The organism is Ruania suaedae (assembly GCF_021049265.1).
GTDB lineage: Bacteria > Actinomycetota > Actinomycetes > Actinomycetales > Beutenbergiaceae > Ruania > Ruania suaedae.
On sequence record NZ_CP088018.1, the window covers coordinates 1478107 to 1593449 of the forward strand.

Annotated in this window: 106 protein-coding genes, 1 tRNA gene, 3 rRNA genes and 2 pseudogenes (2 of these 112 only partly in view); 74 read left to right on the plus strand and 38 right to left on the minus strand. The window is 70.1% G+C overall.

All coding sequences use genetic code 11. The features are described from left to right. The 22 genes from LQF12_RS06810 to LQF12_RS06915 form a co-directional block, all read left to right on the plus strand. Positions 1-325 carry the 3' portion of an arginine repressor gene (locus LQF12_RS06810; protein WP_231055213.1) on the plus strand. 203 nt of this gene lie to the left of the window's left edge, so the window shows 325 of its 528 coding nt (coding positions 204-528); the start codon falls outside the window, past its left edge; its stop codon occupies positions 323-325. Continuing rightward, a complete protein-coding gene (gene argG / locus LQF12_RS06815; protein ID WP_231055214.1) occupies positions 322-1752 on the plus strand; it encodes an argininosuccinate synthase in 1431 nt (476 codons plus the stop codon). Before LQF12_RS06810 ends, argG begins: the two co-directional genes overlap by 4 nt. Then, on the plus strand, positions 1752-3173 hold the full coding sequence (gene argH, locus LQF12_RS06820) for an argininosuccinate lyase (protein WP_231055215.1): 1422 nt from the start codon (positions 1752-1754) through the stop codon (positions 3171-3173). Before argG ends, argH begins: the two co-directional genes overlap by 1 nt. 70 nt (positions 3174-3243) lie before the next feature. After that, entirely contained in the window at positions 3244-3813 is a 570-nt protein-coding gene (locus LQF12_RS06825) for a uridine kinase family protein (protein WP_231055216.1), read from the plus strand. After that, positions 3810-4442, plus strand: a complete 633-nt coding sequence (locus LQF12_RS06830) for a DNA-3-methyladenine glycosylase (RefSeq protein WP_231055217.1) — start codon at positions 3810-3812, stop codon at positions 4440-4442. The genes LQF12_RS06825 and LQF12_RS06830 overlap by 4 nt, the downstream gene beginning before the upstream one ends. A gap of 85 nt (positions 4443-4527) precedes the next feature. Beyond that, the gene (gene tyrS / locus LQF12_RS06835; RefSeq protein ID WP_231055218.1) at positions 4528-5799 is read left to right on the plus strand and encodes a tyrosine--tRNA ligase; all 1272 of its coding nucleotides are present in this window, start codon (positions 4528-4530) and stop codon (positions 5797-5799) included. 593 nt (positions 5800-6392) lie between these two features. Then, positions 6393-7916 (plus strand): 16S ribosomal RNA (locus LQF12_RS06840). A gap of 334 nt (positions 7917-8250) precedes the next feature. After that, positions 8251-11370 (plus strand): 23S ribosomal RNA (locus LQF12_RS06845). Between the two features lie 113 nt (positions 11371-11483). After that, positions 11484-11601 (plus strand): 5S ribosomal RNA (gene rrf / locus LQF12_RS06850). Together the 16S, 23S and 5S rRNA genes form the textbook arrangement of a ribosomal RNA operon. Before the next feature lie 276 nt (positions 11602-11877). Then, complete coding sequence (locus LQF12_RS06855) at positions 11878-12627, plus strand: hypothetical protein (RefSeq protein WP_231055219.1); 750 nt, start codon at positions 11878-11880, stop codon at positions 12625-12627. After that, positions 12624-13670 carry an HAD-IIA family hydrolase gene (locus tag LQF12_RS06860; protein ID WP_231055220.1) on the plus strand — a complete coding sequence of 349 codons (1047 nt, stop codon included), beginning with the start codon at positions 12624-12626 and terminating at the stop codon, positions 13668-13670. The genes LQF12_RS06855 and LQF12_RS06860 overlap by 4 nt, the downstream gene beginning before the upstream one ends. Before the next feature lie 38 nt (positions 13671-13708). Continuing rightward, on the plus strand, positions 13709-13858 hold the full coding sequence (locus LQF12_RS06865; protein WP_231055221.1) for a hypothetical protein: 150 nt from the start codon (positions 13709-13711) through the stop codon (positions 13856-13858). Next, positions 13858-14697, plus strand: coding sequence for a TlyA family RNA methyltransferase (locus LQF12_RS06870; RefSeq protein ID WP_231055222.1), 840 nt, complete (start codon positions 13858-13860; stop codon positions 14695-14697). Before LQF12_RS06865 ends, LQF12_RS06870 begins: the two co-directional genes overlap by 1 nt. Beyond that, complete coding sequence (locus LQF12_RS06875) at positions 14694-15539, plus strand: NAD kinase (RefSeq protein ID WP_231055223.1); 846 nt, start codon at positions 14694-14696, stop codon at positions 15537-15539. The genes LQF12_RS06870 and LQF12_RS06875 overlap by 4 nt, the downstream gene beginning before the upstream one ends. After that, positions 15536-17260: a DNA repair protein RecN gene (gene recN, locus LQF12_RS06880; protein ID WP_231055224.1), complete on the plus strand. Its 1725-nt coding sequence runs from the start codon at positions 15536-15538 to the stop codon at positions 17258-17260. Before LQF12_RS06875 ends, recN begins: the two co-directional genes overlap by 4 nt. A 5-nt stretch (positions 17261-17265) precedes the next feature. Next, positions 17266-18459 (plus strand): putative cytokinetic ring protein SteA, encoded by a 1194-nt coding sequence (gene steA, locus LQF12_RS06885; RefSeq protein ID WP_231055225.1) that lies wholly within the window; start codon positions 17266-17268, stop codon positions 18457-18459. Between the two features lie 25 nt (positions 18460-18484). Continuing rightward, positions 18485-19525 carry a copper transporter gene (locus LQF12_RS06890; RefSeq protein WP_231055226.1) on the plus strand — a complete coding sequence of 347 codons (1041 nt, stop codon included), beginning with the start codon at positions 18485-18487 and terminating at the stop codon, positions 19523-19525. Further along, positions 19522-20376, plus strand: coding sequence for a hypothetical protein (locus LQF12_RS06895; RefSeq protein ID WP_231055227.1), 855 nt, complete (start codon positions 19522-19524; stop codon positions 20374-20376). Before LQF12_RS06890 ends, LQF12_RS06895 begins: the two co-directional genes overlap by 4 nt. Before the next feature lie 41 nt (positions 20377-20417). Beyond that, the gene (gene murJ / locus LQF12_RS06900; protein WP_231055228.1) at positions 20418-22001 is read left to right on the plus strand and encodes a murein biosynthesis integral membrane protein MurJ; all 1584 of its coding nucleotides are present in this window, start codon (positions 20418-20420) and stop codon (positions 21999-22001) included. Then, positions 21994-23094, plus strand: coding sequence for a glycosyltransferase family 4 protein (locus tag LQF12_RS06905; protein ID WP_231055229.1), 1101 nt, complete (start codon positions 21994-21996; stop codon positions 23092-23094). Before murJ ends, LQF12_RS06905 begins: the two co-directional genes overlap by 8 nt. A 6-nt stretch (positions 23095-23100) precedes the next feature. Continuing rightward, positions 23101-24786, plus strand: coding sequence for a CTP synthase (gene pyrG / locus LQF12_RS06910; RefSeq protein WP_231055230.1), 1686 nt, complete (start codon positions 23101-23103; stop codon positions 24784-24786). Then, entirely contained in the window at positions 24783-25415 is a 633-nt protein-coding gene (locus tag LQF12_RS06915; RefSeq protein ID WP_231055231.1) for an NUDIX domain-containing protein, read from the plus strand. Before pyrG ends, LQF12_RS06915 begins: the two co-directional genes overlap by 4 nt. Before the next feature lie 9 nt (positions 25416-25424). On the opposite strand, the gene LQF12_RS06920 is transcribed toward LQF12_RS06915, so the two are convergent. From LQF12_RS06920 to LQF12_RS06930, 3 genes are all read right to left on the minus strand, one after another. Further along, positions 25425-26351, minus strand: a complete 927-nt coding sequence (locus LQF12_RS06920) for a COX15/CtaA family protein (RefSeq protein WP_231055232.1) — start codon at positions 26349-26351, stop codon at positions 25425-25427. 72 nt (positions 26352-26423) lie between these two features. Beyond that, positions 26424-27167, minus strand: coding sequence for an ABC transporter permease (locus tag LQF12_RS06925; protein ID WP_231055233.1), 744 nt, complete (start codon positions 27165-27167; stop codon positions 26424-26426). Further along, complete coding sequence (locus LQF12_RS06930; RefSeq protein WP_231055547.1) at positions 27164-27934, minus strand: ABC transporter ATP-binding protein; 771 nt, start codon at positions 27932-27934, stop codon at positions 27164-27166. Before LQF12_RS06930 ends, LQF12_RS06925 begins: the two co-directional genes overlap by 4 nt. A 205-nt stretch (positions 27935-28139) precedes the next feature. On the opposite strand from LQF12_RS06930, the gene LQF12_RS06935 reads away from it, so the two are divergent. Genes LQF12_RS06935 through LQF12_RS06970 form a run of 8 tightly spaced genes read left to right on the plus strand, consistent with a single transcriptional unit; the run spans position 28140 to position 34904 of the window. Then, positions 28140-28829, plus strand: a complete 690-nt coding sequence (locus tag LQF12_RS06935; RefSeq protein ID WP_231055234.1) for a helix-turn-helix transcriptional regulator — start codon at positions 28140-28142, stop codon at positions 28827-28829. Positions 28830-28840: 11 nt separating this feature from the next. Continuing rightward, entirely contained in the window at positions 28841-30292 is a 1452-nt protein-coding gene (gene sufB / locus LQF12_RS06940) for a Fe-S cluster assembly protein SufB (protein WP_231055235.1), read from the plus strand. After that, positions 30292-31563 (plus strand): Fe-S cluster assembly protein SufD, encoded by a 1272-nt coding sequence (gene sufD / locus LQF12_RS06945; protein ID WP_231055236.1) that lies wholly within the window; start codon positions 30292-30294, stop codon positions 31561-31563. The genes sufB and sufD overlap by 1 nt, the downstream gene beginning before the upstream one ends. Next, the gene (locus LQF12_RS06950; RefSeq protein WP_231055237.1) at positions 31560-31913 is read left to right on the plus strand and encodes a non-heme iron oxygenase ferredoxin subunit; all 354 of its coding nucleotides are present in this window, start codon (positions 31560-31562) and stop codon (positions 31911-31913) included. Before sufD ends, LQF12_RS06950 begins: the two co-directional genes overlap by 4 nt. 24 nt (positions 31914-31937) lie before the next feature. Beyond that, positions 31938-32693 carry a Fe-S cluster assembly ATPase SufC gene (gene sufC, locus LQF12_RS06955; protein WP_231055238.1) on the plus strand — a complete coding sequence of 252 codons (756 nt, stop codon included), beginning with the start codon at positions 31938-31940 and terminating at the stop codon, positions 32691-32693. Between the two features lie 5 nt (positions 32694-32698). Continuing rightward, positions 32699-34000 (plus strand): cysteine desulfurase, encoded by a 1302-nt coding sequence (locus LQF12_RS06960; RefSeq protein ID WP_231055239.1) that lies wholly within the window; start codon positions 32699-32701, stop codon positions 33998-34000. 5 nt (positions 34001-34005) lie between these two features. Next, positions 34006-34497 carry a Fe-S cluster assembly sulfur transfer protein SufU gene (gene sufU / locus LQF12_RS06965; RefSeq protein WP_231055240.1) on the plus strand — a complete coding sequence of 164 codons (492 nt, stop codon included), beginning with the start codon at positions 34006-34008 and terminating at the stop codon, positions 34495-34497. After that, on the plus strand, positions 34494-34904 hold the full coding sequence (locus LQF12_RS06970) for a metal-sulfur cluster assembly factor (RefSeq protein ID WP_231055241.1): 411 nt from the start codon (positions 34494-34496) through the stop codon (positions 34902-34904). Before sufU ends, LQF12_RS06970 begins: the two co-directional genes overlap by 4 nt. A 123-nt stretch (positions 34905-35027) precedes the next feature. Here LQF12_RS06970 and LQF12_RS06975 read toward each other — a convergent pair whose 3' ends face one another. Both LQF12_RS06975 and LQF12_RS06980 read right to left on the minus strand, forming a co-directional pair. Next, a complete protein-coding gene (locus LQF12_RS06975) occupies positions 35028-36524 on the minus strand; it encodes an HNH endonuclease (RefSeq protein WP_231055242.1) in 1497 nt (498 codons plus the stop codon). A 98-nt stretch (positions 36525-36622) separates the two neighbouring features. Beyond that, positions 36623-37564, minus strand: coding sequence for a GNAT family N-acetyltransferase (locus LQF12_RS06980; RefSeq protein ID WP_231055243.1), 942 nt, complete (start codon positions 37562-37564; stop codon positions 36623-36625). Between the two features lie 63 nt (positions 37565-37627). Here LQF12_RS06980 and LQF12_RS06985 point away from each other — a divergent pair, with 63 nt between their 5' ends. Further along, a complete protein-coding gene (locus LQF12_RS06985; protein WP_231055244.1) occupies positions 37628-39226 on the plus strand; it encodes an ABC-F family ATP-binding cassette domain-containing protein in 1599 nt (532 codons plus the stop codon). Here LQF12_RS06985 and LQF12_RS06990 read toward each other — a convergent pair. Genes LQF12_RS06990 through LQF12_RS07000 form a run of 3 tightly spaced genes read right to left on the minus strand, consistent with a single transcriptional unit; the run spans position 39199 to position 40596 of the window. After that, a complete protein-coding gene (locus LQF12_RS06990) occupies positions 39199-40101 on the minus strand; it encodes an SURF1 family protein (protein WP_231055245.1) in 903 nt (300 codons plus the stop codon). The genes LQF12_RS06985 and LQF12_RS06990 overlap by 28 nt on opposite strands. Then, positions 40094-40300, minus strand: coding sequence for a hypothetical protein (locus tag LQF12_RS06995; protein ID WP_231055246.1), 207 nt, complete (start codon positions 40298-40300; stop codon positions 40094-40096). Before LQF12_RS06995 ends, LQF12_RS06990 begins: the two co-directional genes overlap by 8 nt. After that, positions 40297-40596, minus strand: coding sequence for a DUF3099 domain-containing protein (locus LQF12_RS07000; protein WP_231055247.1), 300 nt, complete (start codon positions 40594-40596; stop codon positions 40297-40299). Before LQF12_RS07000 ends, LQF12_RS06995 begins: the two co-directional genes overlap by 4 nt. A 98-nt stretch (positions 40597-40694) precedes the next feature. Between LQF12_RS07000 and fabG the strand changes: the two genes are divergently transcribed. Both fabG and fabI read left to right on the plus strand, forming a co-directional pair. After that, positions 40695-41411, plus strand: coding sequence for a 3-oxoacyl-ACP reductase FabG (fabG, locus tag LQF12_RS07005; RefSeq protein ID WP_231055248.1), 717 nt, complete (start codon positions 40695-40697; stop codon positions 41409-41411). 71 nt (positions 41412-41482) lie between these two features. Further along, positions 41483-42250 (plus strand): enoyl-ACP reductase FabI, encoded by a 768-nt coding sequence (gene fabI / locus LQF12_RS07010; protein WP_231055249.1) that lies wholly within the window; start codon positions 41483-41485, stop codon positions 42248-42250. Between the two features lie 6 nt (positions 42251-42256). Here fabI and LQF12_RS07015 read toward each other — a convergent pair whose 3' ends face one another. Further along, the gene (locus tag LQF12_RS07015) at positions 42257-42877 is read right to left on the minus strand and encodes a GyrI-like domain-containing protein (protein ID WP_231055250.1); all 621 of its coding nucleotides are present in this window, start codon (positions 42875-42877) and stop codon (positions 42257-42259) included. Positions 42878-42943: 66 nt separating this feature from the next. Here LQF12_RS07015 and LQF12_RS07020 point away from each other — a divergent pair, with 66 nt between their 5' ends. Beyond that, positions 42944-43474 carry a SixA phosphatase family protein gene (locus LQF12_RS07020; protein WP_231055251.1) on the plus strand — a complete coding sequence of 177 codons (531 nt, stop codon included), beginning with the start codon at positions 42944-42946 and terminating at the stop codon, positions 43472-43474. Positions 43475-43493: 19 nt separating this feature from the next. Here LQF12_RS07020 and serB read toward each other — a convergent pair whose 3' ends face one another. Together serB and glgC are read right to left on the minus strand one after the other, a co-directional pair. Continuing rightward, positions 43494-44141 (minus strand): phosphoserine phosphatase SerB, encoded by a 648-nt coding sequence (serB, locus tag LQF12_RS07025; protein ID WP_231055252.1) that lies wholly within the window; start codon positions 44139-44141, stop codon positions 43494-43496. A gap of 24 nt (positions 44142-44165) precedes the next feature. Beyond that, entirely contained in the window at positions 44166-45410 is a 1245-nt protein-coding gene (glgC, locus tag LQF12_RS07030; RefSeq protein WP_231055253.1) for a glucose-1-phosphate adenylyltransferase, read from the minus strand. Positions 45411-45466: 56 nt separating this feature from the next. Between glgC and glgA the strand changes: the two genes are divergently transcribed. Next, complete coding sequence (gene glgA / locus LQF12_RS07035) at positions 45467-46663, plus strand: glycogen synthase (protein ID WP_231055254.1); 1197 nt, start codon at positions 45467-45469, stop codon at positions 46661-46663. 8 nt (positions 46664-46671) lie between these two features. On the opposite strand, the gene LQF12_RS07040 is transcribed toward glgA, so the two are convergent. Continuing rightward, positions 46672-47490: an Rv1486c family protein gene (locus LQF12_RS07040; RefSeq protein WP_231055255.1), complete on the minus strand. Its 819-nt coding sequence runs from the start codon at positions 47488-47490 to the stop codon at positions 46672-46674. 62 nt (positions 47491-47552) lie between these two features. Here LQF12_RS07040 and LQF12_RS07045 point away from each other — a divergent pair, with 62 nt between their 5' ends. The 7 genes from LQF12_RS07045 (at position 47553) to LQF12_RS07075 (ending at position 56180) form a co-directional block, all read left to right on the plus strand. Continuing rightward, a complete protein-coding gene (locus tag LQF12_RS07045) occupies positions 47553-48374 on the plus strand; it encodes an ABC transporter ATP-binding protein (RefSeq protein WP_231055256.1) in 822 nt (273 codons plus the stop codon). A 65-nt stretch (positions 48375-48439) separates the two neighbouring features. Continuing rightward, a complete protein-coding gene (locus LQF12_RS07050; protein ID WP_231055257.1) occupies positions 48440-48925 on the plus strand; it encodes an NfeD family protein in 486 nt (161 codons plus the stop codon). A 68-nt stretch (positions 48926-48993) separates the two neighbouring features. Further along, entirely contained in the window at positions 48994-50205 is a 1212-nt protein-coding gene (locus tag LQF12_RS07055; protein WP_231055258.1) for an SPFH domain-containing protein, read from the plus strand. 84 nt (positions 50206-50289) lie between these two features. Continuing rightward, entirely contained in the window at positions 50290-52020 is a 1731-nt protein-coding gene (locus tag LQF12_RS07060; RefSeq protein ID WP_231055259.1) for an ABC transporter ATP-binding protein, read from the plus strand. Beyond that, a complete protein-coding gene (locus tag LQF12_RS07065) occupies positions 52017-54050 on the plus strand; it encodes an ABC transporter ATP-binding protein (RefSeq protein WP_231055260.1) in 2034 nt (677 codons plus the stop codon). Before LQF12_RS07060 ends, LQF12_RS07065 begins: the two co-directional genes overlap by 4 nt. Before the next feature lie 103 nt (positions 54051-54153). After that, positions 54154-55320, plus strand: coding sequence for a glycosyltransferase family 4 protein (locus LQF12_RS07070; RefSeq protein WP_231055261.1), 1167 nt, complete (start codon positions 54154-54156; stop codon positions 55318-55320). A gap of 29 nt (positions 55321-55349) precedes the next feature. Then, entirely contained in the window at positions 55350-56180 is an 831-nt protein-coding gene (locus tag LQF12_RS07075; protein WP_231055262.1) for a TrmH family RNA methyltransferase, read from the plus strand. Here LQF12_RS07075 and LQF12_RS07080 read toward each other — a convergent pair. Then, positions 56175-57443: a glycoside hydrolase family 32 protein gene (locus LQF12_RS07080; protein ID WP_231055263.1), complete on the minus strand. Its 1269-nt coding sequence runs from the start codon at positions 57441-57443 to the stop codon at positions 56175-56177. The genes LQF12_RS07075 and LQF12_RS07080 overlap by 6 nt on opposite strands. Positions 57444-57554: 111 nt before the next feature. Here LQF12_RS07080 and LQF12_RS07085 point away from each other — a divergent pair, with 111 nt between their 5' ends. Continuing rightward, positions 57555-58538 (plus strand): 5'-3' exonuclease, encoded by a 984-nt coding sequence (locus LQF12_RS07085; RefSeq protein ID WP_231055264.1) that lies wholly within the window; start codon positions 57555-57557, stop codon positions 58536-58538. On the opposite strand, the gene LQF12_RS07090 is transcribed toward LQF12_RS07085, so the two are convergent. Continuing rightward, positions 58525-59301, minus strand: coding sequence for a DeoR/GlpR family DNA-binding transcription regulator (locus LQF12_RS07090; protein WP_231055265.1), 777 nt, complete (start codon positions 59299-59301; stop codon positions 58525-58527). The two genes, LQF12_RS07085 and LQF12_RS07090, sit on opposite strands and share 14 nt — an antisense overlap. An 80-nt stretch (positions 59302-59381) precedes the next feature. Between LQF12_RS07090 and LQF12_RS07095 the strand changes: the two genes are divergently transcribed. The 5 genes from LQF12_RS07095 to metH are packed head-to-tail and all read left to right on the plus strand — an operon-like array spanning position 59382 to position 66456. Beyond that, the gene (locus tag LQF12_RS07095; protein ID WP_231055266.1) at positions 59382-60269 is read left to right on the plus strand and encodes an SIS domain-containing protein; all 888 of its coding nucleotides are present in this window, start codon (positions 59382-59384) and stop codon (positions 60267-60269) included. Positions 60270-60273: 4 nt separating this feature from the next. After that, complete coding sequence (locus tag LQF12_RS07100; RefSeq protein ID WP_231055267.1) at positions 60274-61167, plus strand: ROK family protein; 894 nt, start codon at positions 60274-60276, stop codon at positions 61165-61167. Then, entirely contained in the window at positions 61164-62093 is a 930-nt protein-coding gene (locus LQF12_RS07105; protein ID WP_231055268.1) for a 1-phosphofructokinase family hexose kinase, read from the plus strand. The genes LQF12_RS07100 and LQF12_RS07105 overlap by 4 nt, the downstream gene beginning before the upstream one ends. Then, positions 62080-62916 carry a class II fructose-bisphosphate aldolase gene (locus LQF12_RS07110; RefSeq protein WP_231055269.1) on the plus strand — a complete coding sequence of 279 codons (837 nt, stop codon included), beginning with the start codon at positions 62080-62082 and terminating at the stop codon, positions 62914-62916. Before LQF12_RS07105 ends, LQF12_RS07110 begins: the two co-directional genes overlap by 14 nt. A 9-nt stretch (positions 62917-62925) precedes the next feature. Further along, entirely contained in the window at positions 62926-66456 is a 3531-nt protein-coding gene (metH, locus tag LQF12_RS07115) for a methionine synthase (protein ID WP_231055270.1), read from the plus strand. Between the two features lie 3 nt (positions 66457-66459). Here the strand turns inward: metH and LQF12_RS07120 are convergent, their stop codons facing one another. Further along, the gene (locus LQF12_RS07120; protein WP_231055271.1) at positions 66460-67017 is read right to left on the minus strand and encodes a YbaK/EbsC family protein; all 558 of its coding nucleotides are present in this window, start codon (positions 67015-67017) and stop codon (positions 66460-66462) included. Beyond that, the gene (locus tag LQF12_RS07125) at positions 67017-67544 is read right to left on the minus strand and encodes a YbhB/YbcL family Raf kinase inhibitor-like protein (RefSeq protein WP_231055272.1); all 528 of its coding nucleotides are present in this window, start codon (positions 67542-67544) and stop codon (positions 67017-67019) included. The genes LQF12_RS07120 and LQF12_RS07125 overlap by 1 nt, the downstream gene beginning before the upstream one ends. A gap of 207 nt (positions 67545-67751) precedes the next feature. Between LQF12_RS07125 and imuA' the strand changes: the two genes are divergently transcribed. Then, positions 67752-68621 (plus strand): DnaE2-dependent mutagenesis accessory factor ImuA', encoded by an 870-nt coding sequence (gene imuA' / locus LQF12_RS07130; protein WP_231055273.1) that lies wholly within the window; start codon positions 67752-67754, stop codon positions 68619-68621. A 5-nt stretch (positions 68622-68626) separates the two neighbouring features. After that, positions 68627-70252, plus strand: coding sequence for a Y-family DNA polymerase (locus tag LQF12_RS07135; RefSeq protein WP_231055274.1), 1626 nt, complete (start codon positions 68627-68629; stop codon positions 70250-70252). A gap of 40 nt (positions 70253-70292) precedes the next feature. On the opposite strand, the gene LQF12_RS07140 is transcribed toward LQF12_RS07135, so the two are convergent. Continuing rightward, a complete protein-coding gene (locus tag LQF12_RS07140) occupies positions 70293-70964 on the minus strand; it encodes an HAD family hydrolase (protein ID WP_231055275.1) in 672 nt (223 codons plus the stop codon). A gap of 63 nt (positions 70965-71027) precedes the next feature. Here LQF12_RS07140 and LQF12_RS07145 point away from each other — a divergent pair, with 63 nt between their 5' ends. After that, positions 71028-74258: an error-prone DNA polymerase gene (locus LQF12_RS07145; protein ID WP_231055276.1), complete on the plus strand. Its 3231-nt coding sequence runs from the start codon at positions 71028-71030 to the stop codon at positions 74256-74258. Between the two features lie 12 nt (positions 74259-74270). Here the strand turns inward: LQF12_RS07145 and LQF12_RS07150 are convergent, their stop codons facing one another. The 3 genes from LQF12_RS07150 to LQF12_RS07160 are packed head-to-tail and all read right to left on the minus strand — an operon-like array spanning position 74271 to position 77191. Further along, the gene (locus LQF12_RS07150) at positions 74271-75488 is read right to left on the minus strand and encodes an AI-2E family transporter (RefSeq protein ID WP_231055277.1); all 1218 of its coding nucleotides are present in this window, start codon (positions 75486-75488) and stop codon (positions 74271-74273) included. A 54-nt stretch (positions 75489-75542) separates the two neighbouring features. Then, complete coding sequence (locus tag LQF12_RS07155) at positions 75543-76514, minus strand: aminoglycoside phosphotransferase family protein (protein WP_231055278.1); 972 nt, start codon at positions 76512-76514, stop codon at positions 75543-75545. Further along, a complete protein-coding gene (locus LQF12_RS07160) occupies positions 76511-77191 on the minus strand; it encodes an HAD hydrolase-like protein (protein ID WP_231055279.1) in 681 nt (226 codons plus the stop codon). The genes LQF12_RS07155 and LQF12_RS07160 overlap by 4 nt, the downstream gene beginning before the upstream one ends. A 33-nt stretch (positions 77192-77224) precedes the next feature. Here LQF12_RS07160 and LQF12_RS07165 point away from each other — a divergent pair, with 33 nt between their 5' ends. Next, entirely contained in the window at positions 77225-78100 is an 876-nt protein-coding gene (locus tag LQF12_RS07165; RefSeq protein WP_231055280.1) for a pentapeptide repeat-containing protein, read from the plus strand. Here LQF12_RS07165 and LQF12_RS07170 read toward each other — a convergent pair. Further along, positions 78082-78555 carry a tRNA (cytidine(34)-2'-O)-methyltransferase gene (locus LQF12_RS07170; RefSeq protein WP_231055281.1) on the minus strand — a complete coding sequence of 158 codons (474 nt, stop codon included), beginning with the start codon at positions 78553-78555 and terminating at the stop codon, positions 78082-78084. The genes LQF12_RS07165 and LQF12_RS07170 overlap by 19 nt on opposite strands. A gap of 417 nt (positions 78556-78972) precedes the next feature. Between LQF12_RS07170 and LQF12_RS07175 the strand changes: the two genes are divergently transcribed. The 4 genes from LQF12_RS07175 to LQF12_RS07185 all read left to right on the plus strand — a co-directional run bounded on the left by LQF12_RS07175 (position 78973) and on the right by LQF12_RS07185 (position 81960). After that, a complete protein-coding gene (locus tag LQF12_RS07175) occupies positions 78973-79455 on the plus strand; it encodes an AAA family ATPase (protein ID WP_231055282.1) in 483 nt (160 codons plus the stop codon). A 401-nt stretch (positions 79456-79856) separates the two neighbouring features. Further along, on the plus strand, positions 79857-80354 hold the full coding sequence (locus LQF12_RS07180) for a hypothetical protein (RefSeq protein WP_231055283.1): 498 nt from the start codon (positions 79857-79859) through the stop codon (positions 80352-80354). Positions 80355-80847: 493 nt separating this feature from the next. Beyond that, positions 80848-81363, plus strand: coding sequence for a matrixin family metalloprotease (locus LQF12_RS16485; protein WP_354004704.1), 516 nt, complete (start codon positions 80848-80850; stop codon positions 81361-81363). A 396-nt stretch (positions 81364-81759) separates the two neighbouring features. Then, positions 81760-81960, plus strand: a complete 201-nt coding sequence (locus LQF12_RS07185) for a hypothetical protein (protein WP_231055284.1) — start codon at positions 81760-81762, stop codon at positions 81958-81960. Between the two features lie 368 nt (positions 81961-82328). Here the strand turns inward: LQF12_RS07185 and LQF12_RS07190 are convergent. Both LQF12_RS07190 and LQF12_RS07195 read right to left on the minus strand, forming a co-directional pair. Next, a pseudogene (locus LQF12_RS07190) lies at positions 82329-82544 on the minus strand (DUF4913 domain-containing protein); the annotation flags it as partial. 121 nt (positions 82545-82665) lie between these two features. Beyond that, positions 82666-83556 (minus strand): annotated as a pseudogene (locus LQF12_RS07195) (KAP family P-loop NTPase fold protein); the annotation flags it as partial. 319 nt (positions 83557-83875) lie between these two features. Here LQF12_RS07195 and LQF12_RS07200 point away from each other — a divergent pair. The 9 genes from LQF12_RS07200 to LQF12_RS07240 all read left to right on the plus strand — a co-directional run bounded on the left by LQF12_RS07200 (position 83876) and on the right by LQF12_RS07240 (position 88578). Next, positions 83876-84958 carry a CHAT domain-containing protein gene (locus LQF12_RS07200; protein WP_231055285.1) on the plus strand — a complete coding sequence of 361 codons (1083 nt, stop codon included), beginning with the start codon at positions 83876-83878 and terminating at the stop codon, positions 84956-84958. Positions 84959-85164: 206 nt separating this feature from the next. Then, positions 85165-85398, plus strand: coding sequence for a ribbon-helix-helix protein, CopG family (locus LQF12_RS07205; protein WP_231055286.1), 234 nt, complete (start codon positions 85165-85167; stop codon positions 85396-85398). Then, positions 85395-85637, plus strand: a complete 243-nt coding sequence (locus tag LQF12_RS07210; RefSeq protein WP_231055287.1) for a toxin — start codon at positions 85395-85397, stop codon at positions 85635-85637. Before LQF12_RS07205 ends, LQF12_RS07210 begins: the two co-directional genes overlap by 4 nt. 149 nt (positions 85638-85786) lie before the next feature. Further along, positions 85787-86182, plus strand: coding sequence for a hypothetical protein (locus tag LQF12_RS07215; protein ID WP_231055288.1), 396 nt, complete (start codon positions 85787-85789; stop codon positions 86180-86182). Then, positions 86179-86412 carry a helix-turn-helix transcriptional regulator gene (locus tag LQF12_RS07220; RefSeq protein ID WP_435531225.1) on the plus strand — a complete coding sequence of 78 codons (234 nt, stop codon included), beginning with the start codon at positions 86179-86181 and terminating at the stop codon, positions 86410-86412. Before LQF12_RS07215 ends, LQF12_RS07220 begins: the two co-directional genes overlap by 4 nt. A gap of 101 nt (positions 86413-86513) precedes the next feature. Further along, positions 86514-87017 carry a hypothetical protein gene (locus LQF12_RS07225; RefSeq protein ID WP_231055289.1) on the plus strand — a complete coding sequence of 168 codons (504 nt, stop codon included), beginning with the start codon at positions 86514-86516 and terminating at the stop codon, positions 87015-87017. Positions 87018-87164: 147 nt separating this feature from the next. Then, positions 87165-87818: a hypothetical protein gene (locus tag LQF12_RS07230; RefSeq protein WP_231055290.1), complete on the plus strand. Its 654-nt coding sequence runs from the start codon at positions 87165-87167 to the stop codon at positions 87816-87818. A gap of 11 nt (positions 87819-87829) precedes the next feature. Beyond that, entirely contained in the window at positions 87830-88144 is a 315-nt protein-coding gene (locus tag LQF12_RS07235) for a hypothetical protein (protein WP_231055291.1), read from the plus strand. 152 nt (positions 88145-88296) lie between these two features. Then, entirely contained in the window at positions 88297-88578 is a 282-nt protein-coding gene (locus tag LQF12_RS07240; protein ID WP_231055292.1) for a hypothetical protein, read from the plus strand. Positions 88579-88703: 125 nt separating this feature from the next. Here the strand turns inward: LQF12_RS07240 and LQF12_RS07245 are convergent, their stop codons facing one another. The 9 genes from LQF12_RS07245 to LQF12_RS07285 form a co-directional block, all read right to left on the minus strand. Beyond that, entirely contained in the window at positions 88704-89198 is a 495-nt protein-coding gene (locus tag LQF12_RS07245; protein WP_231055293.1) for an SRPBCC family protein, read from the minus strand. A 110-nt stretch (positions 89199-89308) separates the two neighbouring features. Beyond that, on the minus strand, positions 89309-90472 hold the full coding sequence (locus tag LQF12_RS07250; protein ID WP_231055294.1) for an AAA family ATPase: 1164 nt from the start codon (positions 90470-90472) through the stop codon (positions 89309-89311). A gap of 9 nt (positions 90473-90481) precedes the next feature. Next, entirely contained in the window at positions 90482-92743 is a 2262-nt protein-coding gene (locus LQF12_RS07255) for a beta-galactosidase (RefSeq protein ID WP_231055295.1), read from the minus strand. Continuing rightward, the gene (locus LQF12_RS07260) at positions 92740-94260 is read right to left on the minus strand and encodes an ATP-dependent DNA ligase (RefSeq protein ID WP_231055296.1); all 1521 of its coding nucleotides are present in this window, start codon (positions 94258-94260) and stop codon (positions 92740-92742) included. The genes LQF12_RS07255 and LQF12_RS07260 overlap by 4 nt, the downstream gene beginning before the upstream one ends. A gap of 43 nt (positions 94261-94303) precedes the next feature. Continuing rightward, positions 94304-95644 (minus strand): ABC transporter substrate-binding protein, encoded by a 1341-nt coding sequence (locus LQF12_RS07265; RefSeq protein WP_231055297.1) that lies wholly within the window; start codon positions 95642-95644, stop codon positions 94304-94306. Between the two features lie 10 nt (positions 95645-95654). Continuing rightward, on the minus strand, positions 95655-96608 hold the full coding sequence (locus LQF12_RS07270; RefSeq protein ID WP_231055298.1) for a carbohydrate ABC transporter permease: 954 nt from the start codon (positions 96606-96608) through the stop codon (positions 95655-95657). 11 nt (positions 96609-96619) lie between these two features. Beyond that, positions 96620-97552 carry a carbohydrate ABC transporter permease gene (locus LQF12_RS07275; protein WP_231055299.1) on the minus strand — a complete coding sequence of 311 codons (933 nt, stop codon included), beginning with the start codon at positions 97550-97552 and terminating at the stop codon, positions 96620-96622. A gap of 49 nt (positions 97553-97601) precedes the next feature. Next, on the minus strand, positions 97602-98771 hold the full coding sequence (locus tag LQF12_RS07280) for an ROK family transcriptional regulator (RefSeq protein WP_231055300.1): 1170 nt from the start codon (positions 98769-98771) through the stop codon (positions 97602-97604). Between the two features lie 32 nt (positions 98772-98803). Beyond that, positions 98804-99766, minus strand: a complete 963-nt coding sequence (locus LQF12_RS07285; protein ID WP_231055301.1) for a DUF4862 family protein — start codon at positions 99764-99766, stop codon at positions 98804-98806. 62 nt (positions 99767-99828) lie between these two features. Between LQF12_RS07285 and LQF12_RS07290 the strand changes: the two genes are divergently transcribed. Further along, positions 99829-100824 carry a Gfo/Idh/MocA family protein gene (locus LQF12_RS07290; protein WP_231055302.1) on the plus strand — a complete coding sequence of 332 codons (996 nt, stop codon included), beginning with the start codon at positions 99829-99831 and terminating at the stop codon, positions 100822-100824. Positions 100825-100847: 23 nt separating this feature from the next. Here the strand turns inward: LQF12_RS07290 and LQF12_RS07295 are convergent, their stop codons facing one another. After that, a complete protein-coding gene (locus tag LQF12_RS07295) occupies positions 100848-101729 on the minus strand; it encodes a phosphotransferase family protein (protein ID WP_231055303.1) in 882 nt (293 codons plus the stop codon). A 70-nt stretch (positions 101730-101799) separates the two neighbouring features. Between LQF12_RS07295 and LQF12_RS07300 the strand changes: the two genes are divergently transcribed. Together LQF12_RS07300 and LQF12_RS07305 are read left to right on the plus strand one after the other, a co-directional pair. Beyond that, positions 101800-102315, plus strand: coding sequence for a DUF6328 family protein (locus tag LQF12_RS07300; RefSeq protein ID WP_231055304.1), 516 nt, complete (start codon positions 101800-101802; stop codon positions 102313-102315). 102 nt (positions 102316-102417) lie between these two features. Then, a complete protein-coding gene (locus tag LQF12_RS07305) occupies positions 102418-103179 on the plus strand; it encodes a potassium channel family protein (protein ID WP_231055305.1) in 762 nt (253 codons plus the stop codon). Between the two features lie 4 nt (positions 103180-103183). Here the strand turns inward: LQF12_RS07305 and LQF12_RS07310 are convergent. Next, positions 103184-103271, minus strand: a tRNA-Leu gene (locus LQF12_RS07310). 166 nt (positions 103272-103437) lie between these two features. Then, complete coding sequence (locus LQF12_RS16410; RefSeq protein ID WP_290370745.1) at positions 103438-106251, minus strand: S8 family serine peptidase; 2814 nt, start codon at positions 106249-106251, stop codon at positions 103438-103440. Between the two features lie 295 nt (positions 106252-106546). Here LQF12_RS16410 and LQF12_RS07325 point away from each other — a divergent pair, with 295 nt between their 5' ends. Then, entirely contained in the window at positions 106547-108670 is a 2124-nt protein-coding gene (locus tag LQF12_RS07325) for a M3 family metallopeptidase (RefSeq protein ID WP_231055306.1), read from the plus strand. Continuing rightward, positions 108667-109995, plus strand: coding sequence for a M20/M25/M40 family metallo-hydrolase (locus tag LQF12_RS07330; RefSeq protein WP_231055307.1), 1329 nt, complete (start codon positions 108667-108669; stop codon positions 109993-109995). The genes LQF12_RS07325 and LQF12_RS07330 overlap by 4 nt, the downstream gene beginning before the upstream one ends. A 19-nt stretch (positions 109996-110014) precedes the next feature. On the opposite strand, the gene LQF12_RS07335 is transcribed toward LQF12_RS07330, so the two are convergent. Further along, positions 110015-110236, minus strand: coding sequence for a DUF5703 family protein (locus LQF12_RS07335; RefSeq protein ID WP_231055308.1), 222 nt, complete (start codon positions 110234-110236; stop codon positions 110015-110017). Positions 110237-110363: 127 nt separating this feature from the next. On the opposite strand from LQF12_RS07335, the gene LQF12_RS07340 reads away from it, so the two are divergent. After that, positions 110364-110669 carry a DNA primase gene (locus LQF12_RS07340; protein ID WP_231055309.1) on the plus strand — a complete coding sequence of 102 codons (306 nt, stop codon included), beginning with the start codon at positions 110364-110366 and terminating at the stop codon, positions 110667-110669. A 6-nt stretch (positions 110670-110675) separates the two neighbouring features. On the opposite strand, the gene LQF12_RS07345 is transcribed toward LQF12_RS07340, so the two are convergent. Beyond that, on the minus strand, positions 110676-111629 hold the full coding sequence (locus LQF12_RS07345; RefSeq protein WP_231055310.1) for an aldo/keto reductase: 954 nt from the start codon (positions 111627-111629) through the stop codon (positions 110676-110678). A gap of 51 nt (positions 111630-111680) precedes the next feature. Between LQF12_RS07345 and LQF12_RS07350 the strand changes: the two genes are divergently transcribed. Next, positions 111681-112526, plus strand: coding sequence for an undecaprenyl-diphosphate phosphatase (locus tag LQF12_RS07350; RefSeq protein WP_231055311.1), 846 nt, complete (start codon positions 111681-111683; stop codon positions 112524-112526). 46 nt (positions 112527-112572) lie between these two features. After that, the gene (gene mshC, locus LQF12_RS07355) at positions 112573-113817 is read left to right on the plus strand and encodes a cysteine--1-D-myo-inosityl 2-amino-2-deoxy-alpha-D-glucopyranoside ligase (protein WP_231055312.1); all 1245 of its coding nucleotides are present in this window, start codon (positions 112573-112575) and stop codon (positions 113815-113817) included. A gap of 13 nt (positions 113818-113830) precedes the next feature. On the opposite strand, the gene LQF12_RS07360 is transcribed toward mshC, so the two are convergent. Further along, positions 113831-114646, minus strand: a complete 816-nt coding sequence (locus tag LQF12_RS07360; RefSeq protein ID WP_231055550.1) for a PAC2 family protein — start codon at positions 114644-114646, stop codon at positions 113831-113833. A gap of 166 nt (positions 114647-114812) precedes the next feature. Here LQF12_RS07360 and LQF12_RS07365 point away from each other — a divergent pair, with 166 nt between their 5' ends. Beyond that, on the plus strand, positions 114813-115343 hold the 5' portion of the coding sequence (locus LQF12_RS07365; RefSeq protein ID WP_231055313.1) for an HAD family hydrolase. The gene runs 171 nt beyond the window's last position; only the first 531 of its 702 coding nucleotides appear in the window; the start codon lies at positions 114813-114815; its stop codon lies off the right edge, out of view.

The following is a 115343-nucleotide window of genomic DNA, read 5'->3' on the forward strand; positions in this document are numbered from 1 at the left end:
CCCGCCGGAGGGACCGCTCGGCCACCCGAGCGGTTCCGACGGCGAGCAGCTGGCCACCCGCCTGGCACGGTTGTGCACCGAGCTGCTCGTCTCCGCCCAGGCCTCGGGCAACCTCGTGGTGCTGCGCACCCCGCCGGGCGCGGCACAATTCTTGGCATCGGCGATCGACCAGTCGATCCTGCCGCCGGTGATCGGATCGATCGCCGGTGACGACACGGTGCTGGTGATCGCAGCAGACCCCGACGGCGGCCTCGCCGTCGCACAGCTTTTCCTGGACCTGGCCGACGGCCGCGACCCAGAGCGTGACGACAAGGAGAACGAGTGAGCAAGGTACTGACGCAGCTGCCGGTGGGCGAACGGGTGGGGATCGCCTTCTCGGGCGGCCTGGACACCTCGGTCGCCGTGGCATGGATGCGCGAGCGTGGGGCCATCCCGTGCACCTACACCGCCGATCTGGGCCAGTACGACGAGCCCGAGATCGACAAGGTCCCCGGTCGCGCCCTGCAGTACGGCGCGGAGCTGTCGCGGGCGGTGGACTGCCGCGCCGCGCTGGTGGAGGAGGGGCTGGCCGCCGTCGCGTGCGGGGCCTTCCACCTGCGCAGCGGTGGGCGGGCCTACTTCAACACCACCCCGCTGGGACGGGCCGTGACCGGCACGTTGCTGGTGCGGGCGATGCAGGCCGACGGTGTGGACATCTGGGGCGACGGGTCGACCTTCAAGGGCAACGACATCGAGCGTTTCTACCGGTACGGACTCCTGGCCAACCCGAACCTGCGCATCTACAAGCCGTGGCTCGACCCGGAGTTCGTGACCGAGCTCGGTGGCCGGTCGGAGATGAGCCAGTGGCTGGTCGAGCGCCGGCTGCCCTACCGCGACAGCGCCGAGAAGGCCTACTCCACCGACGCCAACATCTGGGGTGCGACGCACGAGGCCAAGACCCTGGAGCACCTTGACGTCTCCCTCGAGACGGTCGACCCGCTCATGGGCGTGAAGTTCTGGGACCCGGCGGTCGCGATCGAGACCGAGGACGTCACCATCGCCTTCGAGCAGGGGCGCCCGGTCTCGATCAACGGCACCCGGTACGAGGACGCCGTGGCGCTCGTGACCGAGGCGAACACGATCGGTGGCCGGCATGGCCTGGGCATGTCCGACCAGATCGAGAACCGGATCATCGAGGCCAAGTCGCGCGGCATCTACGAGGCGCCGGGCATCGCGCTGCTGCACATCGCCTACGAGCGCCTGGTGGCGGCGATCCACAACGAGGACACGATCGCCAACTACCACTCGGAGGGCCGCCGGCTCGGTCGGCTGCTGTACGAGGGCCGCTGGCTCGACCCGCAGGCGCTGATGATCCGCGAGTCGATCCAGCGCTGGATCGCCTCGGTGGTGACCGGCGAGGTGACGCTGCGGCTGCGGCGCGGCGAGGACTACACGATCCTGCGCACCGACGGTCCGGCCTTCTCCTACGCGCCGGAGAAGCTCTCGATGGAGCGCACCGAGGACGCCGCCTTCGGTCCGACCGACCGGATCGGCCAGCTGACGATGCGTAACCTCGACATCGCCGACTCCCGCGCGAAGCTGGAGATGTACGCTCAGCAGCCCGTCGACCAGGGCCAGGTGCTGGTGGAGAACGGCACCCTCTTCGGTGAGCTGCCCACCGGTGGCGCCCACGTCATCTCGGCCAACCCGCAGGCAGGCACCGGTGACCAGAGCGCGCTGGACCACGTGGCCCTGGAAGAAGGCTCCGACTGATGGGCGATCCGCGCACCGCCGCCGGGTCGCTCTGGGGTGGCCGGTTCTCCGGCGGCCCCGCCGACGCGCTCGCGGCGCTGAGCAAGTCCACGCACTTCGACTGGCGACTGGCCCACCACGACATCGCCGGCTCGCGGGCGCACGCCCGGGTGCTGCACGGCGCCGGGCTGCTGGACGAGGTGGAGCTCGCCGGCATGCTCTCCGCGCTCGACGAGCTCGATGCGGACGTCACCTCCGGGGCGTTCGCCCCGGCCGAGGACGACGAGGATGTGCACTCCGCCCTCGAGCGTGGGCTGATCGAGCGTGCCGGACCGGCTCTGGGGGGCAAGCTGCGCGCCGGGCGCTCCCGCAACGACCAGATCGCCACCCAGGTGCGGATGTACCTGCGCGAGCAGACCAGGATGGTCGCTGCCGGTGTGCTGGACGTGGTCGATGCCCTCTGCGAGCAGGCGGCTGCGCACCCGGGGGCCGCGATGCCGGGCCGCACGCATCTGCAGCACGCCCAGCCCGTGCTCCTGGCCCACCATCTGCTCGCGCACGCGTGGCCGCTGCTGCGTGACGTCGAGCGGCTGCGGGACTTCGACGCCCGCGCGGCGTACTCGCCCTACGGTTCGGGTGCGCTGGCCGGCTCATCCCTCGGCCTGGATCCGGCCGCCGTGGCCGCCGAGCTCGGATTCGACGGCCCGGTCGAGAACTCGATCGACGGGACCGCCTCGCGGGACCTCGTGGCCGAGTTCGCCTTCGTGGCCGCCATGATCGGCGTGAACCTGTCCCGGATGTCGGAGGAGGTGATCGTGTGGGCCACCAAGGAGTTCGCCTTCGTGACCCTGCACGACTCGTTCTCGACCGGGTCCTCGATCATGCCGCAGAAGAAGAACCCGGACGTGGCCGAGCTCGCCCGGGGCAAGTCCGGGCGCCTCATCGGTGATCTGGCCGGTCTGCTCGCGACGCTCAAGGGATTGCCGCTGGCGTACAACCGCGATCTGCAGGAGGACAAGGAGCCGGTCTTCGACGCCGTCGACACCCTGGAGCTCCTGCTTCCCGCGGTGGCCGGCATGATGGCCACCCTGACCTTCCACACCGACCGGCTCGCCGAGCTCGCGCCGCAGGGCTTCGCGCTCGCCACCGACATCGCCGAGTGGCTCGTGCGTCAGGGCGTGCCCTTCCGGGAGGCGCACGAGCTCGCCGGCACCTGTGTGCGGGTGTGTGAGGAGCGCGGCATCGAGCTGTGGGATCTCACCGATGCCGACCTGTCCGCCATCAGCACCCATCTGCGCCCGCAGGTGCGTGAGGTCCTCTCGGTGACGGGGGCGCTCGCCTCCCGCGACGCCGTCGGAGGGACCGCCCCGGTGCGGGTGGCCGAACAGCTCGAGGCGGCGCGCGCGGCCTCGAGCCGGCTGCGGGAGGATCTCGCCGCGTGAGACCCGGGCAGGGCTGAGGACCGTGGGCGCCAGGACGATCCCCGCACCGCCGGCACGGACCGTGCAGACCGTGATCGACACGGCTCGCGCGGCGGGCCCGCGGTGCGGCGCGGCGACGGTGATCGCCGTCGACGGCCCTGCCGGCTCGGGCAAGACGACCCTCGCGGCCGCGATCGCGGACGCGTTGACGAGCGCGGGGGAGCAGGTCACCACGGTCCACATGGACGACCTGTACCTCGGGTGGTCCGGGCTGCGGGACTCGGCGGACCGGCTGCGCCGGGAGATCCTGGCACGGTTGTGGCTGGGCCGGGTGGGACGCTATCGCCGCTACGACTGGGAACGCGAGGAGCTCGCCGAGGAGCATGAGGTCCCCGTGGACGGTCATCTCGTCGTCGAGGGCGTGGGCTGCGTGCGCGCCACCACCCGGGCGTATCTCAGCGTGATCGTGTGGGTCGAGGCCGCCGACGACGTGCGCCTGGCCCGCGGCCTCGTGCGTGACGGCGCGGCGGCGGAGCCGTTCTGGCGTCGATGGATGGCCGACGAGGCGGAGCTGTTCGCCGAGTCCGGGGCGCGGGATCTGGCCGACCTGCACGTCGACGCGTTCGGCGGGCTCCGCTCGCTCCGGGGGCCCCGCACATGAGCGCCCTCGATCTGACCGCCCCGTCCACCGACGTGGCACCCGCGCTGCTCGGTGGGCTGATCCGCAGCAACGGGGTGACCGTGCGCCTGGTGGAGGTCGAGGCCTATCGCGGCGCCGAGGATCCTGGCTCCCACGCCTTCCGCGGCCCGAACGCCCGCAACGCCACGATGTTCGGCCCACCCGGGCATCTGTACGTCTACCGGCACCTCGGCCTGCACCACTGCGTCAACCTCGTGTGCTCCCCGGCCGGGGCCGCCACCGCCGTGCTGTTGCGCGCGGGGGAGGTGACCGACGGGCACGAGCTGGCCTGGCAGCGCCGCCGTGCAGCCGGCGTCTGCCGGACGCCCCGCGACCTGGCCCGTGGTCCCGCGCGGCTCGCGGTGGCGCTGGGACTGACGCTGGCCGACGACGGCGCCCCGGTCGCCGTCGGGGCGGAGAGGGAGGCGGTACAGACCCCGACGAGCGCAGGATGCGACATCGTGCCCGCGCCCGCCCCGCCCCCGGCGATCCGTACCGGACCCCGCGTGGGCGTCTCGGGAACGGGCGGAACCGGTGCCTACCCGTGGCGGTACTGGATCGATGGCGACCAGCACGTCTCTGCGTTCCGGGCCGGGCCGGGCGCGGCGTGAGGACGCGGCCGCGGGCTCTAGGCTGGAGCAGCGGGTATCGAACCCGGACCCGTCCGGCGGACGGGCGGAGACAAGGAAGGCACCTGTGAACGACATCCTCGACGAGCTGCGCTGGCGCGGTCTGATCGCTCAGTCCACCGACCTCTCGGCCCTGTCCGAGGCGCTCGCGGAGGGTCCGGTCACCTACTACGCCGGGTTCGACCCGACCGGACCGAGCCTGCACCACGGGCATCTGGTCCAGCTCATGCTGCTGCGTCACCTGCAGAACGCCGGGCACCGCGCCATCGCGCTGGTGGGCGGTGCCACCGGCATGATCGGCGATCCCCGGATGTCGGGGGAGCGCTCGCTGAACACCAAGGAGGTCGTGGCGGAGTGGACGGACCGTCTGCACGCCCAGATCTCCCGGTTCCTCGACTTCGGCGGGGACAACCCGGCACAGATGGTCAACAACCTCGACTGGACGGCACCGCTGTCGGCGATCGACTTCCTGCGCGAGATCGGCAAGCACTACCGGCTGGGCACCATGCTCGCCAAGGACACCGTGGCGCGGCGCCTGGCCAGCGACGAGGGAATCAGCTTCACCGAGTTCAGCTACCAGATCCTGCAGGGGATGGACTTCCTGGAGCTGTACCGCCGGTACGGCTGCACGCTGCAGACGGGGGGCAACGACCAGTGGGGCAACCTGCTCTCGGGTGTCGACCTCGTCCACAAGGCCGAGGGCGCCTCCGTGCACGCGCTCACCACCCCGCTGATCACGAAGGCGGACGGGACCAAGTTCGGCAAGACCGAAGGCGGGGCGGTGTGGCTCGCCCCCGACATGATGAGTCCCTACGCCTTCTTCCAGTTCTGGCTCAACACCGCCGACGACGATGTGGTGGCCTACCTCAAGGTGTTCACCTTCCTCGAGCGCGATCGGATCACCGAGCTCGCTGCCGAGGTGGAGTCCGCGCCCAAGGCCCGCGCGGCGCAGCGCGCACTCGCCCGTGAGGTCACCTCGATCGTGCACGGGCCCGAGGCGACCGAGCGGGTGGAGGCGGCATCGGCGGCGCTCTTCGGTGGCGGGGACGCGGCAGCGCTGCGCGCCCTGGACGGGCCGACCCTGGCCGATGCGGTGGCGCAGGTACCGCGCGGGACGATCATCGTGGGGGAGACGACCATCGTCGACGCCTTGGTCGCCGCCGGCCTCGAGAAGGGCCGCAACGCGGCACGGCGCGTGGTCGGCGACGGCGGTGCCTACCTGAACAACGAGAAGGTCACCGACCCGGAACGGGTCATCACCGCGGAGGATCTCCTACCCGGAGCCGTAGCACTCGTGCGCCGGGGCCGGCGCTCGCTCGCCGTCGTCACCGCTGCCTGAGCGGGAGCGGGCCCCTGCGCCACTGCACCGCGGTGAGGCGCGTCACGTTCGGCGCCGGACGCCGGTGCCGGGCTGCGTGCATGGCGCGATGCGATCCGTATCGCCGCAGGTCAGAGACCATCCCAGGCTCTTCGCGGGGGCAGGGCCGGCCTCGACTTCCCGATTTGACCGGGGGTTCACCGGGCCGTAATGTTTCATCCCGTCGCCCCGTGCAGGAGCAACGGACACCGATCAGGTGGCCGGTCCACACGGAGCAGATCAGCCCGGCAAGTCCGGGTCTGATCGCCCAGACCAACTCGCTGGCGCGAGTCAGGTGCGGTGGGGTAGGATCTGGATCCGGCCCGATCGGCACGTTGACGAGATGTCCAGCGAGCAGTAGGGTAGAGCGGTTGCCCCGAACAGGATCCTCGCGGAGGATCGTGGCGGTGCGCGTTCGTTGTTTGAGAACTCAACAGTGTGTTTGATAGTGATTGATGCCAGTTTTTTATTGGTTGATGTGTGCCCTGCCTCGTTGGGGTGTGCATCTGCCGGGATTTTTGTTCGTATGGTTTGTTGATGCTTTGGCCTTCGTGGTCGTGGTGTTGATGGAATCTTTTACGGAGAGTTTGATCCTGGCTCAGGACGAACGCTGGCGGCGTGCTTAACACATGCAAGTCGAACGATGAAGCGGTGCTTGCACCGTGGATTAGTGGCGAACGGGTGAGTAACACGTGAGTAACCTGCCCCTTTCTCCGGGATAAGCGCTGGAAACGGCGTCTAATACTGGATATTCAGTTGTCCTCGCATGAGGGTATCTGGAAAGAATTTTGGAGAGGGATGGGCTCGCGGCCTATCAGCTTGTTGGTGGGGTGATGGCCTACCAAGGCGGTGACGGGTAGCCGGCCTGAGAGGGTGACCGGCCACACTGGGACTGAGACACGGCCCAGACTCCTACGGGAGGCAGCAGTGGGGAATATTGCACAATGGGCGAAAGCCTGATGCAGCGACGCCGCGTGAGGGATGACGGCCTTCGGGTTGTAAACCTCTTTCAGTAGGGAAGAAGGCTTCGGCTGACGGTACCTGCAGAAGAAGCGCCGGCTAACTACGTGCCAGCAGCCGCGGTAATACGTAGGGCGCAAGCGTTGTCCGGAATTATTGGGCGTAAAGAGCTCGTAGGCGGTTTGTCGCGTCTGCTGTGAAAACGCGGGGCTCAACTCCGCGCCTGCAGTGGGTACGGGCAGACTAGAGTGTGGTAGGGGAGACTGGAATTCCTGGTGTAGCGGTGGAATGCGCAGATATCAGGAGGAACACCGATGGCGAAGGCAGGTCTCTGGGCCACTACTGACGCTGAGGAGCGAAAGCATGGGGAGCGAACAGGATTAGATACCCTGGTAGTCCATGCCGTAAACGTTGGGCACTAGGTGTGGGGTCCATTCCACGGATTCTGCGCCGCAGCTAACGCATTAAGTGCCCCGCCTGGGGAGTACGGCCGCAAGGCTAAAACTCAAAGGAATTGACGGGGGCCCGCACAAGCGGCGGAGCATGCGGATTAATTCGATGCAACGCGAAGAACCTTACCAAGGCTTGACATACACCAGAAGCCCGCAGAGATGTGGGTCTCTTTGGACACTGGTGTACAGGTGGTGCATGGTTGTCGTCAGCTCGTGTCGTGAGATGTTGGGTTAAGTCCCGCAACGAGCGCAACCCTCGTCCTATGTTGCCAGCACGTGATGGTGGGGACTCATAGGAGACTGCCGGGGTCAACTCGGAGGAAGGTGGGGATGACGTCAAATCATCATGCCCCTTATGTCTTGGGCTTCACGCATGCTACAATGGCCGGTACAAAGGGCTGCGATACCGCGAGGTGGAGCGAATCCCATAAAGCCGGTCTCAGTTCGGATTGGGGTCTGCAACTCGACCCCATGAAGTCGGAGTCGCTAGTAATCGCAGATCAGCAACGCTGCGGTGAATACGTTCTCGGGCCTTGTACACACCGCCCGTCACGTCATGAAAGTCGGTAACACCCGAAGCCGGTGGCCCAACCCTTGTGGGGGGAGCCGTCGAAGGTGGGATTGGCGATTGGGACGAAGTCGTAACAAGGTAGCCGTACCGGAAGGTGCGGCTGGATCACCTCCTTTCTAAGGAGTTTCACATAGTGAAGCTCGCTGCTGCGTGTGTCCTTTTGGGGGCGCGAGTGGTGGCGTGCCACGCCTCGGGCGAGTGTTCCGGGGGTGGTGCTTTGCATTTGGGTGGAACATCGATCACTGCTCTTCGCTTCACCGGTGCCTTGATGGGCGCTGGTGGGTGGGGCAAACACACTGTTGGGTGTCCCAGGCAATGAGCTCGCTTTTTGGGGTTTGTTGGTTGGTTGTGCACCGTCTTCTCGGGTGCTGGCGTAATGCTGGTGCTGCGGGTGGGTGAGTGTCGGTAGCTTGAGAACTGCACAGTGGACGCGAGCATCTTTGATTTTTGTGGCAAGTTTTTAAGAGCATTCGGTGGATGCCTTGGCACCAGGAGCCGAAGAAGGACGTAGTAGCCTGCGATAAGCCTCGGGGAGTTGGCAAACGAACTTCGATCCGAGGATTTCCGAATGGGGAAACCCAGCCGGGGTCATGCCCGGTTACCTGCACCTGAACACATAGGGTGTGTGGAGGGAACGTGGGGAAGTGAAACATCTCAGTACCCACAGGAAAAGATATTCCGAGAGTAGTGGCGAGCGAAATCGGATGAGGCCAAACCATGGGTGTGTGATAGCCGGCAGGCGTTGCACTCATGGGGTTGCGGGACTCATCGGTCGATCCTGCCGGGTCGGCAAAGAGTCAGAAAGTCGCGTGATAGTCGAATGGCATTGAAAGGCCAAGCATAGAGGGTGTTACTCCCGTAGACGAAATCGCGTGACCTCTTGATGAGTATCCCAAGTAGCACGGGGCCCGAGAAATCCCGTGTGAATCTGCCAAGACCACTTGGTAAGCCTAAATACTACCTGGTGACCGATAGCGGACAAGTACCGTGAGGGAAAGGTGAAAAGTACCCCGGGAGGGGAGTGAAATAGTACCTGAAACCGAATGCTTACAATCCGTTGGAGCCTCCCTAGCAGGGGTGACAGCGTGCCTTTTGAAGAATGAGCCTGCGAGTTAGTGGTACGTGGCAAGGTTAACCCGTGTGGGGAAGCCGTAGCGAAAGCGAGTCCGAATAGGGCGATTGAGTCGCGTGCTCTAGACCCGAAGCGAAGTGATCTATCCATGGCCAGGTTGAAGCGCGGGTAAGACCGCGTGGAGGACCGAACCCACCTAGGTTGAAAACTGGGGGGATGAGCTGTGGATAGGGGTGAAAGGCCAATCAAACTTCGTGATAGCTGGTTCTCCCCGAAATGCATTTAGGTGCAGCGTCACGTGTTTCTTACCGGAGGTAGAGCTACTGGATGGCTGATGGGCCTCACCAGGTTACTGACGTCAACCAAACTCCGAATGCCGGTAAGTGAGAGCGTGGCAGTGAGACTGCGGGGGATAAGCTTCGTAGTCGAGAGGGAAACAGCCCAGACCACCAGCTAAGGCCCCTAAGCGTATGCTAAGTGGGAAAGGATGTGGAGTTGCACAGACAACCAGGAGGTTGGCTTAGAAGCAGCCACCCTTGAAAGAGTGCGTAATAGCTCACTGGTCAAGTGATTCTGCGCCGACAATGTAGCGGGGCTCAAGCATACCGCCGAAGCTGTGGCATTCATGCATTGACTTGGCTTACCCCTTGCGGGTGGGTCCAGGTGCGTGGATGGGTAGGGGAGCGTCGTGTGGGGGGTGAAGCGGCGGAGTGATCCAGCCGTGGACGCCACACGAGTGAGAATGCAGGCATGAGTAGCGAATGACGGGTGAGAAACCCGTCCGCCGAATGACCAAGGGTTCCAGGGCCAGGTTAATCCGCCCTGGGTAAGTCGGGACCTAAGGCGAGGCCGACAGGCGTAGTCGATGGACAACGGGTTGATATTCCCGTACCGGCGAAGAACCGCCCATACCGAGCCCGGTGATGCTAAGCGCCCAACGCTCATCTGATCCCCTTCGGGGGACGGGTGAGCCGAGCGCGCGACCCGAACCGGTAGTAGGTAAGCGTAGTAACAGGGGTGACGCAGGAAGGTAGCCCAGCGTGTCTTATGGCTTGGCACGTCCAAGGCTGTAGGGCGAGGTATAGGTAAATCCGTACCTCATGTGCCTGAGAGCTGATGGTGACAGCGTATGCTGGATGATTGGGTGATCCTATGCTGCCTAGAAAAACCTCGGCGCGAGGTTCTAGCCGCCCGTACCCTAAACCGACTCAGGTGGTCAGGTAGAGAATACTAAGGCGATCGAGAGAATCGTGGTTAAGGAACTCGGCAAAATGCCCCCGTAACTTCGGGAGAAGGGGGGCCGGATGCGTGATCTACCCTAGCGGTGGTGAGCGTGGAAGGCCGCAGAGACCAGGGAGAAGCGACTGTTTATCAAAAACACAGGTCCGTGCGAAGTCGCAAGACGATGTATACGGACTGACGCCTGCCCAGTGCTGGAAGGTTAAGAGAACGGGTTAGTCACTTCGGTGGCGAAGCTCAGAATTTAAGCCCCAGTAAACGGCGGTGGTAACTATTAACCATCTAAGGTAGCAAATTCCTTGTCGGGTAAGTTCCGACCTGCACGAATGGCGTAACGACTTCTCCGCTGTCTCAACCGCGAACTCGGCGAAATTGCACTACGAGTAAAGATGCTCGTTACGCGCAGCAGGACGGAAAGACCCCGGGACCTTTACTATAGCTTGGTATTGGTGTTCGGTACGGCTTGTGTAGGATAGGTGGGAGACTATGAAGCGGACGCGCCAGCGTTCGTGGAGTCAACGTTGAAATACCACTCTGGTCGTTCTGGACATCTAACCTCGGTCCGTAAGCCGGATCAGGGACAGTGCCTGGTGGGTAGTTTAACTGGGGCGGTTGCCTCCTAAAAAGTAACGGAGGCGCTCAAAGGTTCCCTCAGCCTGGTTGGCAATCAGGTGACGAGTGTAAGTACACAAGGGAGCTTGACTGTGAGACGTACATGTCGAGCAGGGACGAAAGTCGGAACTAGTGACCCGACGGTGGCTCGTGGAAGCGCCGTCGCTCAACGGATAAAAGGTACCCCGGGGATAACAGGCTGATCCTGCCCAAGAGTCCATATCGACGGCATGGTTTGGCACCTCGATGTCGGCTCGTCGCATCCTGGGGCTGGAGTAGGTCCCAAGGGTTGGGCTGTTCGCCCATTAAAGCGGTACGCGAGCTGGGTTCAGAACGTCGTGAGACAGTTCGGTCCCTATCCGCTGCGCGCGTTGGAAATTTGAGAAGGGCTGTCCCTAGTACGAGAGGACCGGGACGGACTAACCTCTGGTGTGCCAGTTGTTCCGCCAGGAGCACGGCTGGTTAGCTACGTTGGGAAGGGATAACCGCTGAAAGCATCTAAGTGGGAAGCCTGCTTCAAGATGAGATTTCCATACACCCTCGAGGTGTGAGAGGCTCCCAGCTAGACTACTGGGTTGATAGGCCGGACGTGGAAGCACCGAAAGGTGTGAAGCTGACCGGTACTAATACGCCGATGACTTACCACAATACATAATCACTGCGTGTATGCGTCCACTGTGCGGTTCCCGAGAGACCGCCACCCCCACCACCCCCCATTCGGCGGGGTGAGTCGGGCGGTGCCATGTCATCTCCATAGAGTTACGGCGGCCATAGCGAGGCGGGAAACGCCCGGTCCCATTCCGAACCCGGAAGCTAAGCCCCTCAGCGCCGATGGTACTGCGACCGCGAGGTCGTGGGAGAGTAGGACACCGCCGGACACCCATTCCAACAAGGGCCACCCCACCACGGGGTGGCCCTTGTTGCGTTGGCACGAGTATCGTGTCGCGGGAATCTGAACAGTGAGGAGCACGATGGGTGAGCACCCACGGGAGAACGCCCCGCGTCATGGTGGCGACGGCGGGCGCAACCGGCGGCCGCGTGAGGATCGACCCCGGCGTGAGGGTGGCGGCACGAGCGAGCGTCGGAGCTCTCGTCCGGCACAGGGGCGGGGTGGCCCGGAGCGCCGGCAGGAGGACCGCCGTCGGCGGCCACCGGTGGGCCAGGAGAGTGGTCGTCCGCCCCAGCCGGATCGCCCGCAGGATCCTCCTCTCGAGGAGTCGATCACGCCCGATCTGCTGGACCGTGCTGCTCGTTCCCGCCTGCGCACCCTGTCCAAGGACAACGCGGACCGCGTGGCCCGCCACTTGGTGACCGCTGGCCTTCTCCTGGACAGCGAGCCGGAACAGGCCTATCTGCATGCCCACGCGGCGCTGCGGCGCGCCGGTCGTGTCGACGTGGTGCGTGAGGCCGTCGCGCTGGCGGCGTACGCGACGGGACGTTATGCGGAGGCGCTGCGCGAGGTGCGCACGGTGCGACGGCTCAGTGGTGTCGATGCGATGCGTGCGATCGAGGCGGACTGCGAACGGGGTCTGGGCCGGCCCGAGCGCGCCCTGGCGGTGGCCGCGACCCCGGCGGACCCTGCCATGAGCGCCGAGGACAGCATCGAGATCGCCATCGTGGCCAGCGGCGCGCGGCTGGACCTGGAACAGCCGGAGGCGGCGCTGCTGTTGCTGGAGGAGCCACATGTGGCCGGAGCCGCGGGAGAGCAGGCTCTGCGAGTCGCCGAGGCGCGCGTGGCGGTGCTGCGGGCCCTGGGGCGTCAGGCGGAGGCGGACGAGCTCGAGGCGACGCTGCCGCCGCCGGCGGTCGAGGACGAGGGCGAGGGCGTCGACTTCGGTGAGGTCGAGCTGAGCAATGCGGAATGGGACGCGTTGACGCGCGCGGACGAGGGTGGGCGCTCGTGAACGTGACACTGCTCGGATGTGAGCGTCCCCTGCAGGAGGAGTACGACGTCGCGCTGCTCGACCTCGACGGTGTGGTCTATCGCGGCGCGCACGGTGTCGAGCACGCGCCCGAGGCCATCGCTGCTGCCCGCGCCGCCGGCATGCGCTCGATGTTCGTGACCAACAACGCGGCGCGTTCGCCGCAGACGGTGGCCCGCCACCTGACCGATCTCTCGGTCCCGACCGGGCCCGAAGAGGTCACGACGGCGGCCCAGGCCGCCGCAGCACTGGTCGCCGGTGAGGCCGACGAGAGTACCCGGGTGCTGGCCATCGGTGGCGACGGCTTGCGCGAGGCGTTGCTCGAGCAGGGCCTGACGGTCGTGGACAGTGCGGCGGACGCACCGACGGTGGTGGTGCAGGGCTTCGCTCCCTCGTTGGGATGGGCCGACCTGGCCGAGGCGGTCTATGCGATCACGGCAGGTGCGAGCCATATCGCCTCGAATATCGACGCGACGCTACCCACCGAGCGCGGGATGGCCCCGGGGAACGGGTCCCTCGTCGCGGCCGTGGTGCATGCCACCGGCGTGCAGCCGCGGTCCACGGGCAAGCCGCAACCGGAGATCTTTCAGCAGGCCGCGTCCCGCGCCGGTGGCCGCCACCCGCTCGTCGTCGGGGATCGGCTCAACACCGACCTGGCGGGGGCACGTGCGGCCGGTTTTGCCGGCCTGCACGTGCTGACGGGCGTGGACGGGATCGGTGAGGTGCTGTGCGCCTCCCCGGGGGAGCGACCCAGCTACCTCGCTGCGGACCTGCGCGGTTTGGCGCATGCGCACCCCCAGCCCCAGCGGCAGGGCGAGGCGTGGGTGTGTGGTGAGGCCCGCGCCGTCGTGCGTTCGCGTGAACTGACCCTGGAGCGCGCCGGCGGCGCGGTGGCCTTCGGCGCTCAGCCGGTGACCCTCGACGAGTTCCGGGCGGCAGCAGCGGCGGCCTGGGACGCGAGTGACGCGGCCGGGGTGGCGACGATCCTCACCGACGTGCCCGACGTCGTGCTCGCCGCCGACTGACGCGGCGCCGGGTAGCGTGGACCGTGAAGGGAGCTGCCGTGAGGACCACTGATGACGCCGAGGACGACCTGCAGGCCGCCCTCGCCGCGGCTGAGCGCCTGGGCGAGGAAGCCTTGCCCGTGCACGTCGAGGCCTTCGAGCGCGTCCACACCGTGCTGCAGGACCGCCTCGCGCGAGCAGACGGCTGATGGCTCGTCGTGCCCGTCTCGACGCCGAGCTCGTCCGTCGCGGACTGGCCCGGTCGCGCCAGCACGCTGCGGAGCTGATCGCGGACGGCCGGGTGCTGCTGGACGGGACCCGGGCCGGCAAGCCCGCGACCCAGCTCGATCCCGCGCGAGCGGTCCGGGTGCTGGACGCCGTCGGTGGTGAGCCCGAGTACGCTTCGCGTGGTGGCCACAAGCTCTCGGGCGCACTGGACGCCCTGGGTGAGCGGGGTCCACGGGTGGATGGCCGGCGGGCCCTCGATGCCGGTGCATCGACCGGCGGTTTCACCGATGTGCTGCTGCGCCGCGGCGCCCGGTCGGTCGTCGCAGTCGACGTGGGCTACGGCCAGCTGGTGTGGTCGCTGCGCACCGACGAGCGCGTCACCGTCATGGACCGCACGAACGTCCGCTCGCTGCGTCTGCAGGACGTGGGGGAGCCCGTCGACCTGGTCGTCGGAGACCTGTCCTTCATCTCGCTCACCCTGGTCCTGCCCGCGCTGACCGGACTCACCTCGCCCGGTGGGGACCTGCTGCTCATGGTCAAACCTCAGTTCGAGGTGGGCAGGGAACGGCTGGGGGCCGGGGGAGTGGTCCGTGACCCCGCGTTGCACGCCGATGCCGTGCGCACCGTCGTCGTGGCAGCGGCCGACCTCGGATGGGGCCTTCGCTCCGCCGTCGCGAGCCCGCTACCGGGCCCGAGCGGGAACGTGGAGTACTTCGTGCACCTTCGCGCAGGCGCCGGCGCCGAGGAGGAAGCACAGATCGCCCAGGCGATCGCCAGGGGACCCGCCGGACCAGGTGTGATCGCAGGAGGCGACCGATGAGCCGTCACGTGCTCGTACTGACCCACCCCACCAGGCCGGCTGCCCGCCGCTCCGCGGAGCAGGTGGCCGCCGAGCTGCGCCGGCACGGGCTCACGCCCGTCACCGAGGACGAGATCGCCGGCATCGAGCTCGAGCTCGCGATCGTGCTGGGCGGTGACGGGACGATCCTGCGTGCCGCCGAGCTCATGCGCGGCAGGGAGGCCCCGCTCGTCGGCGTCAACCTCGGCCACGTGGGCTTCCTCGCGGAGTCGGAGGTGGACCGCATCTCGCATGTCGTCTCCCGTGCCGCCGCCCGCGAGTACTCGGTGGAGGAGCGGATCACGCTCGACGTCACCGTGACCCGGCCCGGCGCGCCGCCGGTGCACAGCTGGGCCATCAACGATGTCAGCGTCGAGAAGGCCGAGCGCGAACGTATGGTCGAGGTCGCCATCGGGATCGACGACCGAGGGTTGTCGACCTTCGGGTGCGACGGTGTCGTGATGTCGACGCCCACGGGATCGACCGCCTATGCGTTCTCCGCCGGCGGACCGGTGGTCTGGCCCGACGTCGAGGCGATGCTCCTGGTCCCGATCAGCGCGCACACGCTCTTCGCCCGCCCGCTGGTGGTGGGGCCGAACTCGCGCATGAGCGTGGAGATCCTCAGCCGTAGCTATACCTCCGCGGTGGTCTGGTGTGACGGCCGGCGCCGGATCGACGCGCCGCCGGGCGCCCGTATCGACGTGGTGCGAGGCCAGGAGCGGGTCCGGCTGGCCCGGTTCAACCTCGCACCGTTCACCGATCGGCTCGTCGGCAAGTTCAACCTGCCGGTGGCGGGCTGGAGAGGAGAGCACGAGAACCCGTGATCGAAGAGATCCAGATCCACGACCTCGGAGTCATCGAGTCGGCGAGTGTCGAGTTCGACCCCGGTCTGACGGTGATCACCGGCGAGACCGGCGCCGGGAAGACGATGGTCCTGACCGGGCTCGGCCTGCTGCTCGGCGGCAAGGCGGACCTGAGCGCCGTGCGCCCCGGCGCGCAGACCGCCGTCGTGGAGGGCCGGCTGGTGCCCCCCTCGGGGCACCGCTGCCTCGAGGTGGCGCTCGAGGCCGGCGCGTTGCTCGACGAGGGCGCCTTGCTCGTGGCACGGACCGTCTCCTCGTCCCGCTCTCGCGCGCACGTCGGTGGACGCTCCGTTCCGCAGGGGCTGCTGGCGGAGATCGGCGCGGACCTGGTGACCGTGCACGGTCAGAGTGAACAACTGCGGCTGCGGTCGGCCACCCATCAGCGGCAGGCGCTGGACTCCTTCGCCGGTGCGGCGCACCTGGACCTGTTGGCGAGATACACCGACGTGCACAGCCGGCGCCGCTTGGCCGCCGGGGCGCTGGCCCGCTGGGACGAGGACACCCAGGAGCGCGAGGCCGAGCTGGTACGTCTGCAACGCGCGCTGGAGCGCATCGACGCCGTGGAACCCCAGCCCGGCGAGGACGAGGAGCTGCGCGCGGAGGCCGAACGGCTGGGCAACGTGGAGGACCTGCGCAGTGCGGCCGAGGGCGCCCACCTCGCGATCGCCGGTGCTGACGAGCCCGACGGGCCTGCCGGCGCCGCGGTGCTGTTGGATCAGGCGCTGCGATCGCTGGCTGCTGCGGCCGACTACGACGCGACCCTGCGCGAGTGGAGCCAACGCCTGCAGTCCGTCTCCTACCAGCTCACCGACACCCTCACCGAGATCGGCAGCTATGTCACCGCGCTCGAGGCGGACCCGGAGCGGCTCGACCACCTGCACCGGCGGCGTGCCGAGCTCACCGACCTCGCCCGCACGCTCACCGATGGCGGCACCCTCACCGATCTGCTCGCCTTCGCCGACGAGGCCCGCGAGCGGGTGAGCACCCTGACGGCGCCCGGTGCGGGGCGCGAGGCCCTGGCGGCCGAGCTGGACCGGCTCACCGCCGCGGAGCTGCAGGAGGCTGCTGCCCTCACCGCGGGCCGGCAGGAGGCCGCCGAGGCGATGGCAGCCGCGGTCGACACCGAGCTCGCCGGGCTGGCGATGCCAGGCGCCCGGGTCACCGTGCGGCTGACCCCGCGCGAGGAGCCCGGACCGTGGGGTTGCGAGGACGTCGAGTTCCTGCTGGCCGCCCACCCGGGCGCCCCGCCACGCCCTCTCGGCAAGGGCGCCTCCGGCGGCGAGCTCTCGCGCGTCATGCTCGCGCTCGAGGTCGCGATGGCGCGCGCCCAGGTCGACGACGGTGACGGCACGCTGCCCACCTTCGTCTTCGACGAGGTGGACGCCGGTGTCGGGGGACAGGCGGCCGTCGAGGTCGGGCGCCGACTCGCCGAGCTCGCCCGGCACACCCAGGTGATCGTCGTCACCCACCTGGCCCAGGTCGCTGCCTTCGCCGACCGTCACCTCGTGGTCATGAAGACCGCCGGCGCCGGCGCCGATGCGGTCACCAACAGCGACATCCGGGTGGTCGAGGGGGAGGACCGCGAGGCCGAACTCGCGCGTATGCTCTCCGGTGACGCCGGCTCTGTCACCGCGCTACGGCATGCCGCGGAACTCCTCGAGCGCCCCGTCGTGGGATCATAGCGGCGATGATCTCCCTGATGCGACGCCGTGCCAGGGACGAGGATGCTGCTGATGACGCCCTCGTCCCGGTCCGGGTCGACCCCCGGACGAAGTCGCTGACCAAGCGCCTACGAGCCGACGAGATCGCCGTCATCGACCACCTCGACCTCGACCGCGTCTCCGCCGAGGCGCTGGTCGCCTGCCGGCCGGCCGCCGTGCTCAACGCCGCCCCCTCGATCTCCGGCCGGTATCCCAACCTGGGACCGCAGATCGTGCTGGAGGCCGGCATCCCGCTGATCGACGATCTCGGGCCGGACGTGATGGCGCTTCGCGAGGGGGCCCGCGTCCGGGTGGAGGACGGGACGGTCTTCGACGCCGCCGGGACCGTGGTGGCCGAAGGCACGGTGCAGACCGACGCCTCGGTCGATGCCGCCATGGACGAGGCCAAGGCGGGGCTCTCGGTCCAGCTCGAGGCGTTCGCGGCCAACACCATGGACTACATGCGCCGTGAGCGCGAACTCCTGCTCGACGGCGTGGGCGTGCCCACGGTGCGCACCTCCTTCGAGGGGCGCCACGTCCTGATCGTGGTGCGGGGCTACACCTACCGCGAGGACCTGGCGATGCTGCGCTCCTACGTGCGCGAGTACCGTCCGCTGCTCGTGGGGGTCGACGGCGGCGCGGACGCCATCCTGGAAGAAGGCCTACGGCCCGACATGATCGTGGGCGACATGGACTCCGTCTCGGACAAGGCGCTGCGCAGCGGGGCCGAGATCGTCGTGCACGCCTATCGCGACGGGCGCGCCCCGGGGCTGGAACGGGTCAAGGAGCTGGGCGTGCAGCACGTCACCTTCCCTGCCACCGGGACCAGTGAGGATGTCGCCATGCTGCTGGCGGACGAAAAGGGCGCCTCGCTGATCGTCGCCGTCGGTACCCACGAGACCCTCGTGGAGTTCCTCGACAAGGGCCGGGCCGGTATGGCCAGCACCTTCCTCACCCGCCTGCGGGTGGGCGGCAAGCTCATCGACGCCAAGGGCGTCTCGCGGCTGTACCGGCACCGCATCTCCAACTGGCAGGTCACGGCGCTGATCCTGGCCGGGCTCGCGGCCCTGATCGCCGCTGCCGCAGCGACGCCGGCGGGTCAGGCCTTCTTCGGGCTCGTCCTCGCCCGCTTCGACGACTTCTGGTCCTGGCTGCAGGACCTGTTCACCGGGCTCTTCTAGAGCCCGCGACAAGAAAGACGACGCAGTGATCGATTTCCGCTACCACATCGTGTCCCTCATCTCGGTGTTCCTCGCGCTGGCCGTGGGCATCGTGCTCGGCGCCGGACCGCTGCGCGACTACATCGCCGACGAGCTCTCCGGGCAGGTGGAGCAGCTGCGCGCGGAGAAGGACGCGCTCCGCCAGGATCTCGATATCGCGGAGTCGGCCCTGCAGGCCCGCAGCGTCTTCCTCACCGAGGCGGCCCCGCAGCTCTACGACGACGTCCTGCAGGAGCGCTCGGTGGCCATGGTGACGCTTCCCGAGACCGATCCGGATGTGGCCGCCGCGGTGGAGGCCCGCCTCGTGCAGGCCGGGGCGAGCATCGCTGCCCGCGTCGAGGTGACGCCCGGGTGGACCGACCCCACCGAGGCCGCCTTCCGGGCCGGTATCGCGGAGAACCTGGTCTCCGAGCTCAGCCCGGCCCCCGAGGCGTCGGTACCGGCCGACCGGATCCTCGCGCAGGCGCTCGGGCAGGCCCTGACCCTGCGCGACCCGCTCGATCCGCAGCAACGCTCCGGCGAGGCGCAGAACATCGTGGAGATCCTGCGCACCTCGGAGCTGCTCACCGAGTCCAGCACGATCGAGGAGCCGGCGTACGCGACCGTGGTGGTGGGACCGAACGACCACACGGACGAGCCCCTCACCGACGAGGAGGCAGCCGAGCGTGACGCACTGAACGAGGACTACCTCACGCTCGCCGAGGGGCTGGCGGAGACCGGCGAGGGCTCGGTGCTCGCCGGCGTCGACGTCGGGCAGGGGTCGCTGCTGGACGTGCTGCGCGGGCAGGACGTTCCCGTCACCAGCGTGGACTCCGTCGGCAGCATCACCGGTCAGGTGACCGTCCCGCTCGCGCTCGCCGCCGACCTCGCCGGCGAGGGTGCTCAGTTCGGCCTCGCCGAGTCCGCCGAGCTGGTGCTGCCCGCCCCCCTGACACTGCCCGCACCGGACCCGACGGCGTTCGCACCCGGGTCGGCGGACGCAGCGAGCGAGGGCGACGACGGTGACGAGGACGGGACCGGCGGATGAGTCCGTCGGGGCGCCTCGCGGCGGCTGCGGCCGGCGCGGCGGGCACCACTGCCGCGTCCGTGCTCCTGCGACGCAGCGGCGTACTGGGCGAGCGGTGGGAGCGGACGAACTATCGCGACCGCCGCGTCAGCCTGCGGGGTGGGACCGCGGCCGCGGCCGGGTGCGTGCTCGCTGCTGCCGCCGCCCCCAGCGGCACGCTGCCCAGGCTCGGCGCCGTGCTGGCGACCGCTGCCGGCGGCGGCTTCGGTGCGCTCGACGACCTGGACCCCCAGCCGGGCGCGGCGCGCGGCCTGCGCGGGCACCTGCGGGCGCTGGCCCACGGGCGCCTCACCACGGGAGCACTGAAACTGCTCGGGATCTCGGGCTGCGCCGTCGTCTCGGCCGCGCTGCTCACCGGCGGCGGACGGCGGGGAGCCGCGCACAGGCCCTCGCCACTCGCCCGTGTACTCGACGTGGTCTCCTCCGGAGCGCTCATCGCCGGGACAGCCAACCTGATCAACCTCTTCGACCTGCGCCCCGGCCGCGGGGTGAAGGTCGTCACGCTGGCCTCGGCTCCGCTTCTCGGCCGACCCGACACCGGCGGAGCACTCGCGGCAGCGGCGGCCGCCGTGGCGGCAGCCTCCGCCCCCGGCGATCTGCGTGAGCGCACCATGCTCGGCGACACCGGCGCCAACGCCCTCGGTGCGCTGCTGGGTTCGGCGCTCGCCACCCATCCCCGCGCTGCGGTGCGCACCGGCGCGCTGGCCGTCGTCGTCGGCCTCATCCTCGCGAGCGAGCGCGTGAGCTTCTCGGCCGTCATCGCCGGGTCCCCGGCGCTGCGCGCGGTGGACGACTGGGGCCGTCTGCGGTGAAGGTCAGCCGCCTGCTCGGGCCGGTAGCAGGAGCGGCGACCATGATCGCCGCACTGACCATCGTCTCGCGGCTGCTCGGCTTCGGCCGGTGGCTGGTGCAGGCGGAGACGGTTCGCTCGGGCGCCGTCGGGGATGCCTACGCCTCCGCGAACATGGTGCCGAACGTCCTCTACGAGGTGGTGGCCGGCGGCGCACTCGCCGGCGCGGTCATCCCGCTGCTGGCGGGCCCGATCGCGCGGGCCGTCCGCTCCGACGTCGACCGCATCTCCTCCGCGCTGCTTACCTGGGCGATCGCCGCACTGCTTCCCGTCGCGCTCGTCCTCACCGTGCTGGCCCGCCCCATCGCCGGTCTGCTGCCGGAGGTGGCCGGTGCCGACCCTGCGGTCCAGCTGGAGGTGACCACCCGGTTCCTGCAGATCTTCGCCCCGCAGGTGGTGCTCTACGGCGTCGGGGTGGTCCTGACCGGCGTGCTGCAGGCGCACCGGCGTTTCCTCGCGCCGGTGCTGGCCCCGATCGCCTCCACCGGCGTGGTGATCGTCAGCTACCTGGTGTTCGCATCCCTCGCGGAGGGTCTGCAGGACTCGCCGGCCGCGCTGCCCGATGCGGCCTTCGCCTGGCTGGCGTGGGGGACCACGGCGGGAGTGGCTGCGCTGGCGCTGCCGCTGCTGATCCCGGTGCGCCGCTGCGGTGTCAGGCTGCGCCCGACGTTCCGTTTCCCCCCGGGCGTGGCCAGGCGAGCCCGGTCGCTGGCACTGGCCGGGCTCGGTTCGCTGCTCGCCCAGCAGCTGTCCGTGCTCGCCGTGCTGTGGGCTTCACGCACGGGCGGTGACGCGGGCACCATCCTCATCTTCCAATGGACACAGGCCGTCTATCTCCTGCCCTACGCGGTGCTCGCCGTGCCGCTGGCCACGGCCGTCTTCCCCCGGGTCGCCGAGCTGGCGGCGGTCGAGCACCGCGGACTGAACCGCACGGTCTGGACGGCGGTCCGCGGGGTGCTGGCCGCCGCCGTGCTCGGGGCAGGTGTCCTCGCTGCGGTCGCTCCCGCGGTGGAGCAGGTATTCGCCGGCTGTGACGGTGCCGGGGTGTGCGCTAACGACACGGCCGGGATGGATCGAGCGCTGTCGGTCATGGCCCCGGGTGTCATCGGCCTGTCGGTGATCTTCCTGGTCTCCCGGGTGCTCTACACGATGGACCGCAACCGGGCGGCGGTGTCCGCCACGGCGCTCGGCTGGCTGGTGGTGGCGCTCGCTGCTGTGCTCGGGGTGGCCCGCTTCGCTCCGGCGGGCGCGCAGGCACCGACCACGCTGCTGGTGCTGGCCGCTGCCCACACCGCCGGGATGGCGATCGCGGGTCTGGTGCTGCTGGCACTGCTCGCGCGCGCCCTGCACCAGCGCCCACCCGGACCGGTGGTCCGCACCGTCTCGGTGGCCGCAGCCGGCGCGCTGCTCGGCGCCCTCCTCGGGCGGCAGGTCGGGCTCGCACTGCTCACCACACTCGGACCCGGCCCGGCCGATGCCGCGCTGGCCGGCGCAGCCGGTGCGCTCGTCGCTGTCCTGGTGGCAGGGGCGGTGGTGCTCGTCGCGGATCGTGGGATCCTTGACCTCGTGAGGAGACACCGTGCCTGACCTCAGGATCGTCCAGCTGACCGGTTCCACCGACGGGGGGATCGGTCGTCACGTGCGCGAGATGGCCACCGAGCTCTCGAACCGACACCGGGTGATCCTGGCCGGGCCACGGGAGGCGCTCGCTGACGCCGCGCCGGACCTGCGTACCAGCGTGATCGACGTCAGTGACCGCCCGCGGGTCTCCGACGCGGCCGCCGTCTCCCGGATCCGCCGGATCGCCCGGGGGGCCGACGTGCTGCACGCGCACGGCCTGCGTGCCGGCGCGCTCGCGGCCCTTGCGCTGAGCGCACCGACGCCCGAACGGACGGCCTTGGTGGTGACCCTGCACAACGCCGCCGTCGGAGGGTTCGGCGTGCGCTCGGTCGGCGCAGGGCTCCTGCGTGTGATCACCGCCCGTGCCGACGTCGTCCTGGGTGTCAGCGGTGACCTCGTCGACGACGCCCGGGCGCACGGGGCGCGGCGCAGCGAACGGGCGCTGATCCCCGCGCCCGCGCACGGCCCGCAGGCGCCCGCCTGGAGCGAGACCTCCCGCCGGGCGGCCGGCGTGGGCCCGGGCCAGCAGATCGTGCTCACCCTCGCCCGGCTGGCGCCGCAGAAGGGCCTCGGCCTGCTCGCGGACTCGGCGGCCCTGCTCGCCGACCGTGTCCCGGCGGCACGCTGGCTGGTCGCCGGGAGCGGACCGCTGATGGACGAGCTCGCCGACCAGATCCTGGGCGAGGCGCTTCCGGTCACCCTGCTCGGCAGACGCCCGGACGTGCCGACCATGCTCGCGTCCGCCGATGTCGTGGTGAGCACGAGCGCCTGGGAGGGGCAACCGCTCAACCTGCAGGAGGCACTCGCCGCGGGCGCACCGATCGTCGCCACCGACGTCGGTGGCACGCGGGAGGTCACGGGCCAGGCCGCGCTGCTGGTGCCCTACGGCGACCCGGACGCCCTGGTCTCGGCCCTCACCCGGGTGCTCACCGACGACGGCCTGCGCGCCGAGCTAGGCCACCGGTCGCTGGCCCGGGCAGCCGAGCTGCCGCGCACGGCCGACGCATGCGCCCAGCTCGAGCGCATCTACGCCGAGGCGGCCCAAGCAGTGATAGCGTAGAAGCCCGTGGTGATCACTTCGAACTCCGGTCAGGCTGGCGGCGTCCCGCGGCACATCTTCGTCACCGGGGGCGTGGCGTCCTCGCTCGGGAAAGGCCTGACGGCCTCCAGTCTGGGGCACCTCCTGCGCGGTCGAGGCCTGCGTGTGACGATGCAGAAGCTCGACCCGTATCTCAATGTCGATCCCGGCACGATGAACCCGTTCCAGCACGGTGAGGTGTTCGTCACCGAGGACGGCGCGGAGACGGACCTGGACATCGGGCACTACGAGCGGTTCCTGGACGTCAACCTGGACGCCGGGGCGAACGTGACCACCGGCGTCGTCTACTCGAACGTGATCGCGAAGGAGCGGCGCGGCGAGTACCTGGGCGACACCGTGCAGGTCATCCCGCACATCACCGACGAGATCAAGCGCCGGATGCGGGCGCAGGCTCACCCGGCCACCGGGGAGGCGCCGGATGTCATCATCACCGAGATCGGCGGCACGGTCGGTGACATCGAGTCCCAGCCCTTCCTCGAGGCGGCCCGCCAGGTCCGCCAGGACATCGGCCGCGACAACGTCTTCTTCGTCCACGTCTCCCTGGTGCCCTATCTCGGGCCCAGCGGCGAGCTGAAGACCAAGCCGACCCAGCACTCGGTCGCCGCCCTGCGCAGCATCGGGATCCAGCCCGACGCGATCGTGTGCCGCTCCGACCGCGACATCCCGGAGTCGGTGAAGTCGAAGATCGCCTCGATGTGCGATGTCGATCGCGAGGCGGTCATCACCTGCGTGGACGCCCCGAGCATCTACGACATCCCCAAGGTCATCCACTCCGAGGGCCTCGACGCCTACGTCATCCGCCGGCTGAACATCCCGTTCCGGGACGTCGACTGGGACATGTGGAACGTCCTGCTCCAGCGCGTCCACCATCCCGCGGACGAGGTGGAGATCGCCCTCGTCGGCAAGTACGTCGACCTGCCCGACGCCTACCTCTCGGTGACCGAGGCGCTGCGTGCCGGCGGCTTCCACACCAACACCCGCGTGCGGCTGCGATGGGTCCCCTCGGACGAGTGCCGGACCGAGGAGGGCGCACAGAAGGCGCTCAGCGGTGTCGACGGGGTCCTGGTACCCGGTGGCTTCGGGGTGCGCGGGATCGAGGGCAAGCTCGGCGCCCTGCGATGGGCGCGCGAGCACCAGGTCCCGACCCTGGGGATCTGCCTCGGCCTGCAGTGCATGGTCATCGAGTACGCCCGCACCGTGCTGGGCCTGGAGAACGCCTCCTCCACGGAGTTCGACCCGGGCACCCCCGATCCGGTGGTGGCCACCATGGCCGAGCAGCTCGCGATCGTCGACGGCGAGGGCGACCTCGGCGGCACGATGCGCCTGGGCGCCTACGACGCCGTGCTGACGCCGGGCTCGGTGATCGCCGAGACCTACGGCAGCGAGCGCGTCAGCGAGCGTCACCGGCACCGCTACGAGGTGAACAACACCTACCGCGACGCACTCGCCGAGGCAGGGCTGCAGATCAGCGGCCGGTCGCCGGACTCCTCGCTGGTGGAGTTCGTCGAGCTGGACCGTGACAAGCATCCCTACTACGTCGCCACGCAGGCCCACCCGGAGTTCAAGTCGCGGCCCACCCGGGCGCACCCGCTGTTCATCGGCCTCGTCTCGGCCGCGCTGGAGCGCCAGCGGGAGACCCGGCTGCTCGGATGAGCGAGCCGCTGCATGACGAGCGGACGGACCTGCCGATCTCCGATCGGCGGGAGCTGCACTCCGGATACGTGATGGATCTGGTCTCCGAGGCGGTCGACCTGGGGATCGCCGGTGAGGTGCGGCGTGAGTTCGTCCGCCACCCCGGCGCCGTGGCCGTCGTGGCGCTCGACGACGAGGACCGGGTCGCGCTCGTGCGGCAGTACCGCCACCCGGTGCGCGCGCACCTGTGGGAGGTGCCGGCGGGCCTGCTCGACGTGCCCGGCGAGCCGCTGCAGGCCGCGGCGGCGCGGGAGCTGGCGGAGGAGGCCGACCTGCGCGCGACCACGTGGCACACGCTCGTCGACTTCTTCACCTCACCGGGCGGCAGCGACGAGCGGATCCGAATCTTCCTCGCCCGGGGCCTGACCGGTGTGCCCGAGAGCCACCGTCACCAGCGGGAGGCCGAAGAGCTGGACATGGACCTGGCCTGGGTACCGCTGCAGGACGTGGTGGCCGCCGCCCTGACGGGGCGGGTCCACAACCCCAGCACCGTCACGGGCGTCCTCGCCGCGCATGCGGCTCGCGGGCAGGGATGGTCCCCGCTGCGACCGGCCGACGCGCCGTGGCAGCCGGCCTGGCACCGCGACTGAGCGCCGGAGTCAGGAGCGCACGCTGCGCTCGTGCATCGCCGCCAGGGTGAACGCCGTGGTCGCCACCAGCAGCGCCGCCCCGATCATGTGCATACCCACGAGGAGCTCGGGCAGGCCGGTGAAGTACTGCACGTAGCCGATCGCGCCCTGCGCGAGCGTCACCGCGATGAGGAGCCAGACCCGCCGTCGCAGCGTGCCGACGCGCCTGACCGCCCCCTTGCCGGCGCGCACGACGTTGACGGCGAACGCCAGCAGCAGACCGGTGAAGACCCACACCGACCCCGCGTGCAACCGGGCGACCAACACCGGGTCCACCTCGAACCGGTAGCCCATCTCCGCGTCGCCCGAGTGCGGGCCCGCACCGGTGACGATCATGCCCAGCACGACCACGACGGCGGCCACGCCTGCCAGTGACCAGCCCAGCCCCCGGGCGGGCCGGCCCAGCACCGGGGCCATCCGGCGTGGGCGGAACCACCCCACCACCAACCAGGCGGAGATCCACACCAGCACCGCCGAGATGAGGAAGTGCGAGCCGACCAGCGCCGGGTGCAGCTCGAAGCGCACCGTCATCCCGCCGAGCACCGCCTGCAGCACCGACAGGGCGAGGGGTAGCGCGACCAGCCGCCGGTAGGCCGCCGTCGGCGCGGGCTGGACGCCCGAGGCCCGTACCGCCTGGACCAGCACCACCAGCAGCAGCGCCACCAGGACCACCACGGCACCGAGCACCCGGTTGCCGAACTCCACGTACGGGTGGATGGAGGTCGCGTCATGGAAGGTGGGGGAGAACTGGCCGGGCTCGCAGTTCGGCCACGAGGAGCAGCCCAGTCCCGAGCCGGTCAGGCGCACTGCGCCTCCGGTGCCGATGATGACGATCTGCGCGACGAGATTGCTCACCACGGCGATCGTGGTCAGCCGGGCGATGGTCTGGGGCCTCACGTGACTACGGTAATCCGCGCCGGAGCCCTCACGGCGCCGTCGGCGTGGTGCCGGACGTGGGACGGCACACAGTCATTGCCAGCGGAACCAGCGCGCCGTCGCCGCGGTGAGCACGAGGGTCCACCCGGCCAGCACCGCCAGTGCCAGGACGGTCGGGGCCAGCGGCCCTCCGGTGAGCGAGGAGCGCAGGGCCTCGCCGAGAGCTCCGGAGGGAAGGAAGCGGGTGACCGCATTGGCGGGCAGGAGCACGCCGCCGCCGACCACGAGCAGCAGCCACAGCAGATTCGCGCCGGCCAGCACCGCCTCGGCCCGCAACGTCCCGGCGATCAGCAGCGCGAGCGCGGTGAAGGCCGAGGTGCCGAGCAACACGGCCGCCAGCGCCAGCCCGAGACCGGACGGGTCCGGCCGCCACCCCAGCGCCAGCGCGAGCGAGCCGAGCAGCACCACCTGCAGCACCTCGGTGGCCAGGACCCCGAGCACCTTGCCACCGAGCAGCCCGGTGCGACCCAACGGGGTGGTGGCGAGCAGACGCAGGGCTCCCGCGCGGCGGTCGAACCCGGTAGCGATGGCCTGGGAGGTGAAGGCGGTCGACATCACCGCCAGTGCGAGCACGCCGGGGGTGGCCACATCGACGGCTGCCTGCCCGTCGGTGTCCAGGCGCACCAGGTCCGTCCGCGCGAGCACCACGAGCACCAGCGCGGGCAGGACCAGCGTCAGCAGCAGCTGTTCGCCGTTGCGCAGCAGGTTGCGCACCTCGAACCCGGCGTGGGAGACGACCCGTGCGGCCCACGGGCTCGCGCCGGCGTGCCCGGTCATCGCAGGCTCCGTCCGGTCAGGTCGAGGAAGACGTCCTCGAGGGTGCGTTCACCGCTCGCCTCCGGTCCGCCACGTACCTGGAGGCCGTGGCGCAGGGCCACCTCCTCGACGGCGTTCCTCGCCTCGGCCGTGATCGTGCCGGTGAGGTGCAGGCTCTGGGCGGGGGCGCCGTCGTGGGGGAGGCCGGTCAGCTCGGTCACCGTGCCCTCCGCGATGACCGACCCGTGGTCGATGATCACGACACGATCGGCGAGCTGGGCGGCCTCGTCCATCAGATGGGTGCTGAGCACCACGCTCACGCCGTCCGAGCGCAGGGAGCGCACGAGGTCCCAGACCGCCAGGCGCGACTGCGGGTCCAGCCCGGCGCTGGGCTCGTCCAGGAACACCAGCTCCGGCCGTCCCACGAGGGCGATCGCGAGGGCCAGGCGTTGTCGCTGACCACCGGAGAGGCGCCGCACCGAGGTCCGGGCGAAGGGAGCCAGCCCCAGCTCGCGCACCAGCGCGTCGACATCGCGCGGCTGCGCATACAGCCGGGCGACGTGCCGCAACAGCTCCTCGGCGCGGGCCATCACCGGCAGGCCGCCGTCCTGCACCATCACGCCCACGCGGGGGCGGAGCGTCGCGGGCGCGGCGTGCGGATCGCAGCCCAGTACCCGCACCGAACCGGAGTCCGGGCGTTGCAGACCCTCGCAGATCTCCATCGCGGTGGTCTTCCCGGCGCCGTTCGGGCCCAGGACGGCGGTGATCTCCCCGGCGCGAGCCTGCATCGACAGCCCGGCGAGGGCGCGGGTGGCGCCGAACGAACGATGGACGTCGGTCAGCTCGACGGGGCAGGTCACGGCGTCCAAGCGTACGCGCTGCCTCACCGGCCCCCGACGCCGGCGGCCAGTAAGGATCGCCTTGCTTGCGTAGACCCATTTGAGAAACGAGAATGTTCACTAATTGGTTGCCACAGCCTGAGGAGGTGAGCGCGTGAGTGTCGAGCACTTGGACGAGACCGAGTCCACCACACGTGAACGCGTGCGTGACCTCATCATCGAACTCGGCCCGATCACCGCGGCCGACATGGCCGAGCGACTGGACCTGACCTCCGCGGCCATCCGTCGCCACCTCGGTGCGCTGGAGAAGGTCGGCCAGGTCACGGTGCGCGAGGACACCTCCGCCGCCCCCCGGGGCCGAGGCCGTCCCGCGAAGCGGTACATCGCCACCCCCGCCGCGCACAAGCCCGCCGGTGAGGCCTACGCCCGGCTCGCCGTGCAGGCGCTGCAGCAACTCGGCGACGAGGTCGGGCCCGCGGCGGTGGAGGAGTTCGCACGGCACCGCTCGGCCGAGCTCACGACGCGCTATCGCGCGGCCGTCGAGGCGGCGGGTGAGGACGTCGATGCTCGCGCGGCCGCGCTCGCCCAGGCCCTGAGCCATGACGGCTACGCCGCCACCTCCCGGCCGGTCGGCGTGAGCGACACCGTGGCCGTGCAGTTGTGCCAGGGCCACTGCCCGGTCCAGCAGATCGCGGCTCAGTTCCCGCAGCTGTGCGAGGCCGAGACACAGGCTTTCGCGGACCTGCTCGGCGTGCACGTGCAACGCCTCGCCACGCTCGCCGGTGGCGAGCATGTCTGTACCACCCACATACCCGTGTCCATCCCCACCCGCGCGAAGGAATGAGAGCGCCTGAGATGACCACCGAGACCACACCGGTTCAGCCCCCCGAGACGGGCCAGCTGACGCAGGAAGAGGCCATCGCCTCGATCGGCACCTACAACTACGGCTGGCACGACACCGATGACGCCGGTGCCAACGCCCAGCGCGGGCTCTCCGAGGCGGTGGTGCGCAACATCTCCGACATGAAGGACGAGTCGGAGTGGATGCGCAAGAACCGCCTCAAGGGATTGCGCCTGTTCGACAAGAAGCCGATGCCGAACTGGGGCGCCGACCTCACCGGGATCGACTTCGACAACATCAAGTACTTCGTGCGCTCCACCGAGAAGCAGGCCCAGTCCTGGGATGATCTGCCGGAGGAGATCAAGGAGACCTACGACAGGCTCGGTATCCCCGAGGCGGAGAAGCAGCGCCTCGTCGCCGGCGTCGCCGCCCAGTACGAGTCCGAGGTGGTCTACCACCAGATCAACGAGGAGCTCGAGCGTCAGGGTGTGCAGTTCCTGGACACCGACACCGCGCTGCGCGAGCACCCGGAGATCTTCGAGGAGTACTTCGGCACGGTCATCCCGGCCGGCGACAACAAGTTCGCCGCGCTGAACACCGCCGTGTGGTCGGGTGGGTCGTTCGTGTACGTGCCGCCCGGTGTGCACGTGGAGATCCCGCTGCAGGCGTACTTCCGGATCAACACCGAGAACATGGGCCAGTTCGAGCGGACGCTGATCATCGCCGACGAGGGCTCCTACGTGCACTACGTCGAGGGCTGCACCGCCCCGATCTACACCTCGGACTCGCTGCACTCGGCGGTCGTGGAGATCGTGGTGAAGAAGGACGCCCGCGTGCGCTACACGACGATCCAGAACTGGTCGAACAACGTGTACAACCTGGTGACCAAGCGCGCCACGGTCGAGGCCGGCGGCACCATGGAGTGGATCGACGGCAACATCGGTTCCAAGGTCACCATGAAGTACCCGGCCGTCTACCTCATGGGCGAGCACGCCCGTGGTGAGACCCTCTCCATCGCGTTCGCAGGCGAGGGCCAGCACCAGGACACCGGCTCCAAGATGGTGCACATGGCCCCGCACACCTCCTCCTCGATCGTCTCCAAGTCGGTCGCACGCGGTGGTGGCCGGGCCTCCTACCGCGGCCTGGTGCAGGTCATGGACGGCGCCGCCGCCTCGAAGTCGAACGTGCTCTGCGACGCGCTGCTCGTGGACACGATCTCGCGCTCGGACACCTATCCCTACGTCGACGTCCGTGAGGACGACGTGGAGATGGGGCACGAGGCGACGGTCTCCAAGGTGAGCGAGGACCAGCTCTTCTACCTCATGTCCCGCGGGATGGAGGAGACCGAGGCGATGGCGATGATCGTGCGTGGCTTCGTCGAGCCGATCGCCCGCGAGCTGCCCATGGAGTACGCCCTCGAGCTCAACCGGCTCATCGAACTGCAGATGGAAGGGGCCGTCGGCTGATGTCGACCACCACTGAAGAGATCGGTCGTTCGACCGACCACACCCGGGCCACGGCGGATGACGCGCACAGCCACGGCTTGGCGCCGGAGGGCTCGCGGGCTGACCGGGCGACCTCCTTCGCCCTGGCCGACTTCGACGTGCCGAACGGGCGCGAGGAGGAGTGGCGCTTCTCGCCCATGAACCGGCTGCAGGGCCTGACCGCAGGACTGCTCACCGGTGCCGCCCCGCAGGTGGAGGTCTCTGCTGACGAGGGCGTGCGGGTCGAGCACGTGACGCGTACGGATGACCGGCTCGGGAAGGCGGGAGCCCCGGGAGACCGGATCTCCGCCGCCGCGTGGGAGTCCTTCGACCAGGGTCTGCTGGTGATTGTTCCTGCTGAGCACGTCGCCGGTCGTGAGACCACCGTGACGGTGCGCGGTGCGGGTCAGGACCCGGCCGCCCAGCACATCACCATCATGGCCGAGCACCACAGCGAGGCGGTGGTCGTGCTCGACCACCGCGGCAGCGCCCAGCTCGCCCAGACCGTGGAGATCCACGTCGCCGACGGCGCCTCGCTGCGCGTGGTCTCCGTGCAGGACTGGGACTCCGGGGCCGTGCACGCCGCCTCCCACCGTGCGGTCATCGGCCGCGATGCCACGCTCAAGCACGTCGTGGTCACCCTCGGTGGGGATGTCGTCCGGCTGACGCCGGAGTCGGCATTCGCCGCGACCGGGGGATCGGTCGAGATGAACGGTCTCTACTTCGCCGACGCCGGTCAGCACCAGGAGCACCGTCTCTTCGTCGATCACGCCGTGCCGAACTGCACCTCGCGGGTCACCTACAAGGGTGCCCTGCAGGGGGACGACGCCCGCAGCGTCTGGGTGGGCGACGTGCTCATCCGCAAGGCGGCCGAGGGCACCGACACCTACGAGCTGAACCGGAACCTGGTCCTCACCGACGGCGCTCGCGCCGACTCGGTGCCGAACCTGGAGATCGAGACCGGGGAGATCGAGGGAGCGGGCCACGCCTCGGCGACCGGCCGCTTCGACGACGACCAGCTGTTCTACCTGCGCTCGCGCGGCATCCCCGAGGCGGCCGCCCGCCGGCTCGTGGTGCGCGGCTTCTTCGCCGAGATGATCACCAAGATCGGTGTGCCCGCCGTCGAGGAGCGGCTGCTGGCCGCGATCGACGCCGAGCTGGACGCTGTGCTCGGTGACCTGGCGGGCACCGAGGACGTCTCGCAGGAGCGTCGGGTGATCGAGGCCATCGAGTCCAGCGAGACGCAGGCATGACCGCGCAGGTCGTCGCCTCGAGGGACGACCTGGAGCCCGGGGAGGCGATGCGGCTCGAGCTGGACGGGCCGGACGGTTCCCTGGTCGAGGTCGCGCTCGCCCGTGCCGAGGACGGCGAGTACTACGCCTTGTCCGACATCTGCTCCCACGGTCAGGTCTCCCTCTCCGAGGGAGAGGTCGAGGGCGCCACGATCGAGTGCTGGTTGCACGGGTCGAGCTTCGACCTGCGCACCGGCCGCCCGCTCGCACTGCCGGCCACGCGGCCGGTGGCCACCTACCCGGTGAGCTACGACGGCGACCGCGTGCTCGTCGATATCGACGTCGCCGCCACCACCGAACCCACCACCTGAGACACAGACGAGAGAAGAAGACGAATGTCGACCCTTGAGATCCGTGACCTGCACGTCGACGTCGAGACCGCCGACGGCCCGAAGAAGATCCTGCGAGGGGTTGATCTGACCGTCAAGAGCGGTGAGACCCACGCGATCATGGGCCCGAACGGCTCCGGCAAGTCCACCTTGGCGTACTCGATCGCCGGGCACCCGAAGTACGCGGTGACCAGCGGTGAGGTGCTGCTCGACGGTGAGAACGTGCTCGAGATGAGCGTGGACGAGCGTGCCCGCGCCGGGATGTTCCTCGCGATGCAGTACCCGGTCGAGGTGCCCGGCGTGACTGTCTCGAACTTCCTGCGGACCGCCAAGACCGCCATCGACGGGAAGGCCCCGGCGCTGCGCCAGTGGGTCTCCGACGTGCGCGGCACCATGGAGAACCTGCGGATGGACCCCACGTTCGCCGAGCGCAACGTCAACGAGGGATTCTCCGGTGGTGAGAAGAAGCGCCACGAGATCCTGCAGATGGAGCTGCTGCAGCCCAAGTTCGCGGTGCTGGACGAGACCGACTCCGGACTCGATGTGGACGCGCTGCGCGTGGTCTCCGAGGGCGTGAACCGCGTCAAGGGCAACACCGACGTGGGCGTCCTCCTGATCACCCACTACACCCGCATCCTGCGCTACATCACGCCCGACTACGTGCACGTGTTCGTCAACGGGCAGGTCGCCGAGGAAGGCGGGCCCGAGCTCGCCGAGCGGCTCGAGGCCGAGGGCTACGACCGCTTCCTCAGCCCGGCCTGAGACCGATGAGTGCGGAGCAGCGGGAGGTGCGTGCCCGGCTGACGGCGACCGAGCTGGCCGCCGTCCGGGCCGACTTCCCGCTGCTCGCCCGCACGGTGCGTGGCGGTCGGCCGCTGGTCTATCTGGACACCGCGGCGACCAGCCAGAAGCCCGAGTGCGTCATCGACGCCGAGCAGGATTTCTACCTGCAGCGCAACGCCGGCGTGCACCGGGGCGCGCATGCTCTGGCCGAGGAGGCTACGGAGGCGTACGAGCAGGCGCGGGCCGCGGTCGCCCGCCTGGTGGGCGCCGGTACCGACGAGATTGTCTGGACCAAGAACGCCACCGAGGGGATCAACCTGCTCGCGTACGCGTTCTCCAACGCCTCCCTGGGGCGTGGGGGAGCGCCTGCGCAGCGGTTCCGGCTCGGCCCGGGCGACGAGATCGTGGTCACCGAGGCGGAGCATCACGCGAACCTGGTGCCCTGGCAGGAGTTGTGCGCGCGGACCGGCGCCACGTTGCGCTGGCTGGGCGTCACCGACTCCGGGCGGATCGATCTGGAGACCCTCGACGTCATCACCGAGCGGACGCGGGTGGTGGCCTTCACGCACGTCTCGAATGTGACCGGCGCGATCAGCCCGGTCAAGGAGATCGTCGCGGCGGCCCGCAGCCATGGTGCACTGGTGGTCCTGGATGCGTGCCAGAGCGTGCCGCACCTGCCGGTAGACCTGCATGCGCTGGACGTCGACTTCGCCGTCTTCTCCGGGCACAAGATGCTCGGGCCCACCGGAATCGGTGCGCTCTACGGTCGGCGTGAGTTGCTCGCGGCGCTGCCGCCGTTCGGGACCGGTGGATCGATGGTGGAGGTGGTCAGCATGAGCGAGACCACCTTCGCGGCGCCGCCGCAGCGCTTCGAGGCCGGGACCCAGATGGTGGCGCAGACGGTTGGTCTCCATGCGGCGGCCGACTACCTGGCCGAGCTGGGGATGGACGCCCTGGCCGCGCACGAGGAGGAGCTCACCGCCCATCTGCTCGCCGGCATCTCTCGCATCGAGGGCGTCCGGGTGCTCGGCCCGACCGAGCCGGAGAACCGGATCGGCGTGGTGGCCTTCACCGTCGACGGTGTGCATCCGCACGACGTGGGCCAGCTCCTCGACGATGCCGGTGTGGCCGTGCGGGTGGGGCACCACTGTGCCCAGCCGCTGCACCGCCGACTGGGGGTGCCGTCCTCCGCGCGTGTCTCGGTCGGCGTGCACACCACGACGGCCGAGCTCGACACATTCTGCGACGCCCTCTCTCGGGTGCGAGACTTCTTCCTAGGGAGGTGAGGTCGATGACCTCGATGGAGCAGCTCTACCAGCAGGTCATCCTGGACCACTCCCGGGAGCGCCACGGCGCCGGATCGGCGCCGGGCGCAGCCGCCGAGTCGTTCCAGGTGAATCCGATGTGCGGGGACGAGGTACGTCTGCGCGTGCATCTCGCGCCGGGCACTCCGGCACCGGTGGTCGAACGCGTGACCTGGGACGGGACCGGCTGCTCGATCTCCCAGGCCTCGGTCTCGGTGCTGACCGACCTCGTGGCCGGCGCGGACGTGGCGACCGTGGATCGGTTGACCGAGACGTTCCGGGCACTGATGTCGAACCGAGGTCAGCCGCTCGAGGAGGACCGAGAGGAAATACTCGGCGACGCCGCGGCGTTCGTCGGAGTAGCGCGCTATCCGGCGCGGATCAAGTGCGCGCTGCTGGGCTGGATGGCCCTGCGGGACGCACTCGCCCAGGCTGTGACCGCCCCGCCGCAGGCGGGCCGACGCGAGGAAGAACGATGACAGAGACCCAGGCGAACCCGCCCACAGAGACCACCGAGACCGAGAACACCGGCGCGGAGAGCACCGCCGGCGCGACCGCAGCAGCCCCCGCCCCGGGAGCACCGACGGCCGCGGACGTGGAGGAGGCCCTGCGCGACGTGATCGACCCCGAGCTGGGGATCAACGTCGTCGACCTCGGCCTCATCTACGGCGTGACCGTGGACCAGAATAATCACGCGGTGATCGACATGACGCTCACCTCGGCCGCGTGCCCGCTGACGGACGTGATCGAGGACCAGGCTGCTCAGTCGCTCGAAGGGATCGTCGCCGGGCAGCGCATCAACTGGGTGTGGATGCCGCCGTGGGGCCCCGAGAAGATCACCGACGACGGTCGTGAGCAGCTCCGGGCGCTCGGCTTCAACGTCTGACCCCACCCACGCGCGTGATCCCACCCACGCACGTGACCCCACGCATGTGACCGGACGGCCATCGTCCGGGCGTGCCGGTGTCCCCGTCGGCGGTGGTGGTCGGCGGGGTCCGGGGCGGGGTGGTCAGAAGGGTGGCGGGTCGGTTCTACCGGTCTTGCGTGCTGCTGGTGGCTGCCCGCGGGGAGGACGGGACGGCATTGTCTTGGCAGCGGTGCGCATGGAGTCCAGGGCTCGTTGGCGCACCCGTGCGGTCGAGGTCGCTGTGGTCCCCGGTGTGCTGGGTAGGTCGAAGGTGCCGGCGGGGGTGACCAGATAGGCGCCGCCGTCGGGACTGGCCCAGTGGTAGGTGCCGGGGGTGATCAGCTCATAGGTCCAGCCCGCATGCGTCCTGGCGCGGTGGTGGCGCCGGCACAGGGCGGCGAGGTTGGTCGAGGTGGTGGGTCCGTCGTCCTCGTACCGTTCGATGTGGTCCAGGTCGGCTGATCGGGCGCTGCGGTGGCAGTAGGGGAACCGGCACGTCCCGTCGCGCAGGATGACCTGCTCACGCAGCCTGGGGCTGGCTTCATAGGTGGTGGCCGCGTACTCGGCGTTGAGGTCGACCACAGGCCGCACCAGCACCCGCCCGGCGGTGGCGCACCAGGTGCGGACCTGTTCGGGGGTGATCGGGGAGCGGGTGTTCTCACACCGCCCCACACCAGAAGACTGCTCATCGAGGTCGGCGGCGGACAGGTGCAAATACAGCAACACCGTCCGCCCCGTCGCTTCGTTGGGATCGCCGGAGTCACTGGCACTGTCATCCTCGCCGGTGGCCCGGACCATGGTCTGGCCGCGGGCGAGGTCGCCCAACGCGATGGACCTGCGTACGTCCTCGCTGGCACCGGGCATGAGGGCCGTCAACGCGGCCGCGCGGGCGGAGATGGCTGCTTCCAAGTCCAGAGCATCGGCCACGTCGAGGCCGCCGTCGATGCCGATCACGCTCATCGACCCCGGGTCCTGACCGTCACCGGCGCGGCCGAGGTGGATGTTCACCCGCCGCCCCTCCAACGCCGCCTCGCGGTCCCGCTCGGCCTGGTCGGGGTCGAAGGTGGCCACCGCCGCAGCCACGGTGCGTTCGATCTGAGCCATCGAGCAGGTCCCGATCGTCCAGGCGACCTGGGCATCGACCCAGGCGGCACCAGCGGCGGGGAGCTTCTTGCTCAACCGCGCCACCGTTCTCGCCCGGTGAATGCTCACCTGCCCGGCCCTGACCCGGGACCACAGCACCGGCAACCGGTAGGCGAGCTCGACCACCGCCCCCACATAGTTCATGGCGGCCTCGTTGGACTGTCCCAGCGCTGCGGCCAGGCGGGTGAAACCGAGATCGGCCACCCACGGGGCACCCTCCCCAGCCAGGCGCATCGGCTGCTCGGTCCCCGGCACCCCGACATGAACATCCGGGTCGAACACCGCAGTCCCGGTCATCTCCTCCGGGTCGATCGCCGCCTCGCGCACCCACGCCAGCACCAGCTCCGCCCGCTCGACCTCCACCGCCCGAGCCGCCACCCCGTTGGCCCGCACCGCAGCCAACAGTTCCTTCTCGGCCGGAGCCGAGAACGAGGAAACAGTGGCTGTCGATGTCATGAAAGAACCCTCCCACCGACCACCGACATCGCCCTGTCTGCCCAGGTCAGGGCAGCTCGGATCAGGTCAGAGGGTAGAGACACCGCGACGATCGACGCTCAGTCCGAGGCCACGAACCGGGTCTCCGTGACGACCTCGGCCGAACCGAGCACGAGCAGGTCGTCGACCACACCGGCGAGCGGGGTCATCGCGTCGTCGACCTCCACCTGAACCGGATACCGGGCCGCGAGCATCGCCAGCAGTTGGCGGACCGCCGCACGCGCGCGATCGTCCGTCAGCGTCGGGTCGTATCCCAGCAGCACCTGGGTCGGGGCATCGTCGGCCACCGGGACACTGTCCGGATCGTCGGGGTCCAGGCCCGGTGGATCGTAGGAGACCGCGAAGGCCAGGATGACTCCGCCGCTCGCCTTGGGGCGATCGCGCAGCACGATCGCGCCGCGGGCACCCGTGGCCGGGGCGAGTAGCAGATCCTGCGCCCGGCCGAGCGTCATCTCGGAAGGGTCCCAGGAGGCATGCGTGGCGTCGTAGAAGACCACCACCAGCTTGGTCAGTTCGACCGACCCCGTCGCCAGATCCTCCAGGGCCGGCCCGGTGGCCTCGAGCGCGGGCAGGTCCAGCGCACCCGGGCGCACCAGCACCTGACGCGAGCGGTGGATGGGCTCGAGACCGAGCGCTGCCGCGAACCCTTCGGCGGCGCTGCTCCCGGAGGCGAACCGCGCCCGCACCGCGCGCACTCCCGACGGCGCCGGTACCTCCCGAATCCGCTCCACCAGTTCCGTGCCGACCCCGCGGCGGCGATGGTCGGGCGAGACCTCCACGTACAGCCACAGCCGCCCGGGGTGGAGCACACCCTCGAGCACCACGGCCGCGCCGAGGAATGCGCCGTTCTCCTCGGCGACGAGGGTGTGGCGCCACGCCTCGGCGCTCGGTAGCCCGAAGGAGGGCCGGTCCAGGGCGATGCGAGCGGACTCCGGTTCCCCGAGCGCGGCCCCCGCCGCCACTTCGTCGCCCTCGGCCCAGGGCCGGTAGGTGATGCTCATGCTCGCCTCCTCGTCCGAAAAACTTGGTGAGGGGCGCCGTCGGACGCCCGTAGACTCGTGCCAGTGATTATCGCGCAGGACGTCGAGCTGAGGATCGGAGCCCGTCAGCTACTCGCCGGGACCAGCTTCCGCATCGACTCCGGCGACCGTATCGGCCTCGTGGGTCGCAACGGCGCCGGCAAGACGACCCTGACCAAGACGCTCGCGGGTGAAGGCCAGCCCACCGGGGGGACGATCACCCGCACGGGCACGGTCGGCTACCTCCCGCAGGACCCGCGCACCGGCGACCTCGACCAGATGGCCATGGACCGGGTCCTCTCGGCGCGGGATCTGCACGAGCTGCTGCGGCGGGTGCGCAAGGCCGAGCACGACATGGCCAGCGAGAACGAGAGCATCCGCGAGAAGGCGATGGCCCGCTACACCCGGCTCGATGCAGAGTTCGAGGCCCAGGGCGGCTGGGCCGCGGAGAGCGAGGCCGCCCGGATCACCTCCAACCTCGGCCTCCCGTCGACGGTGCTCGCGCAGCCGCTGCGGACCCTCTCCGGTGGCCAGCGCCGCCGCGTCGAACTCGCCCGCATCCTGTTCTCCGACTCCGAGACGCTGCTGCTGGACGAGCCCACCAACCACCTCGACGCCGACTCGATCGTGTGGTTGCGCGAGTATCTCGCGACCTACTCCGGCGGCTTCGTGGTCATCAGCCACGACACGGGATTGCTCCAGGCCACCGTGAACAAGGTCTTCCACCTGGATGCCACCCGGTCCGTGATCGACATCTACAACCTGCGCTGGCACGCCTATCTCGAGCAGCGCGAGACCGACGAGCGCCGGCGTAAGCGTGAACGGGCCAACGCCGAGAAGAAGGCCTCGGCACTGCTGGCCCAGGCCGACAAGATGCGCGCCAAGGCCACGAAGGCCGTCGCCGCGCAGAACATGGCCAAGCGCGCCGAACGGATGCTCTCGGGTCTGGAGGACACCCGCTCGGCCGACAAGGTCGCCAAGCTCCGGTTCCCGGACCCGGCCCCCTGCGGCAAGACGCCGCTGCGTGCCCAGGGCCTGTCGAAGTCCTACGGCTCGCTGGAGGTGTTCACCGACGTCGATCTGGCGATCGACCGAGGGTCGAAGGTGGTGGTGCTCGGGCTCAACGGCGCCGGCAAGACGACGCTGCTGCGGTTGCTGGCGGGTACCGAACCCGCCGACACGGGCGAGGTGCAACCCGGCCACGGGCTGAAGGTCGGCTACTACGCCCAGGAGCACGAGACCCTCGACACCGAGCGGACCGTGGTGGAGAACCTGCGCACGGCGGCTCCGGACCTGACCGACACCCAGGTGCGCAGCGTGCTCGGGTCGTTCCTGTTCTCCGGGGACGACGCCGACAAACCGGCCAAGGTCCTCTCCGGTGGTGAGAAGACCCGCCTCGCGCTCGCCGTGCTGGTGGTCTCGCAGGCGAACGTGCTGCTCCTGGACGAGCCGACGAACAACCTCGACCCGGCCAGCCGCGAGGAGATCCTCGCGGCCCTGCGCAGCTTCACCGGGGCGGTCGTGCTCGTCACGCACGACGAGGGCGCGGTCTCGGCGCTCGACCCCGAGCGGGTGCTCCTCCTGCCCGACGGTGACGAGGACCTGTGGGGCGAGTCCTACCTCGAGCTGGTCTCCCTGGCCTGACCGGCGCGGGCCGCGGCTAGCTGGGCGTCGATCAGGGCGTCCTCCTCCTCGGCCTCGGTGCGCCGCCGCGGACGCGCCGCCGGATCCGGCGTCGAGCCCGGCCCGCCGAGCACCGTCGCCTCCCGGCGGGCCAGCACGACGGCGCCGACCAGGGCGCCGACGGCGAAGACCCACCACTGGAAGGCGTAGGAGAGGTGATTGCCCAGGTCGGCGCTCGGGCGGCGCAGGGCAGCGGGCGGGCTCGCGGTGGTCGGGGACTCCTGCGCCACCACGCCATAGGTCCCGGTGACGACCTGTCCGGCCACATCGGCTCCGGGGGCGGCGGCGTCGAGCACCTGACTCGGATTGATCGCGTGGACCTGCCGCCCGCCGAGGTCGCGTCCGCTCGGTGGCTCCGCGGCCCGCAGCCGGACCGTCAGGGTGACCTGCCCGTCGGGCAGCTGCTGCTGCGCGGTGTGGTCACCGAACGCGTCGGAGCGGTACCAGCCGCGGTCGACCAGCAGCCACCACGGTTCCTCCTCGCCCTCGACCTCGACGGCGAGCATCGCGAGCACGTGATCGGCCGGTGAGCCACCGATCGGACGCTGGGGGAGGACGACGGCGGGCGTCAGGTACTCCCCGGTGACCCTCACCTGACGCCAGGTGAGGTCGTCCGACCAGGGGGCCTGCGCCGTCGGGAGCAGCTCGGTCAGGGCGACCGGTGCGCTGTCGTAGTTCGCCTCGACCAGCGCGGCGGCCTCGGCCTTGCCCTGGTAGCGCGTGTACTGCCAGTAGCCGAGCAGGGCGCAGGTGAGGCTGACCACGAGTGCGACCACCGCGATCGTGACCCACCGGCGCGAGCGCAGGAACGAGTAGCGCGCAGCCACCTCAGCCATCGGGATCGAGGTCGGCTACGGGAACGGTCTCGCACAGGAACGAGCGAGCCCCGAGGAAGTGCTCCAGGTGCTGACGGTGGGCCTCGCACGCCAGCCACGTCTTGCGACGTTCGGGGGTGTGCAGGCGCGGGTTGTTCCAGCGCAGGGCCCAGTCCGCCGTGCTGCGGCACGCCTTCGCGCTGCAGATCAGTTCCGTCATCGCCGCTCCTCGTGCTCGTGAGCGTCCAGCTGGTGGTCCGGCGCGAGCGGGACCGTCTCGATGTAGGCGTCCGGGCGACGGCGCCGCTCACCCCCGGCGTTGGCCAGCACCACCGCGATGACCGGCAGCAGGCCGGCACCGGCGATGCAGGTCCAGCGTAACCACCCCTCGGTGAACAGTGCCGCGACGAAGCACGCCGTCCGGATGCCCATGGTGATCAGGTACCGCACGATCCGATCGCGGGACTGCTCACTCTTCGGGCGCCCGGCGCTGGTGATCGCATGAACCTCGGACACCCGTCCAGGGTACGCCTCGCCTGCGCAGGGCGCGGCCGGGCGGTGGCCGAGGCGCTAGCGTGGGCGGGGCACAGCAGCGCGAGACGAGAGGATTCAGCGTGGGCCAGGAGCAGAACGAGGGCCGCACCGTAGTGGTCACCGGAGCCAACCGCGGTATCGGGCGAGCGATCGCCGAACGATTCGTCGCCGACGGCTTCCGCGTGGCGGGTATCGCCCGCTCCGGTGACGTGCCCGACGGGGTCTTCCACGCCCACGCCGACATGACCGACACCGAGTCCGTCGACGCGGCCTTCACCGCCATCGAGGAGCATCAGGGCCCGACGGAGGTGCTGGTGGCCAACGCGGGCATCACCAAGGACACGCTGCTGATGCGGATGACCGACGAGGAGTTCACCGAGGTGGTGGACGTCAACCTCACCGGGGTCTTCCGCTGCGTGCGCCGCGCGACGAAGGGCATGATCCGCAAGCGCACCGGCCGGATCATCATGATCTCCTCCGTGGTGGGCCTCTACGGCTCCCCGGGGCAGGTGAACTACGCGGCCACCAAGTCGGGACTGGTCGGGATGGCCCGGTCCATCACCCGCGAGCTCGGCGGACGCGGCATCACCGCCAACGTGGTCGCCCCCGGATTCGTCGACACCGCGATGACGGCCGAGCTGCCGCAGGCCACGCAGGAGAAGTACCTGGCCACCATCCCGGCCGGACGCTTCGGCGCGACCGAGGAGATCGCCGACGCGGTCGCCTTCCTCGCGGGTGCCGGATACGTCAGCGGTGCCGTCATCCCCGTCGACGGTGGCCTCGGGATGGGGCACTGAGACGCGGCTGTCCACCCGCGGCGCCCGGCCGCTAGGCTCGGGGCCGCACACGTCACGAGGAGAGGGACACGATGGGACTGCTGGACGGGAAGACGCTGCTGGTCACGGGCGTGCTCATGGAGAGCTCGATCGCGTTCTCCGTGGCGCGGCTCGCGCAGGAACAGGGCGCGACCGTGGTGCTCTCCTCGTTCGGCCGTCAGCTCAAGCTGACGCAGGCGATCGCCCGCCGGCTGCCCCAGCCCGCCCCGGTGGTCGAGCTCGACGTCACCGATGACGGTGACCTGGCAGCCCTGGCCGAGCGGGTGGGCGAGCACGTCGACCATCTCGACGGTGTGGTCCACTCGATCGGCTTCGCCCCGCAGTCGGTGATGGGCGGGAACTTCCTGGCGGGTGAGTGGGCGGACGTATCCACCGCCGTGGAGATCTCGGCGTTTTCCCTGAAGTCGCTCGCCGTCGCCGCCCGGCCGTTGCTGACCCGCGGATCCTCGGTGGTCGGGCTGACCTTCGACGCCCAGTACGCCTGGCCGGTCTACGACTGGATGGGTGTGGCCAAGGCCGCGTTCGAGGCCACCGCCCGCTACCTTGCCCGGGATCTGGGCCCGGAGGGCATCCGGGTCAACCTCGTCTCCGCCGGCCCGCTGCGCACGACGGCGGCCAAGTCGATCCCGGGATTCGAGGCGATGGAGGGCGGCTGGCCCGACCGCGCCCCGCTCGGCTGGGACGTCAATGACGCCGAGCCGACCGCGCGCACCATCGTGGCCATGCTCTCGGACTGGTTCCCGGCCACGACTGCGGAGATCGTGCACGTCGACGGTGGCGTGCACGCGATGGGGATGTAGCCGACCTCACCGCGGGGCCCGCTCGACCGGTTGGCGCAGCACGGTACGCAGCCGCTCGGCCGGCACCCGGCGGGGGTCGCCGAGGTAGATCTCGTGGTGACGTCCCCGCAGCTGCAGTCCCTGAGCAGGGATGAACTCGGTGTGCATCCGCGCCAGCACCGGCCCCTCGGCGTCATAGGGGCCGATGTGCAGGGTCTGTACGCTGAGCCCCTCCTCGAGCGCGGCCAGACGGACCTCCGCCAGTGCCGGGGCACCGCCTTTGCGCCGCACCGTCTCCCGGGCGGCCTCGACGTGCTCGTTCCCGAGCCAGTCCGGTACGAGGATCATCACCGTCCACCGCCAGCGCGACTTGTCGCGGTGGGTGGTGAAGTCGGACATGTCCTCGGCCCACCAGAGCGCCTCGAGCGGCATGACCACGTAGTCGCGGCCGAGTTCGTCCTTGCTGAGGAACTTCAGGGCGTAGGCGAGCGGGTACAGCGACCCGACGGCGCCGGCGTAGTCGGGGGAGGTGTTCGGGTCCCCCTGTCCGTCGATCGCCAGGTACTGCAGCGGAGGAACCTCCAGCAGGGAGAATCGGCCGTGGTGGGCGGTGTAGGAGGGGATCGTCGTCTTCAGGTCGATCTTCACGCGTCACAGTCTGGCCCGACCGGCCCGGAATCCGGGTCGAACGGCACGCGCGCGTAGGCTGCCGACATGAGCTCGGAGACCAAACACCTGGTGCTGCTGCGCCACGCCCAGGCGGACCACGGCGCCCTGCGCGATGTCGACCGGGCCCTGAGCCTGGACGGCCGGACGCACGCGCGGATCGTCGGGCAGCAGCTGGCCGAGGCAGGTCTGCTGCCCGACCTGGTGCTGTGCTCGGCGGCGGTCCGCACCCGTCAGACCTGGCAGCTGGCCGAGTCCGGGATGGCCGAGCTCGGCGAGGGCGTGGAGGTGCGCTATCTGGACGAGCTCTACCAGGCCGACGTCGGTGACGTGCTCGAGGCCGTGCGCGCGGTCCCCGAGACCACCGGGACCGTCCTGGTGGTCGGGCACGAGCCGGTGACCTCCGCCGTCGCGCACCTGCTGGCCGGCCCCGGGTCTCAGGAGTCGGCCGTGCACCGGGTCCGTACCGGGGTCTCCACCTCGATGGCCGTGGTGCTCGACCACACCGCGCCCTGGGCGGCGCTGGAGCGCCGGGGTTGTGTCCTGACGTCGCTGATCAGCGGCCGCAGGGACGGCTAGCGGCCGGCGGTCGGCGCCGCTACAGCCACTGCAGGACCTGGTCCAACCCGCCGTCGGTGATGGCCCGGTCTGCCTGGGCGGCGACGATCGGCTTGGCATGGAAGGCGATGCCGAGGCCTGCGGCGGCCAGCATGTCGAGGTCGTTGGCGCCGTCGCCGATCGCGACGGTATCGGCCAGGTCGATGCCATCCTCGGCGGCGAAGGTCCGCAGCCACGTCGCCTTCGCCGCACGGTCGACGATCGGTCCCGCCACGCGACCGGTCAGGAGCCCTGCGCTCACCCCGAGCCGGTTGGCACGCACCCGCGTGATGCCCACCCCGGCCGCGATCGGGTCGACGATCTCGTGGAAACCGCCCGAGACCAGGACGAGCGGCCAGCCCCGCGCCTGGGCGCTCTCGACCAGTTCGGCCGCCCCCGGGCTCAACGAGATCTCGGCGCGTACCTCCTCGAGCACCGACACCGGCAGCCCGGCCAGGGTGGAGACCCGCTCGATCAGGGACCCGGCGAAGTCCAGCTCACCGGCCATCGCCTGCTCGGTGATCTCGGCCACTCGCTGGCCTGTCCCCGCCCGCGCGGCCAGGAGGTCGATCTGCTCGGCGGTGATGAACGTGGAGTCCACGTCCATCACGATCAGCCGACGGCGCGCCGGCGTGCTGTGCTCTCCCATGCGCTCGATCCTGCCAGGGCCGGCTCAGTCAGCGGTGACGCGCCCGTTCTTCGGGACGACGGTGATTCCGCCGTCGGTCACGGCGAAGCCGCGCGCGCGATCCTTCTCGTGGTCGGTGCCCACACTCGCCCCCGCCTCGACCACGACGTTCTTGTCGAGGATCGCGCGACGCACCGTGGCATGCCGGTTGACGCTGACCCCGTCCATGAGGACGGCGTCGGTGACCTGGGACCACGAGTTCACCCGGACGCCGGGGGAGAGCACCGAGCCGGAGACCTCGCCTCCGGAGACGACCACACCGGGGGAGATGATCGAGTCCGTCGCGTGACCGACCCGGTCCTTGACGGCGTGGACGAACTTGGCCGGCGGGAGCCCGGTGTAGCCGGTGTGCAGCGGCCATGCGCTGTTGTAGAGGTTGAAGACCGGCTCGACCGCGATGAGGTCGCGGTTGGCGTCGTAGTAGGCGTCGAGGGTGCCCACGTCCCGCCAGTAGTCACGGTCGCGGTCCTTCGACCCGGGGACGTCGTTGTCGATGAAGTCGTACAGGCCGCACTGCCCCTGGGAGACGAAGTAGGGCACGATGTCGCCGCCCATGTCGTGCTTGGAGTCGGCGCGTGCGGCGTCCTTGGTGACGGCGTCGACCAGGGCGTCGGCGTTCATCACGTAGTTGCCCATCGAGGCGAGCACCTCGCCGGGGGAGTCGGCCAGGCCGGGGGGATCGGTCGGCTTCTCCAGGAAGGCCGCGATCTTCTGCGGGTCGTCGGGATCGGCGTCGATCACGCCGAACTGGTCGGCCAGGGACTTCGGCTGCCTGATCCCCGCCACGGTCATCTCGGCCCCCGAGGCGATGTGGGAGTCGACCATCTGGGAGAAGTCCATGCGGTAGACGTGGTCGGCGCCGACCACCACGACGATGTCCGGCTTCTCGTCGTCGATGAGGTTGAGCGACTGGTAGATCGCGTCAGCACTGCCCAGGAACCAGTTCTTTCCCACTCGTTGCTGGGCCGGCACGGGGGCCACGTAGTTGCCGAGCAGCGCCGACATCCGCCACGTGGTGGCGATGTGACGGTCCAGCGAGTGCGACTTGTACTGCGTGAGGACGACGATCTTGAGATAGCCGGAATTCACCACGTTCGACAGCGCGAAGTCGATGAGGCGGTAGATGCCGCCGAACGGGACCGCGGGCTTGGCCCTGTCCTGGGTCAGCGGCATGAGCCGCTTCCCTTCGCCGCCGGCCAGAACGATCGCGAGAACTCGTGGTGCTGCCATGCTCTGAACCCTAGAGTGATCGGGCGGGTTCCACCATCGAAAGCAGGGAGCGAACGTTGCGAGTCGACATCCTCAGTCGTGAATACCCACCTCACGTCTACGGCGGCGCCGGGGTTCACGTCGACGAGCTCTCCCGGGTGCTCCGCCGGCACGTGGACGTGCGCGTGCGGTGCTTCGACGGCCCGCGCGAGGCTCCCGGGGTCACCGGCTACCGGGTGCCGACGGAGCTCGAGGGTGCCAATGCCGCCCTTGCCACCCTCGGGGTGGACCTGCAGATGGCGAACGACCTCGCCGGAGCCGATCTGGTGCACTCCCACACCTGGTACGCCAACATGGCCGGCCACCTGGGCGGGCTGCTGCACGGGATCCCGCACGTGATCTCGGCCCACAGCCTCGAGCCGTTGCGCCCGTGGAAGGCCGAACAGCTCGGCGGCGGGTACGCCCTCTCCAGCTGGGCCGAGCGCACCGCCTACGAGGGTGCCGACCGGGTCATCGCCGTCAGCGCCGGCATGCGCGCCGACATCCTGCGCAGCTACCCCCAGCTCGACCCCGGCAAGGTCGTGGTCGTCCACAACGGCATCGACCTGCAGGCCTGGCAGCGCCCCACGGCCGACGAGAGCGCCCGGGTCGCCCGGATGCACGGGCTCGACCCCGAGCGCCCGGCCGTCATCTTCGTCGGGCGCATCACCCGCCAGAAGGGGCTGCCGCACCTGCTGGACGCGGTGGCGCAGCTGCCACCGGAGGTCCAGCTGGTGCTCTGTGCCGGCGCCCCGGACACCCCCGAGCTGGCCGAGGAGGTCGCGACCGCAGTGGCCGAGCTCCAGCGCACGCGGACCGGGGTCATCTGGATCGACCAGATGCTGCCCCGCGCCGAGATCGTGGGCCTGCTGGCGGCCTCGACGGTGTTCGTGTGCCCCTCGGTCTACGAGCCGCTCGGGATCGTCAACCTCGAGGCGATGGCAGTCGGAGTCCCGGTGGTCGGCTCGGCCACCGGAGGGATCCCCGAGGTGGTCGCCGACGGCGAGACGGGCCTCCTGGTCCCGCTGGAGCAGCGCGAGGACGGGACCGGCACCCCGCTGCAGCCGGAGCAGTTCGCCGCCGACCTGGCTCGTGCGCTGACGGACGTCACCAGCGACCCGGGCCGTGCTCGCCAGATGGGACGGGCGGGCAGGCGCCGGGCGGAGGAGCTGTTCTCCTGGGACGCCATCGGCGAGCGCACGCTGGAGGTCTATCGCGAGGTGCTCGGCGGCTGAGGCCGAGCTCAGCGCTGCTCGGGCACGCTGAGCGTGGCCGAGACCATCGCACGGCGCGCGGCAGCGGCGACGTGCCGCATGGCCGCGCCGCGCTGGTCCACCTGCCACACGTTCACCGCGGCTCCGTCGTCCTCCGCGGCGAGCTGCACGATCGCGTCCAGCCGGGCGGCGCGCACCAGCAGGTCCAGCCGGCGCCGCTCCACCCGCCCGGGAAGCCGCTGTGCCAGCTCCTCGGGAACCGTGCCCGAGGCGAGGTCGGCGATCTGCTCGGCCGCCTCCGGCCGCCACCGCGCCACGTCCATCCGGGTGAGCGCGTCGATCGCGAGCTCGAGCGCCTCGGTGAGCCGGCGGCGTGCGTCGGAGGGGGAGTCGGGCACCGGGACGGTGCCGCTGTCGCGGCGGACGTGCCAGGTCACCATCGCCCCCGGTTCCCAGGCCGATCCGAACTCGACCACGTGCGGCAGGGCCGCCACGGTCGCCTCCCCGGGGCCGCCGACGGCGAGGATCGCCTCTCCCACCTCGCTCGCCTCGTGCGAGAGGGCCGCGGGCACCCCGATCTCACCCGGGACGGGCAGGGCCGCGTGCACGAGCGCCCGGGTGGCGGCGAGCTCTGCCAGCAGCCGGGCGAGGTCGTGCCCGGCCCCGCTCGTCTCGGCACTGCTCGTCTCGACGCCGTTCCCGTGCTCGAGGACGATGTGCGGCTCGTCCTCGCCCTGAATCGCGCGCACTGCGGTGGTCAGGGTCGGGGCCCGGTCGGCAGGGGGAATGGTGCGCATCTCGTCCACCCAGAGGGTGGCGAGCACGCTCCGGGGAAGAGTGATCGGCACGGCAGGCAGGCTAGGTCAGGAGCGGTGCAGGTGCCACCCGGGGGACCGATAGGCTCGCCTGCATGGGTGATGTGCTCCAGCTCGACGATGTGACGGTCCGACGAGGAGACAAGGCGATCCTCGACTCGGTGACATGGTCGGTCGAGGAGGGCGAACGCTGGGTGGTGCTCGGGCCTAACGGGGCCGGCAAGACCACCATCGTCCAGCTCGCCGCCGCGCGGATGCACCCGACCGGCGGTCGGGTCCTCGTCCTGGGTGAGGAACTCGGCCGGGTCGACGTCTTCGAGCTGCGGCCGCGGATCGGGCTCGCGAGTGCCTCGCTCGCCGACCGGATCCCCGGGTCCGAGGTCGTCCTGGACGTGGTGCTGACCGCCTCCTACGGCATGACCGGGCGCTGGCGCGAGACCTACGAACAGCTCGACGTGGGCCGTGCACGCGACCTGCTCGCCGCCTTCGGCATGGCGGGTTTCGAGTCCAGGCGCTTCGGGACGCTCTCGGAGGGGGAGCGCAAGCGGGTGCAGATCGCCCGCGCCCTGATGACCGACCCCGAACTGCTCATCCTGGACGAGCCCGGCGCCGGCCTCGATCTCGGTGGCCGCGAGGAGCTGGTGGCCGCCCTCGGTGAGCTGGCCGCCGACGTCACCTCACCGGTGCTGGTGCTGGTGACCCATCACGTCGAGGAGATCCCGCCCGGCTTCACCGACGGACTGCTGCTGCGCGAGGGCGCCGTGGTGGCGGCCGGGGAGCTGGAGACGGTGATGACGCCCCAGCACCTGTCCCAGGCCTTCGGGCTCGACCTCGTGGTTGAACGCCACGGTTCGCGCTATGCGGCCCGCGCCCTGGCCGGGGAGCCGGGCGTCCACGGCGCGAGGGCCGCGCAGTAGCGACCATCCCCGCGGTTCGTGGACGAACCCGGATAGGATGAGCGGCAAGAGACGGAAGGAGACCCATGGACCTGGGCTGGCTGTGGTGGCTCGGAGCAGCGCTGGTGCTCGGCGTGGTCGAGATGCTCACCGTCGATCTGCTCTTCCTGATGCTCGCCGGGGGCGCCGTCGCTGCGGCCGTCGCCGGCCTGCTCGGTGCGCCGTTCCTGGTGCAGCTGCTGGTGGCGGCCGTGGTCGCCGTCCTGCTGCTGTTCGGGGTACGCCCGTGGGCGCTCGCCCGGCTCAAGGCGACCACACCCGAGGCCAAGACGGGCATCGATGCCCAGATCGGCCGGCTGGCGACCGTGGTGGCCGACGTGACCGACCGGGCCGGCCGGGTCAAGCTCTCCGGTGAGGTGTGGACGGCCCGCAACGAGCAACGGGGCACGGTCCTGCCCGCCGGCACCGACGTCGTCGTGGTCCGCATCGAGGGCGCCACGGCCTACGTGAGCGCACCGGAGGTGCCCACGGATCCGAGCCAGCCCTACGGGCCGCCGGCTCCGGGCTACTGAGCAACTGATCAGCACTGGTGTGCCTGCGACCGCAGGGGCACCGCCAACCACCACATCGAGGGGTCATCGTGGGAGACGCAGGAGCCGTCGTCGGCTTCATCATCATCATCCTCGTGGCGCTGTTCGTGATCGTCGCCATCGCGCGGGCGATCCGGATCGTGCCCCAGGCCGGAGCACTGATCATCGAGCGACTGGGGCGCTACCAGTCCACGATGTACGCCGGCCTGCACTTCCTCATCCCGTTCGTGGACCGGATCCGGGCCGGTGTCGACCTGCGTGAGCGGGTGGTGCCGTTCCGGCCGCAGCCGGTGATCACCTCCGACAACCTCGTGGTGAGTATCGACACGGTCGTCTACTACCAGGTGACCGACCCGAAGGCCGCCACCTACGAGATCGCCGACTACATCATGGCGATCGAGCAGCTGACCGTGACCACGTTGCGCAACATCATCGGTTCGATGGACCTGGAGCAGACCCTGACCAGCCGTGACCAGATCAACGGTCAGCTGCGCGGGGTGCTCGACGAGGCCACCGGCCGATGGGGGATCCGCGTCAACCGGGTCGAGCTCAAGGCGATCGACCCGCCGCCCAGCGTGCAGGGTGCGATGGAGCAGCAGATGCGCGCCGAGCGCGACCGCCGCGCCGCGATCCTGACGGCCGAGGGTGTCAAGCAGTCGGCGATCCTCACCGCTGAGGGTGAGAAGCAGTCGGCGATCCTCAAGGCCGAGGGTCAGGCGCAGGCGGCGATCCTCAAGGCCCAGGGTGAGTCGCGCGCGATCCTCCAGGTCTTCGACGCCATCCACCGCGGCGACGCCGACCCCAAGCTGCTGGCCTACCAGTACCTGCAGATGCTGCCCGAGATCGCCAACGGCTCCTCGTCCAAGCTGTGGGTCGTGCCGGCCGAGTTCACCGCGGCGCTCGGCTCCATCACCTCGGCCTTCGGGGGTGGCTCCGGTTCCGGTGGCTCCCACCCGAGCGGTGGGGGAGACGACGGTCCCGGCGGTGGTGGCCCCTCCCGGCGTGAGCGCCGCGAGGAGGACTTCGATCACATCGAGGGCCTGGACGTGGAGCTGCCGGAGACCTCCCTGCAGGACCCGGCCGAGGCGCTGCGCGAGGCGCGCGGGCAGGCCGACGAGGCCACGGCCGAGGCCTCGCAGGCGGGCGAGTCCAGCGGGCGCCCGTTCGACCCGACCAGCGCGGCCGGTCAGAAGCCCCCGGCCGACGGCGATGTGCAGCCGCCCGAGGATCCCCAGCCCTGGCACCAGCGCCCCCAGCAGTAGACGGCGCCGGCGTGGGGGCTGCGGCCCCTACGCCGGCGGTGAAATCACGTCGGCGAGGTTCATGACGCGGGGTAAGGTCCCGATGTGCTCGGCCTTCTGCGTGCGTCGCTGACCCCCTACCGCTGGTCGCTGCTGATCGTCTGCGTGCTGCAGCTGGTACAGACGCTGGCCGCGCTGTACCTGCCCAGTCTGAACGCCCGGATCATCGACGAGGGCGTCGTGGCGGGCAACACCGACCTGATCTGGCGGACCGGCGCCGTCATGCTCGCGGTCAGCGCCGTGCAGGTGCTCACCAGTGTGGTGGCGGTCTATGTCGGTGCCCGGACGGCGATGTCCCTGGGCCGGGATCTGCGCGAGGACCTGTTCACGCGGGTGATGCGCTTCTCCGCCCAGGAGATGTCGACCCTGGGCACCCCCTCGCTGATCACCCGGTCGACGAACGATGTGCAGCAGGTGCAGATGTTCGTCTTCATGGCGCTGACGGCGATCATCATGGCCCCGATCATGCTGGTCGGTGGCGTCGCGATGGCGGTGCGTGAGGATGCCGGGCTCTCGTTGCTGCTGGTGGCGGTGGTCCCGGCCCTCGGCGGGACGATGGGAATCGTGGCCACGCGGATGGTGCCGTACTTCCGCACCATGCAGAAGCGCATCGACACCGTCAACGGGATCCTGCGTGAGCAGATCACCGGCATGCGGGTGGTGCGGGCCTTCGTCAAGGAGGCCGAGGAGGCCACCCGGTTCGGGGTGGCCAACGCCGACCTGCGCGAGGTGGCGGTGCGCGTGGGCCGACTGATGGCGTTCGCGCTGCCGATGGTGATGCTCATCGTCAACCTCGCCTCCGTGGCGGTGATCTGGTTCGGAGGACGGCGTGTCGATGCCGGGGTGACCGAGATCGGGTCGCTGGTGGCGTTCCTGTCCTACCTGATGTTCGTCCTGTTCGCGGTGATGATGGCGACGATGATGTTCATGTTCGCCCCCCGCGCGGCGGTCTCCTCCGAGCGGATCCTGGAGGTGCTGGACTCCGAGCCGACCGTGCACCCGCCGGCGGATCCGCAGCGGCCGGAGGTGGTCAGCGGGATGGTGGAGATGACCGGGGTGACCTTCCGCTACCCCGGGGCGGAGAAGGACGTACTCCACCAGATCGACCTGCAGGCGCAGCCGGGCACGACGACCGCGATCATCGGATCCACCGGTGCCGGCAAGACCACGGTGCTGGCCCTCGTGCCCCGGCTCTTCGACGCCACCTCCGGATCGGTGCGCATCGACGGGGTGGACGTGCGCGATCTCGATCCCGCGCTCCTCTCCCAGATCATCGGGCTGGTGCCCCAGCGGCCCTACCTGTTCAGCGGCACCGTCGCCTCGAACCTGCGCTACGGCCGCGCCGACGCCACCGAGGAGGAGCTCTGGGAGGCCCTGCGGGTGGCGCAGGCCGAGAACTTCGTGCGGTCGATGGACGGCGGACTGGAGGCGAGGATCGCCCAGGGCGGCACCAATGTCTCCGGTGGCCAGCGCCAGCGGCTCGCGATCGCCCGGGCACTGATACGCCGGCCCGCCATCTACCTGTTCGACGACTCCTTCTCCGCCCTGGACTACGCCACCGATGCCGCCCTGCGGGCCGCCCTGCGGCCGAGGACGCGACGCTCGAGCGTGATCGTGGTGGCGCAGCGGGTGGCGACGATCCGTGACGCCGACCAGATCCTGGTGCTCGAGCACGGACGGCTGGTGGGCCGGGGCACCCACGCCGAGCTGCTGGCCACCAACGAGACCTACCAGGAGATCGTCTCCTCGCAGCTGAGCGCCGAGGAGGCGGCATGAGCCACCAGGAGCCGCCCGCACGCGACGTCACCGCCGGGGAGCGCGCCGACGACTCCGAGCTCAAGGCGCAGGTCAAGGTCGACGAGCGCCCACGCCCCGGCCCCGGCCCGGGCGGAGGCCTTGGCGTCCCTGCGGAGAAGCCACGGGACCTGCTGGGTGCGGCGCGACGCATGGTGGTGGCGCTACGCGCCGACCGCGCGTGGGTGCTGGTCGCCGTCGTGCTCGGGACGATCGGGACGCTGCTGACCGTGGTGGGGCCGAAGATGCTCGGCAACGCCACCAACGTCATCTTCGACGGTCTGGTCGGTCGCGGCCTCGATCCGTCGCTGACGCGCGCGGAGACGATCGAGGCGTTGCGTGCGGCCGGCGAGGACACCCAGGCCGACATGCTGGCGGGGATGCCGGGCGTGGTCCCCGGTCAGGGGGTCGACTTCGAGCGGCTCGCCGGTGTGCTCGCCGTGGTCCTGGCCGTCTACGCCGGGGCGTTCCTGTTCACCTGGCTGCAGGGCCGGCTGATCACGACCGTGGTCCAGCAAGTGGTCTACCGCCTGCGGGAGCAGGTCGAGACCAAGCTTGCCCGGCTGCCGCTGCGCTACTTCGACCGGCAGGCCCGCGGCGAGGTGCTCTCCCGCGTGACCAATGACATCGACAACGTCGCGCAGTCGCTGCAGCAGACCCTCTCGCAGCTGATCACCTCGGTGCTCACCGTGCTGGGAGTGCTGGCGATGATGGTGTGGATCTCCTGGCAGCTGGCCCTGGTGGCCCTGGTGACCATCCCGTTGTCCGCCGTCGTGGTGGGTCAGATCGCGAAGCGGTCGCAGCCGGAGTTCGTGGAGCAGTGGAAGCGCACCGGCACGGTCAACGCGCACGTGGAGGAGATGTACACCGGCCACGACCTCGTGCACGTCTTCGGGCACCAGCAGGCGGCCGAGGCGACGTTCCGGGAGGAGAACGACCGGCTGTTCCGCGCCTCGTTCCGGGCGCAGTTCATCACCGGCACCATCCAGCCGGTGATGGGCTGGATCGCGAACGTGGGCTATGTCGCGATCGCCGTGCTGGGTGGGCTGCGGGTCGCCTCGGGGACGATGTCGCTGGGGGACGTGCAGGCGTTCGTGCAGTACTCGCGGCAGTTCTCGCAGCCGATCACCCAGATCGCCTCCCTGATGAACCTCATGCAGTCCGGGGCGGCCTCCGCCGAACGCGTCTTCGATCTGCTCGACGAGGAGGAGGAGAGCGCGGACCCGCAGCAGCCCGCCACGCTCGAGGCGGTCTCCGGACGAGTGGCCTTCGAGGCGGTCGACTTCTCCTACCGCAGCGACACCCCGTTGATCGAGGGGCTCTCGCTCGTCGCCGAGCCGGGGCAGACGATCGCGATCGTAGGCCCCACCGGTGCCGGGAAGACGACGCTGGTGAACCTGCTCATGCGTTTCTACGAGGTGCAGGCAGGCCGGATCACCATCGATGGCGTCGACACCCGCGACCTGACGCGGGCCCAGCTGCGCTCCTGCATCGGGATGGTGCTGCAGGACACGTGGCTGTTCAACGGCTCGATCGAGGACAACATCCGCTATGGTGCGCACCGGCCGGTGACCGACGCCGAGCTGCTCGCCGCCGCCGAGGCGACCGGCGTCGACCCGTTCGTGCGCACCCTGCCGGAGGGGTACCGGACCGCGCTCGACGAGGAGGGCACCACCGGGATCGCCGTCAGCGCGGGGGAGAAGCAGCTGCTGACCATCGCGCGCGCCTTCCTGGCCGACCCGGCGATCCTCATCCTGGACGAGGCCACCAGCTCGGTGGACACCCGCACCGAGGTGCTGGTGCAGCGGGCGATGAACGCCTTGCGACGGGGGCGGACGAGCTTCGTCATCGCCCACCGGCTCTCGACCATCCGCGACGCCGACGTCATCCTCGTGATGGAGGAGGGCTCGATCGTGGAGCAGGGCAGCCACGACGCGCTGATGGCGGCCGACGGCGCCTACTCCCGGCTCTACCGGTCGCAGTTCGCGGCGGCCGCGACCGAGGTGGACTGAGCCCCGAGGTCACCGAGGAGCTCCCTCGCCCGAGTGAGACGGCTGTGCAACATCAGCCCTGAGGTTGACCCGTTCGCGGCCCCGCATCTGCCACGATGCCTGTGTGCGCATCGCTGTGGTCGCAGAATCCTTCCTGCCGCAGGCGAACGGGGTGACCGTGACGCTGCTGAGGCTGCTGGAGTACTTGTCGGGTCGAGGGGACGAGGTGCTCGTGCTCGCGCCCGCCGCCGGGCGGGGGCAGAAGGAGGTCACCTGCTACGCTGGGGCCTCGGTGCGCCGGTTCCGTGCGGTGCCGCTGCCCGGGTACGGCGAGCTGCGGCTGTCCACCCCGCGGGTGCGCACGCTGGAGGACCACCTGCGCACCTTCGGGGCCGACGTCGTCCACCTCGCCGCTCCCTTCCTGCTGGGCTGGCAGGCCATCGGCGCCGCGCACAGCCTCGGGCTGCCGTCGGTGGCCGTGTACCAGACCGAGGTCCCCTCCTACGCGAAGCGGTACCGCGTGCGCCAGATCGAGCCGCTGCTGTGGCGCCGCATCGAGGACATCCACAAGGGGGCCACGCTCTCGCTGGCGCCCTCCAGCTACGCCTGCGGTCAGCTCATCGACCGCGGGGTCCATCGCGTGGCCGTGTGGCCGCACGGGGTCGACCGGGAGCGGTTCTCGCCCGTGCACCGCGACGACGCACTGCGGGCCGAGCTCGGTGGGGAGGTGCTCGTCGGGTACGTCGGGCGGCTGGCCCGCGAGAAGCAGGTCGAGGACCTGGCCGCGGTGCAGCACCTGCCCGGTGTGCGCCTGGTCATCGTCGGTGACGGTCCGCGTGAGGCCTGGCTGCGCCGGGTGCTGCCGCGGGCGACGTTCACGGGCCGGCTGGACGGGCCGGATCTTCCCCGGGTGATGGCCAGCTTGGACGTCTTCGTCCACACCGGCGAGATGGACACCTTCGCCCAGACCATCCAGGAGGCGCAGGCCTGCGGCGTGCCGACGATCGCCCCGGCCCGGGGCGGACCGATCGACCTCATCCAGCACGGCAGCAACGGCTTCCTCTACGCTCCCGGCGACCTGTCCGCCATGGCCGAGCAGGTCCGATGGCTGGCCGACCACCCCGTCAGCCGCGCCGAGATGGGCATGGCCGCCCGGGAGTCCACCGACGGGCGCAGCTGGGACGCGGTGAACGAGCAGGTCACGATCCACTACCGCAACGCGATCCGGTTCGCCGAGAGCGACCGGGAGGCCGGCCACCGGCCCGCACGGCGCTGGCTGCTGACCCGCTGAGCACCGCACCTGGTCGGTAGGCTCGGCCGGTGCCCGTCCTCACCCTCACCGCCGCCGACCTCGACTCCGATCGGCTCGCGGACTACACCCGGCTGACCGATGTGGCGCTGCGCCGCCGGCTGGAGCCCGAGCGCGGCCTGTTCATGGCCGAGTCCTCCACGGTGATCCGGCGTGCGGTCGCGGCGGGGTACCGGCCGCGGTCCTTCCTCATGGCGCCGCGCTGGCTGGCCGACCTGGAGGACCTGCTGGCCGAGGTGGGCGCCGGCGAGCACGGCGACATCCCCGTCTACCTCGCCGAGGAGTCGGTGCTGGAGACCCTGACGGGGTTCCACCTACACCGTGGGGCGCTCGCGGCGATGCAGCGGCCGGAGCTGGCACCCGTGGCCCAGGTGGTGGCCGGCGCCCGGCGGGTGGCCGTCCTGGAGGACATCGTCGATCACACCAACGTGGGGGCGGCCTTCCGCAGCGCCGCGGCGCTGGGGGTCGACGCGGTACTGGTGACCCCCCGGTGCGCCGATCCGCTCTACCGGCGCAGCGTGCGGGTCTCGATGGGGACCGTCTTCCAGGTGCCGTGGACGCGGATCGACCCCTGGCCCCGGGGCGCGGGCGAGCTGCGCGACCTCGGGTTCACGGTGGCGGCGCTCGCGCTGAGCGCGGAAGCACTCTCCCTGGATCAGCTCGCTGCCGACGCGCCCGAGCGGCTCGCCCTCGTCCTCGGCACCGAGGGGGACGGACTCAGCCGGGCGACGGTCGCGGCGGCCGACGCCGTGGTGCAGATCCCGATGGCCGGCGGCGTGGACTCGCTCAACGTGGCCGCCGCCGCGGCCGTCGCGTTCTGGGCCACCCGCACGCGGTCATGAGGGAAGACCCAGCTCCCAGGCGTCGACGGCGCCGCTCGCCTGGACCTGCCACCGCTCCCCGGGAGCGGGGTAGGCACGCACGGTGCTCGCCCGGCCGTCGACGAAGGCCTCCAGCACCGAACCGTCGACGAGCACCCGGATCGCGCGGGCGCCGGTGGCCGACCAGATCTCCCGCTCACCGCTCGGCCCCGTGAGGCAGACGCGCACGTCGGTGCCTCCGGACACCACCTCCCACGCGGGCAGGTCCAGCTCGAGCGGGTCGGAGACCGTGAGGGGCCGTCGCCGCAGGGCGGTCAGTTCGGGCACGGGTCCGCAGTGCAGCACTCCCTGGTGCAGCACGAGCTCACGCGGGAACGTGAGCGCGCCGGCCCAGCCGGCCTCCTCGATCTCGTCGGTGGGACGGGTCTCCCACGTCCAGCCCCACAGCAGCGCGCGGTCCTCGTACTCGACGCCTTGCGGGGCGTAGAAGTCCGGGCCGTCGTCGAGGAACTGACCGGTGCGCGGGACGAACTGCGGGCGCCCGTCGGCGGGGTCGATGTCACCGAACAGGACCACCACGCCGTCGAGCTGGGAGGTGCCGGGCTCGTCGTGCCAACGCGAGAGGATCAGCGCCCAGGCGCGCTCACCGTCGGTGCCCGGCAGGCGCAGCAGCTGGGGACACTCCCAGATCTGGGCGCGGGTCAGCTCGCGCAGGTCGCTGGGTACCCGGTCCCCGGTGAGCAGCTCGCCGAGGAGCTCCCAGTGGTCCAGATCCTCGGCGTCGTAGACCAGCACCACCGGGGTGCCGTCCGGGTATCCGCCACCGACGAGGCCGTAGCGGTGCTCGGCGATCGTGATCACGAACGGGTCCCGCATCTGCCGGAGTCCGGGCGGCACGGGGGCGACGAAGTCCTCGGCCTGGGTCCATCCGTCACCGTGGGGACGGGCGAGGGCGATACCGGCTTCCTCGGCGCTGCCCGGGACGGCGGTGTAGACCAGTACGGGCTGCCCGTCCTCCACGGTGGCCACGCCGCTCCAGACGCCGCCGGCGTCGATCGTGCCGGGCCGTGGCCGCAGCGCGACGGGTTCGTCGTGCCAGGTGACCAGGTCGGTGGAGGTGGCGTGGCCCCATCCGATGTTCCCGTGCACCGGCGCCTTCGGGTTGTACTGGTAGAACACGTGCCACGTCCCGTCGACGGCGACGATGCCGTTGGGGTCGTTGACCCATCCGCGGGGCGGGCGCACGTGCAGGTGCGGGAACGGGTCGAGGTGCGGCGCGCTCATCGGTGCTCCTCAGTTGGTCGGCGCTCGGATCCGGGGCCTTCCGAGCATGTCAGGCATCGGGGTCCGCTGCTGGTTGGACGGGCTGTCGGCGCGATAGGGCAGGCTGTGGTCATGACCGATCGCCAGTCGCTGATGCTGCTCGACACCGCCTCGCTGTACTTCCGGGCGTACTTCGGGGTACCGGACTCCCTCACGGCGCCGGACGGGACCCCGGTCAACGCGGTGCGGGGCATGCTCGACTTCCTGACCCGCCTGATCGACCAGTACCGGCCCACCCACGTGGCGTGCTGCTGGGACAACGACTGGCGCCCGCAGTGGCGGGTGGATCTGGTGCCCACCTACAAGGCGCACCGGGTGGTCGAGGAGGTGCCCGGGGACAGTGACGTCGAGGAGGTGCCCGATTCGCTCGCCGTGCAGGTCCCGGTCATCGCCGAGACGCTCGCCGCGCTCGGCATCGCGGTGGTCGGCGCCGACGGCTACGAGGCCGACGACGTGATCGGCACCCTCGCCACCGACGCCGGGATGCCGGTGGACGTGGTTACCGGGGACCGGGACCTGTTTCAGCTGGTCCGTGACGGGAGCCCGCAGGGTCCTGATCACCCGGTGCGGGTGCTCTACACCGCGCGGGGGGTCGGTCGCCACGAGGTGCTCACCGAGGCCGCCGTGCAGGAGCGATACGGGGTCGCGGCCTCGCGGTACGCCGACTTCGCCACCCTGCGCGGCGACCCCTCCGACGGGTTGCCCGGCGTGAAGGGCGTGGGGGAGAAGACCGCCGCCTCCCTGCTGGCCACCTACGGCGACATCGCCGGGGTCCGGGCCGCCGCTGCCGACCCCGCCACGCCGCTGGCCGCCGGCATGCGCGCGAAGATCAACGCCGCCGCCGACTACCTCGACGTCGCCCCCCAGGTGGTGGCCGTGGCGCGGGAGATCGACTCGGTCGATCCCGCCGCGCTCGACCTGCGCCGCCCCGGCAGCGCCTCGGACCGCCCCGCGCCGGCGGATCCGGAGGCGCTGCGGGACCTGCAGCAACGGTGGGGCCTGGACTCCTCGGTCGAACGCCTGCTGGCGGTCCTGCAGGACCTCACACCACGGTGACGTCGATCCCGGCTGCCTCCAGGGCCGACAGCACGGCCGGGTCGGCGCCCGCGTCGGTGATCACCGCATCGACGCGGGCCGCCGGCACGATGCGGGCGAAGGCCCGCCGGCCGAGCTTGGAGGAGTCGGCCACCACCACCACCCGGGCCGAGCGGGAGGCGAGCGCGGCGGCGATGGCGGCCTCGCCGTCGTCGTGCGCGCAGGCGCCGGCCTCGGCATCGAGACCGTTCACGCCCAGGAACAGGTTGTCGACCTCGACCTGGCCCAGCAGCAGGTCGGCGAGTGGGCCGGTGAGCTCGTAGCTCTGGGCCCGCACCACCCCGCCGGTCACGACCACCCGCAGATGGGACCGCACGGCCAGCTCACCGGCGATGTTGATCGCGTTGGTCACGACCGTGACCGGGGCGCCCTGCCGGAGCTCGGGATGGACCGCCAGTTCGCGGGCGACCTCGGTGGTGGTGGTGCCTCCGTTGATCGCCACCACCTGACCGGGGCGCACGAGCTGGGCGGCGGCCACCGCGATCCGCGCCTTCTGCCCGCTGTGGCGGGCTGCCTTGTAGCGCAGCGGGAGGTCACCCGAGGACGGCTGCATCCGCGCCCCGCCCCGGGTACGGACCACGAGCTGCTGGGCTGCGAGGGAATCAAGGTAGCGTCGAGCCGTCGCGGGCGAGACACTCAGTTCGGTGACGACGTCCTCGACCTGGACGTGCTCGCGCGCGACCACGAGGTCCAGCAGGGACGCCAGGCGATCGTCGCGATTCACTCGCTCCTCCAAGGGTGATGTTTTCTGATTGGTTGCAGGGTACTATGATCACAAAAGCGCAACCACTGAAGGGGTACTCCGTGTCAGACGCAGCACCGCGGTCCCAGACCGCCGTCGAGGTGGCTTCCCAGCCGGATGTCTGGGAGTGGGCTATCGAGCACACCCGTGAGGCTGAGGGACTGCCCAGCCGGGGCGAGCGGGTGGCCGTGGTCGGATGCGGGACCTCCTGGTTCATGGCACAGTCCTACGCCGCGCTGCGTGAGGCCGCAGGCCACGGCGTCACGGATGCCTTCACCGCCTCCGAGATGCCTGCAGCGCGCACCTACGACCGGCTGGTGGCGATCTCCCGGTCCGGAACCACCACCGAGATCGTGCAGCTGCTGGCCGCCACCACGGTCCCCAGCGTGCTGCTCACCGCCGTCGGCTCCGGCCCTGCCGCGGCGCACGCCGGCCACGAGATCGTGCTCGACCGGGCCGATGAGTCCTCGGTGGTGCAGACGCGGTTCGCGAGCACCGCCCTGCTGGTGCTGCGCGCCAGCCTCGGCGAGGACCTCGCGCCGGTGGTCGCCGACGCGCGCGCGGCCCTGACCGCCCCGCTCGAGCAGACCTGGGTGGAGGCCGATCAGATCAGCTTCCTCGGCACGGGCTGGACGATCGGCCTGGCGCACGAGGCGGCGCTGAAGCTGCGCGAGTCCTCCCAGTCCTGGACCGAGTCCTACCCGGCGATGGAATACCGGCACGGCCCGATCTCGATCGCCCAGCCCGGCCGGGTGGTGTGGGTCTTCGGCCCCTCCCCGGACGGCCTGGCCGGCGATGTGCGTGCCACCGGTGCCGAGCTGGTCACCAGTGAGCTGGACCCGCTGGCCCATCTGGTGCTGCTGCACCGGCTGGCCGTCGCCCGGTCCGAGGCACGCGGTCTCGATCCCGACACCCCGCGGCACCTCTCGCGCGCCGTCATCCTCGACTGAACCGGTGGGGGAGGGAGTGAACCCGGCGAGGGCGCTGGGCATCGACATCGGTGGAACGACCATCAAGATCGGCAGGGTGGGCGCGGACGGCACCCTGACCGAGACCCGGACCGTACCCACACCGCGCGACCCGCACGCACTCGCCGACGTCGTCGCCGCCGAGGTCGATCGCACCCCGGAGCCGGTGATCGGCGTGGTCAACCCGGGAATCATCGACGAGCGCACCGGGGTGGTGACCTTCGCCGCCAACCTGGGCTGGCGGGACCTGCCGCTGCAGGCCATCCTCGAACGCCGGCTCGGTCGCCGGGTGCTGCTCGGCCACGACGTGCGCGCCGGTGCGCTGGCGGAGTCGCTGTGGGGCGCCGGAGCAGCCGGCGACATGCTGTTCATGCCCCTGGGCACCGGGATCGCCTCGGCCCTGGTGATCGACGGCGTCGTCCGTGGCACCGGCTGGTCCGGAGAGGTCGGGCAGGTCCTGGTGCCCGATCCCGGCCGGCCCGGGGCGCGAATCCAGTTCGAGCAGATCGCCTCGGCCTCGGCGCTCGCCGCCCGCTACGCGGCGATCACCGGCTCCGCGGACGTCAGCGCCGGTGCACGTGGCGTGCTGGAGCGCCTGAGCGCCGGTGACACCGCGGCGGCGGACGTGGTGCGCACCGCGATCGAGGTGCTCGCCGACCTGCTCGCCGACGCCGCCGGGCTGCTCGGCCCCACGCCGGTGGTCCTGGGAGGCGGCCTGGCCGAGGCCGGGGACGCCGTCCTGGAGCCGTTGCGGGCTGCGCTGGCCCAGCGTCTGCCTGCCGAGCTGCGCCCGCCACTGCGCGCTGCGGTGCTCGGCTCCTGGGCCGGGTGCCTCGGCGCCGGCGCACTCGCCCTGGAACTGCGACAGGAGCGCCGATGATCCGGACCGTGACGCCCAACCCGGCGCTGGACCTGACCTACCGGCTCGAGCGCCTGCGCATCGGCGAGGTCCACCGTGCCCAGGACGTGACCGAGACCCCGGGAGGGAAGGGCATCAACGTGGCCCGGGTGCTCGCCTCGCTCGGTCACGAGGTGCACTGCTGCGGCTTCCTCGGCGGGAGCACCGGTGAGCACCTCGAGCACCTGCTCAGCCGCACGCCCGTGCACCAGGACTGGACCCTGGTGGCGGGGGAGACGCGCCGCACCGTGACCGTCGTGGACGAGGCCGGAGCGACGCTGATCAACGAGCCCGGGCCGCCGGTGAGCCGGCGGGACTGGGAACGACTCACGCGCACGGTGCAGGCACGCACCGGGGCGGGGGACGTCGTCGTGATCTCCGGCTCCGCCCCGCCCGGGACGGGCGCCGACGACCTACCGGCGCTGGTACGGGCCCTGGTCGAGGCGGACGCGCGGGTGATCGCCGACACCTCCGGGCCGGCGCTGCTCGACGTCGCCGCCGCCGGGCCGGCCGTGCTCAAGCCGAACCATCTCGAGCTGCAGGCCGCGACCGGGATCGACGATCCCGTGGCCGGGGCCCAGGACCTGCTCGCCCGCGGCGCCGGGGCCGTGCTGGTCTCCCGCGGCGCCGACGGCGTGCTGCTGGTGACACCCGAGGGCGCCTGGCAGGCCCGCACCGAGCCGATCAAGGGCGGCAACCCCACCGGCGCCGGTGATGCGGCGGTGGCGGCGCTCGCCGCGGCCCTCGCCTCGGGCGCCGAGGGGGCGGGGCTCGCCGATCACCTTCCCGACGTGGTCGCGCTCTCGGCGGCCGCGGTCCTCATGCCCACGGCGGGTGCGGTCGATGCCGACTTCTATGCGCGGATGCGCCCCTCGATCCGGACGGAGCCCTTCCATGCCGCTAGCTGATCTGACCGCCGTGGCTGCGCCCCTGCGCGCCGCACAGACCGGACTCGGTGCGTTCAACGTGGTCCACCTCGAGCACGGCGCCGCCTTCATGGCCGCCGCCGAGCGCGCCGGCCGGCCGGTGGTGCTGCAGGTGAGCCAGAACGCGGTGGCATTCCACGGCGCGCTCGCCCCGATCGCGACGGCGACCCTCGCCCTGGCCAGGGCCGCGTCCGTGGAGGTGGTGGTCCACCTGGACCACGCCGACGACGTCGCGCTCGTGCGCGAGGCGCTCGACCTGGGCTTCACCTCCGTCATGTACGACGGGTCGAAGCTGCCCACCGAGCAGAATCTCGCCACCACCGCCGAGGTGGTCGCGATGGCACACGCGCGGGGCGTGTCCGTCGAGGCCGAGCTCGGGGAGGTGGGTGGCAAGAACGGCGTGCACGACCCCTCCGCACGCACCGATCCGGCCGACGCAGCCCGGTTCGTGGCCGAGACCGGAGTGGACCTGCTGGCGGTGGCGGTCGGCTCCTCGCACGCGATGACCACCCGCGGTGCCGTGCTGGACACCGAGCTCATCGCCCGGATCGCCGACGCCGTGGACGTGCCGCTGGTGCTGCACGGCTCCTCCGGGGTGAGCGATGAGGGGATGCGGGCGGCGATCGAGGCGGGGATGACCAAGATCAACGTCTCCACCCACCTGAACAAGATCTTCACCGGCTCCGTGCGCGAGGCCCTCGCGGCGGACCCGGACCTGGTGGACTCCCGGAAGTGGTTCGCACCCGGCTTGGAGGCCATCTCGGCCGAGGTGGAGCGGCTGCTGCGCTGGTACGCGGGCTCTTAGACTTCTCCTATGCGTCCACCCCGTTCCGCCGCCCTGCTCGAGACCATGCGCAACCGGGTGGTGGTCGCCGACGGCGCGATGGGCACGATGATCCAGGACGCCGGGCTCACCCTGGAGGACTTCCAGGGCCTGGAGGGCTGCAACGAGATCCTCAACGTCACCCGGCCCGAGGTGATCGAGTCCCTGCACGCGGAGTTCTTCGCCGTCGGGGTCGACTGCGTGGAGACCAACACCTTCGGCGCCAACGCCTCCAACCTGGGTGACTACGACATCATCGAGCGCATCGGTGAGCTCGCCGAGGCCGGCGCCGCGATCGCGCGCCGCAGCGCCGAGAAGCACTCCACCCCCGACCACCCGCGTTGGGTGCTCGGCTCGATGGGCCCCGGCACCAAGCTGCCCAGCCTCGGGCACGTCACCTACGCCTCCCTCAAGGCCTCCTTCGCCGAGCAGGCCGCGGGCCTGATCCGCGGCGGCGCCGACGCGCTGCTGGTGGAGACCAGCCAGGACCTGCTGCAGACCAAGGCTGCGATCAACGCCTGCAAGCAGGCCCAGGCCGAGACCGGCCTGGAGGTGCCGATCTTCGCCCAGGTCACGGTGGAGACCACCGGCACGATGCTGATGGGCTCCGAGATCGGCGCCGCCCTGACCACCCTGAGCGCGCTCGGCATCGACGCCATCGGCCTCAACTGCGCCACCGGCCCGGCGGAGATGAGCGAGCACCTGCGCCACCTGTCCAAGCACTCCCCGGTGCCGATCACCTGCATGCCCAACGCCGGGCTGCCGGTGCTGGGCACCCACGGCGCCGAATACCCGCTCACCCCGGCCGAGCTCGCCGCCGCGCACGAGCAGTTCGTGGGCGAGTTCGGGCTCAACCTGGTCGGTGGATGCTGCGGTACGACACCCGAGCACCTGCGGGCGGTGGTGGACAAGGTCCGGGGGAGGGCCGTCGTCGCCCGGGAGCCCGAGCCCACCCACGGGGTGGCGAGCCTGTACGCCCACACCGACTTCGACCAGGACGCGGCGTTCCTGGCCATCGGCGAGCGCACCAACGCCAACGGCTCCAAGGCCTTCCGGGAGGCGATGCTGGCCGAGAACTGGGACGAGTGCGTCCAGATCGCCCGGGCCCAGACCCGCGACGGCGCCCACCTGCTGGATGTGTGCGTGGACTACGTGGGCCGCGACGGCGTGGCCGATGTCACCAGCGTGGTCTCCCGGCTCGCGAGCGCCTCCACGCTGCCGCTGGTGATCGACTCCACCGAGCCCGCGGTGATCGGTGCCGGGCTTGCGCTCGTGGGCGGGCGCGCGGTGGTGAACTCGGTCAACTTCGAGGACGGTGACGGCCCGGACTCCCGGTACGCGAAGATCATGCCGCACGTGATCGAGCACGGCGCGGCCGTGGTGGCCCTGACCATCGACGAAGAGGGGCAGGCGCGCACCGCCGAGCACAAGGTGGCGATCGCCTCCCGTCTCATCGAGGATCTCACCGGCCGCTGGGGAATGGCGGTGGAGGACATCATCGTCGACACCCTCACCTTCCCGATCGCGACCGGTCAGGAGGAGACCCGACGGGACGCGATCGAGACGATCGAGGCTATCCGTGAGCTCAAGCGCCGCTACCCGGCGGTGCACACCACCCTGGGTGTCTCCAACATCTCCTTCGGGCTCAACCCGGCCGCCCGGGTGGTGCTGAACTCGGTGTTCCTGCACGCCGCCGTCGAGGCCGGGCTGGACTCGGCGATCGTGCACGCCGCGAAGATCCTGCCGCTGGCGCAGATCCCCGAGGAGCAGCGTCAGGCCGCCGAGGACCTGGTGTGGGACCGGCGGGCCTACGACGGTGACCAGCTCACCCATGACCCGCTCGCGCACCTGCTGGACGTCTTCTCCGGGGTGGACTCGGCGGCGCTGAAGGACGCCCGCGCCGCCGAGCTCGCCGCGCTGCCGCTGGACGAACGCCTCGCCCGCCGCATCATCGACGGCGAGATGAAGGGGTTGCACGACGATCTCGACGCCGCGCTGGCTGAGGGCTGGAAGGCCCTCGACATCGTCAACGACCAGCTGCTCGCCGGGATGAAGGTGGTCGGTGAGCGGTTCGGCGCCGGGGAGATGCAGCTGCCGTTCGTGCTGACCTCCGCCGAGACGATGAAGACGGCGGTGGCCCATCTCGAACCCCACATGGAGAAGGTCGAAGAGGGCGGGGGGAAGGGCACCATCGTGCTCGGCACCGTGCGCGGGGATGTGCACGACATCGGCAAGAACCTCGTGGACATCATCCTCACCAACAACGGCTACACGGTGGTCAACATCGGCATCAAGCAGCCGGTGTCGGCGTTCATCGAGGCCGCGCAGGAGCACCGGGCCGACGTGATCGGCATGAGCGGGCTGCTGGTGAAGTCGACCGTGGTGATGAAGGAGAACCTGGAGGAGCTCAACACCCGGGGGCTCGCCGACCAGTACCCGGTGCTGCTCGGCGGCGCGGCGCTGACCCGGGTGTACGTCGAGGACGACCTGGACGAGGTCTACGACGGCGAGGTGCGCTACGCCCGCGACGCCTTCGAGGGGCTGCGCCTGATGGAGCCGCTGGTGCGGGTGGCCCGGGGAGAGGGAGCGGACGCCGTCGGGCTGCCGGCGCTGAAGAAGCGCCGCCACGCCCAGGTGACCGTGGACGAGACCCCGGCCGAGGACCTGCCCGAGCGTTCGGACGTGGCCACCGACAACCCGGTGCCCACACCGCCGTTCTGGGGGACCCGCATCGTCAAGGGCATCGCCCTGGCCGAGTACTCCTCATTCCTGGACGAGCGGGCCACGTTCATGGGCCAGTGGGGCCTCAAGCCCGGGCGCGGGGTGGGCGGTGCGACCTACGAGGAGCTGGTCGAGACCGAGGGCCGGCCGCGGTTGCGGGACTGGCTGGCGCGCATCCGTGCCGAGGACATGCTGGTGCCGTCGGTGGTCTACGGCTACTTCCCGGTGGTCGCCGAGGGCGACGATGTGGTGCTGCTGCACCACGAGGGCCCCGACGGCGGTAGCGGTGGGGAGCCGGGCACCGAACGGATGCGCTTCAGCTTCCCCCGGCAACGGCGCGACCGGCACCTGTGCCTGGCCGACTTCGTGCGGCCGCGTGAATCCGGTGAGACCGACGTGCTCGGGGTGCAGCTGGTGACCGTGGGCTCCGGGGTGGCCGAGCACACCGCGCGGCTGTTCGAGGCCAACGCCTACCGCGAGTACCTGGAACTGCACGGCCTCTCGGTCCAGCTGACCGAGGCGCTCGCGGAGTACTGGCACGCCCGGGTGCGCGCCGAGCTCGGGTTCGCCGGCGAGGATCCGGCCGACCTGGAGGGCATGTTCAAGGTCGACTACCGGGGCGCGCGGTACTCCTTCGGCTACCCGGCCTGCCCGGACCTGGAGGACCGGGCCAAGATCATCGAGCTGCTGCGCCCGGAGCGGATCGGGGTGAGCCTGAGCGAGGAGCTGCAGCTGCACCCGGAGCAGTCCACCGATGCGGTGGTCTTCCACCACCCGGAGGCGAAGTACTTCTCGGTGTGAGGCTCAGGCGGGGATCTCCTTCGCCAGCCCGTCCACGAGCTCGGCCCCGGGCAGCTCGGCGAGCACCTCACCGGGCAGCAGGATCTTCGAACCGCGGATACCGCTGCCGATGATCGCCGGGCCGGTGGTGGTGCGGGCATCCAGCAGCACCCGGTACTGATCGGGCAGGCCGATCGGGGTGATGCCGCCGTACTCCATCCCGGCGTCGCTCACCGCCCGCTCGGCGGGCAGGAACGAGGCCTTGCGCACGTCCAGCAACCGCTTGATGGTGGAGTTCACGTCCGCCCGGGTGGTGGCGCGCACGATGGCGGCCGCGAGCCGCTCCTCGCCGTTGCGCTTGCCGGCCACCAGCACGCAGTTCGCCGAGGCCTCCAGCGGCAGGTCGTAGGCGGCGCTCATGTCGGCGGTGTCCGCCTGCTCCGGATCGATCGGCGTCACCAGCACCTGCCCGACGGCGTCCGGTGCGTGCTGTGCCCAGGCCAGCAGGGCCTGGTGCACCGGCGCCGCCAGCAGGTCCGGGTGGTCCAGCGCCGGGGACCACTCGAGCGTGCCCAGCCGCATCAGTTCTGGTAGGTCACCGTCAGCACGCCGCGGCCGATGGTGTGGAACAGGGCCATGAAGGAGGCCTTGGTGGGGCTGTCCTCGCTCGAGAGCTCCAGCGTGGGGACGTCCAGGGCGTGCACGGCGAAGACGTAGCGGTGCTCCCGGTCCCCGGGCGGAGGTGCCGCGCCCTCGTAGGCGAAGGCACCGCCGTCGGTGCGCAGGTGGAATGCCGCGCCCGGCAGGCTCAGGTCGCTCTCGCCGGCGCCCTGCTCCAGGGTCGAGACGGAGGAGTCCAGATCGGTGACCGTCCAGTGCCAGTAGCCGGACGGGGTCGGGGCGTCCGGGTCGAAGCAGGTGACCAGCAGGCCCTGGGTGCCCTCGGGCAGGTCGTCCCAGACGAGGGTGGGGGAGGTGTTCTCGCCGTCGGCGGCGTACCGGGAGTCCATCGCCGCGCCCTCGGTGAGGTCCGGGCTGGAGAGCGGGAACGAGGGGACTGTGGGCAGGATCTCGTAGGGGTGCGGGGCCAGGGGGCGCTGCAGGTCCATGACACGTCCTTTCCGTCGAGGCGTCGTCTCCCAACCTACGACGCCTGGCCGCGATGTGTCCTGCCACGCCGGAGTTGCCCTGGCGTGTCGCGCGATCGGCACGCCGGGCTGTCTTGACACCGGCCCCCGGGGGGACGTCTACTGATCGAACCGATGTTCGATGTCGGTGGTGGCTCCTACCGTGCAGCACAGAGAGGAGGGACGCCGATGAGTCTCACCGCAGAACGGGTCACGGAGCCCGTGTCACGCGAACTACCACCCGAGCTGGCTGCTCGCCTGGATGCCGCACGGCAGGTGCTCGCCACCGCCGAGGCGGAGGTGGGGGTGCGTGCCCGGTTGGAGCCGCCGGACGTCGTCTCCCTGCCCCCTGCGCAGGAGGGCACGGGAGAGGAGCCCGACGAGGGTCGCCGTGTGGATCCCGAGCAGGCGCTCGCGGTCCCCGGCGGGCTCGCCCCGCTCTTCCCGGACGGGATGCGCCGCGGGGGTGCGGTCCAGGTGCTCGGCAGCACCTCGGTGCTGCTCTCCCTGGCGGCCGGGGCGATGTCCGGAGGTGCCTGGTGCGCCATGGTGGGGCTGCCGGACCTCGGGCTCGCCGCCGCGGCCGAGCTGGGACTACCGCTGGAGCGCACGGTCGTGGTGCCACGGCCGGGTCCGGATCTGGCGGGCGTGCTCGGCGCCCTGGTGGACGGGGTGGACGTGGTGGTGCTCGGGTCGGCGGGCTCGTTGCTCGACCGGGAGCGTCGCACGATCGGTTCCCGGATCCGGGTGCGCGGGGCGGTCATGCTCACCGCCGGCCCCTGGCCGGGTGCGGACACCGTGCTCGAGGTGACCCCACGCGCCTGGCACGGAGTGGGGCAGGGCAGCGGTGTGCTGCGTTCGGGAGAGGTGACCATCACGGCGAGGCATCGTCGCGGCGACCTCACCCGGGCCCTCCACGCCCGCCGCGGCCTGCAGGGCTGGGGACCGGTCCCGGCGGTGCCGGCGGTATCACCGCTGCGATCGCTCGACCGGCCCGCCGGGGCCGCGGCCGGCACCGCTGATGCCCGTGCCGATGCCCGACTGGTGCGGGCCGGGTGAGTGCGGTGAGTGCGGCAGTGCCCGAGCCGGCAGCTGCGCAGGAACAGGCGACCCGTCTCGCGGTCCTGTGGGTACCCGACTGGCCGGTGGTCGCCGCCGCAGCCGAGGGGCTGGTCCAGTCGCACCAGCCCGTCGCCGTGTACGACGCCCGCGGTGTGGTGGCCGCATCGGCCCGGGCCAGGGCGAGCGGGGTGCGCCGGGGGCAGCGCCGCAGGTCGGCGCAGGCGGTCTGCCCCGAGCTGGTCCTGGTGCCGATGGACGAGGGGCGGGACGTGCGCGCCTTCGAAGCGGTCGCCCAGGCGGTCGAGGGGGAGGTGCCGCACGTGCAGGTGCTACGCCCGGGAGTGGTGGTCCTGGCGGCGCAGGGCCCGCGCCGCTACCTCGGGTCCGAGGAGGCGGTGGCCGAGGTGCTGATCGGCGCCGCGGTGGGAGCCGGGGTGGAGGCGCAGGTCGGGATGGCGGACGGGCTGTTGGCAGCCCTGCTTGCCGCACGCGAGTCCGTCCTGGTCCCGCCGGGCGCCTCGGCCGGCTTCCTCGCGCGGAGGGACGTGCGCGACCTCGTGCACGTGACCACCACCCGGCAGTCCCGGGGGGAGATGGGCGAGCTCACCGGAGTGCTGCGCCGGCTGGGCATCGACACCCTGGGCGGCCTCGCACAGATGCGCTCGGGGCAGGTGGCTGCCCGGTTCGGCACGCTGGGGGCGCAGGCGCGGCGACTTGCGGCCGGCCTGGACGGGCAGGCGCCCTCCGGGCGGCGGGGTGAGCCGGACCTGACCAGTGCTGCCGAGCTCGACCCGCCGGCGCAGCGGCTGGACACCGCCGCGTTCGCAGCCAGGCGGCTGGCCGAGGACCTGCACGCGCGGATGATGCGGCGCGGGGTGCTGTGCGGGCGGTTGCGGGTGCAGGCGCGTACCGAGGACGGCGGCGAGCTGGAACGCACCTGGCGCATCGATGGCGTCCTGGCCGCCACCGAGCTGACCGACCGGGTGCGCTGGCAGCTGGACGGATGGCTCAGCGGCCGCAGCGGCCGCCCACCGAGCTCGGCCCTGACCCGGCTGACCCTCACCGCCGAGGAGGTCTCCCCGGCGAGCACGGTCTCCGAGGGGCTGTGGGGACGGGTCGGGCGCGGGGAGCGGCAGGCGGGCCGGGCGGCGTTGCGGGTGCAGGGGATGCTCGGGGCCGACGGGGTGCTCGTCCCGGTGCCCGAGGGCGGGCGTTCCCCGCGTGACCGGGTCCGGCTGGTGGCCTGGGGTGACGACGTCGCGCCCGTGCGCGATCCCGACCAGCCGTGGCCGGGGCAGATCCCCCGCCCACTGCCCGCGACCGTGCCCGCCGAGCCGGTGCCGATCCGGCTCGTGGACGAGGCGGGGGGCCTGGTGCGGGTCGGGGTGCGAGGGGAGCTCTCGGGCCACCCGGTTCGAGCGCAGGTCGAAGCAGGGCAGAAGGAGGCAGGCCGGGCCGGGCAGCCTCGTCGGCTACGTATCACCGGATGGGCAGGGCCCTGGCCGGTCCATGAGCGGTGGTGGGCCGGCGGGCAGGCGCGGCACTACCTGCAGGTCACCGGGGACGGTGCTGCCCTGCTGCTCGCCGGCGACGGGCAGCGCTGGTGGCTGGAGGGGGTCTACGACTAGCGGGGGACACGAGCTGCTGCCGGCGTCCTACCGGTTCGCCTCAGGCTCTCGCTGCCGTCCCCGCCCGCAGGGCAGCCTGCACCTCGGCCACGCCGATCTCCGCCAGCGAGGACAACAACTGGGCTGGGACCCCGGGATCAGGGGTGTGGCTGGTGAGGAACCACACCTCCAGGCCGGCACCATGAGCGCTGATCGCTCCGGCGGCGGAGTCCTCGAAGGCGAGGCTGCGGGCAGGGTCGATCCCCAGGCGGGTCGCGGCGCTCAGGTAGGGCTCGGGATCGGGTTTGGGTGAGGTGACGTCGTCGGCGCTGACCGCCAGGCGCAAGGCGCCGCGGGGGGCGGCCGCGAGCAGCAGCTCGGCATTGACGCCGGCGTTGTTGGTGACCAGGGCACAGGGGACCCCGGCGTCGGCAAGGCCGGCGAGCAGCTCCCGCGCGCCCGGCAACCACGGCATGTCGGCGCGCATCCGCTCGCTGACGTGGGCCACCGCCCGGGCGATGATCTCCTCGATGCTCCCGGCCACGCCGCGCTCGCTGAGGATCGTGGCCCAGCGTTCCATCGGCCGGCCGATCGAGGCCTCGAAGTCCTCCTGTGACCAGGTGGTGCCGGCGCTCGCGGCCAGCGCCTCCTGGGCGGACTGCCAGTGGGGTTCGGTGTCGACGAGCGTGCCGTCCATGTCGAACAGGACGCCGGCGGGGAGGGGAGAGGTCACCCGCTCACGGTACCCGTGGGGTGGCCGTGCCCCGGTCCGACAGAGGCGACTACAATAGAACGCATGTTCGCACGACCGCCGGGTGGGCCTCCTGCCTACGCCGAGCTGCACGCGCACTCCGCGTTCAGCTTCCTCGACGGTGCCAGTCAGCCGGAGGAGCTGGTGGCCGAGGCGGCCCGGCTCGGGCTCAGTGCGCTCGCGATCACCGATCACAACGGCCTGTACGGGGTGGTCCGCTTCTCCGAGGCGGCCCGCGCCGCGAACCTGCCGGCCCTCTACGGCGCCGAGCTGAGCCTGGACGCCCCCGTGCGCCCCACCGGAATGCCCGACCCGGACGGCACCCACCTGCTCGTCCTCGCTCGTGGCACCGAGGGCTACCGTCGGCTCTCCCGCGCCATCGCCACCGCGCACCTGGCCAGCGGCGCGAAGGGGGAGGCCCGGTACGTGCTCCCCGAGCTCGCCGACCTCGCCGGCGGCAACTGGCTGATCCTCACCGGGTGCCGCAAGGGCGCCGTGCGCCGCGCCCTGGAACCCGAACCCGGCCGGTTCGACCTCGACGCCGCCCGCCGCGAGCTCGACGTCCTCACCGACTACTTCAGCGGCGAGAACGTGGCGGTCGAGGTCACCGACACCGGTACCCCGCTGGACTCCGTGCGTGGGGATGCTCTCGCCGAGTTGGCTGACCGCAGCGGCCTGCCGCTGGTGGCCACCGGTGGGGTGCACTGCGCCACCCCGGCCGATCAGCGCCTGGCCCACGTGCTCGCCGCCGTCCGGGCCCGGTCGAGTCTGGACGAGATCGACGGCTACCTACCGGCCGCCGGGCCCCACCTGCGCAGCGCCACGGAGATGCTCGCCCGCCACCACCGTCATCCTCACGCCGTGGCCACCGCCGCCGCGCTGGCGGCCGAGTGCACCTTCGACCTGCGGCTGGTGGCCCCGAACCTGCCCCCGTGCCCCGTGCCCGAGGGACACACCGAGGCCTCCTGGTTGCGTGAGCTCACCCACCGCGGCGCGCGGGAGCGTTACGGCCCGCCCGAGGCGCCCCGTCACCCGCAGGCCTATCCCCAGCTCACGCACGAGCTGGACGTCATCACCGCACTGGACTTCCCCGGCTATTTCCTGATCGTGCACGAGATCGTCGACTTCTGCCGGCGCGAAGGGATCCTGTGCCAGGGGCGCGGCTCAGCCGCGAACTCCGCCGTCTGCTTCGCCCTCGGGATCACCGCCGTCGATGCGGTGGTGCACGAGCTGCTGTTCGAGCGGTTCCTCTCCCCGGGCCGCACCGGCCCCCCGGACATCGACCTGGACATCGAGTCCGGCCGGCGCGAGGAGGTCATCCAGCACGTCTACGCCACCTACGGGCGCACCCACGCCGCGCAGGTGGCGAACGTCATCTCCTACCGGCCCCGCTCCGCCGTGCGGGACGCCGCCCGCGCCTTCGGGTACGAGACCGGTCAGCAGGACGCCTGGTCGAAGTCCATCGAACGCTGGGGGTCCCTGCGCGGCAGTGATCCGCGCACCCAGGCCACCAACGACCTGGACGGCATCCCCGACCAGGTGCTCGACACCGCCGAGCAGATGCTGCGCCTGCCCCGCCACCTGGGCATCCACTCCGGTGGCATGGTGCTGTGCGACCGGCCGGTCATCGACGTCTGCCCGGTGGAGTGGGCCACCATGCCCGGGCGCACCGTGCTGCAGTGGGACAAGGACGACTGCGCCGACGCCGGGCTGGTGAAGTTCGACCTGCTCGGCCTCGGGATGCTCACCGCGCTGCGGCTGGCGTTCACCACGATCACCGAGATCGAGGGGATCGAGCTCGGCCTGCACAGTCTTCCGCAGGAGGACCCGGCGGTGTATGAGCTGCTGTGCGCCGCCGACACCGTCGGGATCTTCCAGGTGGAGTCCCGGGCCCAGATGGCGACCCTGCCTCGACTGCGCCCGCGCACCTTCTACGACATCGTCGTCGAGGTCGCCCTCATCCGGCCCGGCCCGATCCAGGGTGACGCCGTCCACCCCTACATCGAGCGACGTAACGGCCGCGAAGAGGTCACTTACCTGCATCCCCTGCTCGAGCCGGCGTTGCGCAAGACGCTCGGGGTGCCGCTCTTCCAGGAACAGCTCATGCAGATCGCCATCGACGTCGCCTCCTTCACCCCGGACGAGGCCGACCAGCTGCGCCGGGCGATGGGCTCCAAACGCTCCATGGAGCGGATGGAGGCGCTGCACCAGCGGCTCCTGGACGGGATGGCCGCCAACGGGGTCAGCCGCCCGGTCGCCGAGCAGATCTACGACAAGCTCAAGGCCTTCGCCGACTTCGGCTTCCCCGAGTCCCATGCGTTCTCCTTCGCCTACCTGGTCTATGCCAGCGCCTGGCTGAAGGTCCATCACCCCGAGGCCTTCTACGCCGGTCTGCTCGCCGCCCAGCCGATGGGCTTCTACTCCCCGCAGTCGCTCGTGGCCGACGCCCGCCGCCGCGGGGTGCAGGTGGAGCGGGCGAGCGTCGTGCGCTCGCAGGTGCAGGCCGGTGTGGAACGGGTGAGTGAAGTTCACGACGGTGAAGCCCTCGCCACGCCCCTCGCTGTGCGCCTCGGCCTGGCCCCGGTGCGAGGAGTGGGGGAGGAGACCGCGGAGCGGATCGTCGCCGCCCGCGCCGGCCGGCCCTTCGACGACGTCGCCGACCTGGCCCGCCGGGTGCGGTTGAGCACCGCTCAGCTCGAGGCGCTCGCCACGGCGGGGGCGCTGGTGGACCTGGGCCACGAGCGCCGTCAGGGGCTGTGGGTGGCGGGGGCGCTGGCCGGGGAGAGCGGTCGTTCCCACGGCCGGTGGGTGCAGGAACCGCTACCGCTGACCGCCGTCGGGCTCGACGTGCCCGAGCTGCCCGCCATGGACGAGGTGACCACCGCGGTGGCGGACGTGTGGGCCACCGGGGTCTCGCCGTCGTCGTTCCCCACGCAGTTCCGCCGGGACGACCTGGACGAGTGCGGGGTGCTGCGAGTGTGCGACGTGCCTGGAGCAGGGGGGAGCCGGGTGCTGGTGGCGGGGGTGGTGACCCACCGGCAACGGCCCGGGACGGCCAAGGGCGTCACCTTCCTCTCGCTGGAGGATGAGACCGGGCTGCTGAACGTGATCTGCTCGGCCGGGCTCTGGCAGCGTTACCGCAAGGTGGCCCTCGGCAGCGCAGCGCTGGTGGTGCGCGGGGTGGTCGAGCACGCCGACAACGTCACCAACCTCATGGCCGACCGGATCGAGGCGCTCAGTCTGCGGGTGCCCAGCCGGTCACGGGACTTCCGGTGACCGCACCCGCCCTCACGTGCGGGCCAGGACGTCCGGCTCGGTCATGTCCTCCATCGGCGGGTCGACCGTGCGCAGGCGAGCGTAGACCGCCCAGATCACGGCCACGATCGGAATGACGATGATCGCGCCGAGGATCCCCGCCACCAGTGTGCCCGAGGTGACCGCCAGCGCGACCGCCACCGGGTGCAGCGAGACCTGCTTGCCCATCACCAGCGGCTGCAGGATGTGACCTTCGAACTGCCCGATCAGGGCGATGGCGATCCCGACGATCACGGCGTTCCAGAAACCGTTCACCGCCAGGGCCACGATCATGGCCACGATCATCGCCGCGGGCGCTCCCACGAGCGGGATGAACGCACCGATGAACACCAGCACCGCCAGCGGGGCGGCCAGCGGCACTCCCGCGACGAGCAGCACGATCAGGGCGAGCACCCCGTCCGCCAGGGCGATGATGACGGTGCCACGGGCATAGCCGGAGAAGGTGTACCAGCCGACGCCGCCGGCGACCATCCACTTCTCGCGCACTCGCGAGGGCAGCTGGTTGATGAACCACCGCCACATGTCGTTGCCGCGGGCGAGGAAGAACACCGTGCAGAACGTCGCCAGCGCGAGGATGGCGAAGGTCTCGACCACGGATCCGGCGCCCTGAGCGGCGCGGTCGAGCAGCTCGGTCTGGTTCTCCTGCAGCCACTGCAGCCCGGCATCGGACCACTCCCGCAGCTGCTCGGCGCTGATCGAGATCCCGAAGGGTAGGTTGGCGGCCAGGTTGAACAGCTCGTCGATACCGGCGCCGAACTGCTCGGAGAGGCGTTCCCACTGCCCGGTCACCGAGCGGACCACGTAGGTCACCATCCCGCCGATCACCAGCACCGCACCCAGCATCGACAGTGCGGTGGCCAGCCCGCGCGGCATCACCCGGTCCATGGCATTGACGAACGGGCGAAGGATCGCCGAGAAGACCAGCGCGAGGAAGACCGCGACGAAGACGAGCTGGATCTTCGCCGTCGCCCAGACCAGCAGCGCCACCACGGCGATGACCAGCAGCAGCCGCCACGACCAGCCGCCGGCCTTGACCATCCAGCGAGGGACGCCGTCACCGGTGGTCTCCGAACGCAGGTGCCGCTCGGGCAGCCGGTGCGGCTGCAGCCGCGCACCTCGTGCCGGGGACCGCGCGAGCCGGGGCAGGGCCGTGGCTCTGTTCCTCGCGACGCGGCGGGTGGTGATCTTCACGGTGTCAGTGTGCCGCAGCCCCGGTCGTTCGCGCGATGGCTCGCCCACGAGACGTCATCGGCCCAGCCCTGCGCCGGCCAGCAGGGAGGCCCACAGCTGAAGTGGCCCGAGCCCGGCGCGGGCCTGCCGCTGGCGCTGGGGGTCGGGCCAGGTGTCCCACTGCCAGAGGATCGACTCGACCGTGCGCGCCAGGGCCCACTCGCCGATCCGCCGGGCGGGGATGCCCAGGACCGCCTCGGCCGCCCGGACCCGGGTGCGCAGCTCATCCGCCGGATCCGGGTAGCCGAAGGGCTGGTCGAGCTGAGCGATCAGGGGCCACAGGTCGTAGGCAGGGTCGCCGACCATCGGCTTGGGGTCGATCGCCAGCCAGTGCCCGGTGCCGCCCGGAGGGGCGTCGAGCAGGATGTTGCCGGGGTTGAGATCGCCGTGCATCACCACCCTCGGCGCCGGCATCGCCCCCGGCGTGGCGAAGGCGTGCAGCAGGTCCAGCCCCTGGTGGACGGCCTGATCTGCCCCGGCGTACAGGGCCGACCAGCGTGCTGCGCGCTCGGTTGCCAGGCGAGCCCATGCGGCACTGACCTGGACCTGGTCCGGTAGCGCGGCGTCGATCCTCGCGGTGTGGAGGTTGGCCAGGAGCTCCAGCCCGGCCCGCAGACGCACCGGAGCGGGGCTGGTGTCGGCCAGCATCGGGGTGCCGGGGTGGGCACGGCGCAGCAGCAGTGCCCAGTCACCGGCATGGTGGTCGAGCAGCTCCACCGCGGCCAGGCCGCGCCACAGGTGTAGCGCGAGGGCCTCGTGCCGTGCCTCGTCGTGGGGGAAGGTGATCTTGAGGACCACGGGGGTGCCGTCCGCCCGCGTGCCCGGTGCCGTCCATGCGGCGGTGCCGACCTCGTAGGGTTCGCCCAGACGCAGACCCCAACGGCCCACGGCGCGCTGCACGAGCCCCGGCAGGCGGCCCACCCACTCCCGGCCGACGGGGGTCGAGCCCGCCCCGCCGGTGAGGGAGGCGGGCAGGGTGATGCTCACCGTGCCACCGGTGCGCTCACTCCCAGCAGGCGGCGCAGATCCTCGGGTTCGCCCACCGTTGCCGCGGCGGCGGAGAGGTCGTCGGTGGCGCCGTAGCCCCAGGTCACGACCACGCACGGCACCCCGTGCACGGCGGCGCCCTCGACGTCGTGGATGCGGTCACCCACGTGCACGACGCCGGAGGTGTCCGCCGACTGCGCGCGCAGGGCGGCCAGCGCGCGCTCGACGACGACGGACTTCACCGACGAGGGCCCATCCTCCAGGGCGCCGCAGACGGCGGTGAAGTGCTCGGTGAGTCCGGCATGGTCGAGGATTTGCCGGGCGTAGCGCTCCGGCTTGGAGGTGGCGAGCGCGAGTGGAATCCCGGAGGCGCTCAGGTCGGTGACCAGGGCTCGCACTCCCGGGAAGAGCGGTGCCTCGAGCATGGCGCCGTCGGCGTAGTGGCGGCGGTAGACGGTGACGGCCTCCTGGACCCGGGCGGCCGGGACACCTGCCACGTGCTCCAGGCTCCACGGCAGCGGCGGGCCGACCATCAGTTCCAGCCGCTGGGGGTCCATGGCAGGGAGGCCGAGCTCGGCGAGGGTCTGCGAGACCGTGATGACGATGCCGGGCCCGGAGTCGACGATGGTGCCGTCCAGATCGAGCAGCACCGCGGTCACGGGCGAAGGCAGTCTCACGGGACCCACTCTAACGAGGGCTACCCTGAGCCGATGCAGCCCCTGACCACGCTCCAGGCCGACTGCTCGAACTGCGCCGGCCTGTGTTGCGTGGCGCTGGGTTTTCGCCCCTCGGCGGAGTTCGCCTTCGAGAAGGAGCCGGGAAGTCCGTGCCGCCACCTCGCCGAGGACTTCCGGTGCGGGATCCACACGAGTCTGCGCGCTCGGGGGATGCGCGGCTGCACCACCTTCGACTGCTTCGGTGCCGGGCAAGCGACCACTGCCCGGTTCGCACAGGCTGCCGCCGAGGGGCGTACCGTCGGCGCCGACTGGCGCACACCTGCGGTCGCAGCGGAGATGTTCGCGGCGTTTGCGGTGATGCGCCGGCTGCATGAGGCGATGTGGCACCTGGACCACGCGGCCTCACGAGACCTCGACGACGAGCTTGCCGCGCGGGTGGGAACGGTGCGTGGGGAGGTGGCGGCGCGAGCTGCGGGCGCGGCCGAGGAGCTGCGGGAGGTGGACGTGGAGGAGTGCTGGCAGCGCGTGGCGCCGGTGCTCGCCGCCGTCAGCGCTCAGGTCCGGGCCGAGGTGCGCGAGTCACCGGCCGATCACCGCGGCCGGGATCTGGCGGGCGCCGAGCTGCAGGGTCAGGATCTGCGGGCTGCGAACCTGCGTGGTGCGGTGCTGGTGGGTGCAGATCTGCGCGGGGCTGATCTACGCTCGGCCGATCTCGCCGGTGCCGATCTGCGTGGGGCGCTGCTCGCGGATGCGGATCTGTACGACGTGCTCTTCTGCACGCAGGCGCAGCTGGATGCCGCCGACGGCGGGCCGGGCACCCGGGTGCCCGCGCACCTCGACGTGCCCGGGCACTGGCCCGCTCAGATCCGGCCTACTCAGAACCGGCCCGCTCAGATCCCGCCGGCGTAGCCGTGCTGGCGCCACGCCTCGAAGGTGGCGATCGCGGCGGAGTTGGACAGGTTGAGCGAGCGGACCCCGGGGCGCATCGGGATCCGGACCAGCGCCGTCATCCGCTCGTCCGCCAGGACGTGCTCGGGTAGGCCGTCGGGTTCGGGGCCGAACAGCAGAGCATCCCCGGGCTGATAGGCCACCTCGGCGAAGGAGGACTCGGTGCGCCCCGTGAACGCGTAGACGCGTCCGGTGCCTTGGTCTCGGACGTAGGTCAGCGCTGCGTCGAGGCCCGCGTGCACGTGGACGCGCGCCAGGTCGTGATAGTCCAGACCCGCGCGCCGCAGCTTGGCGTCGGAGAGGTCGAAGCCCAGGGGCTCCACCAGGTGCAGGGTGGTGCCGGTGGCGGCCGTCATGCGGATCGCGTTGCCGGTGTTCGGCGGGATCCGGGGCTCGTAGAAGACGATGTGGAACACAGCAGCCACCGTAGCGGCGAGCGCTGTCCGGCTGGGGCTGTGTCGCCGGATAGCCCCCTGTCACCGGGCACTATTGCGGGCGGGTCTCACGGGACGCGTCTTGCAAAGTGGTGGCCCAACGGGAGACAAGACCGCACCGGCCCCGTTGAGGGTTCGGCTACCGGGACATCCGGATCTCAGGCACTTCCGACGCTTGATCGCTGCATGGGCGTGGAAGTGCCACCGCGGACTCTGGGACTTGTTGGCCGAGTTCCGATGGCGCCAGATGGCGTCATCAGGGCATTGCGTGGCGCCCCACGAGGGTCGTGAACATCGCCGTCATGTGCCCAGAGGAGTACTCGACCGTGGCAGGCTGTCCTTGTTCTGAGTAGGGCGGGGCACTCGCCAGACGGTGCCGTTCGGCACGGAGGGGAAACTATGCAACTCGTCAACGTCGCCGTACAGGGCTTCCGTAGTCTCGAAGACGTGCCGTCGCTATGCGTGGAGTCGCCGACCCTCCTCTCTGGGCACAATGACGCCGGCAAGACCGCCCTACTGGACGCTCTCCGCTTTCTTCTTAACGATCTGCAACTCCAGGATCGAGACCGCACGTACTGTTCCGCTGGCGCCGAAGACGCCGAAGACGCCGAAGACGCCGAAGACCCCGAACGGCCAGCCCTTGACTCCTTCGGGAATGTCCGGCGCGTCGAGGTGACCGCTGTCACGGGCACCTTTGAACTGAGCGTCCAGGAGATGACCGATCTTGGTATGGCCAGCCCCATCATGTTGCGCGCAGATGTGAGCCAGGCGGTGCCCCCAAATCACGCACTGCGCGAAGCCGACAGAAAGGTCGAGCCGCGACCTCGCGGATCGACCAGTCAGGCGTCGCGCGCTCTCCGTGCGCCAGAGTGGGCCCGATGATCGTGGCGACGGGTCCCACCGATAGTTAGGTAACGATTCTGTAACATCAAGCGCACGACTGTTCTGAGTTGCGCCGACTCTCGGCAGGGTCGATTCCACTTGAGGTCGAGGGGGTGTTGACAAGCTGTCCGTCTAGGAGGGGCGTACGATTCTTTCTGTGGGCAGGAGTTCTAGGAATTTCCAAATGCGTCAGTGTTTGGTCATCAGAACGAGAATCGAGACCTGGGGGAATGGTGAAGAATAGTCGCACTGTATCGGGCACATTGGTCGCGCTAATGGTGGCCGGCGGATTTGCTACTTCAGCTAGTGCGGAAGGTCCTAGCGGCTCCGTTTCAACGAGCCAGGAAGGATCATACGTAACCGTTGATTCACCGACTGACATTGAGCATCTCGCTGTCCAAGTGGATCTCGAAACCGCAGCAGATGACGCTCAGATTCGGGTCGATCAATCAGGCACAATTACTGTCAACCAAGATGATCTCCAACTGACAGTTAACCAAGACAGCACCTGGGAGATCAGCGAAGGTCCGAGCCATTCGGATGAGGTTTCCTCGTCGTGGGCGTCGCTGTGCGCGGGCTACTTTGCCAACCTCCTGGTGAATGCGGAAAATGACTTGCAATGGGGCGCGCAGCAGGTCTGCGACGATGCATCGACTTGGCCGCACAGGGTGGATGTGGAACTTCGCCAGGGTGGAACCGGGTTCTTCGATCCGCAGATCCTAAAGCACTCTTCCACTGGGAGCTGGGCCTATTCGCGGATTGCAAACAACTTCAACTACGATCAGTGCCCCAACAGCGTCGACCACCGAACAAGAGTCCGGGCGCAACCGTGGGCAAACGACGTTCAGTTCCCGTGGATAACCTCGGATGAGATCGTAATCGGTTGCAACACTCGATGAGTTGGCAACCAGCAGATCTTGAGATTCTAAAGGCGCACGCTCACGCGCTCTACGAGGAGTTGCGATCGGTCGACGCCACGGCAGTAAAACTTGAAATGTCATTGACGACAACTCGCTCACTCCTCGGGCTGGATTCCGAGCTTGATACTAGTGCCGCACCGCCTGTAAAAGGGTCCCCGCATTGGCTTCTTGAGTTTCCCCCGGTGGGCCCGCCGGCGATCCGGGAGAGTTAGCGGAGCGGGGGCTCGCGGCAGTCATCGGAAGAAGATCCGCCGTTCGCCTCACCTCGGAGAAAAGGCTAGATGGTGAGGATTGGTTAGGCGGGGCTCTACGCAACGCGGCGCTCGATGTGCTTGTTTTGGAAATTCGACAATAGCGAGCTAGTGACACAGGCCACATAATGAGATACCGTGTATACCACGGGGCACGGCACAAATAGACGGGGACGCTCCCGTGACGTCATCCATTTGAGCGTCCCCGAAGGAGGGGAAGCATGCGACGAGCATTATGGGCGATCCTGTCGACAGTAGCACTTGCTGTCGGCCTATTGGCGGTGGGATCCCCACCCGCTTCAGCATGGACATCAAACGGTTGCACGTGGGAATCAACGACGATCAGATACAATATCAGTTCCGGTTCGTGGGCCACAGCGGTAGCGCAATGGAATGCGGCAGCCGTCCCCACGTACTTTGACTACTCCACATCGTCAGCGAGGGTGGGACTCGGAACCGCAAATAATTCGAGCGTCTCCTGGGATGGCTTGACGGGACTTACTTGTAGTGGGGGAACTACCACATATGCCACGGCCGTCATCAATGGAGCCTACACCGACAGTTACAGCAACTATAAACTGCGCAGTGTAACGGCACATGAACTTGGACATGTTCTCGGCCTTGACGAAACGTCAGGGTGTCGCTTGATGCATCCTACGACTGAAGTCCGATACTCGTCGTGCGGTATTTCCAGCCCAGGTTCGGACGAGGTCAATGGAATCAATGCATTGTACTGACAGCACACGAAAACTACTTCAATGCCCCGGGGGGGATCAGCAATGAAGTGCAGCGTATTCGGTAGAATCGCCGGCATCGGATCAGCAGTCGCGTTCTCATTGATCATTTCGTCGTGTTCGACGACTCCCGACACTGCGGTCCTCGATGCTAGTTGGGCGGACGCGCATTCCTCGCTTGAGGAGATGACTACAAGTTCCGACCTGGTAGTCCGGGGCACAATTGTTGGTGTCGAAGATTCGGGGACCATAAGCTCCGACGTATCCGAGATACCCTACACCGACTACCTTCTCAGGGTCTCCGATGCGCTCCATGGGGAATCCGCAGCAGAGAGCATCGTAGTGCGACAGACCGGAGGGGAATTCGAGGGAGTAAGTTTCGAAGTTGAGGATTATCCCATGATGCGCGCCGGCGCCGAATACATACTGTTTGTAACGGAATTCGAGCCCGGGCACTACCGAATCAACGGCGGTCCGACAGGGCGTCTTTTGGTCCAAGAGGGCGGCTCAATTACTCATCTGCCTGGGAGTCTCATCTCGCCTGCAGATCTACCCGAAACGCTCACTCAGGCCGAAGCTGAAATTTTCGATCCTGCCTAGTTCAAGCAGTTCGGTATAATCACGAGCAAGTTGAGGCTGGTGCTCAGCGAGCAGGCCGATACTGCTCCCGTCTTGCCGACTAAGGTCGGCGCTAGTAGCGCTATGGCAACAGGGGAATGGACGCACCGATTGCCACGACTGTAGAAATACGATGGACTCCTTTAGTTGTTGGGCTTAGGCGGAAGAACCGGTCCTCGGCGGTCCGGGCGGCCCGATGGATGCGAAGCTTCAGCGGACTGCACGACGTCTGCGCTGACTCCGGTTAAATCTAGGAACGGTAATGCGCGAGCGTCAGAGTACTGGCCATTGTTGTGAGATGCGGAAAGCCTGTCACCAGTCTCTTTAGGTCGAACAGACATCGGTCAATTTCAACGTTGCTGTAGTACGAACAGTCCGGCGGGCGGGGCCACGTATGGCAATGCTTCGCCGCGGCGGCAGTGGTTGGCTTCGTCGCTGTGGTTGGCGGCTGCGAACGCCCCGTCTGGGTCCAGCAGTGCGGGCATGTGGTGGTCGGCGTGGTCGCGCCACCAGACGCTCATGCCGGTGGCGGGGTCGAGTCGTAGGTGTTCCCAGGCGCGCCAGAGTGGTGGTGAGGCCTTCGCGGGCTGCGACGAGCTTGTCAAAGACGTCGGGTCGGAAGACCCTCAGGGCCTCCAAGCCCATGACGTCCACAAGCTCGACCTGCGTCCCCAGGGTGCGGGTGGTCGCCCGAACGGCTGCGCTGTACCGGCTAATGTCACGCATGTTCGAGACCAACGGGCGGATGATCTCGACCAGCACGTCGGGCCAGACCGACTCGTTGAACCGTTTTAGCGCACCCAGGTCCTCCACCGCGGCCTGCAGCGACTCACCAAGGAGCCGCAGAATTACCGACGCCGGCACCGGCGGCACGTCAAAGCTGAGCTGAACGATTTTTTCCAGGTAAGCCCGGCCGTCGAACCCGGACTGCGTGAGGGCGGCTTCCACGCGTTGCCTGTCGAAGGCGAGGACGTAGATGATGTTCGGGAAGCTCGCCGTAAGCCGCACGAGCTTGAAGATGTCGCGGATCTCGGTGGACTCGAGCCGGTCGATATCGTCAACGACGACCACGATCGGCTGCGGCAACTTGGCAAGCTCTGCGGACAGCTTGTTGCGCTGTTCTGTGACGCTGCCCTTCCTGCGCTCCTGAAACTCGTGGAGCGCTTTGGCCGCGCCCCGGAACCTGGCGAACCACGCGCCGATGAACGGGAGCGCCGCGATCGGCTCGAACAGTTCGCCGTAGCTGTCGACCGATTCGGCAATCTTGGCGAGGCGGTCGCCCTTGAGGCGCATCTGGGCAGCCAGTTCGCGGAAGAAGACCTGGACCAGCTCGTCCGAGCCGGAGAACACCCACGGGTTGAACTCAATGGCGGGATAGGTCGGGTCCTTGGCGAGTGCCTCCATGACTAAGTTGACGATGGAGGTCTTTCCTGAGCCCCACGGACCGACGACAGCGACGACGTATCCCTCCGATGCGTCAACATCACGGATGCCGTCGGCGATGGTGATCGCCCCAGAGGCCCGCTTGAGCAGATCCTGGTCAGCTTTCCGGATCGGGTTGTCCCCCACGTTCGCCATGGCAACACCCTTGCATGATGGCCAGACACTTCCCCGTGAATCGTCGTCGACGCAGGAGCACTGAGAGCGGTCGCATGAACGAGCGAGCCGCTCGTGGGCCGCGTCCTTTCGCCGCGAGTGACTGTGAAGATGAGCAACCGCTCGACGCCGTGCTCCGTACCACCGCCGCAGGTGCAGTGGCCGTTGGGGGATCCGCTTGCGGCGATCATCGAAGCCGGCTGGGCCGAGCCGTAATCGGCCGCCGTCGCAGGCCCTGCTCTACGACACCAGCTCGATGTCAGACCCTCCATGCATACTCAGGCTGTCCGGAGGAGGGCCCATGTCCGAGAAGCAGTACCGCGACAAGATCGCGACCATCAAGAAGCAGCAGGCGATCGAGGAGAAGGCGATGGCCAAAGCGCGCTCCGCCGCTGCCAAGCATCGCGCCGACGGAGCCAAGGAAGTCGCCAAGATCAGCGCTCGAACCAGTGAGTCGATGGCCCGCACGTACCGACGCAATGCCGAGAGCGCCGAGAGCAAGGCCGCCAGAGAGGACACGAAGGTCTCTGCTGCTTCCAACAAGCTGGGTAACCTCGCGAAGGACCTAGCGAACGCTCAAACGAATCTTGACCGGGAAACACAGGCTGCTGCCCGGCGCGAAGAAGCCAAGCGAAAGGCCGACGCTCGGGCCGCGGACCAGGCAGACGCTCGGCGGCGCCAGGCCGAGAAGAACCACGCCCGGGAGGTGGCGCGCCTCTCGCGCCCCACCGTGCGATACGTGCATGAGCTGCGGACCGTCCCGGCGCCTAAGGTTGAGCAGTTGCGTGTGCTCTACCTCACCGCCAATCCCGAGCAGAACCTGCGGACCGACGCAGAGGTGCGCGGCGTACAAGACCAGGTCCGCCGGGCATTGCATCGGGATCGCATCACGATCGACTACCGCCCAGCTGCCACCGCAGAGGACTTGATCGCCGGACTCAATGATCTGCGGCCTCATGTTGTGCACTTCTCGGGCCACGCCGGTGACGCCGCTTTGCTGTTCGATAACGGCAGCGTGGAAGCTCCAGAGGGCCGGGACGTGCCATACGGGCTTCTCGCCCGGGCCCTGGGCGCGACGGATGTCCCTCCGGTACTGGTCGTGCTTAACGGCTGCGACACCCTCGCTGGTGCAGATGTGCTCTTGGAGTCGACCGCCGTGGTTGTGGCAACGGCCTCGTCGATCAGTGACTTGGCAGCCTCCGTGTTCGCCGCGAAATTCTATGCAGCCATTGCCGCTGCCCAAACCATCGATGCAGCGGTCGATCAGGGAAGTGTCTCCGTGGATCTGGCCGGTCTCGATGAGGGCTGGAAGCTCGATGTGCTGACCCGCACAGATGTTGACACCGCCCAGCGCGTTCTCGTCCAGGTATCCAGCGTTGACTGAGCGCCTGCCACTAGTCATTCTCTCCGTAAGCCGCAACCCAAGTGGCTCGGCGAGTGATCCTCTGCGGGACGTCACGACTGTCCTTGCGGACCCGCGTGCGCTGCGGCGGGTTTTCAGCAGGGGCAGAGTCAATGGATAGATATACGCTCAGCCGCCGCTCGGAGACTCCTCTACCGAACGGGCTATTTCCGTTATACGATTTGTCCATGGTCAGTGACGAGCAGATCCAGAAGTGGGCAGACGAGGCCGAAGCTGGTTATGACGTCGAGGAGTTGAAGCGTCGCGGACGCGGTCGCCCCGGTCGCGGGGCTGAGCCGATGCAGGTCGTTGCCGTGCGCCTCACTGCCGAGGAGATCGCAGCCTTGGACGCGCAGGCCGAGCGGGAGCACCTGTCGCGTTCGGAGGCGATCCGGCGTGCCCTTGCGGCGTTCGCGGCGTGAGAGTCCACGCCAGCGCACTCAAGCACGGGATATTGCCCGAAGAAGCGGTCCAGGCAGCCGACTGGTCCCAGTGGATCGAGCCGCTTGAGGAAGATGACTGGCCGCACCGTGAGTTGCGGCTCGGATTCGATACACGGGCTCGCTTGCTCGAGACCGTTGTGCTGGTCTTTGAGAGTGGTGAGGAGATGGTGATCCACGCCATGCTCGCCAGAAGACAGTTCTGGGACCTGCTGCCGTAGGCGCCCTCGTTCCTGCAACGAAGCGGGCGTGCGTCCCGGTGAGGGATCCTCTTGCGGTGATCGACGTGGGCGAGAGGACAGCGCAGAGGCACCTACCCGGACAGACAAGTGTACTTGTCAATCTGACAAGTACACACTACGGTCTAGAAATGAACGACTTCACCAAGCGTGAGCGGGTCGGCCTGGCCGCGAGCTTCGCGCTCTTCGTGGCACTAGCAGCCGTCGGCATCGCCCTGTTTAACGTCCTGAGGCCGTTGTCCCCGTGGGTGGGCGCCCCGCTCGGGGTTGCCGCGACCGCGTCGCTCGCGGCATTCGTGGCGATCACGGTCCGCGCGACCCGCCGGCAGGACAACGAGGGAGTCGAACGCGAGGTAGCCGCGCAAGCCTCCATGGTCACTGTGCTCGTCGTCGTGATCGCTGGCTTCGGCTACAGCCTGCTCGAAGCGTTCGCCGGAGTGCCCCGGCTTACCGCGGCAGTGATGTCCGCCTTCGCCGGCCTGGTCTGGATGTCCAGCTGGACGTGGCTCAGCAAGCGCTTCGAGTGATCACCAACCGGCTGCACGTCCTGCGGGCTGAGCGCCGCTGGAGCCAGGCGGAGCTGGCTCGCCGGGCTCATGTCTCTCGTCAGACCATCGTCTCCCTGGAGAACGGTCGGTTCGAGCCGAGCCTCAAACTTGCGCTACGTCTCGCGGCCGTCTTCGCTCGCCCAATCGAGGAGATCTTCACGCCCGACCCGGAAGACCTCGCCCTCATTGATGTCCCAGATCGCCAGTAGCCGATCGGGTCGCGGGATGATCAGTGCGGCGGTCCGACGCGCGTAGCGCGACTAACCGGTAGCCTCCACGCACCAGACATCGAGCGAAGGGGGCTACAACGATGCGGGCGAAGCAGCGGGCAGGCGTACTCGCGGCACTATTCGTCGCCGCCACCATGGGCGGCTGCACCACGAACGAGGACGCACAGGCGGTGGAGAGCACGCCGACGCAGCCGGCCACGCAGTCCCAGGAGATTCCGGCGGACGCTCCTGGCGCGGATGAGCCGATGGACGATGCTGCGATCTGCACCGCTTACGGCGATGTGATGACGATCGTGGAGAACGCCGACCTGGGCCTCGATGACGGCCGGATGGAGGCGCAGGAGCATGAGGGCTGGTACCGGCTGGCCACGCGCGTGCTCGATCGCTTGCCCTCAGGTGAGGGAAGTGCAGTCCGGCAAGCGATCGCCGAGCTGCAAGAGGTCGCCCCCGCTATCTCGCTCGGTGCGGGCGAAGGTCCGAGCGGTGTGCAGTCAACCGAGTGGCACGAAGCCCAAGGAGCCCTCGGCGACGCCTGCGACGACCTCGGCGTCCCGTTGAGCACCAGCGTCTTCACCGGCGGATAGCCCCGGCCAAGTGCTCACACACGTCTTGGCGCGCGACAAGGGGTGTGTGCTGGTAGCACACATCTCTTGCAGATCCGCTAGGCTTGTGTGGTGGAGATGCACGAGAGAAACCTAGTGCCGGTGTCCCAGGCTGCCCAGAGGATGGGCGTGAGCCGCCAGCGCATCATGCAGCGGATCCACAACAAGTCGGTGCGGGGGCAGAAGATCGGCAACCAGTGGGTCGTCGATGCTTCCACACTCCGCCCGCCCAGCGCGGCTCGTCCGCTTTCATCGCGAATGGCCTGGGCGCTAGCCGGTGCGCCGGTCCACCTGGCACCGGAGGAGCGCAGACGCACCAGAGACCGGATCAAGCGCCTGGAGGAGCAGCCGAAGAGGGATCGGGCCAGGCTGATCCAGTCCTGGTTGGCCAAGAGGGGCGAGCTATTCTCGCTAGAGGTCAACCCCAATGACCTGGCCGAGCTGCGTGGCGACGACCGCCTCCTTCTCAGTGGCATTTCCGACCCTCGCGCTGGACTGTCATCAGGTCGTCAGCTGGAGGCCTACATCCCCAAGGAGGCCCTCCAAAGCTTCGCTGATGACTACTTCATCGATCTCGAAGCGCGACCGAGCAGCCCGAACGTGCTGCTCCGGGTCGTGCACAGCCCGAGCCCGCCCGAGATGGCACCGGACCCCCATTGGGGCCCGCGGGACGGCGTGGCGATTGCGCCCTTACTGCTCTCGATCACCGATCTGCTGGATCGCCAAGGCACATCCCGAGAGAACCATGCCGCAATGGAGATGATGGAGAACTTGTGGCAGTAGCGATGCCAGCGATGGTGCCGGCGCAAGAGCAGGGCTGGCTGGCCTTGTTCCAGATCGGTGAGCGCATGCCCTCGGGATGGGCACTGGTCGGCGGTCAGCTCACCCACCTGCACTGCGCCGAGCGCGGCGTGACGCCGCCGCGGCCCACGACCGACCTGGACGTGGTCATGGACGTGCGTCAGCACCCCAACTCTCTGATGGACTTCACCACAGTGCTCGTCGATCTCGGCTTTGAGAGCGTCGGCGTGAGCCCGGAGGGTTTCCAGCACCGGTTCAAGCGCGGCGATGCGCTCATCGACGTGCTCATCCCACGCCATCTAATCTAGGGGAGCGAGCCGAGACGCGCCGCGGGGCAACAGGCTCTCCAACCGTCCCTGCCCCTGGGAGTCAGCAGGCCCTCCGCAGGACGGAGCGCATCGAGTTGGACGTCGCTGGCACTGTCGGTTCGGTTCTTCGGCCCAGCCTGCTCGGTGCGCTCGTGGCCAAGGCTTCTACGACGCAGATCATCATCGACAAGAACCCCACCCGACACATCGAGGACTTCTGCGTCCTCGCCTCGATGCTCTCCACCTCCGACCTGCGCGCGGAGATGGAGAAGCTCGACGTCGATCGGTTGGGGAACATGGTCGCCCGAGCTATCGACTCTGGACTCATCGAGCAGAACCCGGGGGCCAACCGCGGGATCAACATGCTGCGCGTCGCGTTGCGCCGCCTCCCGAACCGCTCCGGCAGCAGTTCGGACGACTCCCGGGTCGCCTGAGTGCGATGCGGGGGTACGGCGGGGGCAGTTCAGGGCCCCGCCTCAAGGAGTCGCCGCTGACGGATCGTTCACTGGTAGCGCGCTGCGGGCCAGCGCCAGCCTCGATGCTCGTGGCCGCTGCGCGTTCAGGCCCGCGACTCCGGGGCAGCCAGCGTGGCCAGATGATGCAGTGAATCGGCGAGACGTTCGGGCCCTATCGGCGGGAACCGCAGGTAGTCGTGGACGGACTGCGGCACCGCCGTCCAGTCGTAGGTGAGCGTCACCTCGGTCTGTGACGGACTGACGGGAACCAGGTCGTAACGCCAGAACCAACCGCCGAACTCGAGTTGGCCGTCGCCTGCGGGGGCGTGCCCGGTCAGCCAACCGATGGCGCGCGGTGGGTCGAGCACGTGGACCTTGTTGAACGTCCGATAGTCACCTTCTGGATGATCAGGATGATTCATACCCATCCGGAAGATTTGCCCCACCTTCGTCAGCCGCGCCTGGTCCACGGCCTCCACGACCCGGCCGGTGCCGTCGGTCGCTCGGCTCCTTCCGTCGATCGCCGCGTGCGTCGTCGGGTCTGCCAGTACGGCAAATACCCTGTGGGCGGACGCAGTGACCGTGAGAGTTGCGCTCACACTCTTCTGGCACACGGCGTACACGCTCCCTCATCATCTCGACCGAGAACTTAGCTTCCCCGAGAGCGAAGCCCCCGTGACTAGACCACGCGCAGGACCGCGGCGGCCGATCACCGTGACGGCCACACCCAGGCGGGACGATCCAGTGGCCCTTCCTGACCGTCGATGCGGGTCTCGCCGAGGTCTTTCACCAGGTGCACGTGCTCGGCATCCGGTGCCAGGGCCTCCTGCAGGGCAGCGGCGTGGGTGACCACGACGAGCTGGGTCTCCTCCGCCGCCCGGCGCATCAGGGTGGCCAGTGGCCCGAGGAGGCTGGGATGCAGGCTGGTCTCGGGTTCGTTGAGCACCATCAGTTGCGGCGGACGCGGAGTGAGCAGAGCCGCGGCCAGCATCAGATAGCGCACCGTGCCGTCGGAGAGCTCGGGAGCGCGCAGCGGGCGGAGCATCCCGGGCTGGTGCAGGAGGACCGAGAACCTGCCGGCGCTGACGTCGATCCCGATGCGGCTACCGGGAAAGGCCTCGTCGACGGCCGAATGCAGCAGGTCGGCCCGTCCGATCTCCTCGATCGTGGCCAGGGCGCTGGGCAGGTCGCTCCCGTCGGCGGCCATCACCGGCGTGCGGGTGCCCACCACCCCTGCTCGTGCCGGTGCCGCTGCGTCGGTGCGCAGGTGATCGTAGAAGCGCCAGCCCCGCAGCGATTCGCGCAGCCTCAGCAGCTCCGGCGCCTGGTGCGGGTCCGCCAGCGCGGTGACGCACGAGTCCGAGGCTGCCAGCGCGGCCGTCATCTCCTGCCAGCCGGCCTCGGTGCGGGTGCTCACGAGCGGGCCCTTGCGGCGGACCAGCTGTGCCGCGGGCCGCGCGACCGGTCCGGCCCAGACCGTCTCGGTCTTGATCTCCGGGTCGAGCGCGAATCGGGTCTGGGTCCCGTCCGGGCGCGGCAGCCCCAGGTCCATCGCGTAGCTCAGCTCGTCCGAGGCGAAGCCGAGTTGGAGGCGGACCGGGCCGGACCGGCGGGTCCCCTGCACGGGCACCGCGCCGCTGCGCATCGTTGCACTGAGATGCGCCGGACCGGCCCACATCGTCGAGCCCAGGCCGCCCTCGGTGGCCAGCGCACCGATCGCAGTGCCGCGGGCGGCGTCGGCGAGCAGCCTCAACGCGCGGTACAGGCTGGACTTCCCGGTGCCGTTGGCGCCCGTGACAACCGTCAGCGGGCCTAGTGGCAGCACGACGTCGAGCAGGGAGCGATAGCCCTGGACGGCCAGCGTGGTCAGCATGGGCACACCTTAGGCACGCTGTCCGACAGCCTCCTCGGTTGTCAGCTCCACCCTGGCGACCCGGAGGATCTCGACCGCGGCGACGGTGACGCCGTCCGGGGTCGCGCGTACCGAGGGATCCACCCAGACGCCGTCGGCTGCGCGGCGGGGCAGGATCTCCAGTCGCACCCCATGGGTCAGGGCGGCGTCCTGGTGGTCGCTGAGGTCGATGTCCCAGGCCCGCCCGTGCCAGAAGTGGTCGCTGACGAGGGTCTCGCCGATCCAGGCACGAGCGACATCGCCCTGCAGGTGCACCCGCAGCAGGGTCCGGTGGGCGGCGAACGACTCGGGCGGCACCTGCACCCGCACCTGGGCCGCGGAGGAGTAGTCGGTGGGTGCGGACAGCCGCCGGGACGAGCCGCCCCGGCGCGGCACCGGCGCGACGCCGTGCTCCGGGTGCAGGTCGCGCGCGACCGGTGCGTGCCCGGCCTCGGTGTGAACCAACCAGCGACCCCACCGGCCCGAGGTCGCGCCCTCGGTCACGCCGGGGCCCGCCAGAGCGCCCGGGGGAGGGGAGATGGCCACCTCGGTGACCGGCTCGTCGGGGTGGAGCACCAGCGAGCCGCCGACGGCGTAGCAGGGGGCCGCGCTGAGCACGAGCCGCTCCCGGCCGGCCACCTCGAGCACGTACAGCCGGTCGGCGCTCGCCTCGTCGAGGACGAGGACGCGGCTTCCGGGCAGCTCGATCTCGCACTCGGGACCGGGCGGCGCGCTCAGCCGGACGAGGGTGTGGCCACCGCGGTGCTCGGTGGTTGCCGGCCCGTGGACCGCCACCGTCCCGGCCAGCTCGAGGACGGCCGGGACGCCGTCGGTGGCCATCAGCACCACCACCTCGGTGCCGTCCTCCTCGCTCACGCGCGTCAACAACGAGGCGCTGGCGCTGCGCAGCAACTGCCCACCCGGCAGCGGGAGGTTCACGGGCCACGCCACGCTCACCCCCGTCGGGAGATCGACGGGCACCGGCGGGGCGAGGACGGTCTCCTCGCTGAGCCGCACGGGCACCTGGACGGATGCGCGTGCCGGCAGGGGGCGGTGGGCCGGACCGTGCGTGCTCAGGAAGAGATATGCGCTGCGCCCGTCGGTGCGCACCGATTCCAGCGAGCCCTCGGCAGTGACCTGTGCGGTCATCGCGGCGAGGCGATGACCATCGGCGTGCAGCCACAGGTGCTGGCGGCGTAGGAGGTGGTGGTGGGCACGGACCTGGCCGTGCTCGCCGATCGGGGCATGGAAGTCGTAGCTCAGGGCGGGGACGTCGTTGGGGTAGTCGGTGGCATGGGATTCCTGCTCGCTCCCGTGCGGGCCCACGCGCTGGGTGCCTCCGGCGTACATGTAGTAGCCCTGCCATACCGAGCCGCTGCCGAGCTTGGCCATTGCCAAGGCTGCCACATCCTCGGGCGGCACCAAGGGGCGGCGGTGGTAGGCCACGTGCATCCCGCCACCGAGCTCGCAGGTGGCGAACGGCGTGGTCGGTTGCTGAGCCACTCTCGCTCCCGGTGCGGCGCTCGCGAACGCCTCCCGCACATCGGCCCCGACGCTGAGGTCGTCGCGCTCACTCGTGAAGCGGAAGTGGTGGTCGACGAACGGCGGCCAGGGGGTGTCGGCCTCCTCCCAGAAGCCGTCCGCGTAACCGGAGTAGACCGCCAGCAGTGACGGTGGCACCTGCGCACCGCCCCATCCGGTGGCTGTCCACAGCGGCACCTCGATCCCACAGTCGCGGGCCATGGCCTGCAGGGTAGCCAAGTGTTCGGGCTGGTCGTACAGCTCGTTCTCCACCTGGATGCCGATCACCGGCCCGCCGTCCACGACGCTCAGGCCCTCGAGCTGGGCCGCGATCTGCTCATAGAAGGGCCGCACGAGGGCCAGGTACGCGGGATCGTCGGTGCGGGTGCGCAGGCCGCGCTCGACCAGCCAGTCGGGGAAGCCCCCGTGACGGGACTCCCCGTGGGCCCAGGGCCCGATCCGCACCACCGACTCCAGGCCATAGTGCTGGGCCAGCTGCACGAAGGCGCGCAGGTCGCGGTTGCCCTCCCAGGTGAAGAAGCCGGGCTCGGGTTCGTGGGCGTTCCAGAACACATAGGTGGCGACGGCGTCCAGCCCTCCTGCCCGCGCATGCCCCAGCACCTCGCCCCAGCGATGGCGGGGCAGGCGGGAATAGTGGATCTCCCCGGAGACCGGCAGCCACGGCCGTCCCTCGCGCTCCAGCCAGCCCTCGAGGACCCTGATGTCGGTCATCGCAGCATCTCCCGTACCGTCTCGATCGTGTCGGCGTCGGCGACCGCCTTGTCCTCGCGATAGTGCTTCACCCGGGCGAACCGTAGCGCGACGCCGCCGGGATAGCGGGTCGAGCGTTGCACCCCGTCCACGGCGATCTCGACCACGAGCTCGGGGCGGACCCGAACCCATGCCTCCGTGCGTTCGGTGGCGATCGTCTGGAGGTGCTCCGTCTGCCACCGCAGCAGCGCGTCGGTGAGCCCCTTGAAGGTCTTGCCGACCATGACCAACCCGCCGGCGGATCCGAACTGCCCGGAGGGATCGCGCGCCCCGAGGTGCAGGTTGGAGAGCCAGCCGGTGCGGCGGCCGTAGCCCCATTCGGCACCGATAACCACGAGATCGAGGGTGTGCACGGGCTTCACCTTCAGCCACTCCGAGCCGCGCCGCCCGGCGGTGTAGCGGGAGTCGGTGCCCTTGACCACCACCCCCTCGTGGCCCGCGTCGAGGGACTGGGACATGACCTGCTCGGCCTCGGCCGGATCGTCCGTGATCACCCCGGGCACCAGCAGCTCGCCGACCACCCGTTCGAGCTCGCTCAGCCGCTGCTCGAGCGGCTCGTCGATGAGGTCGCGGCCGTCGACGTGCAGCAGGTCGAAGAACCACGGGCGCAGCACGACCTCACCGGCGTCACTGCCGAACCGGGCCATGGAGTCCTGGAACGGGCGGGGGTCGCCCTCCTCGGTGAGCGCGAGCGTCTCACCGTCCAGGATCAGCTCCTGCGCCGGGAGCGCCCGGACCGCCTCGACGATCTCGGGCAGCCGGTCGGTCACCTCGGCCAGACTGCGGGTGAAGATCTGCACCTGCTCACCCTGCCGGTGCACCTGGATCCGGGCGCCGTCGAGCTTGGCCTGCACGCTGCAGCGGCCGAGCGTCCCGACCGCCTCCGCTGCACTGACGGCGGTGCCGGCCAGCATGGGCAGCACCGGTGTCCCCACCCGCAGCCCCACCTCGGTGAGGTCCTCGCCGGCACCTGCCAGGCGCGCCGTCTCACCGACGTCTCCGGTGAGCATGGCCGCTCGCCTGACCGTCGCCACCGGGAGGTCGTAGGCACGGGCGAGGGCGTCGGTGAGCACCCCGTCCAGGGCTCCGGTACGCATGTCCCCGAGCATCACCCGGACGAGGAAGTCCTGCTCGGGCGAGGTCGCGCGGCCGAGCATGCCGTGCAGCAGCTCCGCCCGCCGGGCCTGCGATCCGGCGCCGATGGTGCCCGCCAGCTCGGTCAGCACCTCATCCACCTCGAGGACGGTGAGGCGCGCCTCGGCTGCGGGTTCGGGCTGGACCGACTTCAGGGTGCGCCATCCGATCCCGATCCGGCCCTGCCGCACGCGCCCCAGCAGCATGCCGACGGCGGGGGCCACTTCCTCCGGTCCCAACCGGCTGAGCAGACTCGACAGTGCCTCGACCTTGGCCAGGCGCGAGCGGGTGGCGGAGACGGTGCTCGTGGCGGCCTCGAGCTCGGCGATGAGGGTGGGGGTCACGAAATCAGTCTGGCATCGTGGGGCGACATCCGGCTGTGCGGCGCTACTCCACCAGCTCGTTGACCCGCTCGTTCACCTCCGCCAGGGTGGAGGCCTCGCGGTCCCCGATGTAGATCTCATCCATGATCGGTGCCACGAGCGCCTGGATCGAGCCGTAGCCGTCGGTGACCGGAAAGTAGAGGGTGTGGCCCTCGTCGACGAGGTCGGTGAACGGGGAGACGTCGATCCCGCGCTCCTCGAAGGCCGCGATCGCCGCCTCGGTGCCTGCCGGCCGCGCCGGGAAGACGACCGCCGCCTCGCCGACGATCACCTGGCACTCCTCCGAGCCGAGGAATGCGACCAGTTCGGCCGCCTCCTGCGGGTGCTCGGTCTGGGCGCTGATGGAGTCGGCGAGCCCGTTGTACATCGACACCGGGTGGCCGACCGGCCCGGCCGGCACCGGAGCGATACCGAGCTCGATGTCCTCGAGATTGGCGTAGGTGTTGAGCATCCACGAGCCGTTCGGCGACAGGGCTGCCTGGCCTGAACCGAGCGCCTGTTGCGGGTTCGGGTCGCTGCCGATCTGTTCGTAGGGGGCCATGTAGCCCTTGTCGACGAGGTCGAACAGCCAGGTCAGCGACTCGTGCAGCCGCGGGTCGTCGTAGTAGTACTCATCGCCCCACACGTCCGCGTTCGTGAACTCCCAGCCGGTCGAGCCCGCCAGCCACGACCACGCCGTCTGGCCCTCGGCTCCTCCCGACCCGTTCGAGGCGAGCCCGTAGGTGACCACGTTGTCCGGATCGAAGCCGTCCTCGTCGCCGCGCACGCCGTTCGCGTCCACCGTCAGCCGGGCGATGACGTCCTCGAACGTTCCGCCGTCCTCGGGGTTCCAGGTGAGCTCGGACAGATCCTCCGGAGTCAGCCCCGCCTCCTCGATCGTGTCGACGTCGTAGAAGATCGCCACCGTGTCGAAGTCCTTGGGGCTGCCGTACTGCCCCCCGTCGGTCCCCACCCACAGCTGCGCCAGGCCCTCCTGGAACTCGGCGTCGGCGATGTCGGCGGTGGGCTCCAGCGTGTTCAGGTCGAGCAGGAGGTCGCGCTGGACGTACTCGGGGTACCGGGTCAGGTGGTCGGTGAAGACGTCGGGCCCGGCCCCGGCCACGAATCCGGCGGTGATCTTCTGCCAGTAGTCGTCGAAGCCGTACTGGCTGATCCGGACGTCGATGTCGGGATGGGAGGCCTCGAACGCCTCGATGCACTGCTGGTAGGCAGGCAGCTGGTTGGCGTCCCAGAGCCAGTAGTCGAGTGCGACACCGTCGTCCGTGACCGCCGTGCTGCAGCCCGCGGCTGCCGTGAGCGCCGCGGCCACGCCGGCCGCCGCCGCTGCTCGCGTTCGTGTGCGCATGCTCATCTCCTCACTTGATGCCGCTGAAGCCGATGGAGCTGACGACGCGCTTGGCGAACGCCATGAAGAGCAGCAGCATCGGCAGCGCTGCCACCAGGGTTGCGGCCATCAACCCGGCCCAGTCCGGCCCGGTCTGCGGTGTCTGCTCGTTGAAGTTCCCCAGGGCCACCGTGAGCACCCGGGATTCGTCGGTATAGCTGACCATCAGCGGCCAGAAGTAGTCGTTCCAGGCCGTGATGTAGGTCAGGATCGAGATGGTCGCGATTGGCCCCACCGACAGCGGGATGATCAGCACGAAGAACACCCGCACCTTGCTCGCTCCATCGATCAGCGCCGCCTCCTCCACCTCGGTGGAGACGTTCATGAAGAACTGCCGCAGGAAGAAGATCGCGAACGGCGTCATGAACAGGCTCGGCAGCATGATGCCCACCAGGGTGTCGATCAGTCCCAGCTCGCGGATCAACAGGAAGTTCGGCAGCAGCGTGAAGATCTGGGGCACCATCAGCGAGAGCAGGAAGACGCTGAACACCTGGTTGCGGCCCGCCCAGCGCAGCCGGGAGAACGCGTACGCCGCCATCGCCGAGAAGAACACCTGGCAGGCGGTGATACCGGTGGCCACCGCGACCGAGTTGAGCAGGTAGCGCCAGAAGTCGATCGAGGCGCCCGAGCCCCCCTGGGCGATCGCCTCCTCGGTGCTCTGCAGGCCGAACACGCGCTCGAAGCCGCCCCAGCTCAGGTCCACGGGGAGCAACGACTGCGAGTTCGCGTAGAGCGCGCTGTTGCTGGACAACGCGGTGCGCAGCATCCAGTAGAAGGGGAAGAGCGTGATCGCCAAGATCACGATCATGACCACCCAGGCGAGGACGCGGCCGGGGGAGAGGCGGGTGCGCTTCCTGTCGGGATCTCGGCCGGCGGCCGGGCGCACGGCGCTGCGGGTCGGAATGCGCGGTGTCGTCGATGACATGGTTGCCTCCCTCAGTCCAGGTCGGTCTGGCCGGCGCGGGTGATGCGGTACTGCACGAACGTCACGGCCACGAGCACCAGCAGCAGTGCGACGCTCAGTGCGGACGCGTAGCCGAAGTCGAACTGCGCGAACGCGTTGTCGTAGATGTAGAGCTGCAGCACCCGGCTGGCATCCACCGGCCCGCCGTTGGTGGTCACGGCAACCGTGTCGAACACCTGGAACGATCCGATCACCGAGATGATCAGCACCAGCCCGAGGATCGGCCGCAGCAGCGGCACCGTGACCGAGAAGAACGTGCGCACCTCCGAGGCACCGTCGACCTTGGCGGCCTCGTAGACCGAGTGCGGGATGGTCTGCAGGCCGGCGAAGATCAACAGCGCGGTGTAGCCCATGTGGCGCCAGACGTTGATCAGGGCGATGGTCGGGATCACCCAGGCCTCGCTGGTGAAGAATCCGATCCGGTCCAGCCCGAGCCAGGCGAGCAGCTGGTTGCCGATGCCGAGCTGGAAGTCGAGGATCCAGAAGAACACCAGCGCCGCCACCACGTTGGAGACGAGGTAGGGCGCCAGCACCAGGGACCGCAGCAGTGTGGACTGGCTGAGCCGCTGCATCAGCACGGCGATGATCAGGGCCACCACGGTCTGGATACCGATGTTGATGATCACGTACAGCAGCGTCACGCGGACGGCGTTCCAGAACACCGGGTCCGCCACCATCCGCGCGTAGTTCTCCAGCCCGATGAACTGCGCGGGCGTGAGAATGTCCCACGAGGTGAAGCTGAGCGCGATCCCGCGCACCAGCGGCCAGAAGTAGAAGACCACCAGGCCGATCGTCGCGGGCAGGAGAAAGATGAGGGCGAGGCGGCGGTCGTCCCGCCGCCGGCGTCGAGGCGCTGCACTGCTGCGGGCAGGCGCCACTGTGGCAGTGGCTGGGGAGTCGGACACGGCGGGGTCCTCCTTGCTTCCTTGCAGGGTTCGGGTGCGGTCGGTGGTGCTACCTCACCGGCTCGGCGGGTGGATCGATGAGCAACCACTGGCACGCGAGTACGGCTGCACCGCGCGCCCACTCGTCGAAATCGGAGGCGTAGAAGTGGACGACCGGCGGGTCGGCGTCCGGGTCGAGATGCTCGGTGAGCGCACGGTCCAGTACGGGCCGGGTGTGCTCGAGCACGCACAGGCCGTCGCCGGCCAGGACGACGGCGGGAAGGCCCAGCACGTTGACGAGGCCGGCCAGCACGATCCCCAGGGCGCGGGCGGTGTCCTCCAGCACGCTGAGCGCGGCAGGGTCCCCGGCCGCTGCGAGCTCACAGACCGCCTCCAGGTCGAGCTGCGGACGGGCGTGGGCGTAGGCCACGGCGCGCACGATCGGACCGGCCTCCAGGTAGGCGGCGGCACAGCCCCGGTGCCCGCGACCGCACGCCGGGCCCGAATCGCTCACGCGGGTGTGCGCGATGCGGCCCACGCCACCGGCCACGCCGGCGACGGTCTCACCCCCCAGCACCAGCCCCATGCCGATACCCACACCGATGGTCACCACGGCGAAGTCCTCGAGCTCGCGCCCCGGCCCGGCCCAGTGCACCCCCGCGGTCAGCGCACGCACGTCACCACTGATGACGGTGGCCAGGCCGGTCCGCTCCTGCACCATGCCCGCGAGCGGGACGTCCTGCCAGCCCAGGTAGAGGTTGTTGCGGACCTGGGTATCGAAGCGATCCATCGTGCCGGCCATCCCGATCCCCACGGACTCGACCGGGTGATCGCGGGACAATTCATTCACTAGTTGAATGATCAGCGAGACGACCGGCTCCACCGCGGTGTCGGTGAGGGGTCGGTGCGTACTGGCGAGGACGGCTCCCGCCGCGTTGGTGCGGACGGCGAAGGCCTGGTCGCCGGTGATCTTCACGCCGACGAAGTGGTAGGCGTCGACCGCCATGTCGACCGGGGTGCCGGGCCGCCCGCGGGAATCGCTCCCGGGCGCTGAGATCTCGGTGATCGAGCCGTTCGAGAGGAGCGTCCGTGCGGTCTTGGTGATGCTCGCGGGGGACAGGCCCAGACGTCTGGCGAGGTCGGCGCGCGGGAGCGGGCCACGCACTAGCAGCTCACGCAGGACAGCACGTTCCGTGCGGCCCAGCGAGCCGAGGAAGGGTCGGTCCATGCGTCGTCGCATGGACCGATCGTCACCCGGTTTTGTTCACCGTGTCAAGAGTCGATCGCTGCACGGGTGAGGCGCTCGACGCCGTCCCGGATCAGCGCCACCCGCTGGGCGATCGTGGCCTGCTGCGGTCGGCACGCGATCTTCAGCCCGAGCCACGGCGACGGGCCGGCCGCAGCGAGAGCCGCTCGTGCGTGCCCTCCGGTGAGCAACGAGTGCTCGGCGCCGGGCCGACCCTCGTCGTGATCGGGGGCGAACGGCAGGTGTGCGTCGGCCCAGGCCGGGCCGTACTCGGAGTCCTCGGCAGCGGTGCCCGAGAAGATCACCCCGCGCAGCAGTCCGGACTCCCGAGCCGTCCGGACGTGCCCGGGTACGCCGTCGGGGTCGCCGAGCTCGATCGCCGAGCGGCCCCAGTTGATCGCGATCCCGGCGGTGCCGGCGGCGCGCACCGCCTCGATCTCCTGCTCGAGGGCGAGAAAGCCCTTCGCCGTCGGGCGCCCGGGTCGCTGCCGGTCGCAGTGCTCGACCAGCACCTCGGCGCCCTGCCAGTCCCACCCTCCGACCGTGGTCAGGGACTCGGCCAGTGCCTGCGCGCTGCTGGTGGCCCCGGCCGTCGCGGGGGCGCTGTGCAGCTCGATCGCCCGTACCGCGGACTCCCCGCGTGCCTCGTTCAGGCGCGCCACGTCCTCACAGATCCGGGCGACGTCGGCGAGCGCCCGTCTCCGGCCGCCGAGGTCGGTCGAGGCCAGCCCGTACACCGGGTCGATGCTCAGGCGGTGCATGACCCCGCCGATGTGGGTGATCACCACCTGCCAGCCGGCGGGCAGGCGGTCGGCGTACCAGGAGTCCTCGTACGGGTGCAGTGAGGTGATCCACGGAACTTCGAGGCCCTCGACCCCTTCGATCTGCGCGAGCTCGTCGAGATAGGTGCGCTCGAGGTGGCGGCCCCAGTGCCGGCTCGTCGGTGAGGCGGCGTAGGCGCCCACGATGACCCCCGGTGCTGTTCCCATGACGCCTCCCCTTCTCTGCCCGGCCCAGCCTAGCGATGCCCGCGGCCCACTAGGCTCCGGGGATGGACAGCGTGCGGTGGGGAATCATCGGGGTCGGGGACGTGACGGAGGCGAAGAGCGGGCCGGGATTCCAGGCGTCGGAACGCTCCGAGCTGGTGGCCGTCATGCGCCGCGACGGCGCTAAGGCAGCCGACTACGCCCGCCGCCACCAGGTGCCCCGGTGGTATGACGACGCCGACGCCCTGCTCGCTGACCCCGCCGTCGACGCGGTCTATGTGGCCACGCCCCCGGACTCCCACCGCGACTACACCCTCCGCGCCCTCGCGGCCGGCAAGCCGGTCTATGTGGAGAAGCCGATGGCCCGCACGACCGCCGAGTGCGAGCAGATGCTCGCCGCCGCCGACCGGGCGGGCCTGCCCCTGTTCGTGGCCTACTACCGCCGCGCCATGCCACGTTTCGCGCGGGTCCGGGAGATTCTCGACGGCGGAGCCATCGGCCGGGTGCATGCGTTCCGGGTGGAGAACTTCGCACCGGCACCGTCACCCGTGTCCGGTGAGCAGCTGCCGTGGCGCCTACGCCCGGAGATCGCCGGCGGCGGGCTGTTCGTCGACCTGGCCTCCCACACCCTCGATCTGCTGGACCACCTGCTGGGGCCGGTCGCGCGGGTGCACGGGGTAGCCCGGAACGTCTCCGGCCTCGGCGACGCCGAGGACACGGTGAGCGCGACCTTCGAGGCGGGGGGCGCCGTCGGCACCGGCCTGTGGTGCTTTGCGACGGGGGAGTCCCGGGATGTCGTGGAGATCATCGGGACCAGCGGGTCGGTGACGTTCTCCAGCTTCGGGCAGGAGCCGCTGGTGCTGCGCCGTGGTGCGCAGGTCAGCGAGATCGAGGCGCCCTACCCAGCGACCGTGCAGCAGCCGCTCATCCAGGCGGTGGTGGACGAGCTGACCGGGCACGGCACCTCTCCCAGCACGGGACTCAGCGCGCTGCGCACCGCGCGCGTGGTCGACGAGGTGCTGGGGGAGTACCGGCGCGAGCAGGGCCTGCACTTCGACTGAGAGGGCGAACCGGCAGCACGGCCTCAGAGGAAACCATCCAGGCGGTCCATCGTGCCCCGCAGCCCCGAGTGGGTGCCGTGGAGGGTGTTGTAGACGATGTGGTCGAGTCCGATGTGCAGCAAGCATGCCAGCCGGCGCCCCGGGTCGCGCAACGGGTCGAGGCCTCGGTCCTGCCATCGTCGCTGCAGTGCGACCGTCAGTGAGTCGACGTCGAGGGTGGGGTGCCAGGGAGACCAGAACTCGAACCAGGTCAGATCGTAGAGATGGTCACCGAACCGGTAGCACCCCCAGTCGAAGACGCCGGTGATGCGGCCGGCATCGACGTGGACGTTGCGATTGATCCAGTCCGCGTGCACCAGGGAGACCGGCACCTCGACCGGGCACAGCTCGCGCAGCCGGGCGAGCCCGCGGTCGAAGATCTCCAGGGCTACGGGCTCGGCCCGGAGGCGCCAGCCCTCCTGCCACGCATAGGAGCCGACACCGAGCAGGTGCTCGCGCCAGGGCAGTGTGGGATGGCCGGGGGGAACCGGCACGTGCCGGAGTGCCTCGAGGATGTCGGCGAGCTGGGGCACGAGCCCGTTCCAGGTGGCCGCACCGACCTCCTCCAGCGGCGCCCCGGGCACGCGCTGGGAGATCGCGTAGGTCGTACCGGTGAACGGTCCACGGGCCAGGGTGCCGTGCTCGAGCACGGCCGGTACGGGAACCCCGTCGGGGGCGAGCCGGTCGACGAAGGCGTCCGCTCGGTAGTCCTCGGCGGGTCCCCCCAGGCGCAGTACCAGTGGGCGCGGGCCGACGTCGACGGCGTAGGCGCTCGACCACGCGCCACCGGTCACGGGTCTGACGCGGGCGCACCGGTACCCCAGGTCTGCCAGCAGGTCACTGACCGAGGTGACGTCCGGGCTCACCCGCCGAGCGTATCCCCGCCCGGGCACGACTCGGAATGCTGCGGGCTCCACCCGTGACGATACTGGCGGGATGGGTACCGACCACCAGGAGCACACCGGACGGCACGAGTCCATGGAACAGCGTGCCGACCGGAACTGGGACGAGCTCATGCAGGAACTGCGCGTGACCCAGACCGGTACGCAGATCCTGACGGGGTTCCTGCTCACCCTGCCCTTCCAGAGCCGGTTCAGCGAGCTGCGCACCGATCAGGTGGTGATCTACCTGTGCCTGGTGGCGCTCGGGTTGACGACGACGGCGTTCGCCGTCGCGCCGGTGAGCATCCACCGGATGCTCTTCCAACGGCGGCGTAAGCCGCAGATCGTGCGGTTGAGCAACCGGTTCGCCAAGCTGGCGCTGGCCACCATGGTCCTGCTCGTGGGAGGGATCGCGCTGTTCATCTTCGACGTCGTGCTGGGCCGGACCGCAGGCGTCGTGGCGGCCGGAGCGGGTCTGGTGCTCGCCGTCAGTCTGTGGGCGGCGCTCCCGCTGTGGGCGCGACGCGGTGACGAGACCGAGGACGAACGCGCCCGGGGGGAGGAGCGATGATCCTCGCCGCGACGGTCCTGGGCGCGGCGGTCATCGCCGTCGGCCTGTACGACATGTTCCGGAGCTTGCTGCACCCGCGGACGGGGGCCCCTCAGTCACGCCGTGATCGCGGCGGTCTGGCGGCTCTCCCGCCGGCTCGGTCATCGCCTCGGCTCGGCAGCCGGGCCGGTCGGGATGGTCGGTGCCGTGGTGCTGTGGGTGATGATGCAGGGCGTGGGGTGGGCGCTGATCTACATCGGCCATGTCCCGGAAGGTTTCAGCTATTCGCCCGGAATCGATCCTTCCAGGTACCACGACGGTGCCCAGGCGCTGTACATCTCCTTGGTCACCCTGGCGACGCTGGGCTTCGGCGACGTGGTGCCCACCGAGCCCGTGCTGCGCTGGCTCGCCCCCCTGCAGGCGCTGACCGGCTTCGGGCTGCTCACGGCCGCGCTGACGTGGTTCATGCAGATCTATCCGCCGCTGACGCGCCGTCGCGCCCTCGCGGTCCGTTTGCACGGGCTGCGTGAGAGCGGTTTCGCCGACGCCCTTCCCGCGCTCGGTCCGGCGGCTGTGCACCTCCTGACGGACGTGGCAGGCGAGCTCGACGCGGTGGGTGTCGATCTGGTGCAGCACAGTGAGACGTACTACTTCCGCGACGAGGAAGCCCCCCAGTCGCTGGCGCGGAACCTCTCGTACGCCGTCGCCGTGCGGGACGCTGCGCGCGGGTGCGCGAGCACGGCGGAGATGCGGGTCGCCGCCGCACTGCTCTCGTCCTCGTTGGAGCACGTCGCCGCACAGCTGCAGGGCCTGGTCCGCGCCGAGGGATCCGTGGTGCACGTCATCGAGTGCTACGCCGACGATCACCGAAGGGCGCCGAACTGATCTGTGGTGTCCGAGGGGGGACTTGAACCCCCACGCCCTATACGGGCACTAGCACCTCAAGCTAGCGCGTCTGCCATTTCCGCCACCCGGACAAGGGTGAGGCGAACACTCCCTGAGGGGTGTCCGCGACGCCGGTAAACATATCACGGCCGCCTGGAGGATTCGTAACCGGCGGCCGTGCCGATGATCACTGCGGTCCTGCCGTCCGCGCCGGGTCCCGGTCGCTCGACCCGGGCCCGGCGCGGACGTGTCAGGTGCTCAGCAGCGTCCCTCGACGATGCAGCGGAGCTGGCCCTTCATCTTCGGTGGCACATCCCGCAACTGCTCGCGGAACTCACTCGGTGGGTTGCCATCACCATCGCGATCGATGGTGAACACGACGGTATCGGCGCTCTCCACGTGGTCCGGGTTCTCCGGGTCGCCCAGCGCGTTCACCACCTCCAGGCCGATGATGTAGTCCCCGTCCGGCACGGACCATTCCTGGTTGTGACGTCCGGCGCGATAGACCGAGGCGAGCACACCGTCCCACGTGTAGGGGGTGAACGCCTCGGCGCCGGCGGAACGCCCGACGTACTCCGAGCTCAGGAAGGTCGCCGTCGGGCCGATGGCCGAGCCGCGCTCGCCGTCGACGGCCGCGTAGACGGTCATCTCCAGCGACTGAGCCGGGTGCTCGAGGTGGACGAGGAAGGTCGGGACGTCGCCATCGGACATCGAGTAGGTGGCTCCCTCGGGCATGAGGTTCCACTCGCCGTTCATGGTGCAGTCGACGCCGATCAGCCGGTCGCAGGCCGTGAGTTGACCCAGCACGGGCAGCCCGTAGCCGATGTCGGTCAGCATCGGCACCTCCTGGTAGTCCCCGGCGAAGCCGGCGTAGGGGACACGGATGGGCTCACCCTCCTGGGGCATCAGGGTGAGGTAGCCGCCGTACTGAGCCTGCTCCAGGTCCGCACTCGGTGCGATGGTCACGTCGACCGAGACGCTCGAGCCCGCGGGCACGGTGATCTCCGGCGGTACGTCCACGCTGCTCGGGCCGTAGAGGAACGTGGGGTTGTCCGGGTCCCCGCCTGCAGCGATCGCGTCCTCGGCCGAGACCGTGTACGTCACGTCCGCGTCGCCGTCGTTGTGCAGGCTCAACGTCCGCGAGACCGGACCCGCCTCGCTCTCGCCGAGCGAGAGCGAACCCGGTGAGACCCGGACCGAGCTCTGGATCGCGTCGTCGATGTCGAGCATCCCGGCGCCCTGGCGGAACACCGGCTCGAGGAGGCCGACGTCGGTGTTGAGCGACCAGAGTGCCGGATCTGCCGAGTTCTGCAGCAGGTCCTTGATCTGGGCGGGGTCGAGGTCATCACGTGCCTGCAGCAGCAGGGCCACCGCCCCGGCGACGTGCGGTGAGGACATCGACGTACCGGACTTGGACCCGTACCCTCCCTGCTCGAGCGGTATGGTCGACCAGATCTGGCCGCCGGGCGCGCCCAGGTCGGGCTTGAGCTGCAGGTCGGCGGCCATCCCGTAGGAGCTGAAGGCCGAGATCAGCCCACCGGTCGGGTTGGGCGCCGAGACGGTCTCGTCGGTCCAGACCATCTCCGTGGCCGCGCCGCCCTCGACCGCGGCGACGAGCGCCGTCCCGTCGTCGAGGGAGATCGACGCCACCGGGATTGTGATCGGGGTCTCGCCCTCCACGGTCGGGGAGACCAGGCCCGGTGCATTGTTGTAGAGCACCATCGCTGCCGCACCCGCCTCCTGGACGTTGGCCGCCTTGATGTGGAACGAGCACACCCCGCGCTGGACGATCACCGCCTGCCCGGAGTAGTCACCTGCCAGCGGTTCGCAGGCGAGCGGCAGGTCGGAGACGGCCAGCGGCACGGAGCCGGAGGTGGGAGCGTCGGCACCGCCGGTGGCGGAGACGTACGGGTAGACCTCGCCGTCGGGCTCGGTGCCGAAGGCGTTCGCCATGAACTCGGTGTTGTCGTAGGAGGCGACGCCGATGACGTCCTCGCCCACCCCGGGCGCTCCCGCCGCCCAGAGCCCGAGGTCACCGGAGTTGCCGATCGAGGCGACCACGACTACGCCGGCGTCGACGAGGGTCGAGCTCGCCTCGGCGGTCGGGTACTCCGGCCAGGAGGCGAACGCCGCGCCGATGGACATGTTGACCACGTCCATGCCGTCGGCCAGCGCGCGCTCCATCGCGTCGATCATGATGTCGGAGGTGGTCGAACCGTCGCAGCCGAACACCCGGTAGGCGCCGAAGGTGACCCCGGGGGCCACGCCGCGCACGCCGCCGGCGGCCGGATCGCCGTCACCACCGACGATGCCGGCCACGTGGGTGCCGTGGCTCTGGCAGTCGTCCGGATCCGTGTCGGGCTGGGGGACCGGCTGGTAGTCCTCGCTGCTGTCGTCGGCGTTGTAGCTGTCCCCGACGAAGTCGTAGCCGACGGGCACACGCTCGGTGGGGAACGTGGTGTCCGGACCGGATCCACCGAGGTCCGGGTGGTCGTAGTCGACGCCGGTGTCGATGATGCCGACCGCGATGCCTTCCCCGTCGTAGCCGAGCTCGCTCTGGGCGATGTCGGCGCCGGTGAGCTGCAGCGCCGTGGCCATCTCGGGCATCTCGTCCGAGCTCGGGGTGGGCGGCAGCTGCAGTGGGAGAACCGGGTAGACGGCCCGCACACCCTCGGCACTGGCGAGCAGGGCGGCGTCCGCGTCCGACATGTCCACCGAGAGGCCGGCCCAGAGCGCGGAGTACTCGCTGCGGACGCTGAGGTCGACGCCGAGCTCGTCGGCCTCGGCGAGCACGCCCCGGGCGTGACGGGAGTTCGACGAGGCGTTGCCACCACGGCTGGTGGGCGTGCCGGTGGTCTCGACCAGCCAGGCGCCGGTCGGCGAGGACTGTGCCTGCAGCCCGGTCGGCTCGGCGGTGGCACCGTGGTCCTCGGCCGTGCCGAGGTCGGTGACCTCGTCGGCCGTGGCGGCACTGATCGAGATCATGGCGGTCAGTGCCAGCGCGGCAGCACTGCCGATCGCGATGGCCCCCCGCCGGGTCCGGCCTGAGCCGGCTCGATCGGATCGACGCATGAAGGGTCTCCTCAACGTGTTCGACGCGCCCCGGGACGGGGGCGTCCACCGAACATAGCCCGCTGCGGCGGTTCTGTGAACAGAGTCACACGATCGCGCCCGGAGAAGCGGGCGGGAAAAAGAGAGCGGCCCCGACGCGTCGAGCGCAGTCGGGGCCGCCGCGCGACCGCCGTTCAGAGGGGGGCCGTTCGGCGGTCGCGGCTGACCGGAACTTCTACGCCTCCGAGGGGGACGGGGACTGATTCCGGCTTGCGCACGACTATACGACACACACCCGTCCCCGGGCGAGGCATCCATGAGGCAGATCACCGGTGTCGCTGCCATCGGGTATGAATGGTCGATGGCCTCACCCGTGCTCGCGTCGGAGAACCCGTTCGCCACCGCATCCACGCTGCCCTACGGTCTTCCCGACTTCGCGGCTGTGCGCGTCGAGCACCTTGGCCCTGCGCTCGAGACCGGGATGGCGCAGCAGCGTCAGGAGTGGAGCGAGATCGCGGCGGAGCCGGCCGCGCCGACCGTGGCGAACACCCTGGACGCGCTCGAACGCTCCGGCCGTCTCCTGACCCGCGCCGCACACGTCCTGCACACGCTGGTGGGATCGATCGGCACCGGCGACCTGCGCGCTCTCGAGACCGAGATGGCTCCGCGACTCGCCGACCATGCGGACGCGTTCTGGCTCGACGACCGTATTTATGGGCGTCTGCGCACCCTGGCCGAGTCCGGCGAGGCCACCGATGCCGAGACGGCCTGGGTCCTGCAACGCTACGTGCGCCGGTACGAGCGGTCCGGGATCCTGTTGGCCGAGGCTGAGCGAGCGCGGCTCCGGGAGCTCAATGCCCGGATCACCTCGGCGCAGACGCGATTCGGCCGGCGGGTCGTCCAGGGTCTGGAGGCGGGCGCGGTGCCTGCGGCTGCGGCAGAGCTCGAGGGCCTGCCCGCGAGCACGATCTCGGCGCTGCGTCAGGCCGCATCCGAGCGCGGCCGGGACGGCGCGCTCGTCACGCTCCGCCTCCCGACGGCACAGCCGATCGTGGGCCAGGCCCCGCACCGGGAGCTGCGCCGCCGGGTCCACACCGCCTCGGTCGCCCGCGGGAGCGGTGCGGATCCGGAGTCGGACACCCGCGCGCTCGTGCTCGACCTGTCCCGCCTGCGTGCCGAACGGGCCCGTCTCCTCGGGTTCAGCCATCACGCCGACTACGTCGCCCAGGGCGCCACCGCCCGGACGGCGGACGCCGTCACCGAGATGCTGGGGCGGCTAGCCGGCCCTGCCGTGGCGAACGCCGACCGGGAGGCGCAGGCCCTGCAGCGCGCGCTGGACCACGACGAGCCGGGGGCGCGGTTGCAGCCCTGGGACTGGGCCTTCTACTTCGACCGGGTGCGGCAGCAGCAGTACTCCTTCGACGAGAGCGGACTGCGTCCGTACCTGGAGCTGGACCGGGTCATCCACGACGGCGTCTTCTACGCCGCCGAACAGCTGTACGGCATCACCCTGGCATTGCGCCCGGACCTGCGTGGCTACGCCGAGGGGGTGCGGGTCTACGAGGTCCGCGAGGCCGACGGACGCGGCCTGGGTCTGTTCGTGGCCGACTTCCACGCTCGCGAGGGCAAGCGTGGAGGCGCCTGGATGCACCACCTGGTCGACGCCTCCGGCCTGCTCGGTGACCAGGCCGTGGTGGTCGACAACCTGAACATCGCCAGACCCTCGCCCGGTGAACCCACGCTGTTGAGCTGGGACGAGGTCATCACCGCCTTCCACGAGTTCGGCCATGCCCTGCACGGCCTGTTCGCCTCCTCCCGGTACCCGTCGGTCTCCGGGACGTCCGTGCCCAGGGATTTCGTGGAGTACCCCTCGCAGGTGAATGAGATGTGGGCGTGGCACCCGCGTGTGCTGGCCCGCTTCGCCCGTCATCACGTCACCGGCGAGCCGATGCCGCATGCGATGGTGGAGCGCCTGCGTGCGTCCCAGGCCTTCGGCGAGGGGTTCGCGACCACCGAGTACCTGGCTGCGGCGCTGCTCGATCAGGCGTGGCACCGCCTCGGCCCCGACGACGTCCCGGCCGAGCCTCACGAGGTGGAGCCGTTCGAGATGCGCGAGCTCGAGGCGTACGGTCTGGCTCACCCGCTGGTGCCGCCGCGCTACCGCTCGACCTACTTCAACCACACCTTCGGCGGCGGCTACGACGCCGGCTACTACTCCTACCTCTGGAGCGAGGTGCTGGACGCCGATACGGTGGACTGGTTCCGCCAGGTGGCCGCAGACAGCGGCGACGGCGGGTTGAACCGCGCCGCGGGCCGGCGTTTCCGGGAGGCGCTCCTCTCGCGCGGTCACAGTCAGGACCCACTCGACTCCTATCGCGACCTGCGCGGCCGCGACCCCATCATCGACCCCCTGCTGCGACGCCGAGGACTGGACTCATGAGCACCGAGAACCGCACGCCGACCGCCACCGAGCTGGACGCGGTCCGCATCTGCCGCGACCTGATCCGCATCGACTCCTCCAACTACGGCGACGGCTCGGGGCCGGGGGAGCGCGAGGCGGCCGAGCACGTCATGGCGCTGCTCACCGAGGTCGGCTACGAGCCGGTGTACTTCGAGTCCGCCGACCGCCGCGCGAACGTCGTGCTGCGCATCCCGGGTACCGACCCCACCCGCCCCGCGCTGGTGGTGCACGGCCACCTGGACGTCGTCCCGGCCCAGGCACGCGACTGGAAGATGGACCCCTTCGGCGGCGACGAGATGGACGGCATGATCTGGGGCCGCGGGGCCGTGGACATGAAGGACATGGACGCGATGATCCTGGCGGTCGTGCGTGACATGAAGCGCAACGGCTGGCAGCCTCCCCGGGACCTGATCGTCGCCTTCTTCGCCGATGAGGAGCACGGGGGCACCTACGGGGCCCGCTACGCGGTGGAGAACCGCCCGGAGCTGTTCACCGGTGCCACCGAGGCGATCAGCGAGGTGGGGGGATATTCGGTGGAGGTCGGTGGGCAGCGCGCCTACCTGCTGCAGACCGCCGAGAAGGGCATCGCGTGGCTGCGGATGATCGCCGAGGGGACGGCGGGCCACGGATCGCAGATCCACACCGACAACGCCGTCACGCGACTGGCCGGTGCCGTGGCGCGGATCGGCGCGCATCCGTGGGGCACCGAGCTGGCGCCGACGGTACGTGCGCTGCTCGACGGCGTCTCCGACCTGACCGGGGTGGGCTACGACCCGGAGGACCGGGCGTCCATCGATGCCCTCGTGAGCTCCCTGGGGTCGACGAGCAAGTTCGTCGGGGCCACGCTGTCCACGTGGGCCAACCCCACCCAGCTCGACGCCGGCTACAAGGCCAACGTCGTGCCCGGCAGCGCCGAGGCGGTGATCGACGTCCGCTTCCTCCCGGGGCAGGAGGAGGCGACGATGGCCACCCTGCACGAGCTGGCGGGCGAGGGTGTGCGGTTCGAGGACATCCAGCGCTCCATCGCGCTGGAGGTGCCGTTCGAAGGCGATCTGGTCGACCACATGGTCGACGCGTTGCGGACCGAGGACCCGGGCGCCGTGGTACTTCCCTACATGCTCTCCGGCGGCACCGACAACAAGCACCTCGCCGACCTGGGCATCACCGGCTACGGCTTCGCCCCGTTGCGGCTGCCGCCCGAGCTCGACTTCGCCGGGATGTTCCACGGTGTCGACGAGCGTGTGCCGGTGGCGGCGCTCGAGTTCGGTGTGCGCGTGCTGGAGCGCTTCCTGCGCTCCTGCTGAGTGCCGGGCGCGGCCGGGCTCAGAGCGTGCTGGCGACCCGGATGATCCGGCGCCGCAGCCACACCTTCCTCGCACCGCCGAGATAGATGCGGTGTCGGGCCAGCTCCCACCGCCCGTACTCGGCCTGCTCGGTCAGCAGCTGGCGGACGTCGGAGCGGCTCGCGCTCGCCGGGATGGAGACCACCCGGAACTCGTACTGGGACGCCGACGGCCGCGACCGCGGCCTGCTCGTGACTGCCATGCCGACACGATAGTGGCCGCCTCGGCGCGGGCGCTCGATCTGAGCGCCGGAGGGCGCCCGGCGCGGCCGCCGAGGCGGCACGACAATGGCCCTGCACCCGCTCGGCCCGAGGTGCTACGGTCGGGCCATGGCCAAGGATCTGCGCGCGGCGCTGGACGATCTGCTCACCGCCTTCGAGGCTCACCTCGACGCCGCGGAGGCTGCGCAGGAGGACGACGACCCGACGGTGATGAACGCAGCTGCCGCACTGGCCGATGCGTTCGAGAACTACGACGAGCTGCTCTACGAAGAGCTCGGTGTGGACACCCCGTTCGTCGTCTACGACGGTGACGAGGACGATCTGGACGACGACGACCTCGACGACGATCCCGGCAGCGGCGACACCGATGACTACGACGACGATGTCGAGGTCGACGCGGACGAGCCGCGCTGAGACCCCTCAGCGGCGCTCGGGATAGCCGAGCACCGGGGCGGTGATCTCGTCCAGCGCCTCCCGGATCTGGTCCGGCAGCTCGAGGTCGGAGCCCGCGAGGGACCCGCGGAGCTGCGCGGGGGTCCGCGCGCCCACGACGGCGGAGCTCACCCCCGGCGCATCCCGTACCCAGGCGAGGGCCACCTCCACGGGGGCACGGCCGAGACCGTCGGCCGCCGTCACCACTGCCTCGACCACGCTGCGCGAGCGGTCGGTGAGATAGGGCTCCACGAAGCCCCGCAGGTGGGGGGAGGCCGCGCGCGAGTCGGCCGGCACGGATCTGCGGTACTTCCCGCTGAGCACACCGCGCCCCAGCGGGGACCATGCCAGCACCCCCGCCCCCAGCGCCATCGCCGCCGGAGCGAGCTCACGCTCGATGCCGCGCTGCAGCAATGAGTACTCCATCTGCACCGCCGCAAGCGAGGGGCCCTCGCGCTCCAGCAGCGTGGCGGCCCGGGCGGTCTGCCAGGCGGGATGGTTGGCCAGGCCCACGTACCGCGCGCGCCCGCTCTCGACGGCGTGACGCAGGGCCGAGATCGTCTCCTCCAGCGGCGTCCCCGGATCGGGCGCCTGGACCAGCCACAGGTCCAGGTGATCGGTCCCGAGCCGCCTGAGGGTGCCCGCCAGCCCGTCGAGGAGCGCACCGCGCGAGGCATCCACCCGGCCGTCCCGCACCCCTGCCTTCGAGCACAGCAGCACCTCCTCGCGCTCGACCACGGTGCCGAGCAGGCCGCCGATGACCTCCTCGGCGGCGCCACCCGAGTAGGTGGCGGAGGTGTCGAGCAGCGTGCCCCCGGCCTCAAGGAAGACCTTGAGCTGCTCGGCGGCCTCGTGCTCGTCCGTGTCGCGGCCCCAGGTCATGGTGCCGAGCGCCACCGAGGAGACGCGTAGCCCGCTCGCACCCAGTCGCCGTGTCTGCATGCGTGCGAGGTTACCCGCCATCACCGGCTCGGCCGGTTATCGTTGGGCCCCGTGACATGGTGGGAAGCCCTCGTCCTGGGCATCATTCAAGGACTGACCGAGTTCCTCCCGATCTCCTCGAGCGCCCACCTGCGCATCGTGGGGGACCTGATGGGACGCGACCCCGGCGCGGCGTTCACCGCCATCACCCAGATCGGGACCGAGGCGGCGGTGGTGCTCTACTTCCGCCGCGACATCGCCCGCATCATCAGCCGCTGGGTGAAGGCGCTCCCGGTGGGGCCCTGGCGCCACCAGGTTCCCGCGAGCGATCCCGACGCGCGGATGGGATGGTTCGTCATCTGCGGTTCCATCCCCATCGTGGTGCTCGGACTGCTGTTCCAGGATGCGATCGAGCACGCACTGCGCAATCTCTACCTCACCGCGCTGGTGCTGGCGCTGTTCGCGGTGATCCTCGGGATCGCCGACGTGCGCGGCCGCAAGGAGCGTGAGCTGACGCAGCTGACCTGGAAGCACGCCTGGCTGTTCGGCTTCGCGCAGGCGCTCGCCCTGGTGCCCGGGGTGTCCCGGTCCGGGGGCACGATCACCGCCGGCCTGCTGATGGGCTACACCCGCGAGGCCGCGGCGAGGTATTCGTTCCTGCTCGCGATCCCGGCGGTGCTCGGGTCCGGCTTCTACCAGCTGGTCAAGAGCGGCGGCACCGGGGGAGCGGCCGGGTTCGGGCCCACCCTGCTGGCCACCGTGGTCGCCTTCGCCGTCGGGTATCTGGTGATCATCGCCTTCCTGAAGATCGTCTCCACCTACTCGTATCTGCCGTTCGTCTACTACCGCATCGTGCTGGCCGCCGTGGTGGTGGTGCTGCTGGTCGCGGGAGTCCTCGCCCCGCTGCCGAGCACCTGAGGGGTGCCTGAGCGTGCGCACCCCGGGCACTGGTTAGGCTGACTGCGTGCACTCCTGGACCAGCCCCGCCGTCCCCACGCTCCCCGGCCGGGGCCACACCCCGCGACTGCGCGACACCGCCTCCGGGGCCCTGATCGACCCGGCCTCCGACGGCGTCGGGAGCCTGTACGTGTGCGGCATCACCCCCTACGACTCCACTCACCTGGGGCACGCCTTCACCTACGTGGCCTTCGACACCCTCAACCGGGTCTGGCGGGACGCCGGCGTGCGGGTGCACTACGCGCAGAACATCACCGACATCGACGATCCGCTGCTCGAGCGGGCCGCCGCCACCGGGGTCGACTGGCGCGACCTGGCCGAGGACCAGATCGAGCTCTTCCGCTCCGACATGGCCACGTTGCGGGTGATCGCGCCCGACCACTACATCGGTGTGGTGGAGGCGATGGATCTGGTGGTCGAGGCGGTGGAGACGATGCTCGCGGCCGGTGCCGCCTACCGGGTGGACCAGGACGTCTACGCCGACCTCGCCAAGGACTCACACTTCGGCTCGGTCAGCCACCTCGACGGCGCCGCGATGGACGAGCTGTTCGCCGAACGTGGCGGGGACCCGGAGCGGGCAGGCAAGCGCGACCGGCTCGACCCCCTGCTCTGGCGCGGCCGGCGCGAGGGCGAACCACACTGGGACGGCCGCTCCCTGGGACCCGGGCGGCCCGGCTGGCACATCGAGTGCGGCGCCATCGCCGCGCGCTACCTCGGCCTCCCGGTCGCGGTGCAGGGTGGAGGGAAGGATCTCGTCTTCCCCCACCACGACATGGGCACCAGTCACCTGCGCTTCCTCCCCGGCGCCGGCGGCGCGCCCTCGCCCGAGCCGATCCGCTGCTTCGTGCACACCGGGCTGGTGGGCTACGAGGGACAGAAGATGAGCAAGTCGCTGGGCAACCTGGTCTTCGTCTCGCGTCTGGTGGCCCAGGGCCTCGACCCGCGGGTGATCCGGCTGGCGCTGCTCGACCACGCCTACGCCCGCTCATGGGAGTTCACCGACGACGATCTTGCCTCTGCTGCCGCCAGGCTCGACCGGTGGCGCAATGCCTCCGGGTCGGCGTCCTCCGGTTCGGGCGGACCCGCCGCGACGGACCATCTCGAGCGGCTCCGACTCGCCCTGGCCGACGACCTGGACACGCCGGCCGCGCTCCGTGTTGTGGACGCCTGGGCGAGCGAGCAGGGGGCCGGCGATCCCGGCCTGCTGGCCGACGCCGTCGACGCCCTGCTCGGTGTGCAGCTGCGGGACTGAGCAGCCCCCGGCCTCAGGCCGGGCCCCGCCCGGGATCACGACGGCGCAGGTACTTCTCGAACTCCCTGGCGATGGCCTCACCCGAGGCCTCCGGCAGCTCGGCGGTGTCCTTGGCCTCCTCGAGCTGCTGGACGTACTCGGCCACCTCCGGGTCGTCCGAGGCGAGCTCGTCGACGCCGTCCTGCCAGGCCTTGGCCTCCTCCTGCAGGTCACCCACCGGGGCGGGCTCCCCGAGCAGCTCGTCCAGGGCGCTCAGGATCGCCAGCGTCGCCTTCGGCGAGGGCGGCTGTGCGACGTAGTGCGGGACGGCTGCCCACACGGTCAGGGCGTGCAGGTCGCGGTCGGCCGCGAGGTGGGTCAGCACACCCGTGATGCCGGTGGGGCCCTCGTAGTCGCTCTCGTCCACGTCCAGCAGGGCCTGCACCCGGCGGTCGTCCGAACTCGTCTGCACGGGGATGGGACGGGTGTGCGGTACGTCGGCCAGCAGCGCGCCCAGGCAGACGACGGTGCCGACGCCGAGGTCCTCGGCGACGTCGAGGAGCTGGTGGCAGAAGTCACGCCATCGCATCGACGGCTCGACCCCCTGCACCAGCACCACCCGGCGCCCGAGCCGCGGGCTCGTCGCCACCGAGACCGTGGTGCTCGGCCAGGTCAGGACCCGTCGTCCCAGGTCATCGCGTCCGATCATCGGACGGCTGACCTGGAAGTCGTGGAAGGTGTCCGGGTCGAGCCGGTGCACCTCGGTCGTCTCCCAGGCCTCGGCGATGTGCAGCAGCGCCGCGCTGGCGGCCGACCCGGCGTCGTTCCACCCCTCGAACGCCGCGATCATGATCGCCGGCGTGCTCTCGGCGGCCTCGTCGCCGGCCTCGGGGTCCGGGCCGCGGTGTCGTGGGGGAGTGCTCACCACTCCAGCCTACGACGGCGCGCCCACCCGGCGCGTGTCGCCGCCGCAGCCGGCAGCCGCCGGCCGGCGGCCCGACCCGTAGACTCCAGGGGTGCCCCGAACCACCACTGAGACCGACCTCGCCGCCGTCCTGTGGGACATGGACGGCACCCTGGTCGACACCGAGCCGTACTGGATCGCCGTCGAACTGGAGATGTCCGCCGAGCACGGGGGGACCTGGGACGAGTCGCTGGGCACCGACCTGGTCGGGATGCCGCTGGAGGTCTCGGCGGCGGCCCTGAGCGAACGGGCCGGCGTGCGTGGCACCGTCGAGGAGATCATCGAGGAGATGATCGCCCGCGTCATCGACCGGATCGCCACCCGCGGGCTGCCCTGGCGCCCGGGAGCGCGCGAGCTCCTGGACGAGCTCACCGCCGCCGGCGTCCCGCTGGCGCTGGTGACCATGTCCTGGCGGCGGTTGACCGACGTCGTGCTCGCCTCCTTGCATCCTCACCCGTTCGCTGTCGTCGTCACGGGCGACGAGGTCAGTCGCGGCAAGCCGCATCCGGAGCCGTATCTGCGCGCTGCCCGCGAGCTGGGTGTCGACCCCGCGGCCTGCGTCGCGATCGAGGACTCACTGCCC

Excerpts from the sequence above, each read along its gene's own strand:
- argH (WP_231055215.1), top strand. The coding sequence starts at position 1,752 with ATGGGCGATCCGCGCACCGCCGCCGGGTCGCTCTGGGGTGGCCGGTTC.
- LQF12_RS06830 (WP_231055217.1), top strand. The coding sequence starts at position 3,810 with ATGAGCGCCCTCGATCTGACCGCCCCGTCCACCGACGTGGCACCCGCG.
- LQF12_RS06870 (WP_231055222.1), top strand. The coding sequence starts at position 13,858 with ATGGCTCGTCGTGCCCGTCTCGACGCCGAGCTCGTCCGTCGCGGACTG.
- LQF12_RS06875 (WP_231055223.1), top strand. The coding sequence starts at position 14,694 with ATGAGCCGTCACGTGCTCGTACTGACCCACCCCACCAGGCCGGCTGCC.
- steA (WP_231055225.1), top strand. The coding sequence starts at position 17,266 with ATGATCTCCCTGATGCGACGCCGTGCCAGGGACGAGGATGCTGCTGAT.
- LQF12_RS06895 (WP_231055227.1), top strand. The coding sequence starts at position 19,522 with ATGAGTCCGTCGGGGCGCCTCGCGGCGGCTGCGGCCGGCGCGGCGGGC.
- murJ (WP_231055228.1), top strand. The coding sequence starts at position 20,418 with ATGATCGCCGCACTGACCATCGTCTCGCGGCTGCTCGGCTTCGGCCGG.
- LQF12_RS06915 (WP_231055231.1), top strand. The coding sequence starts at position 24,783 with ATGAGCGAGCCGCTGCATGACGAGCGGACGGACCTGCCGATCTCCGAT.
- LQF12_RS06925 (WP_231055233.1), bottom strand. The coding sequence starts at position 27,167 with ATGACCGGGCACGCCGGCGCGAGCCCGTGGGCCGCACGGGTCGTCTCC.
- LQF12_RS06930 (WP_231055547.1), bottom strand. The coding sequence starts at position 27,934 with ATGCAGGCTCGCGCCGGGGAGATCACCGCCGTCCTGGGCCCGAACGGC.
- sufB (WP_231055235.1), top strand. The coding sequence starts at position 28,841 with ATGACCACCGAGACCACACCGGTTCAGCCCCCCGAGACGGGCCAGCTG.
- sufD (WP_231055236.1), top strand. The coding sequence starts at position 30,292 with ATGTCGACCACCACTGAAGAGATCGGTCGTTCGACCGACCACACCCGG.
- LQF12_RS06950 (WP_231055237.1), top strand. The coding sequence starts at position 31,560 with ATGACCGCGCAGGTCGTCGCCTCGAGGGACGACCTGGAGCCCGGGGAG.
- sufC (WP_231055238.1), top strand. The coding sequence starts at position 31,938 with ATGTCGACCCTTGAGATCCGTGACCTGCACGTCGACGTCGAGACCGCC.
- LQF12_RS06960 (WP_231055239.1), top strand. The coding sequence starts at position 32,699 with ATGAGTGCGGAGCAGCGGGAGGTGCGTGCCCGGCTGACGGCGACCGAG.
- sufU (WP_231055240.1), top strand. The coding sequence starts at position 34,006 with ATGACCTCGATGGAGCAGCTCTACCAGCAGGTCATCCTGGACCACTCC.
- LQF12_RS06970 (WP_231055241.1), top strand. The coding sequence starts at position 34,494 with ATGACAGAGACCCAGGCGAACCCGCCCACAGAGACCACCGAGACCGAG.
- LQF12_RS06975 (WP_231055242.1), bottom strand. The coding sequence starts at position 36,524 with ATGACATCGACAGCCACTGTTTCCTCGTTCTCGGCTCCGGCCGAGAAG.
- LQF12_RS06980 (WP_231055243.1), bottom strand. The coding sequence starts at position 37,564 with ATGAGCATCACCTACCGGCCCTGGGCCGAGGGCGACGAAGTGGCGGCG.
- LQF12_RS06990 (WP_231055245.1), bottom strand. The coding sequence starts at position 40,101 with ATGGCTGAGGTGGCTGCGCGCTACTCGTTCCTGCGCTCGCGCCGGTGG.
- LQF12_RS06995 (WP_231055246.1), bottom strand. The coding sequence starts at position 40,300 with ATGACGGAACTGATCTGCAGCGCGAAGGCGTGCCGCAGCACGGCGGAC.
- fabI (WP_231055249.1), top strand. The coding sequence starts at position 41,483 with ATGGGACTGCTGGACGGGAAGACGCTGCTGGTCACGGGCGTGCTCATG.
- LQF12_RS07020 (WP_231055251.1), top strand. The coding sequence starts at position 42,944 with ATGAGCTCGGAGACCAAACACCTGGTGCTGCTGCGCCACGCCCAGGCG.
- serB (WP_231055252.1), bottom strand. The coding sequence starts at position 44,141 with ATGGGAGAGCACAGCACGCCGGCGCGCCGTCGGCTGATCGTGATGGAC.
- glgC (WP_231055253.1), bottom strand. The coding sequence starts at position 45,410 with ATGGCAGCACCACGAGTTCTCGCGATCGTTCTGGCCGGCGGCGAAGGG.
- LQF12_RS07045 (WP_231055256.1), top strand. The coding sequence starts at position 47,553 with ATGGGTGATGTGCTCCAGCTCGACGATGTGACGGTCCGACGAGGAGAC.
- LQF12_RS07050 (WP_231055257.1), top strand. The coding sequence starts at position 48,440 with ATGGACCTGGGCTGGCTGTGGTGGCTCGGAGCAGCGCTGGTGCTCGGC.
- LQF12_RS07065 (WP_231055260.1), top strand. The coding sequence starts at position 52,017 with ATGAGCCACCAGGAGCCGCCCGCACGCGACGTCACCGCCGGGGAGCGC.
- LQF12_RS07080 (WP_231055263.1), bottom strand. The coding sequence starts at position 57,443 with ATGAGCGCGCCGCACCTCGACCCGTTCCCGCACCTGCACGTGCGCCCG.
- LQF12_RS07085 (WP_231055264.1), top strand. The coding sequence starts at position 57,555 with ATGACCGATCGCCAGTCGCTGATGCTGCTCGACACCGCCTCGCTGTAC.
- LQF12_RS07105 (WP_231055268.1), top strand. The coding sequence starts at position 61,164 with ATGATCCGGACCGTGACGCCCAACCCGGCGCTGGACCTGACCTACCGG.
- LQF12_RS07110 (WP_231055269.1), top strand. The coding sequence starts at position 62,080 with ATGCCGCTAGCTGATCTGACCGCCGTGGCTGCGCCCCTGCGCGCCGCA.
- metH (WP_231055270.1), top strand. The coding sequence starts at position 62,926 with ATGCGTCCACCCCGTTCCGCCGCCCTGCTCGAGACCATGCGCAACCGG.
- LQF12_RS07120 (WP_231055271.1), bottom strand. The coding sequence starts at position 67,017 with ATGCGGCTGGGCACGCTCGAGTGGTCCCCGGCGCTGGACCACCCGGAC.
- LQF12_RS07125 (WP_231055272.1), bottom strand. The coding sequence starts at position 67,544 with ATGGACCTGCAGCGCCCCCTGGCCCCGCACCCCTACGAGATCCTGCCC.
- imuA' (WP_231055273.1), top strand. The coding sequence starts at position 67,752 with ATGAGTCTCACCGCAGAACGGGTCACGGAGCCCGTGTCACGCGAACTA.
- LQF12_RS07145 (WP_231055276.1), top strand. The coding sequence starts at position 71,028 with ATGTTCGCACGACCGCCGGGTGGGCCTCCTGCCTACGCCGAGCTGCAC.
- LQF12_RS07165 (WP_231055280.1), top strand. The coding sequence starts at position 77,225 with ATGCAGCCCCTGACCACGCTCCAGGCCGACTGCTCGAACTGCGCCGGC.
- LQF12_RS07175 (WP_231055282.1), top strand. The coding sequence starts at position 78,973 with ATGCAACTCGTCAACGTCGCCGTACAGGGCTTCCGTAGTCTCGAAGAC.
- LQF12_RS16485 (WP_354004704.1), top strand. The coding sequence starts at position 80,848 with ATGCGACGAGCATTATGGGCGATCCTGTCGACAGTAGCACTTGCTGTC.
- LQF12_RS07185 (WP_231055284.1), top strand. The coding sequence starts at position 81,760 with ATGATGCGCGCCGGCGCCGAATACATACTGTTTGTAACGGAATTCGAG.
- LQF12_RS07200 (WP_231055285.1), top strand. The coding sequence starts at position 83,876 with ATGTCCGAGAAGCAGTACCGCGACAAGATCGCGACCATCAAGAAGCAG.
- LQF12_RS07205 (WP_231055286.1), top strand. The coding sequence starts at position 85,165 with ATGGTCAGTGACGAGCAGATCCAGAAGTGGGCAGACGAGGCCGAAGCT.
- LQF12_RS07215 (WP_231055288.1), top strand. The coding sequence starts at position 85,787 with ATGAACGACTTCACCAAGCGTGAGCGGGTCGGCCTGGCCGCGAGCTTC.
- LQF12_RS07225 (WP_231055289.1), top strand. The coding sequence starts at position 86,514 with ATGCGGGCGAAGCAGCGGGCAGGCGTACTCGCGGCACTATTCGTCGCC.
- LQF12_RS07235 (WP_231055291.1), top strand. The coding sequence starts at position 87,830 with ATGGTGCCGGCGCAAGAGCAGGGCTGGCTGGCCTTGTTCCAGATCGGT.
- LQF12_RS07250 (WP_231055294.1), bottom strand. The coding sequence starts at position 90,472 with ATGCTGACCACGCTGGCCGTCCAGGGCTATCGCTCCCTGCTCGACGTC.
- LQF12_RS07255 (WP_231055295.1), bottom strand. The coding sequence starts at position 92,743 with ATGACCGACATCAGGGTCCTCGAGGGCTGGCTGGAGCGCGAGGGACGG.
- LQF12_RS07265 (WP_231055297.1), bottom strand. The coding sequence starts at position 95,644 with ATGCGCACACGAACGCGAGCAGCGGCGGCGGCCGGCGTGGCCGCGGCG.
- LQF12_RS07270 (WP_231055298.1), bottom strand. The coding sequence starts at position 96,608 with ATGTCATCGACGACACCGCGCATTCCGACCCGCAGCGCCGTGCGCCCG.
- LQF12_RS07280 (WP_231055300.1), bottom strand. The coding sequence starts at position 98,771 with ATGCGACGACGCATGGACCGACCCTTCCTCGGCTCGCTGGGCCGCACG.
- LQF12_RS07285 (WP_231055301.1), bottom strand. The coding sequence starts at position 99,766 with ATGGGAACAGCACCGGGGGTCATCGTGGGCGCCTACGCCGCCTCACCG.
- LQF12_RS07290 (WP_231055302.1), top strand. The coding sequence starts at position 99,829 with ATGGACAGCGTGCGGTGGGGAATCATCGGGGTCGGGGACGTGACGGAG.
- LQF12_RS07300 (WP_231055304.1), top strand. The coding sequence starts at position 101,800 with ATGGGTACCGACCACCAGGAGCACACCGGACGGCACGAGTCCATGGAA.
- LQF12_RS16410 (WP_290370745.1), bottom strand. The coding sequence starts at position 106,251 with ATGCGTCGATCCGATCGAGCCGGCTCAGGCCGGACCCGGCGGGGGGCC.
- LQF12_RS07325 (WP_231055306.1), top strand. The coding sequence starts at position 106,547 with ATGAGGCAGATCACCGGTGTCGCTGCCATCGGGTATGAATGGTCGATG.
- LQF12_RS07330 (WP_231055307.1), top strand. The coding sequence starts at position 108,667 with ATGAGCACCGAGAACCGCACGCCGACCGCCACCGAGCTGGACGCGGTC.
- LQF12_RS07335 (WP_231055308.1), bottom strand. The coding sequence starts at position 110,236 with ATGGCAGTCACGAGCAGGCCGCGGTCGCGGCCGTCGGCGTCCCAGTAC.
- LQF12_RS07340 (WP_231055309.1), top strand. The coding sequence starts at position 110,364 with ATGGCCAAGGATCTGCGCGCGGCGCTGGACGATCTGCTCACCGCCTTC.
- LQF12_RS07345 (WP_231055310.1), bottom strand. The coding sequence starts at position 111,629 with ATGCAGACACGGCGACTGGGTGCGAGCGGGCTACGCGTCTCCTCGGTG.
- LQF12_RS07360 (WP_231055550.1), bottom strand. The coding sequence starts at position 114,646 with ATGATCGCGGCGTTCGAGGGGTGGAACGACGCCGGGTCGGCCGCCAGC.